Raw genomic sequence first — 115343 nt, 5'->3', positions numbered from 1 at the left:
GACAGCCCGAACAGGATGCGGCCGGCGCCGAAGATGTCGCTGTTTATGGCAGAGAGCGCGGCGGTGATCACCACGGCGTTGAGGATGTGCGGTGCGGCCGGGATGCCCAGGCCGCTGAATATCTGGACGAACGGGCTGCCGTTGCTGCCGATTTCGTTCCACGGGAAGAGGCTCATCAGCACGCCGAGGGTCAGGACGTAGAACAGCAGGACGCGGACCGGCACCGTGTTCACCGCCTTGGGGATAACCTTCTTGGGGTCCGCGGCCTCGCCGGCGGTGATGCCAAGCGTCTCGATCCCGCCGAACGCGAACATCACGACGGCGAACGAGGCCAGGAGCCCCTCGAAGCCGTTCGGGAACAGCCCGCCGTGCTCCACGAGGTTGCCGAGGCCCGGAGCCACGGTGGACCCGGCGGCCTGGAAACCGAACGCGATAATGGCGGCGCCGCCGACGATCATGGCGATGATGGCCACCACCTTGATCAGCGAGAACCAGAACTCCAGCTCGCCGAAGACCTTCACGCTGAGCAGGTTCAGTGCGGCCAGGAAGCAGATGATGGCCAGGATCCAGATCCAGCGGTCCACCTGCGGAAACCAGAAGCCCATATAAATGCTGAAAGCCGTCACGTCCGCGATGGCCACAATCGCCATCTCAAAGACATACGTCCAGCCGGTCACAAACCCGGCCAGCGGGCCGAGGTAGCGGCTGGCGTACTGGCCGAACGAGCCCGAGACAGGGTGGCGGACGGCCATCTCGCCGAGGGCCCGCATGACCATAAACACCGCCGCACCGCCGATGATATAGGCGAGCAGGACGGCCGGGCCCGCCTTCTGGATGGCGGAGGCTGAGCCGTAGAACAGGCCGGTTCCGATCGCCGAACCGAGGGCCATAAAGCGGATATGGCGGACGTTCAGTCCCCGGTTCAGGACATGCGCGACGCCGGATCCCGGCCTGAGCGTTTCGGCCGGACTTGCGTCTTGGGCGGCGCTTGGTGCTTGCTGCATACGAATACCTTCTCGTCATTGGGAGGGGGATCGCCAACCAGCAGATCACTTTGGCGCCTTACGTGATGAGACTCACTGGCGGTTCCTGTCTTACATCTCAGACTTGGGGCCGGCATTTGAACTTCGCGTGGCGTCTAGTCCAAAACTATTGACATCATGTCTGGTTTTCTTTACTTTTGAGATGTCAGCTTTGTTTTACATCCGGTGGGAACGGCGGGAGCGGAAATGTCCTTCGAAGAGAAGAGCGCCTGGATCATGGGGGTGGTGGCCACGGGCTCTTATGGCGTGTATCTGGCCATCGTCCTGGGCATGGCCGGCACAATGCCCGTTGCCGAGGTTCCGTACGTGGCTCCACTGCTGTGGACCATCGGGGCATCCATTGCCGCGTCCATCGCCCTGCACATACTCTTGGGCATCTTTTCGCCCAAGGAGGCCGGGAAGAAGGACCAGCGCGACAGGGAGATCTACCGTTTCGGCGAGTACATCGGGCAGTCGTTTGTGGTCATCGGCGGCGTCGCGGCTCTGCTCCTGGCGATGGCTGAGGTGGACCACTTCTGGATCGCAAACGTCATCTACCTGACGTTTGTGTTGTCCGCGATCCTGGGCTCCGTGGCCAAGATCGTCGCCTACCGCCGGGGGTTCCAGCCGTGGTGAAGCCAACGCGGGTGACCAATTCAATCCGCCGCCTGCGGTTCGAACGGGGCGAGATGACGCAGGCCGAACTCGCCGAACGTGTGGGCGTCACCCGCCAGACCGTCATCGCCATAGAGCAGGGCCGGTACTCGCCGTCCCTGGAGATGGCGTTCCAGATCGCCCATGTGCTCAGCGTGCCGCTCGAGGACGTGTTCCAGTACCCGAATCACCAAGGAGACGCATCATGAAAGCTATCGTGCAGGACGTTTACGGGAATGCCGACGTGCTCCAACTAAGGGATATCCCGCTGCCGGTGCCCGGCGATGGGGAAGTACTGATCAGGGTCCGCGCGGCCGGCGTCGACCAGGGTGTGTGGCACCTTATGACCGGGCGGCCGTACCTGCTCCGCCTCTTCGGCTTCGGGCTGAAGAAGCCCAAGTTTCCGGTCCGCGGCCGTGAGGTTGCCGGCGTCGTGGAGGCCGTGGGGGCTGGCGTCACGCGCTTCCAGCTGGGCGACGAAGTGTTCGGCACGTGTGAGGGGTCCTTCGCGGAATTTGTCTGCGCCAGGGAGGGCAGGGTGGCCACAAAGCCCGCGAACCTCACGTTCGAGGAAGCTGCGGTGGCACCCATTTCGGGTGTAACCGCGTTGCAGGCTGTCCGCGATGCCGGGCAGGTGACGACCGGCCAGAAGGTGCTGATCATCGGTGCTGGCGGGGGAGTCGGGTCCTTTGCGGTGCAGGTGGCGAAGGCATTCGGGGCGGCGGAGGTCACAGGCGTCTGCAGCACAGGAAAAATGGAGCTGGTCAGGTCGCTCGGCGCTGATCACGTCATCGACTACACCCGGGACGATTTTGCCCGCGCCGGCCAGCATTACGATGTCATCCTGGATACCGCCGGCAACCGGCCGCTCTCAGTCCTGCGGCGCGTGCTGACCCCGCGGGGCACACTGGTGATCGTCGGCGGCGAGGGCGGTGGGAACCTGACCGGCGGGTTTGAGCGTTCGATGGGTGCGCCGCTGGTGTCACTGTTCTCCGGGCAGAAATTCAAGGGGCTTGTTTCGACGGAAAACTATCGCGATCTCGAGGCGCTGACCATGCTCATTGAAGCCGGCAGTGTGAAGCCTGCCGTGGACAAGGTCTACGCGCTCGTTGAGGCGCCGGCCGCCGTCGAATACATGCACGAAGGGCGCGTCCGCGGCAAGGTTGTTGTCAGCATCTGACGCTCTTCACCGTCCCCCATTACAAGGCGCGAAGGGACACTTAAGCCCCCTGCGCGAGGGGACACTTGCGGCCCGCCCAGCTCCGCCGACACTTCAACAATGACGTGAGCAGGGTTATGCACATAGCCATTCAGCCTCGCCGTTATTGTCAGACCCTCGCCGGATGATTTGAGTATGGATAGCAGAGCAGCTGTGGCGACGGCGGAGGCACTTGCGGTGTCCTTCGCTGAGCTGGCGGTTGTGCTCCGGGACGGGACCGAGTCCTCGGGATCCGGTGGTGTTGATCCGTTGCACCGGGTGGCGGATGGGTTCCTCGACGGGCTGGCCGAGATCTCACGGCTGGACGCGAAAAGTGCCGCCCTGAAGGCCTGGCTGGCTGCCGGCTACAGCGCCGCTGCCGGGGCGCTGGCTGGCCCTGCAACGTCGCCCGAGGACCATACAGGGCAGGAGATGGCCATGGTCGCGGAGGTCGCGTGTGCCCTGACAGTCAGCGAACGCAGTGCCGGCGCCCTCCTTGCCGAGGCGCACTCCCTGACCACCGCCCTGCCGCTGACGTTCTCCGCGCTGCAGGCCGGCCAGATTTCCTGGCAGCACGCCCGGATCATGGTCGACGAAACCACCAACCTCGACAGGCCGGGCGCGGCGGCGTTGGAGGCACATTTTCTGGACCCTCACGTGGTGAATCCGGCACGTGGCCCGGCCGGTGAGCTCATCCCCGGAAGGTTCCGGCACAAGGCCCGCACCTGGCGGGAACGCCACCACCCGGTCAGCATCGAAAAACGCCACATCAAGAGCGCAGCCGACCGACGCCTGGAATATGCCCCGGACCGCGACGGCATGGCCTGGCTCTCCGCCTACCTCCCGGCGGACACCGCCGCGGGGATCTGGAACCGGGCCACCTCTGCGGCCAGGGCGTTGCAGGGGCCTCATGAAGACCGGAACTTCAGCCAGCTCCGAGCAGACATCGCCGCCACCTGGCTCCTGACCAACAACAGTGCAGGCAGCGGAACCGGTGATGAGGGTAGGGAAAAGAGCGGCGGCGCGACCGGCGAAACGAGCCACGAAGAGACCGGGGGCATCGCCGTGAGCGGCGGTGTTCCATCCCCGCGGGCGCAGGTGTTGATCACGGTCCCGGTCATGGCGATGCTGGGCCAGACCGACGAACCCGCCATGCTCGACGGATACGGGCCGATCCCGCCGTCCATGGCCCGCCACCTGATCGCCGACGGTGCCGAATCCTTCCACCGCGTCCTGATCGATCCCCGCGATGGCGCACCGCTCGAGATCGGGCGGACCAGCTACCGGCTCACCAAAGCCCAACGCCAATGGCTACGACTACGGGACGGGAAATGCCCGTTCCCCGGCTGCAGCAACCAGTCCCTCGACACCGAGGCGGATCACCTTCTCGCCTGGGCCAAGGGAGGATCCACAGGGATCTCAAATCTCGGCCAGCCATGCCGCAAGCACCACCGACTCAGACACATCACCGGTTGGAAACCCACAACCGCCACCAAGAATGAACCACCCGGCTGGATATCACCCACCGGACGGCACTACGCCAGCGAACACCCCGACTGGGAACCATCGATCTGGCCACACCAGATAGTGGACCAGCTACGACAAGACGATCCAAGCCCAGCCATGCCCGAAGAACTGCTCCCGGTATTTCCCTTGCCGGTTTGGGTCGGGCTGCAGTGGCCGATCGAAGAACCAGACCCTGACCACGATGAATGTCCGCCGGACGACCAGCCGCCCGAAGACCGGCTGCGAGACCATCCCCTGCCCGAGGACCCGTTCCCGGAGTGGGCGCTGTTTTTGACGTCCGAGCCCGCATACGTGTAGCAAATAGCTTTAGTAAAGACCGTCGCGGACTGCTTCTTCCTGGGACCTTTCAAAGGCTGCCAGCGCAGCGGCCTCACCTGTGGCGCGGTGCGCGGCCCATTCTTCCGGGTGGCGCGGAGTCAGGAGCGGCAGTCCTAAAACGCAGAATCCGAGGAGGACAGTCTGTCACGCAGCCAATGAATGACAGCCTCTCCCTGCTGCTGCTGGAAAGCCCTGACTGTGGGAAGGCCCGGGGGTGGCGGTTGCCGGGCAGAATCGATGATGTATGCGGCCAGGCCTGACAGGAATCCGTTGACTTTGGTCGCGTCGGAAGTCTTGAAGACGTCGTGGGAAGCCAGCATCGCATCCACATCGAAAGCGTGATCGAAGACGCGAACGTTCACGAGGACCGTGACGGCATCCACCCACGCTGCGCCGACGGCGGCCCACGGCCAATCCACCAGAACGGCCCCGTTCGTGGCTGTGATGATGTTGTCCGCGCGGACGTCCGTGTGAGCCAGCGATGCGCCCCCCACATCCCGTAGTCCCTGCTCCGCCAGGTGCTCGAGTCTGTCGAGGTTCTGGAGGATCCAGGGATCGCAGTCATCCGGCGGATTGCGCCGGACGCGGGTCCACCCTCGAAACGGATCCGCGAGCTCAGATTCAAGAGTGGGCAACCGGCTGAGTTCCGGCGGGAGCGGCTGCCGGGCAATCTGGAGCAGGGCATCGAGGACAAGGCGAACTTCGACGGCGCGCCACGGAATGTGGGGATGCCTGCCTTCCACGTCACTGAGCACCAGGGCGACCCATTCGCCGTCGTCGTAGGTTCCGATCAGTGACGGCGCCGGCATCCCGGCGGGCAGGGCGGCCGCAACGACTGCCTCCTTCCGGTGGATTCCGGGTGAATGCTCGTTTAGTTGCGGGCTGACGGCCTTGACGAAGGCGCGCTGGCCAGCAGCGGTGAGGACCCGGTCCGCGGTTCCAGGAGAGAATCCTCCCTGCTGGCCCGTCGCCTCAACCACCGGGGAGCCGAGAATCCGTTCGACGCTGGCCTGCACATGGTCTGGCATCTCAGCCCAGCCGATCCTGGGGCTCCACTCAGGTTGCATGGGGATTGCCCCTCGCAGGAGGAGTCCACACAAACGGAGTGGTGGTGGTGATTGCCCTGAATCCCAACCTTCGCAGGATCGGCTCACTGTCAGCGGACGCGTCCACCTGCAGGTACTTCACTCCACGGGCGGCCGCCACCTGAGCGCGTGCCGATACCAAGGCTTTGTAGATCCCGCGCCCTCGCCATGCAGGCAACGTTGAGCCGCCCCATAGGCCGGCGAAGTCCGTGCACGGATTGATCTCGAGCCAGGCCGCCGATACCACCACGCCTGAGGCCTCGGCCATGAAGACCACCAGGTTTTCCGGGTCCGAGGCCAGCCGGTGATGCAGGTCAGCAGCAACCCAGCTGTAGTCGGCGCCCCACACTTCGGACTTCATACGCGCAATCCGCTCCAGGTCGCCACGTTCTGAGGCCGGCCTCACGCTGATGCCTTCGGGGACCGCCGGGTCACCAGCCATCGCGGCCGTCTCACCCACCAGGACGGTCTCGCGATCTTCCGGTACGAAGCCTGCTGCGCGGAGGCGGGACTCAAGATCAGCTGGGAAGTCATGCGCCCGGGTCTTCCATTCGACGGCCTCCCCCGGCCGGCAAAGTACTCACGCTGTTCGACGATCATCCTGTCGAGCATCCCGCCCTCCACACCGAGGTCACGAGCCGATTCGATGAAGCCCCGCCGCTGTCCGGTCACGCGTAGCAGGGGTCCCAGCAGCTGATATTCGTGGCCTGGCGGAACAGCTGGGGGAACCAGCCGGCGGAGCTGGGAATCGTACGCGGCAAGGATATCGGTGGTTGAGGCCATACGCTTCAGCCTACGACCAGCGCCGCCGGACGCCGCCGGACGCCGCCGGACCCGATCGGACCCGAGCGGGGCCGGGAGGACAACCCAGGCCCAGTAGGCGGGAAGGGGCGCACGACTGGCTATGTCTGGCATCCCGGACACTGGCTGTGTTTTGATGGCCATGAGGGGACCGGTCGTGGGCGCAAGGTTAAGTACGGGATCCCGGACATGGCCGGGAGCCCCGCGAGAAATGACGGAGGGCACAGTGGAGTCGAGTGCAGTGGTGTCGAGCACGGAAGCCAGGCCTGAGGCGGGCAGTGAACCAAGGGCGACGTCCAAAGTCCCCGCCGCCGAGAACACCCTCCGTATCCTCAAGCTGCTGGCCTCGAAGCGGGGGCCGATGGCGGCGTCGAGCATTGCCACGTCCTTGGGATTGCCGCGCTCCAGCGTTTACCACCTGCTCGGGGTGATGGAGGCGAACGGTTTTGTCCTCCACCTGCACGAGGAGCAGCGCTACGGGCTGGGGATCAGTGCCTTCGAGCTGAGCTCGGCGTATTCGCGGCAGGAACCGCTGTCCCGCCTGGGCCGGCCGCTGCTGGCGTCGCTGGTGGACGTCATCGGTGAGAGCGCGCACCTGGCCGTACTTCATGGCCGCGACGTGCTGTACATCGTGGAGGAACGGGCCAAGAACCGCCCGTCCCTGGTGACCGACGTCGGCGTCCGGCTTCCCAGCCACCTCACCGCCAGCGGCCGCGCCATTCTCGCCGCACTGCCCAAGTCGCAGGTCCGGGCGCTTTACCCGAATGCCGAGGCCTTCACCGCCCGGCATGAGGTGGAGGGCGCCATCATGAAGTACTCCGCGCTGTCCTCGCACCTGGACCAAGTGAGGCAGCGCGGCTACGCCACCGAACATGGTGAGGTGACGCCCGGCTTCGGCTCGATCGCCGCCGCTGTCACGGACCACGTGGGATGGCCGACGGCGGCAGTTGCCGTCACGTTCCTCGAGGACAAATTGCCGGCGGACCAATGGCCGGCGCTCGCCGCGCGGGTCCAGAAAGTAGCGGACGAACTCTCCGTCCGCATCCACGGCCGCCCTGCCAAGTAGTGCTGCCCGCCACCAATTTGCCCTATCACTTGTCGTCCCCATTTCGCCTTTTTAGAGACCGTAAGTGACAGAGCAACGAGAGTGAGGGATGGTCTGGAATCCCGGACACCACCCCTCCGAAAGCCCTGTCCGGCCCGGCCCGGAACGGCTTTAGTTGATACAGAACCTCTTCCCAACACTGCGAACCTCGTACCCGCCCAGAACACAAAGGAGCCCCTCATGGCACCCGCCGATTTCACTACCGGTGCCCGCCCGGTCAAAGCTGCCCGCGGCACCGTGCTCACCGCCAAGAGCTGGCAGACCGAAGCCCCGCTGCGGATGCTGATGAACAACCTGGATCCCGAGGTCGCGGAGCGCCCGGATGATCTGGTGGTTTACGGCGGGACCGGCCGTGCCGTCCGCAGTTGGGCCGCGTTCGATGCGATCACCCGCACCCTGGAGACCATGGAGAAGGACGAGACCCTCCTGGTCCAGTCCGGCAAGCCGGTCGGTGTGTTCCGGACCAACGAATGGGCGCCGCGGGTGCTGCTGGCGAACTCCAACCTCGTGGGCGACTGGGCCAACTGGCCCGAGTTCCGCCGGCTCGAGGCCGAGGGCCTGATGATGTACGGCCAGATGACTGCCGGGTCCTGGATCTACATCGGCACCCAGGGCATCCTGCAGGGCACCTTCGAGACCTTCGCCGCGATCGCCCGCAAACTCACCGGGGACCAGGACGGCACCCTCGCAGGGACCCTGACCCTCACGGGCGGGTGCGGCGGCATGGGCGGTGCCCAGCCGCTCGCGGTCACCCTGAACGAGGGCGCCTGCCTGATCGTCGACGTCGACGAAAGCCACCTGCGCCGCCGCGCCGGCAAACGCTACCTCGACGAGGTCGAAACCGACCTCGACACGGCGATCGCGAAGGTCCTGGCGGCCAAGGAAGATCGCCGCGGCTGGTCCGTGGGCTACGTCGGGAACGCCGCCGAGGTTTTCCCCGAGATACTGCGCCGCCACCGTGCGGGCGAGCTCACGGTCGATATCGTCACGGACCAGACCTCCGCCCACGACCCGCTGTCCTACCTGCCCGAAGGCATCACGGTCCAGGAATGGCACACCGAGGCCGCCGCCGACCCCGAAGGCTTCACCAAGAAGGCCCAGGCCTCCATGGCGAAGCACGTCCAGGCCATGGTGGAGTTCCAGGACGCCGGCGCCGAGGTCTTCGACTACGGCAACTCCATCCGCGACGAGGCCCGCACGGGCGGCTACACCCGCGCCTTCGAATTCCCCGGCTTCGTCCCGGCCTACATCCGCCCACTCTTCTGCGAGGGTCTGGGCCCGTTCCGCTGGGTCGCGCTCTCCGGAGACCCGGAGGACATCGCGGTCACGGACAAGGCCATCAAGGAACTCTTCCCCGAGAACAAGCACCTGCACCGCTGGATCGACGCCGCCCAGGAACGCGTGGAGTTCGAAGGCCTGCCGGCCCGGATCTGCTGGCTCGGCTACGGCGACCGCGCCAAGGCCGGCCTGCTGTTCAACCAGCTCGTCAAGGACGGCAAGGTCAAAGCGCCCATCGTGATCGGCCGCGACCACCTCGACTCCGGCTCCGTCGCCTCCCCGTACCGGGAGACCGAGGCCATGGCCGACGGCTCCGACGCGATCGCGGACTGGCCGCTGCTCAACGCCCTGCTCAACACCGCCTCCGGCGCCACCTGGGTCTCGATCCACCACGGCGGCGGCGTCGGCATCGGCCGCTCCATCCACGCCGGCCAGGTCTCCGTCGCCGACGGCACCGACCTCGCCGCGCAGAAACTCGAACGCCTCCTCACCAACGACCCCGGCATGGGCGTCATCCGCCACGCCGACGCCGGCTACAACCGCGCCACCGACGTCGCCAAAGAACGCGGCGTCCGCATCCCCATGCAAGAAGGAATCACAAAGTGACGATCACAACCCACTCACCGCTCACCGTCACCCTCGGCTCCAGCGGCGTCACGCCCGAGGACGTTGTCGCCGTCGCCCGTCACAACGCCCAGGTGACCATCGCCCAGGAGGCGCTGGACACGGTGGCGAAGGTCCGCGCGCACATCGACGAACTCGCGCACAGCGAGACCCCCGCCTACGGCATTTCCACCGGCTTCGGCGCGCTGGCCAACCGGCACATCCCCGGCGAGCTGCGCACCCAGCTGCAGAAATCGCTGATCCGCAGCCACGCCGCCGGCATGGGCCCGGCCGTGGAACGCGAGGTGGTCCGCGGCATCATGTTCCTGCGCGCCAAGACCCTGGCCTCCGGCCGCACCGGCGTCCGCCCCGTCGTCCTGCAGACCATGGTGGACGTTCTCAACGCCGGCATCACACCGGTGGTCCGCGAATTCGGCTCGCTCGGCTGCTCCGGCGACCTCGCCCCGCTGTCCCACTGCGCCCTGGTGCTGATGGGCGAGGGCCAGGCGGAAGGGCCCGACGGCGTGACGTACGGCGGGCGGGATGAGGCACCTGTCGCCGAGCTCCTGGCCGGGCACGGCATCGAACCGGTCACCCTCGCAGAGAAGGAAGGCCTGGCGCTGGTCAACGGCACTGAGGGAATGCTCGGCATGCTCCTGATGGCCATCGCAGACCTTCGCCAGCTGCTCACGACGGCGGACATCACCGCCGCGCTCAGCGTCGAGGCCCTGCTCGGTACAGACCAGGTCTTCCTGCCCGAGCTGCACGCGGCGCTGCGTCCGCATCCCGGCCAGGCCGCCAGCGCAGACAACATGCTGCGCGTACTGTCGAACTCGCCGATCGTGGCCTCGCACCGCGTGGGGGATTCCAAAGTCCAAGACGCCTACTCGCTGCGCTGCGCACCCCAGGTGGCCGGCGCCGCGCGGGACACCGTTGACTACGCCGCCCTGGTGGCATCCCGTGAGCTCGCAGCGGCGATCGATAACCCTGTAGTCCTGCCGGACGGTCGGGTGAGCTCCAACGGCAACTTCCACGGCGCACCCGTGGCTTACGTGCTCGATTTCCTGGCCATTGCCGTTGCGGACCTCAGCTCCATCGCCGAGCGCCGCACGGACCGGATGCTGGACCCGGCGCGTTCGCATGGGCTGCCGGCGTTCCTGGCCGCGGATCCGGGTGTCGACTCGGGCCTGATGATCGCCCAGTACACGCAGGCCGGGCTGGTCTCGGAGAACAAGCGCCTGGCCGTCCCGGCGTCGGTGGATTCCATTCCCAGCTCCGCCATGCAGGAGGACCACGTGTCCATGGGCTGGCACGCGGCCCGAAAGCTCCGCAAGGCCGTGGAGAACCTTCGCCGCGTCCTGGCCATCGAACTGGTGACGAGCGCCCGTGCCATCGACATGCGGACGCAGCTGTCCGACGGACAGCTCACCCCCGGCCCGGCAGGCGCTGCCGTGATCGGGGTGCTGCGGTCCGTCGTCGAAGGCCCGGGAACCGACCGGTTCCTGTCGCCGGAGCTGGAGGCAGCTGACCGTCTGGTTGCCTCAGGAAGGGTCCGGGCAGCCGCCGAATCCGCCGTCGGAATTCTTGCCTGAGCGGGAATATCCTTCGGTCCTGCCGAGAAATTCGCCCAATGTCGAAATATGGTGCAACACGAACAATTCGACGCCGGGAAGTGTAGTAGAACTGAAGGTGTAGTAAAAGTCACATCAAAGAGGCTGTGGCGCAGGACGTATACAAAGGGGTAGTAGTTCAAATGAAAGCACGTGGGGCTGTCCTGTCGAGGCGCAATGTCCACTCGGCCACCATCTCGGAGTGGGGAACGCTCAAAGCCGGGGACCGGGTGGAAATCATCAAACACGCGCACGTCATTGCGGCGGGCGAAGTGGAAGAAGTATCGCAGAGCGGGAACGTGCTGTGGCTCGTGCCGGCCACTCCGTCAGAAAAGGAACTTTTCCTTAAATCCGACGGTGTAGAAGTCCGCAGGAGTTAGGAACACAAGACCAAATAGCAAAGAGTCCCCGCCTTCCGTTACCGGAAGGTGGGGACTCTTTGCGTGGATCGCGGGCTGGATCGAAGCATCGATCGAAGCCCGGATCCAGGGCCGAATCAGCTCAGGCCGCAATGCTTTCGTACGTTTCACCAAAGGGGACCGACTCGTCCAGGGCAACGGTGAAGCGTCCCGGGCGCAGGCGCGTAACAAGGATGCCGCAGGCGGCTTCTCTTGCCGGCTCGATCAGCGTGGCAACAGCGTTGTCCAGTCCTTCGTGCACGTCGTGCGCTGTGGAAAACTGCAGGTCGATGGACAGGGAAGCCGCGGCTTCGACGGCCGCCACGGCGGCCAGGGGGCGTTCCAAAAATGCTGTAGTCATGTGCCGAACTTTCTGTGTCTCGTGCCAAACGGCTCGATCCACTGTATCGGATACAGGACCTAGGATGTCAGATGACTGCTGTTTCGTGCGCCCAGACGCCAAAAATCCGAAGCTTGTTCGCCGGACCACACCGTCAGGGCGGGGTCCCGCGAACAAACTTCGGATAGAAGGTGGTGCCCGGATCAGCCCGCCATGCCCGCTTTGACGGCCAACACTGGACAATCAGCCTCGAGCAGGATCCGCTGCGACGTGCTGCCCATGATCAGTTTGCCCACCGGGCTGCGGCGGCGCAGCCCGATCACGATGAGCTCGGCGTTGTGCTCCTCCGCGGCATCAAGAACCTCCGCTGCGGCATCGTGGCCGCGGACCGGCTGCTTGATCACGTGGTCGATCCCGTGGGCGGCCAGGCGCGCCTCGATGCCCTGCATTTCGGACTCCTGGGCGTACCGGTTGTCCACCAGGGCATCACCCTTGGAGGAGTTGATGACCAGCAGGGTGGTGTTGCTCTTCCTGGCCTCGGCGATGGCCTGGGCCAGGGCTGCTTCGCCCTCCGGGGTAGGGACGTATCCCACCACAATCGTCATGGCTGTACCTCTTTTCTGTCAGTTGATCTTCTGCTGCGGCGCGGATGCGGGGACGGGGCGGGGCGGATGCCGGGCGGATGCCAGGACCGGGTAGCCGACTGGTTAGCCGTCGCCGTCCCCGTCGCCGCCAGTGGTGGCACGGTGGCTGCCATGGCTGGCGCTGCCACCCGAGGCATCCGTCGGTTCGGATGCGCCGGAGCGGGTGGCGGGCACCCCTGCCGGCACTGCTGCCGGCCGGTTCCGGCGGATCAGCTTGAACAGCAGCGGCCACAGGAGGATGAGGGCGATGATGATGTAGATGCCGACGGCGATCGGCTCACTCCAAAGGCCGGCGGGGTCGCCGGCGCTGAGCTGCAGCGTCTGGCGGAGCTGCTTTTCGATGCGCGGTCCGAGGATGACTCCGAGGATGAGCGGCAGGACGGGAAGTCCGAACCGCCGCATCATGAAGCCAAGCGCGCCGAGCGCCAGCAGGAGCACCAGATCGAACGCCTGCAGATTCACCGAGTAGGCGCCCAGCGTGGCGAAGAACAGGATGCCGGCATACAGGTAGGGCCGCGGGATCTGCAGGAGCTTGGCCCACAACGGTGCCAGGGGCAGGTTGATGATCAGGAGCAGGAAGTTGCCAATGAAGAGGCTCGCGATGAGGGCCCACACCAGCGGTCCCTGGCTCTCGAACAGCTGCGGTCCCGGCTGGATGCCGTATTGCGTGAAGGCTGCCAGCATTACCGCAGCCGTGGCGTTGGTGGGCAGGCCCAGGGCCAGCATGGGGGTCAGAGTGCCGGCCGCGGCAGCGTTGTTGGCTGCTTCCGGACCGGCCACGCCCTCGATGGCGCCCTTGCCGAACTCCTCTGGGTGCTTGCTGAGCTTCTTCTCGGTGACATAGGAGAGGAACGTGGGGATCTCGGCTCCGCCGGCAGGAAGTGCGCCGAACGGGAAGCCGAAAGCGGTGCCGCGGAGCCAGGGTTTCCAGGACCGTTTCCAGTCCTTTTTGCCCATCCACGGACGTCCCACGGGGATGACCTGCAGGGGTGTGCGGCGCAGGTGCGCGGCAACCCACAGCGCCTCGCCCACGGCGAAGATAGCCACCGCAACCACCACGATGTCCAGGCCATCAGCCAGGAGCGGTACGCCGAACGTGAGCCGGGCCTGGCCCGTGACCACGTCCAGGCCCACCAGACCGATGGCGAGGCCAAGGCCCAGGGACGCGAAGCCCCGAAGGCGCGAGGAACCGAGGACCGCGGTGACCGCCAGCAGGGCGAGCACCATGATCGCGAAGTAGCTGGGGGCGCCCAGGCTGATGGCGAACTCCACCACGATCGGAGCGCAGACTGCCAGGAGGGCGGTGCCGATGGTGCCGGCCACGAAGGAGCCGATGGCCGCCGTCGCCAGTGCCTGCGCGGCCCTGCCGGCTTTCGCCATCTTGTTGCCTTCGATGGCCGTGACCACCGACGACGATTCACCCGGCGTATTAAGCAGGATGGAGGTCGTGGAGCCGCCGTACATGCCGCCGTAGTAGATGCCGGCGAACATGATGAAGGCGCTGGTGGGTTCCAGGGCGTACGTGACCGGAAGCAGGAGCGCAACGGTCATGGCCGGGCCGAGGCCCGGGAGGACGCCGACGGCGGTACCCAGGACGACGCCGATCACGGCGTAGAGGAAATTCATGGGGGTGAGGGCGGTGGCAAAGCCGTCCATCAGTGAGGAGAAGACATCCATCAGAGAATCCCTTCCAGGAGGCCGGCGGGCAGGTTAATGCCAAGGCCAAGGTAGAAGCCGTAAAAGGTCAGGAGGGACATTGCCACCGAGATGAGTCCGTCGCGGATGTAGTTCCGGCCGCCCAGTGCCCAGACGCTGCCCCAGAACAGGATGGTGCCGGAGATGACCCAGCCGGCCCAGTCGATCAGCAGGATGTTCGCGATGAAGGCGCCTGCGAGCGGCAGGACCGTCTTCCAGTCGGCGGGGTGGGAAAGGTCCACGTCCTCGCCGCCTTCCGCCTCGCCTTTGCCGCCGCGGAGTACGTTGACGGCCAGCATGACGGCGCAGACCAGCAGCAGGCCGCCCACGATGAACGGCAAGGTCTTAGGTCCTACGGGATCAGACTGGGAGTAGGTGGTACCGATGCGGGTTGCATCCCAGATGACCAGGGCCCCGGCCGCCCCGAGCAGGAGGGCAACCCCCAGCTCGGAGCGGCCTTTGAGCCGTGAGGCCAGAGTTGGTGAGGAGCTCACGCCAGGCCAAGCTTCGTGAGGACGTCCGCCACCCGCTTGTCCTGCTCGGCCAGGAAGCTTTCGAACTCGGCGCCGGTGATGAAGGCGTCGCTCCAGCTGTTGGTCTTCAGGGCTTCCTTCCAGGCGGCCGTGCCGTGCATCTTTTCGAGTGCCGCGATCAGCTTGGCCTTGTCAGCGTCGGTGATGCCCGGAGGGGCTACGATGCCGCGCCAGTTGGTGAACACCAGGTCGATGTTGGATTCCTTGAGCGTGGGAGCGTCCACGCCGTCGAGCCGCTTCTCGCCGCTGGTCGCGAGGACGCGGACCGCACCGGATTCGATCTGCTTGAGGTATTCGCCTGCACCGGAGGCCGCGAAGCCCACCTTGTTGCCCAGGATGGCCGGGAGGAGGTCTCCACCGCCGTCGTAGGACACGAAGTTCACCTTGGTGGCGTCGATGCCCAGGGCTCCGGCCAACTGCATGGGCAGCAGGTGGTCAGGGCCGCCGGGGGAGGACCCGCCGCCAACGCTGATGGAACCCGGGTCAGCCTTCCAGGCGGTGACCAGGTCATCGATGGTTTTGTAGGGCGAATCCTTGTTGACCATGATGGCGCCGGGTTCTTCGATGAGCCGGGCCAGGGGGGTGGTGGCCGTCAGCTTGGACTCGGACTTGTTGGTGTAGCTCGCGCCCACCACGCCCAGGCCCATAAGCATGGTGAGGTCGCCGTTGCCCTTTTCGTTGACGATGCGGGCCAAGCCCACGGTTCCGCCGGCGCCGGCGAGATTGAAGACCTCGGGGTTCGTGGCGATTTTCTCGTCTTCGAGGACTTTGGCCGCCACGCGGGCGGTGGTGTCGTAGCCGCCGCCTGCAGTGTTGGGGACCATGATCTGGAGCCCGGTCAGCGGGCCGGCGGGGGCGCCGGAGCTGGCTCCGTCAGTAGAGCTCTTCCCGGTGGCACCGCAGCCGGTGGCCATCAGGGCGATGCCGGCGGCGACGGCGGCAATTCGCAATGCGCGGATCTGGCGCATGGTGTTCCTCTTCTCTAAATCTGATCAGCAAGAAACTGACTGGTGATCCGATGCTAGGCCCCGAAGTGACGGGCATCACTCTTGTGTACGCAGAGAAAGTTAAGTTCATTGCGTTCACGTTTCCGGTGGCCCACCGGCGCTATGCAGCGCCCATAGTTCAGGTAGCCTGACCACCAGGGACCCGACAATCAAAGACCACGCAACCAGAGGAAAGAACCACAGTGACTCGACGAAGAGGCATGTCCCTTGCGGGGCAGTACCTGGTTCTGCAGTTGCTCATCGTTTTCGCCGTCCTGGTGGCCGTCGTGGCGATCTCCCTCGCCCAGTCCGCTGCGGCGTTCGAACGGGTTGAGGGCCGCCGGGCGCTGTCCGCTGCCGAAGCCCTGGGTGCCAATCCCACCGTCCGGGCGCTGCTGCCCGCGGCCGAACCCCGCGGCGGCTCAGCCCTTCCCGCCGTGGCCGAGTCGGTGCGGACGGTGTCGGGGTCCTCGCACGTAGCGCTGGCGAAGCTCGACCGCACAGTGGTTGCCTCCTCCAATCCCAGCCTCTTGGGCCAGCCCTTGGAACTCGGCGCCAGCCGTGTGCTCGAAGGCCGCGCGTGGACCGGCGTGGTGGACGGATCCGGCACGGAGGAACTGTCCGCGCACGTTCCGGTCCTCGACGACGCCGGAAAAATGATCGGCATCGCGTCCATCAGCCGGAACTATCCCTCCGTCCTGGAGCGGCTGGGGGATGCCGTGCCCAACCTCCTCACCTATCTCGGTGTGGCCAGTGTGCTGGGTGTTGCCGGCTCGCTGCTGCTCTCCCGCCGGGTCAAGCGGCAGACCCTGGGCATGGAACCAAGCGAAATCACCGGCCTGGTGGAAAACCGCGAGGCCATGCTGCATGGCCTGAAGGAAGGTGTGGTGGCGCTGGACCCGCACGAGCGCATCACCGTGGCCAACGACAGTGCGCGCGCGCTGCTTGGCCTCCCCGCTGACTGTGTGGGCAAGCGCCTGGCTGGCCTGTCCGTTGAGCCAGCGCTCAAGGAAGTCCTCACCCGCGAGCAGCCGGAGCCGGACCAGCTGGTGCTCGTTGGTGACCGGCTGGTGGTGCTGAACCGGGTTCCCATCCGTTCGCGCGGCCGCGACATCGGCTCCGTCACCACGCTGCGCGACCGCACGGAACTGTCCGCACTCGAGCGGGAACTCGGAGCCACCCGGACGGCCACCGACACCCTCCGCGCCCAGGCCCACGAATTCGCCAACCAGCTGCACGTGATTTCCGGCCTCATCCAGATCGGGGAATACGATTCCGTGGTCCAGTTCGTCAACGGTGCCACGCTGGACAGGACCCGGCTCAACGACGAGGTCACCAGCCGCATCCAGGACCCGGCGCTCGCCGCGCTCCTGATCGCCAAGTCGAGCCTCGCCACCGAACGCGGGGTCACCTTGCAGCTAGACCCGGAATCCGGGCTGAAGCGCGTTGATGATGAGCTGTCCCGCGACCTGACCACGGTCGTCGGGAACCTGGTGGACAACGCGTTCGACGCCGTCACCGGGCTTCCGGAGGCAGTGGTCAGGGTGCTCGTGGAGGACACAGCCGACGGCGTGACGGTCACCGTCCGCGATTCCGGACCCGGCGTCGCCGGGGATCCGGGGGAGATCTTCCAGCAGGGTTTCACCACCAAGGACCCCGGCCCCGGCGGCAGCAGGGGCTTCGGCCTGGCGCTCTCCCGGGTGGTCTGCCGGCGCAGCGGCGGCGACCTCACGGTAACCAACAACAACGGGGCGGTCTTCACCGCCCGGCTGGAACGAACACGGAGAATGCAGCAATGATCAAAGTCCTGATCGTCGATGACGACTTTATGGTGGCCAAGGTCCACGCAGGGTTCATTCAGCGCACTCCCGGGTTCGCCGTCGTCGGGGTGGCCCATACCGGCGCCCAGGCGGTCATCGAAACGGGGCGTCTGCAACCGGACCTCGTGCTGCTCGATATCCACCTGCCGGACATCAACGGCCTGGACCTGATGCACAAACTGCGCGAGGTGGCCCCGGAACTGGATGTCCTGGTGATCAGCGCCGCCCGTGAGGTGGACACGGTGCGCAAGGCCCTCCGCGGCGGGATTGTGCATTACCTCATCAAGCCCTTCTCGCAGACTGACCTGCAGGAACGGCTGGAGCACTACCGCAGCGCTTACCAGGGCCTCGACTCGGCCAAGGATGTGGCGGAGCAGTCGGACGTGAACCGGGTGTTCGGGCTGGACCGGACCGATCGGCCGCTGCCGAAGGGCTGCAGCATCGAAACGCTGAAGCTCGTGGAAGCTGCGCTGAAGGAGGCCGACGGCGACCTGTCCGCCGCCGAAGTGGCCGTCCAGTTGGGCACGTCCCGGGTCAGTGCGCGCCGGTACCTGGAATACCTCCACGACGAAGGCGTGCTGGAGGTCCGGCTCAAGTACGGCGTGGGCCGGCCCGAGCGGCGGTATGTGCTGAAGGGCTAGGGCATGCCCAGTGCGGCCTCGATGGGACCGACGGCGAAGAACAGCAGGAACGCGCCGGCCACCGCCCACATCAGCGGGTGGACGTCCTTGATGCGGCCCTGGAAGGTCCGGATCAGGACATAGGCGATGAAGCCTGCGCCGAGACCGTTGGCGATGGAGTACGTGAACGGCATCAGGGTCATGGTCAGGAAAGCCGGGATGGCGATTCCCCAGTCCTGCCAGTCGATCTTGCCCACCTGGGAGACCATCATGAAGCCCACCACCACCAGGGCCGGGGCCACCGCCTCGAATGGAACGAGGTTGATCAGCGGGGTGAAGAACATGGCCACCAGGAACAGCAGGCCGGTGACGATGGACGCCACGCCCGTCCGAGCACCCTCGCCGATCCCGGCGCCGGCCTCAACATAGATCTGGTTCGAGGAGACGGAGGCGCCGCCACCCACGATCGCGCCGAGCGCGTCCACCTGGAGCACGCGGTCCACGTCCGGGATGTTGCCGTCCTTGTCCACCGTGCCGGCCTCGTTGGCCAGGCCCACCATGGTGCCCATGGCATCGAAGAAGATGCTGAGCAGGATCACGAATGCCAGCAGGGTGGCGGCTACGAAGCCCAGGTGTTCAAAAGCGCCGAACGGGTTGGCCTTGCCGATCAGCGACAGGTCCGGGGCGCTCCACCCCGTAAAGGACGGCGCCACGAGGGACCAGCCCTGCGGGTTGGCGGTAGTGCCGTCAAAGCTGGGACCGATGTGGAGGGTCATTTCCAGGATCACGGAAATGATGGTGGAGGCGATGATGCCGATCAGGATGGCGCCCTTGACCTTGCGGACCACCAGGGCGATGGTGAGGATCAGGCCGAACACAAAGACGGCCGTGGGCCAGCCCAGCAGCTTGCCGTCGAAGCCCAGGCCCACGGGAACGGTGGTACCGGCAGCGTCCGGGATCCGGCGCACAAAGCCGGCATTCACCAGCCCGATCAGGGCGATAAAAAGTCCGATGCCCACCACGATGGCCGTCTTGAGCCCGTCCGGGACGGCCTTGAAGACGGCAGTCCGGAAGCCGGTGAGGACCAGGATCATCATGGTCACGCCGGACAGGACCACCAGGCCCATCATGTCCGGCCACGTCAGGCCAGGGTTCGTGGCGACCGTGACGGCCACAAACGCGTTCACGCCCAGCCCCGCGGCCAGCGCGAAGGGGTGCCTGCCCCAGGCGCCCATCAGGATAGTGAGGATGCCTGCCACAAAAGCCGTCACAGCGGCCACTGCGGCAAAACCAAGTGTGGTGCCGCTGGAATCCGGGCCGGAGAGGATCAGGGGGTTAAGCACCACGATGTAGCTCATGGCGAAGAACGTGGCAAAGCCGCCGCGGATCTCGCGGGAGAGGTTGGACCCCCGCTCGGATATCTTGAAGTACCGGTCCAAGGCAGAGCCCTGCTTAAGCATTAGTCCTCCGGGATGTGTTGTTGGGGTTACTTGATCCTAGAGGGCAGGGACCGCGCCTAGTGTGCGCGCCTAGAATGTCTGTCAGGAACCTCACAATGCCGAGCAATGTTGGAGACACCATGACTACTGACACATCGACAGTCCAGCAGCTCCCCGCGACCCACGTTGCCGACAGCCACGATCTGATCAGTGTGCAGGGCGCCCGGGAGAACAATCTCAAGGACATCAGCATCGAGATCCCCAAGCGGCGCCTGACCGTGTTCACCGGGGTGTCCGGATCGGGCAAGAGCTCACTGGTGTTCGCGACGATCGCCGCGGAGTCCCAGCGCATGATCAACGAGACCTACAGCGCCTTTGTGCAGGGGTTCATGCCTAACCTGGCGCGGCCCGACGTGGACCACCTCGACGGGCTGACCACGGCGATCATCGTTGACCAGGAGCGGATGGGCGCGAACCCTCGCTCCACGGTGGGCACTGCCACGGACGCCAACGCCATGCTCCGGATCCTCTTCAGCCGGCTGGGCACGCCGTACGTCGGGCCGCCCACGGCATTCTCCTTCAACGTCCCGACGCGGAAGGCCAGCGGTGTGATGAGCACCGAGAAGGCCGGCGGCCGGGTGGAGAAGGCCGTGGTGCAGAACGTTGTCTACCTGGGCGGCATGTGTGCGCGCTGCGAGGGCATGGGCTCGGTCTCCGACTTCGACCTCACGGCCTTGTACGACGACAGCAAGTCGCTCGGCGACGGTGCACTGACCGTCCCCGGCTACAGCATGGACGGCTGGTACGGCCGGCTGTTCGAGGGCATGGGACTCCCGATGGACAAGCCGATTGCCACGTTCACGAAGAAGCAGCTTGAGACGATGCTGTACTCCGAGCCCACCAAGATCAAGGTTGAGGGCATCAACCTCACGTTCGAGGGCATCATCCCGAAGATCCAGAAGTCCATGCTGTCCAAGGACGTCGAGGCGATGCAGCCGCACGTGCGGCGATTCGTGGAGAGCGCCATCACTTTCCAGGCCTGCCCCGAGTGCGAGGGCACGCGGCTCAGCCCCGAGGCCAGGTCCTCGAGGATCCAGGGCAAAAACATCGCCGACCTCTGCGAGATGCAGATCAGCGACCTGGCCGAGTGGGTCCGCGAATTCGACGAGCCGTCGGTTGCTCCGCTCCTCAAAGGCTTGCGGCACCTCCTTGACTCGTTCGCCGAGATCGGGCTGGGTTACCTCTCCCTCGACCGCCCGGCCGGCACCCTCTCCGGAGGAGAGGCCCAGCGCACCAAGATGATCCGGCACCTGGGGTCGTCCCTCACGGACGTCACCTACGTCTTCGACGAACCCACCATCGGCCTGCACCCGCACGACATCGAGCGGATGAACCAGTTGCTGCTTCAGCTGCGGGACAAGGGCAACACCGTGCTCGTCGTCGAGCACAAGCCCGAGACCATCGCCATCGCCGACCACGTGGTCGATCTCGGTCCCGGCGCCGGCACCGCGGGTGGCAATGTTTGCTTCGAGGGCAGCGTGGAGGGGCTGCGGGGGAGCGACACCATCACCGGCCGCCACCTCGATGACCGGGCCAAGGTCGGGGAATCAGTCCGCAAACTGTCAGGCGTCCTTGAGGTGCGTGGCGCCTCCACGCACAACCTGCAGAATGTGGACGTCGATGTTCCGCTCGGGGTGCTCTGCGTGGTGACGGGTGTGGCCGGTTCCGGCAAAAGCTCGCTGATCCATGGTTCCGTGGCAGGAGGGGACGGCGTTGTGGTGATCGACCAGGGCGCCATCAAGGGCTCCCGCCGCAGCAACCCCGCCACGTACACGGGCCTGCTCGAGCCGATCCGCAAGGCGTTCGCGAAGGCCAACGGCGTGAAGCCGGCGCTGTTCAGCTCCAACTCCGAAGGTGCCTGCCCCACCTGCAACGGCGCGGGCGTCATCTTCACCGAGCTCGGCGTGATGGCCACCGTCGAGTCCACGTGCGAGGACTGCGAGGGCCGGCGGTTCCAGGCGTCAGTGCTGGAATACACGCTGGGCGGCCGCAACATCTCCGAAGTGCTGGCCATGTCCATGACAGAGGCTGAAGTGTTCTTCAGCGAAGGGGAGGCCCGCACGCCCGCCGCCCACAAGATCCTGGACCGGCTCGTCGACGTCGGGCTCGGTTACCTGACCCTCGGCCAGCCGCTCACCACCCTGTCCGGCGGCGAGCGGCAGCGCGTCAAGCTGGCCACGCAGATGGCAGAGAAGGGCGACATCTACGTCCTCGACGAACCGACCACCGGCCTCCACCTCGCCGACGTCGAGAACCTGCTGGGCCTCCTTGACCGGCTTGTCGAGTCCGGCAAATCGGTCATCGTCATCGAGCACCACCAGGCGGTCATGGCGCACGCCGACTGGATCATCGACCTCGGTCCCGGCGCAGGGCACGACGGCGGCAAGGTCGTTTTCGAGGGCACGCCCGCAGAGCTTGTGGCCGCCAAGTCCACGCTCACCGGCAAGCACCTCGCGGCCTACGTCGCCGGCTGAATGCCGGTGCCCGGGAAGCGTGCCCGGGAAGCGTGCGGGTGCAGCGCGCGCTGCCGCTGCGCGGGGAAGTTCGCCTAGGCTTGAAGGACGCCAACCCAAGGGAGCAGTACACCCATGCGATCCATCCGCCGCCAGTTGCTGAGCGTTGTGCTCGGGACCTTCGTTCTCGCCGCCGCGCTGCTGGGGTTTTCCGCCCCGGCGTCGGCACATGATGCCGCCGAGTCCAGCAGCCCCGCGCAGGGCGCCACGGTGGCCACAACGCCGGAACAGGTCTCCGTCACCTTCAACAAGAACCCGCTGGGCATCGGCGCACAGTTCTCCGTCAAGGATTCCGCCGGGGCTGAGTGGGCGGACGGCGCTGTTGAGATCGTGGACAGCATTGCCACCCAAAAGCTCAAGGCCGGCGCTCCGGCGGGGGCGTACACGGTGGCCTGGCGGGTGGTCAGCTCGGATTCCCACCCGATCGAGGGGACGTTCGGCTTCACGGCGACCGCCGCGGCGGCGGGAGCCGCGCCCTCGGGAACATCGTCGGCGGGAGCATCGCCGTCGGCCGCTGTTCCCACGATGGGAACCGCGCAGCCGGGAACCGTGGCAGCCCCGGACCCGGCCGAAGACGCGTCCGAACCGTTCCCCTGGAGCCTGGTGATCTTTGCCGCAGTGGCCGTCGGGCTGCTGGTGGCCATCGGTATCCTCGCGAAGCGCCGCCTCACCGCAGGCAGCGACGACGAAACCGAACAGGCCTAGACGGCGGCGGCGCTTTCCGGGTGGACCGTGGCCTGGACCGTTGCTGAAATGGCCTGGCCCACGGTCTTCGCCTGACGCAGGACTTCCTTGGGTGAGGGCGTGATGAGCTCGCCCACTCCCACGAGGTAGATGCCGATCTGCCGCATGGCTGCCACTAGGTTGCGGCCAACCGTGATGCCGAAGTCGCTGAGCATGCGCCGCAGCTGGCTGTGCGCGCACCGGGTCAGCACAATGTTGTCAGCCAGCAGGATTCCGTTGGGCGTATGGACTTCCCACTTGCCGGACGGGGAGCCCGCGGTTGTTCCCGCAGTATTTCCGCTTGGTGCGCCGCCCACCATGGTCAGCTGAACCGCCCGGGTGGTGTTGCGGACATCCATGTGGTGGCTGGCGGCGTAGTTGCGCAGGTGGCGGAGGATCTCGTTGCGCTCCCGGAGGGAGTCGGAGTCTGCTGCGTCGCAGCGCTGCAGTGAAGCAGTGTTGGCCGGTTGTCCGGCGCCGAGGATGTCGAGCCCGTCCACCACAATCGCGTCCACGCCGCGGCGGCGCAGTTCTGCGCCAACAGCCAGGCCTGAGAGCCCCGTGCCGATGATCACCGTGGTGGTCCGTTCGGTCCCGCCATTCACAGGCATGCTTGACACTACAGTTTTCCTCCTTCAAAGGCTTTCGGATGCAGGCAGCGTTGCCCCGCATGCGTTCCGTTACCCCCAAAGTCCGGCCGCAGCACCGGCCCGGGACGCACCTGAATTGGGCGTCGGCGGACCGCAGTGCCTCGAAGACTACAGAACATTCAGGGCCGTGGATAGCCCAAACACAAACATTCTTCTTATCGTTGAATACGGTTGCCACTCCGTTTGCCATGGGCTGTGGATAACCCGCCATCCAGCGGTCCGCAGCCGCTTGCTAAGTGTCTGCGGACCGAGAATAGTGAGAAGCGGAAGCAGGGTTCTCCAGCCCGTCGGGGCCTACATCGCGGCCGGTGCGGGCGGAGGGCGCCGCTTCTGGCAGAATAGCCGCAACATAAGGCAGTATCGCGAGGAGGCGGCCCGATGGGCGCACAAGAGATGCATCCGGATCCGGAACAGGACCGGGCCGGAAATTCGGCTGCTCCGGTGGGGATAGTTGTGGGGGTGGATGGTTCCGACCACGGCCAGTGCGCTTTGGTGTGGGCTGCCCGGGAAGCCGAACGCCGCCGTCGGCCTTTGCATATTGTCACCGCGTATTCAGTGCCGATCTTTGCGGCGTCCGGGCTGGACGGCGGGTACGCCACCGTGGATGATTCCGTGATCCGCGAGGGCGCTGAAGCGATCGTCAAGCAGGCGCTGGACAAGGTTTCCGGCTACAACATCGAAGTTGACGGCTCCGTGGAGAACGGAGACGCTTCCGGCGTCCTCCTGGAAATGTCCGAGACAGCCGATCTGCTGGTGTTCGGCACCCGCGGCCGCGGCGGATTTGTGGGACGCCTGCTGGGTTCGGTGAGCAGCGCCCTGCCGGCTCACGCCAAGTGCCCCACGGTCACGGTGCCGCTGGTGTGTTCGGACCGGCTGGGCGAAACCACCGAAGACAAGCGCATCAGGGCCGAGCAGGCCAAGCCAGGACACAAGCAGGTCGAGAATGTTGTAGTGGTGGGCGTGGACGGGTCCGAGCAGGCACGGATCGCCGTGCTGGAGGCTGCCGACCAGGCCGAACGGCTCGGGGCAACCCTGCGCGTGATCTGTGCGGTGCCGCAGTTCAGCGGCTCCCTGGCCTGGGTTCCGGCCCCCATGGACCGCAAAGCCCTCTTCGAGGACATCCGGATCCAACTGGACGCCGGGATGGCCTGGCTCAAGAGCCACTATCCCAACCTTGCCGTGGAGTCGGAACTGCTGGACGGCTCGGCAGTGGACGTCCTCGTGGAGGCCAGCCGGCACGTGGAGCTCGTGGTGGTGGGCACCCGGGGCCGTGGCGGGTTCACCGGCATGCTCCTGGGTTCCACGTCCGGCGGCGTGCTGCACCATGCCAAGAGTCCGGTCCTGGTGGTTCCGGACCGCGACGATCCGCGGCTGGCGGACCGGGCGCAGTTCGGACCGATCCCCGGCGCAGCCTGACCCAACACCTTCGGAGCAGGAGGCATGAGAATGCCTGACACCGGCAGCCCGCCTCCCATCCTCGGATTGGAGGCGGTCACCGCAGCAATGGTTCCCCTGGTGGGTGGCAAAGCGGCCAACCTGGGGGAGCTGTTCGCCGCTGGGCTCCCCGTGCCGGACGGTTTCTGCCTCACCACGGAGGCCTACCTCGAGGCGACCGCGGGCCACCCACATCGAACGGACGGCCTGCTCGCCGACGTCCACACTGCTCTTCAGGCAACGCCCGACGGCGACCTCCCCGCCCTGGCTGCGCTGGCGTCCCGGGCCCGGGGTGTTATCCAAAACGCCCCGGTCCCCACCGAGGTGGCCGCCGCCGTCGAACAGGCCTATGCAGCCCTGGGGGACAACGTTCCGGTCGCCGTCCGGTCCTCAGCCACTGCGGAGGACCTTCCGTCGGCGAGTTTCGCCGGCCAGCAGGACACTTATCTGAACGTGGTGGGCGCTGCCGCCGTCGTGGAAGCCGTGCGCAACTGCTGGGCCTCGCTCTGGACGGACCGGGCCGTCAGCTACAGGGCAAGCCGGGGGATCGACCCGGCCGCGGTGGCGCTGGCCGTGGTGGTTCAGCGGATGGTGGACGCCACCGCCGCCGGCGTGCTTTTCACCGCCAACCCGCTGACGGGCCGCCGGAAGCAGGCCGTGATCGATGCCAGCCCGGGCTTGGGGGAAGCGGTAGTGTCCGGGGCCGTGAACCCGGACCATTTCGTCGTTGACCCACTCACCGGGCGCGTGCTGGAACGCCGGCTTGGCGACAAACGGATCGCGGTCCGGCCCATCCCCGGTGGCGGCACACGGACTCTGGCCATCAGCAACGGCGAGGCCGCGGCGTGCCTGACGGACAAGCAGGCCGCCGAACTTGCAGCCTTAGGCCACCGCGTGGAGGGTCACTTTGGCTCGCCGCAGGACATTGAATGGGCCATTGCCGGCGATGGTCATTTCTGGCTGACCCAGTCGCGGCCCATCACCACACTGTTCCCCGTCCCGCAACGGGCGGCCGGGGTGGGCACTCCCGGCGGGGAGGGCACGCGCGTTTACCTTTGCTTCAGCCTGGCGCAGGGCCTGACCCGCCCCATCACACCCATGGGCCTGGCAGCCTTCCGCCTCATTGGGTCGTCGGTGGCCCGTGCGGCGCAGTTCGATGTGCCCGAGCCACATAAGGGTCCGTCGCCGTATGCGGTGGCGGGCCAGCGCATCTACTTCGATCTGACCGCTGTAGCCCGCAGCACCACCGGCCGGCTGATCGTTCCCCGGGTCTTTGACGTGATGGAAGCCCGCTCGGCGACGGTGCTGCGCCGGGTGTTCGAGGACCCGCGGTTTTCCGTGACGCGCAGGACGCCGCTGGGCTTGCTGCGGCACGTTGTGCCGGCGGCGGTGCATGCCAGGGTGCCGGAGACGCTGCTCCGGGCCGTCTTCCGGCCGGATGCCGCTCTGCGGCGGGCCAACCGGCGGGCGCGGGAGTTCGCCGATTCCCTCGAACCGCCCGCCGGCGTCACCCCGCTGCAGCGCCTGGACCACGCCGAAAACCTGCTCGGCACGCGCATTTTCTCGGTAGTGCCGTCCATCGTGCCGCTCCCTGCGCTGGGTTTCGCCGCCCTGGCGCTCGTCGGAAAACTGCTGGGTGGCGGCCGGTGGGATGATCTGCAGGTTGTGCTCCGCGGGCTGCCCAACAATGTCACCACCGAGATGGACCTGGACCTGTGGCGGCTCGCCCAGGTGATTAGGAACGACGGCGTATCCCGCGCCGCTGTGACGGAGCGGAAACCCGCCGAGCTGGCCGAAGAGTTCCACTCGGGTCAGCTGCCCGCGGTGCTGCAGGCCGGGCTGGCTCGGTTTATGGGCCAGTACGGGCACCGCGCCGTGGCCGAGATCGACGTTGGCATGCCGCGCTGGTCCGATGACGCCACCCACATCGTGGGTGTCCTGGCCAACTACCTCCGGCTTGAGGGTTCCGCGCTGCCGCCGGACGCCCAGTTCAGCAACGCGGCGGAAGAAGCCGAAGCCTGCGTTGACCGCCTCGTTGGGGAGGCACACATCCGTGGGCGGCTGCGCGGGACGGTGGTCCGGGCGGCGCTGCGGCGGGCCAGGCTTTTCGCCGGATTGCGCGAACTGCCCAAATACCAGCTGGTGGTGGGCCTCGCCGAAGTGCGCAAGCAACTGGCCCTGGCCGGCGCGGCGCTGGCCGATGCCGGGGTGGTGGCCGACGCGGATGACATCTTCTTCCTCGACCTGGACGAAGCCAGGGCCGGCCTCAGTTCCGGAAAAGCTGACCTGCGCGACCTGGTGGCGCAGCGGCGCGCGGACTACGCCTTGGAACTGGAGCGGCGCCACATACCCCGGGTGCTGCTGTCGGACGGCACGGAACCGGAAGCCATTCCCGTGGCCGGCGCTGCGGCGGCATCCACAGTGCCGGGGGCACTGACCGGCAGTCCGGCGTCGGCCGGTGTTGTCACGGCGACAGCCCGCGTGATCCTCGACCCGGTGGGCGCGCACCTGGAACCGGGTGAAATCCTGGTGGCGCCGTCCACGGACCCCGGCTGGACGCCGTTGTTCCTCACCGCGGGCGGACTGGTGATGGAGATGGGCGGACCCAATTCCCATGGGGCCGTGGTGGCGCGGGAGTACGGCATCCCGGCGGTGGTGGGCGTCCCGGACGCCACGCTCCGGATCTTCACCGGGCAGGAAATAACGGTCGACGGCGGCGCCGGAACCGTGGTGCCGTCGTAGCCTGAGTGCCCTCGGCACGACTTCCAGAAGGGACGTGTGCGGCGGCGGTCCCCAGGCGTAACCTGAAGTATGGGCTCCAAGGATGAAGCAGGGCTGGCATGAACCGCGCATGGCTGCGCTGGGTGCCTGCCGCAGCTGTACCTGCAGTGATCGCCGCCGGTGTGCTGGTGGGATCCATTCCGGCGCGGGCCGGCGATCCGCTGCCACAAAAGTCTCCGGCTGAGGTCCTGACCCTCCTGGGTCAGCACAACACCAAGTCATTCTCCGGAACAGTCCATCAGTCCGCCGAGTTGGGCCTGCCCGAACTGCCGGCCGCCGGTCCCAGCTCCGGACCGGTGTCGGCCGGCGGGGCCGCGTCGGTCCTGGAGTTCCTGACCGGCGAGCACACCGCCCGGATCTTTATGGACGGGCCAACCAAGATGCGGGTCCAAGTGATGGACCGGCTCGCTGAACGCGACGTCATCCGGCGCGACAACGACGTGTGGTTCTACAACTCCAAGGACAACAGCGCCTCCCACCTGGCCCTGCCGGCGTTCGCCAGCGACCTGCCGCTGCCTGTGCCCGGAGTTCCCGCCCTGCCTGAACCTCCCGCACTGCCCGGCGACCTGCCGAGCCGGGACCTGCCCGCGCCCGTTCTGCCTATGCCCATCCTGCCCGGCGAGATCCTGCCCGGCCCACCAGTACCGCCCACCCCCGAGGACCTGGCCCGGAAATTCCTCGCCGTCGTGGACAGTTCCACCGAGGTGACGGTGGGTCCGGATGCCGAAGTCGCCGGCCGGTCCGCTTACAGCCTGGCACTGGCGCCAAGGACGCAGGGAACACTGCTTGAGAAGGTGGTCATCGCCGTCGACGGCGAGACAGGAATGCCGCTGCGGGTAACTGTGATGGCACGCGGCCAGGCGGAACCGGCTTTTGAAGCCGGCTTCACCAGCCTGTCCCTGGCGGCTCCGGACGACTCCGTGTTTACGTTTGTTGCCCCGCCGGGCGCCACTGTCAAAGAGCTGCCAGTGCCGCCGGTCCCGTATATGCCCGGCATGCCAGCCCTCCCGCCCAGTCCCGGTGGGATTACGCCCGGCGTGGTTCCAGACAGCGGCCCGGACCAGCCCACTGCGCCGGATCAGCCCACTGCGCCGGATCAGCCCACTGCGCCGGACCAGCCCACCGCGCCGGACCAGCCCGCGCCGCCGAAGCAGCTCCCCGCCCCGGATAAGATTCCCGGCAGCGACGCCAGCCTGCGGCACCGCGACGCACCCCGGCCAACAGTGACCGGCAAGGGCTGGGAAACCGTGATCGGGTTCCCCGCGGCACCCGGCGGGCAAGGGGCTGCCTGGACTGAATCCTTGCTGAAGGATCCGCTCCTGTCCCAGGCCGCCGTCGTCGTTCCTGGCGGACGGCTCCTGTCCACGGCACTGGTCAACGTCCTGCTGACCGACGACGGCAGGATCTTTGTGGGGATGGTCCCGGCTGAGCGGCTGCAGGCCGCCGCCGGCGCGGCGTGACCGCGGACGGGGGGACGGCTGCCGCCGGGATAGCCGCCGCCCGGACCATTTCGACAGGCAATGGGACAGCCGGGCTGACTATCGAGACCCAAGGCCTGAGCAAGCGTTTCGGCCACCAACTGGCGGTCGACAACGTGGACCTCGCCGTTCCCCACGGCGCCGTGTTCGGGTTCCTGGGACCCAACGGTTCCGGCAAAACCACCACCATCAGGATGCTGCTGGGCCTTGCCGCGGCGTCGGCCGGAACCGTCAGCGTCCTGGGCCTGCCGATGCCGCAGCGCCTGCACGAGGTCCTGCCGCGCGTCGGTGCGCTGGTGGAGGGACCGGCGTTTTATCCGTTTCTTTCCGGCACCGCCAACCTGCACCGCCTGGACGCCGCCGGCCGGCATGCGGCGCCCGCTACCCGGACCGCCCGCGTTGCATCGGCGCTGGAGCGGGTGGGTCTCTCACACGCCGCCGGCAAACGGGTCCACGCCTACTCGCTCGGCATGAAGCAGCGGCTGGGGATAGCCAACGCGCTGCTGTCGCCGCGGGAACTGCTGGTGCTTGATGAGCCCACCAACGGATTGGACCCGCAGGGAACGCGGGAAGTGCGGAGCCTGGTCCGGTCGCTGGCCGCCGACGGCGCCACCGTCTTCGTCTCCAGCCACCTCCTGGCAGAAGTGGAACAGATCTGCACGCACGCGGCCATCATGAGCGCCGGCCGGCTGGTGGCCCAGGGGCCGCTGGCGGAGCTCCGCCAGGCCGGTGAGACGCGGATCCGCCTGTTAACGCCCGACGCCGGGACGGCCAGTGAGGTCCTGCTGCGGTTGGGCATGCCCCCGGAGAGAAGCCCTGAGGCCGGAACGCCAGAACCTGACGGGGACGTGCTGACCGCCGTCGCCGCTGCGTCGCGGCTGGCGGCCCCGGAGGACATTGTGGCGGAGCTCGTGGCGGCCGGGGTGCGCGTGCGGGGCTTTTCCGTTGAGCGGGAGAGCCTGGAGGAGCGCTTTGTGGCGCTGACGGGGGAGGGGTTCGACATTGCCCAATAGTGCTTCCGACGCCGGTAGTTTCCCTTCAGCCAGCAGCGTTCCTGATGCCCGTAGTGGTTCCGAAACCAGCAGTGGTTCCGATGCCAGTAGTGGTTCCGGGCTCAGGAGCGCTCCAGGTGCGCCGTCGAGCCTGTCCCTGCTGGCGTCTGAGCTGAAGACGCTGTTCCGGCGTCGCCGGACCGCGGCCATGCTGCTGGCGCTTGCCGCGATACCGGTGCTGATCGCAGTCGCCGTCCGGCTCTCGTCATCCGTTCCGCCCGGAAGGGGACCGGCGTTCTTGGACCGGATCAGCCAGAACGGGCTGTTTGTCGCGGTCACGGCGATGCTGGTCTCCGTGCCGCTGTTTCTTCCCCTGACCATTGGTGTGGTGGCGGGCGATACCATCGCCGGCGAGGCGAGCCTGGGCACGCTGCGCTACCTGTTGGTGGCGCCCGCCGGGCGGGTTCGCCTGCTGCTGGTGAAGTACGCCGGGGCGCTGGCGTTCTGCCTGGCCGCTCCCGTCACCGTTGCGCTGGCCGGGGCGGCGATCGGAGCGTCGCTGTTCCCCGTTGGGCCGGTGACGCTCCTGTCCGGCGACGTCGTCCAGCCCCCTGAGGCCGCGCTGCGGCTGGTCCTGATTGCTGCCTACCTTGCGGTGTCCCTGGCAGGGCTCTCGGCGATCGGCCTGTTCCTGTCCACCTTGACGGTGGTCCCGGTGGGCGCCATGGCCGCCACTGTGGTGCTGTCAGTGGTCTCGCAGGTCCTGGACCAGTTGCCGCAGTTGGAATGGCTGCACCCTTGGCTGTTTACGCATTACTGGTTCGGCTTCGCGGACGTCCTGCGCCAACCGGTGCTGTGGGACAGTTTTGCCAGCAACGCGCTGCTGCAGGCGGGCTACATCGCCGTCTTCGGGGCGCTCGCCTATGGCCGGTTCGTCACCAAGGACGTTTTGTCCTGAGGCTGGATGTCCTGCGCTGGCCCGGTCAGTAGCGGGCTGCGTAAGGGTGAAGCTGCATCCCGGCCATCCAGCTCAACTGGGTCACGCCGATGCCCTCGTCCGGGTTCAGCGCCTGCACTACCTGGCCATTCCCCAGGTAGATGGCCACGTGATAGAAGCCCGGCGCTGAGCCCCAGACGAGCAGGTCTCCACGCCGCGCCTGGGAGATCGGCACGTGAACGGGAGCTGCCGCGTACTGCTGCGCAGCGGTGCGCGGCAGGTACTTGCCGGCGGCGGCGAAGGCTGTTTGCACGAGGCCGGAGCAGTCAAAGCCGTTGGGGCCCGTGCCGCCGTACTGGTAGAAGTACGGCGCCCCCACCTTGGACATCGCCACGGAGATGGCAGTCTCATTGGAACCGCCCGGCGATGGGGCTGGGGCTGGTGCTGGCCCGGGAGCAGGGGCAGGGGCTGGCGCGGGTGCTGGAGCCGGGGCTGGTGCAGGTGCGGGAGTCGGTACTGGAACTGGAGCTGGCGCAGGCGCAGGCACTGGAGCGGGGGCCGTTGCGGCCGGCAGGTTCCCGCCAGCGGCCGGTCCGGCTGCGGGCCGGTCTGGCGCTGCTTGGGCCGCAGCCCGATCAGCAGCCGCAGTCAGTTCGGCGAGCCTCGCCTCCTCGCGCTGCCGGTCCAAGGCGTCAATGCGAGCCGATTCGAGGGCAACAGTGGTGTTCCGCAGCTGGGCGAGCTGATCCACGAGGATTGTCCGCTGCGCCGCGGCTTCGGCTACGGCCTTGGCCTGGGTGGCGTTGGCTTGTTCGGCCTCTTCCTTGCGGGCTTCGGCCTTCTGGGCGGCGTCATCGGCGGCCCGGTTGGCGTCGTCGGCGGCCGCCGTCAGGGACTGCGCCGCGGAGGCTGCCGAGGCGGCTGCTTCGAAGGCGCGGCTCCGGCTGGCCGAAATGGCTTCCAGCGTTGCGGCCTGGTGCAAAGCTTCGGCCTTGCCGCTGACGAAGGTGCCCAGCGTCGGGTTCAGCCCGCCGTTGCGGTAGAGGTCGCCGGCGAGCTGGCCTACCTGCTTCCGGGTCCTGTCCTGCTCGTTGGTCGCAGCGGTGGCCTTGGCCGTGGCCACTTCCGCAGCCGTCCTGCGGTCCTGCAGTTCCACCAGGGCTTCGCCGTAGGCGTTGTTGGCTTGCAGCGACAAGGCAAACGTGGCTTGCTGGGCGCTGGTGGCGTCGGCCAGGAGGCGTTCGATGATGGCGACCTGATCCGCCGTCGCGCGTTCACTCGCCTTAGCTGTGGCGATGTCCTCCGGGGTGGGAAGTTCCGGCGACGCCGGACGCTGGACTGTTGGAGCCTGCGGTAGCGGTGCTGCCTGGGCGGGGAGGGTCATGGTGCCGAAAAGTACGACGGCGGTGCACAGTACGGCGGCCTTCAGGCCGGATCCGGTCAAACCCATTCGCAGAACCTCGCACGCAGTAAGGCTGGGGGAGCGAGGTCTGGTGGCGGCACAAGGAGCCCCTCTGCTGATCTCCCAGCAGTCCGAGGCTACGTGAGCGTGTGCACTTTGGCAACACTGGTCACATCAATAACATAATCAACAAGAGCGCGATTCCGGCACATCTGTATCCGGCGTGTCGCGGAATCGGCTCCCGTTCCGCAGGGGTCCCCGCTGACTCCACTGCACCCAAGTCACTGAACGCCCTCCATCGAACGCACGCCGCCGTCAGCGTTCAGGTCAAAAGAGGGTTAGATCAAAAGGCTGCTCCCGTGAGTTGACGTCACGGGAGGCAGCCTCTTGCGTGCCCGGGCGTCTGCCGGCCGCGGATTTCCTGGGTGAGTGCCCTCGCCGGTGGCCAAAAGAGTGCTCGGGGTGACGCAAGTGGGGCCTGGCGGTGGGGCTGGGATCCGGCAGCGTGCGTCAAAGCGACGCAGGAGCAGCACGCAGAGGATGTCAGCCTCACTGCCCGGGGGGCTACGCGTGCTGGCGCGATTCGTGCTCCGAGTGGCTGGCGGGTTCCAGCTGGAATGTGCAGTGCTCGGTGTCAAAGTGGGAGCCCAGGCACGTGGTGAGCTTGTCCAGGAGCTGGTCGGCGCCCCGGGCATTCAGGACGCCGTCCTCCACCACCACGTGGGCCGAAAACACCGGCACGCCGGACGTGATGGTCCAGATGTGGATGTCATGGACGTCAACCACTCCGTCAACGCTGAGGATGTGTTCGCGGATCATCTGCACTTCCACGCCTTTGGGGGTTGCCTCCAGGAGGACGTCCACCACATCCCGCAGCAGGCTCCAGGCCCGCGGCAGGATCATGATGGCGATGAGCACGGAGGCGATCGTGTCGGCGGCCTGGTAGCCGGTGAACATGATGACCAGGGCAGCAACGATGACGGCGACTGAGCCCAGCAGGTCGCCCAGCACCTCAAGGTAGGCGCCCCGGACGTTCAGGCTGTCCTGGTGGGCGCCGCGCAGGATCAGCAACGAAACCAGGTTGGCCACCGCGCCCAGGATGGCGGCGAAGAGCATGATGCCGGTGTGGACCTCGGGCGCGGAGCCGATCCTGCGGATGGCCTCGGTGAAGATGACCACCGAGATGACAATCAGGATCAGCGCGTTGGCCAGGGCGGCCAGGACCTCGGCACGCTGGTAGCCGTAGGTCCGCTGATCGCTCGCCGGGCGTCCGGCGATCCAGGCAGCCAGGAGCGCGATGGTCACGCCTGCCGCGTCGGAGAGCATGTGGCCGGCATCAGCCAGCAGGGCCAATGATCCGGACAGTGCCGCGCCGATCACCTGGACCACCACCACCGCCAGGGTGATGGCCAGGACGGCGATGAGCCGTTTGCGGTGCCGGCCTGTTGCCGTGATCCCGTGTGTGTGGCTGTGGTCGTGTCCCATGCCTACAAGGCTAGTCCCAGCCGAGCTCGTGCAGCCGCCGGTCATCGATGCCGAAGTGGTGGGCGATCTCGTGGACCACCGTCACGGCCACTTCCTGGATCACCTCGTCGCGTGACCCGCAGATGTCCAGGATGGGTTGGCGGAAGATGGTGATCCGGTCCGGCAGTGAACCGGCGTCCCACCATGAATCCCGCTCCGTCAAGGGAACACCCTCATAGAGGCCCAGCAGAACGGTGTCCGGGTCCTCGCCCGGGCCGGGCACGTAGTCGTCCTCGACAAACACCGCTACATTGTCCATGGCGGCCGCAAGCTTGGCGGGAATCAGGCCCAGGGCATCCGTGACGGCGGCTTCGAAATCGTCAGCGGACATCTCAAACGGACCGGACTCTTGCGGGCCATCCGGGATGATGGGCAGGCCGGGCGGCAGGTTGACGGGCATATGCAGACTCTAGTCCGCAGCCGCGTTGGCGCGCATACTGAATCCCATCCCTGACCGCCTGTGAGGAGCCGGATGTCCGTCCGCCATCGCCTTTTTGCCGCCATGTACGACACGTTGTCGGCCTCTGTAGAGCGCAGGGAGCTGTCTCCGCGCCGGGCGCGGCTGCTCTCCCCGCTGGCGGGAACCGTGGTGGACGTCGGCGCAGGCACCGGGGCCAACCTGCGGCACTTCCGCCACGCTGACCGGGTAATCCTCGTGGAACCGGACCCCTACATGCGGGCCAGATTGCGGGCACGTCTGGGGGAGTCGCCCGTTCCGGTGGAGGTTTCCGACGCCGATGCGGAGCACCTGCCGCTGCCGGACGGCACAGCTGACGCCGTCGTATTCACCCTGGTGCTGTGCTCGGTGCCGGATCAGCGGCTTGCTCTGTTGGAGGCCCGCAGGGTGCTCAAACCCGGAGGTACCCTCGCGGTGCTGGAACATGTCCGGGGACAGGGCCGTGCGGCCCGCTGGCAGGACAGGCTGGACGGTCTGTGGGGCCGTTGTGTGGCGCCGGGTTGCCACCTCAACCGGAACACGGTGGCGTCCATCGGCGAGGGCGGGTTTGAATTCACAGAAGTCAGCAGGTTGGAGGCTCCGGCTGTTGCCCTAGCCACGCCGATCATCGCGGGCACGGCAGTGAAGCGATCGGAACCCTGAGAGCCCCTACCGGGACCTGCGGCGAGTCAGGCCCACACCCACCAGGCAGACCACCCCGCCCACCAGGCCCAGCACGGCGGGGACTTCGCTGAGGATCAGCCAGGAGATCAGGATGGTGGTGCCCGGCACCAGATAGGTGGTCGCCGCCAGTTTTCCGGCGTCAATCAGGGACAGTGCGTAGGCCCAGGTGGTGAACGCTATGGCGGTTGGGAAGACGCCCAGATACACCAGGCCCAGTGTTGCCGGCAGCGGGGCCGACTGCAGTTCGGACACCAGCTGGCCGCTGAAGGGCAGGCAGCAGACGGCCCCCACCATGATGCCGAACCAGGTGGCCTGGCCCGCCGGGAACTTCCGCAGCACCGGCTTCTGGATGATGACGCTGACGGCGGCGAGCACGGCGGCAAGGAGGCAGAGCAGCACGCCCGCCACATCCGCCGTCGAACGTTCCCCGGAACCTGAGCCGGATCCGAGCGCGATCAGCGCCACCCCGCCGAACGCCACCAGGCTGCCGATTATCAGCCAGCGCGGGAAGCCCTCCTTCAGGAAGAAACCGGCCATGATGGCAACGAGGATGGGGTTGACGTTGATCAAGAGCGCGGCGGTCCCGGCGTCCAGCAGGTGTTCCGCCGCGTTCAGGGCCACGTTGTAGCCGCCGAACCACATCACGCCGTACCCCAGGATGGGCCACCATTCGCGGCCTTGCGGCAGCACTCTGCTCTTGGCCAGCTGCGGCAGCACCAGTGCACCGAGCACGACGGCGGCAACCGCCAGCCTGCCCAGGGTCAGGGATCCCGGGGAGAAGGTGGGGCCGATGGCCCGGATCCCCACGAACGCCGAAGCCCAGAGCACCACGGTGACCACCACGGCGGCGACGCCGAGCGCTGGGAGGGGTGCTTGAAGCCATGCTGCCAATCTATCTCCGCGGCGACGCCGGCAGCTGGCGGGAATCGGTCACGTCTAGTCGAGTTTCTGCCAATCCCGGGCCGACCACTCCAGCAGCCGCTCCAGGGGCCAGGTGGTCACAATGCGCTCCGCGGGAATGTTGTTGTGCGCGGCGCGGGCAGCCCCGTACTGGAGGAAGTCGAGCTGGCCCGGAGCGTGGGCGTCGCTGTCGATCGAGAACAGGCAGCCGGCGTCGAGGGCCAGCTGGATCAGGTCATCCGGCGGGTCCTGCCGCTCGGGGCGGGAGTTGATTTCTACCGCTACGTTGGATTCCGCGCACGCGGCGAAGACCTCCCGGGCGTCGAAGTCCGATGGGGGCCGCGTGCCGCGGGAGCCTTCCACCAGGCGTCCAGTGCAGTGGCCCAGCACGTTGGTCCGGGGGTTCTGGATGCCCTGGAGCATCCGCCGGGTCATGGTGTTGCGGTCTGCCCGGAGCTTCGAATGGACACTGGCCACCACAATATCCAGCCGCTCCAGCATGTCCGGTGACTGGTCCAGTTCGCCGGATTCCAGGATGTCCACTTCGATGCCGGTCAGGAGCCGGAATCCGTCCTTTTTGCCGTCAACTGCGGCGGCGTTGATGGTAGCCACAACGTCGAGCTGTTCGGTCAGGCGCTCGGCGCTGAGCCCGTTGGCGATGGTCAGGTTGGGGGAGTGGTCCGTCAAGGCCAGGTACTCGCGGCCCAGCAGTCGCGCGGCGTCTGCCATGAGCTGGATGGGGGAGCCGCCGTCGGACCAGTCGCTGTGGCTGTGGAGGTCGCCGCGGAGTGCTGCGTGGAGTTCGGCCCCGCCGTCCGCCAGGGGCACCGCGCTGCGCTGGCGAAGGCCCTCAAGGTACTCGGGCACCTCGCCGTCCACTGCCTGCCGGACCACCTGGTAGGTCCTGTCGCCGATGCCCTTCATGCTCTTGAGCCTGCCGTCCCGGGCCCGGGACGCCACCTCGGAAGGGTCAAGCCCGGCGATGATCCCCGCCGCCTTCCGGAAGGCCTGGACCTTGAAGGTGGCAGCGCCTTCCCTTTCCAACCAGAAAGCAATTTCATTGAGTGCGGCGACGGCATCCATTTGTCCATCTTCGCCTGTTCCGGCCGCTTCAGTCAGGTGTCTGGGGGCCGATTTTGAGTTATTCCCGCCAAGGCCCTATAGTTTTAGAGTCCAGTTCGGAGCAACTGCAAAACGAAAGACTGAGAGCCTCGGCTCGAAGCCTTTTATTTTGTGCCGAACGGGTTCTGGCCCCCATCGTCTAGCGGCCTAGGACACCGCCCTTTCACGGCGGCGGCACGGGTTCGAATCCCGTTGGGGGTACGCAAGGAACTGGTCTGGCAGGCTGAAAACGTCTGGTAAGCTGGAAGCCTTGAAAAAAGCGGTAGCGATGCCGCGAAGCAAGAAAATCAAGGCCCTGTAGCGCAGTTGGTTAGCGCGCCGCCCTGTCACGGCGGAGGTCGCGGGTTCAAGTCCCGTCAGGGTCGCTCTGATTGCCAGAAGAAATTCCGGCGGTCAAGGTGACATGTCACCTAGGCTCTGTAGCTCAGTTGGTAGAGCGTTCGACTGAAAATCGAAAGGTCACCGGATCGACGCCGGTCGGAGCCACCACTGGGAAGCATCAGTTCTTCGGAACTGGTGCTTTTCTTCTTTAACCCCATCATCGATGACGAGGCTGCCTCCGGCCTGCGACGCGCACTCTCGCCTGCGAAGCGCAAGCGGTCCCGTGAAGCGCAGATGCTCCTGTGACGCGCAGATGCTCCTTCGACGCGCATATTCGAGTGTCGTCATGGTTCTTGCGAGTCCATGGCGAATTTGCGCGTCATAAAGGAAGCCCGCACGAGGCGCCTGACCATCGAGGCCGAGCACGGGGCGTTCTGAAAGTTTTTCAAGCAAGCCGTTGACAACGATCAACTAACGCGCGTAACCTAAATCACACGTCGCATGTAACGCGCGTTAGTTGTAAGCGATCCGGCCAGTCATCAGACGGGCCCCACATGGAACCCCGGAGCATTCAATGGCGAACAGCACCACACCCGCACCCGCTGCGGAGGCCGGCGCAGTCGCGGCAACGACGGCGGCGCCCCCCGCGCACCGGGGCGTCACCATGGCGGATGTGGCCAAGTACGCCGGAGTGTCCCGAACCGCTGTGTCCTTCGTCCTCAGCAACCGGGAGAACGCCAACGTCTCGCAGGAGACCAAGCACCGCATCCTTGAAGCCGTCCAAACACTCGGCTACCGTCCCAACGCCGGTGCCCGGGCGCTGGCCTCTAAGCGAAGCGACTGGTACGGAATCGTCACGGAGATCGTCACGGCACCGTTCGCCGTCGACATCATCAAGGGCGCGCAGGACCAAGCCTGGCTCTCCCGCCGGTTCCTGCTCATCGCCCCTTCAGACCAGGCCGATGCCGTAGGACCCAACCAGGGGATGGAGGATGCAGCATTTGAAAAGCTGCTGGAGCAGAGGGTGGAAGGACTTCTGTATGCGGCCACCTTCCACCGGGCCGTGCATGTTCCGAAAAGCGCCAATGAGGTGCCCACTGTCCTTATCAACTGCTTCGACGCGGACGGGAAGCTGCCCTCGATCGTCCCGGACGAGCGTGCCGGCGGGCGCGTCGCCGTCGAACGTTTGCTCCAGGCCGGCCACTCCAGGATCGGTGTCATCAACCTGGATCCGAACATCCCCGCCGCCATCGGGCGTTTGGAAGGGTGCCGCGAAGCGCTCGCCGGGGCAGGGCTGGAACTCGATCCTGATCTTGTAGTCCCGGGATACGCGACGGCGGACGGCGGCTACGAGGCCGCCTGCGAAATTCTGGATAAGTTTCCGGCTGGGGCAGGCAGGCCGACTGCTCTGTTCTGCCTCAACGACCGGATGGCTATGGGCGCCTATGACGCCATCAAGGAGCGCGGGCTCGCCATCCCCCAAGACATCGCCGTGATCGGCTTCGACAACCAGGAACTCATTGCGGCCTACCTCAGGCCCAAACTGACCACGGTTGCGTTGCCCTTCGAGGAGATGGGTGCGCTGGGTGTCCAGACACTCGCAAGCCTTACAGCAGGACAGCCGATCACTGCACATCAGCAAATGGTCGACTGTCCGCTGCTAGAACGCTATTCAGTCTGACGGCAAATCAACTACTGAACAGCAACCCCCAACCACCTTCACCTTCAGCGATGAAGAGAGGAAAGAGATAACCATCATGACACAACAGCGATTCCTCAGGTCTGCCCGAATCACGGCGGCCAGCCTGGCCGTGGGAGCCCTCCTGCTCACCGGCTGCGCAGCCAACCAGGGCACAACAGGCGCCACCGGCGGCTCGTCAGAGAGCGCACTTCTGACCATTCCCCGTGAGGACATGGGCACGTTTGTCCAGAACTTCAACCCCTTCGCGCCCACTGTGAACCCCATGGTGCAGCAGGCGATCTACGAGTCCCTCCTGATCTTCAACCCGGTCAAGGGGGACACGACGCCATGGCTCGCCACTGAGTGGCAAGCGGCTGACGACGGCAAGTCCATCACGTTTACCCTCCGCGACGGCGTGAAGTGGTCCGACGGAAAGCCGCTCGTGGCCGATGATGTCGCCTACACTTTCGACCTGCAGAAAAAGATCAAGGGCGGCTTTGAATACCTCGAAACGGTGACCGCCGACGGCGCCAACAAGGTCACCTTCAGCTTCAACAAGCCCTGGTCGCCGGCGCTTTACGACTTGGGCCAGCTCACTATCCTGCCCAAGCACATCTGGTCCGCGCTGGCTGACCCGGGCAAGGACGCCAACGCCAAGCCGGTAGGCACCGGCCCGTACACCGAGGTGGACAGCTTCCAGGCCCAGTCCTTCGTGCTGAAGAAGAACCCCAACTACTGGCAGCCGGAAAAGCAGAAGATCGCCGGCATTAAGATGCTTGCTTTCGCCGGGAACGACGGCGCCAACCTCGCCGCCGCGAACGGCGACGTCGACTGGGCGCCGCAGTACATGCCGAACATTGAAAAGACCTTCATCTCCAAGGACAAGGAACACCGCCAGTACTGGTTCCCGGCCACGGGCGCGACGATCAACTGGCAACTCAACACCACCAAGGCACCCTTCAACGATGTTGACGTCCGCAAGGCACTGAGCATGGCCGTGGACCGCGACCAGGTGACCAAGATCGGCATGAGCGGCTACGCGAAGCCGGCCGACTGCACGGGCCTTTCCGGCAACTATGAAACCTGGAAGAACAAGGAAGTCCAAGACAACTGCGACTGGACCAAACTGGACGTGGACGCCGCGGGCAAGTTGTTGGACAAGGCAGGCTACGCCATGGGTGCCGACGGCAAGCGCACGCTGAAGGACGGCAAGCCCTTCGAATTCAAGATTTCCGTGGGCGCGTCATCCTCCGACTGGCTGTCCGTGGCCAACGTGATCTCTCAGAACCTCGCGGAAATCGGGGTCACGGCCAAGGTTGATTCCCCGGACTGGGCCTCCGTCGTGGCGGGCTACGAGACCGGCGACTTCGATTCCGGCATCGTGTGGAGCGCTAACGACCCCAGCCCGTACAAGTACTTCAACAACGCAATGGGCACCGCATCGGTCAAGCCGGTGGGGACCAAGACGTTCGACAACTACCACCGCTTCGGGGACGCCAAGGCAGACGCGCTCCTCGCCGAGTTCGCGGTGGGGGCGGACGAGACCAAGCAGCGGGACATCGCCAACAAGCTTCAGGAAAGGTACAACGACGTCGCACCGCTGGTCCCGCTGTTCTCCGGCCCAGTATGGGGCGCCTTCAACGACACCCGTTTCACCGGCTGGCCCACGGAAGAGAACCCGTACGCCACGCTGTCCGACCGGGCACCCACCACTGTCTTGGTCCTGACCTCGCTGGAACCGCGCAAGTAGCGCAAATTCCCCACTAAAACACCCGGCGGGCCCGTGCCACTGCCATCGCAGCTACCGGGCCCGCCACCCAAACTTCCGCAATTCCCGAATGGAGGGAAACCGTGCGCTTTATCCTGCGCCGCCTGGGTTTCTACCTGATCGCCTTCTGGGTGTCCATCACCTTGAATTTCCTGCTCCCGCGCTTTATGCCCGGCGACCCCGTGTCCCGGATGTTCGCCCGGACACAGGACCGAATGCAGCCCGAACAGATCGAGCACCTTCGCAAACTGCTCGGCGTGGACGACCGGCCGCTCTGGGAGCAGTACGTCGGCTACCTCCACAACATGCTAACCGGCCAGATGGGTGTGTCCATCTCCCGCTTCCCCGCCCCCGTCACGGAGGTGATCGGCTCGCAGGTGGGCTGGACGCTCCTGCTGGGCGGGACCGCGCTGGTGATTGCCGCCGTCGTGGGTAACCTGCTGGGGATCCTGGCCGCATGGCGCCGCGGGGGAGCCGTTGACTCGGCGCTCCCGCCGCTGCTGATCTTCATCGGTTCCTTTCCCTACTTCTGGCTCGCCATGGGCGCCCTCTACCTGTTCGGCGTCACGCTGGGCTGGTTCCCCATCCGGCACGCTTTCAGCGACACTATCGAGCCGAGCTTCAGCTGGGCGTTTGTGTCCGACGTCGGCATGCACCTGGTGCTGCCGGCCCTCACCATCGTGCTGGTCTCGATCGGCGGCTGGATGCTGGGAATGCGCAACACGATGATCGCCACCAACGCCGAGGATTACATCACCATGGCCGAGGCGAAGGGCCTGCGCCCGGGCCGGATCATGTTCCGCTATGCCGCCCGCAACGCGATGCTGCCGTCCGTGACCGCCTTCGGCATGAGCCTGGGCTTCGTGGTAGGCGGCGCGATGCTGACCGAGGTGGTGTTCGCCTACCCGGGTGTCGGCTACCAGCTGCTGGCCGCCGTGCAAGGGCTCGACTACCCGCTCATGCAGGGCTTGTTCCTGACCATTACTGCCGCCGTGCTGCTGGCCAACTTCCTGGTAGATATCCTCTACGTCCGCCTCGACCCGCGCGTGCGCAGCAACTAGGACTGATCATGACCACTTCCATCGCAAACACCGCTTCCAGCCTGCCCGGCGAGACCCTCGCAGATCCGGTCACCGGCAAAACGCCCGACGGCGGTACCGGGCTTCCGCCCGCGGTTTCCGTCCGGCAATCCAACCGGAGCCTCCTCCACGGGCTGCTGACCAACAAGAAAGCCATGACCGGCGCGGCCATCCTTGTTGTCTTCATCGCGCTGGCGCTCCTGGCCCCGGTTCTCTATCCGGACAACCCGTCCAAGATCACCGGCATGGCGTCACAGGAGCCGGACGCCGAATACTGGCTGGGCACCACGGCCAAGGGCCAGGACGTCCTGGCCCTCACCATCCACGGTTCCCGCAGTTCCCTGTTTGTGGGCCTGACTGTGGGGTTCGCCTCGACCTTCATCGGCATCCTGGTGGGTCTCGCCTCCGCATACTTCGGCAAGTTCATCGACGAGGCCCTGTCCCTCACCACCAACGTCTTCCTGCTGCTGCCGGGCCTGCCGCTGCTGGTGATCCTGGCCGCGTTCCTGCCGCCCGGTCTTGGCACCGTAATCCTGGTCCTGGTGGTCACCGGCTGGGCTGGCTCCGCCCGGGTGCTGCGCTCGCAGGCGCTGTCCATCCGGTCCAAGGACTTTGTGGCCGCTGCCGTGGTCACCGGCGAACGGCCGCTCAGGATCATGTTCGGCGAAATCCTGCCCAACATGGCCTCCATTGTTATGGGCACGCTGCTGGCCTGCATCATCTACGGCATCGGCGCCCAGGCCGGCCTCGAGTTCCTGGGCCTGGGCGATGTCAGTACGGTCTCCTGGGGCAACAACCTCTACTGGGCCGGCAACGAAGGTGCGCTGCTGACCGGCAGCTGGTGGGTCTTTGTCCCGTCCGGCGTGTGCATCGCACTGGTGGCCTTCTCGCTGGCGCTGATCAACTACGCGGTGGACGAAGTCACCAACCCGCGGCTGCGGAAAATCCGCAAACCCAAGTCCGATAGGCCCAAGCCCACCCAGCCCGTCCCCACCGGAAAGCGAGTAGCGGCATGACCGTCTCCCAGACTTCCCTCGGCTCGCACCAGCCCGTCCTGGAGATCAAGGACCTCACCGTGAAGTACCGCGGCGATACCCGGTCCACCACCGCCGTCGACCGCGTCTCCTTCAGCATCGGCGCCGGCGAGATTTTCGGCCTGGCCGGCGAATCCGGCTGCGGCAAATCAACCATCGCGAACGCCATCATGCGGCTGCTGCGCGACCCCGCGGAGATCGCAGGCGGCAGCATCCGCTTCGGCGGCAGGGACGTCCTTTCGCTGAGCAAGGAAGAGCTCCGCCGGTTCCGCTGGCAGGACGTGGCCATGGTTTTCCAATCGGCCATGAACTCGCTCAACCCGGTGATGACCATCGGCGACCAGATTGTCGACATCTTCACCACGCACGCCGGCTACTCCCGCAAGGAGTCCCTGCGGAGGGCCGCCGAACTGCTGGAACTGGTCCGGATCGATCCCGCCCGGCTGAAGTCCTACCCGCACCAGCTGTCCGGCGGCATGCGCCAGCGCGCGGTCATCGCCATGGCCGTGGCACTGAAGCCTTCGCTCCTGATCCTCGACGAGCCCACCACCGCCCTGGACGTGGTGGTGCAGCAGGAAATCATGGCCCAGATCAAGGACCTGCAGCACCAGCTGGGCTTCTCAGTCCTCTTCATCACGCACGACATGTCCCTCATGGTGGAACTCTCGCACCGAATGGCGGTGATGTACGGCGGCAGGATCGTGGAAACGGCCAAGTCCAGGGACATCCATACCGCCCCACGCCACCCGTACACGCAGGCGCTGATGGGAGCGTTCCCACCCCTGACAGGGCCGCGCGTGCCGCTCACCGGCCTGGCCGACGGCGTGAAGTTCAGCAACATCGCCGACCTCCGGGAAGCGGCTCCCGGGCATTTCGTCGCCCCGGTTTCCCCGGACCAGATTCCTCAGGCTCAGACAGCCCAGAACCAGCCCGCCCTGGAAGGAGCACACTCATGAGCAAGCACAGTGAATCACCGGCCCTGGAAGCCCCGGCCCTTGAGGTACGGGGCCTGGTGAAGGATTTCCACAGCGGCGGGCTGTTCTCCCGTGCCACCGTGCGGGCCCTCGGCGGGGTGGACCTGAGCATCGGCAGGGGCGAAATCGTGGCCCTCGTGGGGGAGTCGGGCTCCGGGAAGAGCACCCTCGCCCGCTGCATTGCGCGGTTGGAAAAGCCAACCTCCGGCCAGATCCTGCTGGACGGCACGGACGTCCTGAAACGGGACCGGTTCCAGGCATCCAGGGAATACCGGGCACAGGTGCAAATGGTGTTCCAGGACCCGTTCGGCTCCCTGAATCCGGTCCACCGGATCGAACACTTCCTGACGCGTTCCCTCACGCTGCACGGAAATGCCGGGACCCCGGACCAGCTGCGGACCAGGCTGGACGGACTGATGACCACCGTGGGACTCACCCCGGACATGCTCAATTCCTACCCGCATGAGCTCTCCGGCGGCCAGCGCCAGCGCGTGGCCATCGCCCGGGCGCTGGCCGTGGAACCCGAGGTGATCCTCGCCGACGAGCCCACCTCCATGCTGGATGTCTCGGTCCGTATCGGCATCCTCAACCTGCTGCGCGGGCTCCGGGACGGGAAAGGCATCTCCATGCTCTACATCACCCACGACCTTGCCTCGGCGCGCTACCTCGCCGACCGCATCGCCGTGATGTTTGCCGGTGAACTCGTGGAGGAAGGCGAATCGCTGGACCTCCTGGCGAACCCGGCACACCCCTACACCCGGCTGCTGGTATCGGCCGTTCCGGACCCTGCCCGCACCGGATCCTACGATCCCTCCGAGCGCGCCGCGCTGCGGGCGGCGGTGATGGAACCGGCGTCGTGCGCTTACGACGGCGACCCGCAGCAGCGGTGCTCCTCCGCCGAACCCGTGCGGCACCAGGTGGGCGATCCAGCCAACCGTCACTGGGTCCGCTGCCACCTGTACCGGCCGCCCGCCGCCGCAGCCAGCCACGCGCTGGCGACCGACCCCCTGGAAGAAATGGTTTCCGCATGACCGGCCTGACCCATCCCCTGGCCACCGTGCCGCAGGACGAACTCGTGATCCGCGCCGAGGCGGACCCGCACCGGCCGCGCTTCCACTTCGTCTCGCCCGCGGGCTGGCTCAACGATCCCAACGGGGTCAGCCAGTGGAACAGCACCTACCACCTCTTCTACCAGTACAACCCGGAGGGCGCCTTCCACCACCGCATCCTCTGGGGCCACGCCACCAGCACGGACCTGGTCACCTGGACGGACCAGCCAATCGCGCTGGAACCCACGGACGCCCCGCACTCGGCGGACGCTGACGGCTGCTGGTCCGGGGTGCTGGTGAACGACGGCGGCACGCCCACCCTGGTGTATTCAGGCCGGCGCGGGGAACACGAACTGCCCTGTGTGGCGGTCGGCTCGCCGGACCTGCTCACCTGGACCAAAGCCCCGGAAAACCCTGTGATTGCGGCCCCGCCGGCCGGGGTGGACGTCACCGCCTACCGGGACCACTGTGTGTGGCGTGAGGGTTCCCGCTGGCGCCAGCTGGTGGGCTCGGGCATCCGGGGACGCGGCGGCACGGCGTTCCTCTACGAGTCAGCTGACCTCCGGACCTGGGACTACATCGGGCCGCTGTTCATCGGCGACGCGTCCGCCGGAGATCCCGCGGCGACGGACTGGGAAGGGACCATGTGGGAGTGCGTGGACCTGTTCCGCGCCGGCTCCGGGACGCTCGGTTCCGACGGCGGTGCGGCCGATGACGTGCTGGTCTTCTCCGCATGGGACGACGGCGACACCCGGCATCCGCTGTACTGGACCGGGCGGTACGAGGGCGACTCATACACCCCGCGGCAGCTGCGCCGGCTGGACTATGGCGGACGCTACTTCTACGCGCCCCAGTCGTTCGCCGACGACGCCGGCCGCCGCGTGATGTTCGGGTGGCTGCAGGAGGGCCGGACGGACGAGGCCATGGTGGAGGCAGGCTGGTCCGGCGTGATGAGCCTGCCGCGCGTGGCGACCCTCGACTCCGAAGGGGACCTGGCCTTTGCGCCGGTCCCGGAGGTCGAGTCGCTCCGCCGGGACCACGTCAGAATCGGGCCGCGCGAAGTGGCCGGCAGCGACGTTCTCACCGGGGTTTCCGGCAACCAGCTGGACGTGGAACTGGACCTTGAACTGGAGCCGGGGAGTGTCTTCCGGCTCGGGATCCTGGCTTCCGCCGTTTCTCCGGCCGGAACCCAGAGCTCCGCCGAGGAGACCGTCATCGAGGTGGGCCGCGCCGCCGGAAGCAGCGGGGAGTCATGGCTGCGGCTGGACCGCTCCGGCAGCAGCCTGGACCATTCTGTGGACGCGGAAGAGCGGTCAGGGCCAGTGAACCTGCCCGACGGAAAGCTTCACCTTCGAGTACTGGTGGACCGCTCCGCCGTCGAGATCTTCGCCAACGGCAAGCCCCTGACAGCCCGGGTCTATCCCACCCTTGGCGGGACTGCCGTGCGGCTGTCCGCTATCGGGAACGTGCGCCTGCGGCAGCTCGACGCCTGGCGGATGGACGACGTTTTTCGGGGGCCGCGCCCGCTGTTCCCCTAGCCACCCGCTGCCGCCCGGCACCCCATCGATTGTTCCGTAGAAGCCCTTTTGGGGCTTCAAAACGGCCGTTACCGAGCAACCGAAGAGGAAAAGCAGGCAAACGGCAGGTGAATCTTCTCACTAAAACAGATTCGACTTGAAACATTTGACGCTGCCACTCCGATATGGAACGCGCGCGCAATCAGAAATGTAAGCGCTTGCATCAAATGTCTGACATGTGGCATTTCGGTCGTGAAACACGGTTTGTAAGGCCCTCGCCGGCTGCCTAGCGTAGAGGCGGGCCAGGGAAGAGATATCGTTCCTGGCCCTGAAGCGGGGCCCTACCCAAGCCCCGTACCCCTCGACACAACGGCGTCCTCGATGACGCCTGTTGCGTCGTCGGGGCTGCCGGAGTTTCGAGGAACAGGGCACCTGCCCGTCTTCCACGAATAGTTTCAACTCCGCGAGAAGAGCAAAACATGCACAAGCACCCTCAACCTGTCCGGATGCTGCGGTGGCGCCCTGCCGCCGCGGCACTGGCTGCAGCTGTAGTGGCATCGGTCTTCCTGGCCGTTCCCTCAGCGCAGGCCAACGAGCCGGCGGATCCGCCGGCCGCGCAGCAGATGCCGGCCCCCACCCCGGGCTTCCCACTGCCCAGCACGCACAGCCAGCAAGCCTATGACCCGGCGTCGGACTTCACCTCGAAGTGGACCCGCGCGGACGCTAAGCAGATCATGGCCCAAAGCGACTCCACAGTGGCTCCCGGCGTGAACTCCATGAGCCCGGACGTCACCATGCCGGAGATCCCCGAAGACTTCCCCACCATGAATGACGACGTCTGGGTCTGGGACACCTGGTCCCTCACGGACGAAAACGCGAACCAGATCAGCTACAAGGGCTGGGACGTCATCTTCTCCCTCGTGGCCGACCGTGACGCTGGCTACGGCTTCGACCAGCGCCACTGGAACGCCCGGATCGGCTACTTCTTCCGCAAGACCAACGCTGACCCGGCCACGGACAAGTGGAACTACGGCGGACACGTCTTTGCTGACGGCGCCTCCATCGGCAACACGGAATGGTCCGGTTCTACCCGCCTGATGCAGGGCAACCACGTCAACGTCTTCTACACGGCCACCACGTTCTACGACGTGGCCGAGCGGAACGCCGGCGGCGGCGGCATCGCCCCTGACGCTGCCATCGCCAAGGCCCTCGGCAACATCCACGCCGACCAAAACGGCGTCACCTTCGACGGTTTCACGCACACCAAGCTCCTTGAGCCCGACGGCGAGATGTACCAGAACAAGGCCCAGAACCCCGGCTTCGCCTTCCGCGATCCGTACACGTTCGAGGACCCGGCACACCCCGGCAAGACCTACATGGTCTTCGAAGGCAACACCGGCGGCACCCGTGGAGAATACGAGTGCAAGGCCGAGGACCTCGGCTACCAGCCGGGAGACCCCAACGCCGAGAACCTCAATGAGGTCAACAGCTCCGGCGCCTACTACCAGACCGCCAACGTGGGCCTGGCAGTGGCGGACAACAAGGACCTGACCAAGTGGTCCTTCCTGCCGCCGATCCTGTCCGCGAACTGCGTCAACGACCAGACGGAACGCCCGCAGATCTTCATCCAGAACGAAGGCGGCAAGAACAAGTACTACCTGTTCACCATCAGCCACCAGTTCACCTACGCGGCGGGAATGCGCGGCCCTGACGGCGTCTACGGCTTCGCCGGTGACGGCATCCGGTCGGACTACCAGCCGATGAACAACAGCGGCCTGGCCCTGGCCTCGCCCACGGACCTGAACCTGCCGTCCGAATCCCCGGAAAGGCCAACCCCCAGCCAGAACGGCCGGCAGTTCCAGGCCTATTCGCACTACGTGCAGCCGGGCGGCCTGGTGCAGTCCTTCATCGACAACGTGAACGGTGTCCGCGGCGGATCCCTGTCACCCACCGTGAAGATCAACTTCCGCGACGGAATCTCACAGGTTGACCGCACATTCGGCCAGAACGGCCTTGGCCCGTTCGGCTACCTGCCCACCAACCTCAACGTCGGCGGTGCCGGCCACTACAAGTGACCGGCATTAACGGTGACCGGCACCAGCAGTAGCCGGCACCTCCCCTGACCGGGGCGAAATCAGTAAACGGGGACGTCCGTGACATTCACGGGCGTCCCCGCCTCAAATTTTAGGATCCCCATGCTTTTCTTCACCGCTTCCCGGCCGCACCTGAGCAGCCCGGACAGACGCAGGTCCAGCAGACCGGCCCTTTCCGCCGTCGTCGCCCTGCTCCTGGCGGTGACAGCCGCCGGCTGCACCCCTGATTCGCAGAACGTGAATCCCGACGCCGGGAGCCACCCTCCTGAGGGTTCCTCCCAAGGTGCCGCCACGCCGTCGGCCGGCGATCCCTGGCGTCCTGCGGCGCACCTGACGCCGTCAAAGAACTGGATGAATGATCCCAACGGCCTGGTGTACGAAGACGGCACCTACCACGCGTTCTACCAGTACAACCCGAAGGGCAACGACTGGGGCAACATGTCCTGGGGCCACTCCACCAGCACCGATCTTGTGCACTGGGCGGAAGAGCCGGTGGCCATGGAGGCCACGGAGACCGAGGAAATCTTCTCCGGCTCGATCGTGGTGGACACGGACAACACCTCGGGGCTGGGCAGCAAGGACCGGCCGGCCATGGTTGCCCTATATACGAGTGCCTACAAGGACAACGCCCCGCTGCCCAAAGGCTCCCAGGCCCAGTCCGCCGCGTACAGCCTCGACCACGGCCGCACCTGGAAGAAGTACCAGGACAATCCGGTGGTGGATCTGCAACCCTCTTCGCAGAACTTCCGCGATCCCAAAGTCACCTGGTACGAGCCGGGACAATACTGGGTCATGACCACCGTCGTGGCCGACGACCACGTGGTGAAGCTCTATAAATCCAAGGACCTGCTGCACTGGGACTTCCTCAGCGACTTCTCCGGTGTCGGCGCCCAGGGCGGACTGTGGGAGATGCCTGAACTCCTGGAGGTTCCCATGGAGGGGACCGACGAACGGCGTTGGGTCATGCTTCTCAGCATCAACCCGGGGGGCATAGCCGGCGGCTCAGGCATGCAGTACTTCACGGGAGAGTTCGACGGCGTGACGTTCCGCGCCCAGGGTGCCGCGGGTCCGGACGCTCCGCTGCAGGACCACCAGTGGGTGGATTACGGCGCGGACTTCTACGCGGCCACCACCATCTCCGGCGCCCCCGGCGGCAAGCCCGTCCTCTTCGGCTGGATGGGGAACTGGGACTACGCCCAGAAGATGCCCACCACCCCGTGGCGCGGCGCCATGGCAATTCCCCGCGAACTGACGCTCTCCGGCAGCGGCAGCAACGGTATCGACGACGGCGGCAGGCCCGTCTTGCGCTCGTCCATCGCCGCTGCCCCCGCTGGAGTTTTGTCCAGTGGAGCTGCCTCCGAGCGGCAACTCACCGTTGCCGATGAAAGCAAGCCGCTGGGGGAGGACTTCTCCTCCAGGTCCCAACTCCTGGATGTTGAACTGACGCCGGACGGTGCTGCGGAGGCCGGAATCGAACTGCGCGGGCTCCAGATCCGCTACCAGGCGCAGTCCGGCACGCTGACGGTTGACCGGTCCGCGGCAGGGACCTCAAACTTTTCGGACAAGTTCAGCCCCTACCACCAGGTGAGCGTCCCGCTCGTGGACGGAAAACTGAAGCTGCGGATCCTGCTCGATACCTCCTCGGTGGAAGTGTTCGCCCCCGGAAGCGGCACTGTTGTCACAGATCTCTTCCTGCCCGACTGGTCCAACACTGACACTTCGGTGTTCAGCGAAGGCGGAAAGACCGGATTTACGCTGACCGGCCGGAAGCTGGCCTGACTCGCCACGGATTCCCGTGCGTTCCCACACGCAGGGGATAGGGTTGGGAACAACAGAAGGGGAAGTGTCTGATGGAATACCAGAACCCACAACCCGATGCGGGCGTCGAGCGCCAGCATGCTACCAGCCAGCCTGCTACCAGCCAGCCTGCTACCAGCCAGCCGCCCGTGCCCGGTCATGGCCGCACCGTGATCGCTGAGACCGCCGTGGCAAAAGTTGCCGGCATCGCTGCCCGTGCCGTGCCCGGCGTCTATTCATTGGGCTCGGCTCCGTCGCGTGCGCTGGGGGCCATCCGGGACGCCGTCGGCAGTTCGGACCATGCTACTGGCGTCCGTGCCGAGGTCGGTGAGACGCAGGTGGCGGTGGACATCAGCCTGGTGGCCTCCTACGGGTCGCCCCTGCATTCGCTGGCCGATCAGGTCAGGGCAGCCGTTTACCGCGCGGTCGAGGAACTCGTCGGCCTGCAGGTCATTGAAGTGAACGTCGAAATAACCGATGTCTATGTGGCGCCGCCGGTGAAGGCCGGAGCCCCCGCCGTCGCCGTCGTCGAGAGGGAGGCACTGCTGTGAATCTGACCGTTGTGGGGATCGCCATGGGCGCCTTCGTAGCGTTTATGTCCTTCCAGTTCGGGCTGTGGGGCTTCCTGGTCTCGCTCCTCTTTATGGCCGTCGGCGCCCTCCTGGGCCGCGCAGCGGAAGGGAAACTGGACCTGCGCGGCGTCCTGGATGCCATCATCGGCCGGCGCTCCTCGTCATGACGTCAGCCGCACCATCCATCCAGGGGCGGGTCCTGGGCGGACACAACCGCATCAGCACGCAGGCCCTGACCAGCCTTGCCAGGACAGCGGCCGCGGAAGCCCTAGGTGTGGAGCCCCACGATGTCCGGGCGGACTGGACGGACGACGACGGCCTGCTGGCTCTGTCATTGGTGTCACCTATCAGGATCCCGCCGCTGGCCACTGTGCTCAGGGACCCCGGCCGGGTCGCCGCGTTCGGCGGATCCATTTGGGACCGGACGGTCGATGCCAAAACCAGGATCCTTTCGACGGTCACGGCCCTTAGCGGTGCGAGTCTGAGCAGGGTGGATATCCGCATCAGCGGCGTTAAGCCGATCGAGGGAGGCCGGGTCCAGTGAGCGGAGGATCAGTGGACGGGGACCTGGACTCGAGGCCAACAAGCCGCGCCCGGGCCCAGCCGCAACCTGATTTGCGCCGGGTCGTCTACCGGGAAACCCATTCCTCCCGGGCAGCGGTAGCAATAGTGGCGGCTGTCTTGGTGATGGGCCTGGCCGGCTACGGTCTTCTCGAATCGGCTGTGCACGCCATCGGGCAGCCGGCCTGGCTGATCGAACCACAGCTGGCGGCGGAGCGCATCGTTGCACTTCCGGCGGGTATCCCGCCGTTGCTGCTCGGTGCCAGCGGTGCCGTAGTAGCCATGGTGGGCATGTTTTTCCTGCTCAACGCCATCCTGCCGGGAAAACGGGCCCGGCACGTGCTGAACGGCATCGGAACTTCGTCCGCCGTGGTGGTCGATGACGAGGTCATCGCCTCCGCACTGGCACGCAGCGCACGGCTCGCTGCCAATGTCACCCCGGAGCAGGTCATGGTGGTGGTGTCCCGGCGGCAGGCTATCGTCAACGTGCGCCCCACCTCAGGGGTTCCAGTAGCGGAAGCGGCGGTGCTGGCCGCAGTCCAGGACGAACTCAGCGGGATGTCACTGGTCCCGGTACCTGACGTCCGCGTGAACATTTCCACCGTAGGAGTGATTGGAGCATGACGGCCACACCCTCGCTCCTCAACCGGATCCTGCTGGGCATCCTCGGCCTCAAGCTGCTCGCCGTGGGCATCCTGCTCGTTCTGCTGGCCACGGTTCCACCCGTAGGAACCTGGTGGCATGCCTGGTCCGGATCGGCCTGGCGCAGCGTTAACCAGGCCTTCGACAACACCCGTTTTCCAGGACGTCCGGAAAGCTGGCTCTGGATTGTGATGGCGCTTGCCCTTGTGGTTCTGATCGGGCTGATGGTTGCCTGGATCGCGCAGCAGGGCAAAGGCCGGAGCAACGTGTTGGTGGCTGAGTACGATCCCGGCACAGTGGCCGGGGACGTCCGGATCAGCGGGGGAGTAGCGGAGCAGGCGTTGAAGCACGCCTTGGCTGAACGGCCCGATCTGGCGGGTGCCACGGTGGCAACTTACGATGTCCAGGGCAGCCCTGCCTTGAAAATCCGGCTCCAGCCGCGCCAGGGCGTGGCGCCGCATCTCCTTGCGGCCGAGGTCTCTGCCCTGGTGGACGCCTTGGACCAAGTGGTGGGAAAACAGACACCCGTCCTGATTCACATTGGTGCCGGGGCCAGGACACGGTTCAGCCGCGCTGAGCGCGTCCGTTAGTGTGATCCGGGGGACATCGGTTCGTGCCGATGCCGGCGAACATCGCCAGGCAACGGGCCACCACCACTGTCCGGATGGAAATAACCGGGGAATCAAGGAGAACACTATGACCGAGCAAGTAACTGGCAGCGGAGCGGCAAGCGAAGGCGCGGCAGAAAAGGCCAAGGAATTCGCTGGCGAGGCTGCGGAGAACGTGAAGGAGTTCGCGGGCGAGGCCACGGAAAACGTGAAGGAGTTCGCGGGCGAAGCTGCAGAAAACGTCAAGGAGTTCTTCGCCGGTGACGTGGCTGAGAACGCCAAGGAGCTTGCTGGCGATGTTACTGAAAACGCCAAGGAGCTGGCCGGCAGCGTGACCGAGAACGTGAAGGGCTTTGGCGCGAAGATCGCCGGTCTGTTCAAGGGCGGCAAATAGGCCCAACCATGGGGTATACCCCACGATGCCTAAAGGGCGCCGCGTTCCCCGGGGAGCGCGGCGCCCTTCCTTATGCTGCCTGTGGCAGCATAGCCGCACGTCCAAGGCGTCTCGCCGTCTCGGACAACATCGCTGCTGCGCCCAAACTCCGGTGGGCTGGGGCCTAGATATCCTTTCGGACACAACCGCGTGTAAACGCTTGCATTCCTTGCCGGGGCCTGATTAGTGTGTGAGTCATACCACGTGAAGATGTCGGTCACCTTAGTCTCACCTGTTGAAGTTCTGTAACTCACCGAGGAGTCCTCAGTATGAAAAACCGCAAATACCTGCTTCCGGTTGCTGCCACCGGAATTCTGGCGCTCGCCCTGACGGCCTGTGGTCCCGGCGGGGGCGGTGGCGGCACCACCACCGGCAGCGACTGCTCTGCCTACGAGAGCTACGGCAAGCACGACGGCAAGACCGTCTCCGTCTACTCCACCATCGTGGACATCGAAGCTACTAACCTGGAAACCGCCTGGGCAACGTTTGAGGAATGCACCGGGGCAACCATCAAATACGAGGGCAGCAAGGAATTCGAGACCCAGATCGGTGTCCGGGCCAAGGCAGGAAACGCCCCGGACGTCGCCATCTTCCCGCAGCCAGGCCTCCTGGCCGATCAGGCCAAGGCAGGCGGCCTGAAGCCGGCTCCGAAGGCAGTCTCGGATCTTGTGGACAAGAACTGGTCCGCTGACTGGAAGAAGTACGGCACGGTGGACGGGACCTTCTACGCGGCACCGATGCTCGCGAACGTCAAGGGTTACGTCTGGTACGCCCCGAAGACGTTCAAGGACAAGGGCTGGGAAGTTCCCAAGACCTGGGACGAAATGATGACCCTGTCGTCGAAGATCGCCGATGACGGCACCATGAAGCCGTGGTGTGCCGGCTTCGAATCCGGCGAAGCGACCGGCTGGCCGGGCACTGACTGGGTGGAGGACGTAGTCCTCCGCGCCCAGGGCCCCGAGGTCTACGACCAGTGGGTCACGCACGGGATTCCGTTCAACGACCCCAAGATTGTGGATGCGCTGAACCAGACCGGCGAGATCCTCCTGAACTCCGACTATGTCAACGGCGGATTCGGCGACGTTCGTTCAATCCTGACCACCGGCTTCGCGCAGGCAGGCCAGCCCGTCCTCGATGGCCAGTGCGCCATGCACCACCAGGCCAACTTCCAGGCCGCCAACTGGCCGGAAGGGACAGCCGTGGCTCCCGATGGCGACGTCTGGGCTTTCATGACGCCTCCGATCGACCCCAGCAAGGGCCAGGCAATCACCGGCGGCGGCGAGATGGTGGGCGCTTACAAGGACACCCCGGAGGCGCAGGCCTTCCTGGCTTACTTGGCCAGCGCCGACTTCGCCAACAACCGTGTCAAGCTCGGTGGTGTCATCAGTGCCAACAAGGGACTGGACCCGGCGAGTGCCCAGACGGAACTCGACAAGCAGTCCATCGCACTGCTCCAGGATCCGGACACCGTCTTCCGCTTCGACGGCTCTGACCTGATGCCCGGCGCCGTGGGCTCCAACTCCTTCTGGAAGGGCATCGTTGCATGGATCAACGGCACTCCCGCCCAGCAGGTTGCCGACAGCATCGAAGGCAGCTGGCCTAAGAGCTAACCTCCTTCGCATCGCGCCCTTGGGACAACAGGTCCCAAGGGCGCGATGTCGATTCCGAACAAACTGATCCACGCACACCACGGAGGTTGGGCAATGGAGTTTCTTGGAGGAAAATTTCTTCAAGTTTTTATCGCCTTGGCGGTTTTTGCCGCGCTAATTGGGCTGATCATGCTGATTGTGGACAGGGCTCCCAAATCAGTCAAAGACAAACTGACGATCGTTGGCTTTTTGGCGCCGGCGGCAATCCTGATGCTGGTCGGCCTGGTTTATCCCGCCGTGCAGACATCGTTCCTCGCATTCACGAATGCCTCCGGCCAACCCAACGGAGTCGATAACTTCGTCTGGATGTTTACCCAGCCCGAGGCGCTGGCCACCCTCCGCAACACGGTGATCTGGACCGTTCTGGTGCCGTTGCTGTCCACGGTCTTCGGTCTCGCTTACGCGGTGTTCATTGACAAGGCGCGCGGCGAAAATGCCCTCAAAGCTTTGGTCTTTATGCCGGTGGGCATCTCGATGGTGGGCGCCGGCATCATCTGGAAACTTGTGTACGACTACCGCGGCCCCGGCATTGAACAGACTGGCGTCGTTAACGCTGTGCGGGTTGCCCTGGGCATGGACCCCAAGCAATTCCTTCTTGATGCCCCGGAAAACACCATCTTCCTCATCATCGTGATGGTTTGGATCCAAACAGGCTTTGCCATGGTGATCCTCTCTGCTGCCATCAAGGGCGTGCCGGTGGAACTGGTTGAGGCGTCGCGCCTGGACGGTGCCAACCCCTGGCAGCAGTTCCGCAATGTGACGGTTCCCGGCATTCGGGGCGCTTTGGTGGTGGTGCTGACAACCATCACCATCGCCACCCTGAAAGTCTTCGACATTGTCCGCACCATGACGGCGGGCAACTATGACACGTCCGTGATCGCCAACGAGATGTACACACAGGCATTCCGCGCCGGCGAACCGGGCAGGGGTGCGGCGCTGGCCCTCGTCCTGTTCCTTCTCGTACTGCCCATAGTGGTCTACAACGCCCGCGTACTTCGTCAGCAAAGGGAAATCCGATGACCGTCATGCCAGCGCCGGATGAGGCGGCCAACTCTTCCCGGACCCAGTCACGCAAAGACAAAGGCCGTCCCGCGACGCCGGAGGATTCCGCACCGATCATGCGGCGCGTCAAGACCAAGCTCACGTCACGGTGGGCCACTGCGGCCGCCGTGATCATTGCGACGATCTGGACCGTGCCCACCTTCGGTCTCCTGGTATCCTCCATCCGTCCCGCGGCCAAGCAGGTGGGCCCGCGCTCGGATGGTTGGTGGAACTTCTTTGCCGACTGGGATTTTACTTTCAAGCACTACGTCGACGTCACGGCAGCAGCCGGATCGCAGTCGGCGAACCTTTCGCAGTACTTCGTCAACTCCCTTGCGATTGTCATTCCGGTGACTGTCTTTGTCCTGGTGCTCGCCTCCATGGCGGCCTACATCTTCGCCTGGGGCAACTTCAGGGGCCGCGAGGCTACGTTCATCTTCGTGTTCGCGTTGCAGATCATTCCCCTGCAGATGGCACTCATCCCGCTGCTGTCATTGTTCACACAGGTCCTGAAGCTCCCGCCCGGGTCCTATGCCCAGCTGTGGATCGCCCACACCATGTTTGGTCTCCCGTTGGGCATCTTCCTGCTGCACAACTTCATCTCGGAGATCCCGGGCGAAGTTATCGAGGCCGCGAAGGTGGACGGGGCAGGACACACCACCATTTTCTGGCGGATCATCCTGCCGTTGTCCGTGCCGGCTCTGGCATCCCTGGCCATCTTCCAGTTCCTGTGGGTCTGGAATGACCTTCTGGTGGCATTGGTGTTCTCGGGTGGAACGGCGGACGTAGCGCCCATCACCCAACGGCTCGCTGAGATCTCCGGTACCCGCGGCAACAGGGACTTCCTGAACCCTGCCGCTGCGTTCGTCTCGATCATCGTCCCGCTGGCGGTGTTCCTTGGCCTGCAGCGCTTCTTTGTCCGTGGTCTCCTGGCCGGCGGCCTCAAGGGCTGACCGGGCTCAGGGCTGATCCGCATAAAGGCGGATCAGACGCAAGGGGAGGCAGGCAGGTAACACTGTGACGTCGGGCGGCCCGCAACCTAGCATGGCTTGGGGCAACTGCATAGCGGATATTTGGTTTGAACCCATGAGGGGAAACGGTGGCACGCATGGCTGAGAGGTCTCAACGGGGTGGCCACAGCGGCGTCAGCATTGAGGACGTGGCAGCAGCCGCAGGCGTCTCCACCGCCACCGTTTCCCGGGCCGTACGCGGGCTTCCCAGGGTTTCGCCCGCCACCAGGGAGAAGATCCTCGAGGTGGCGGGTGCTTTGGGTTATGTGGCGTCGTCGTCGGCGTCAGGTTTGGCCACCGGCCGCACCAAGACCATTGGCGTCCTGGCACCGTTCGTGAGCCGTTGGTTCTTCTCCAAGGCCATTGAGGGCGCGGACCGCGAACTTCACGCCCGCCACTACAATCTTTCCCTCTTCAACCTGGGCGGTCACGGCAGCAACCGGGAACGCCTATTCAGCAAGACCATGGTTTACAAACAGATTGACGCCCTGCTTGTCCTTTGTATGGCGCTCAGCCACGAGGAACTGGACCATCTCCAAAAGATTGATATCCCGCTGATCGTGGTGGGTGGCCATGTGGAAGAGTGCGCGTACATCGGCATCGACGACTACGCCGCAGCGTCCACCGCCGTACGGCACCTGATCGACCTCGGCCACCGGGACATTGCCCTCCTGCACGGCGACGACGAAACGGACCTTAACTTCGACGTTCCCCGCGTGCGGATCCTGGCTTTCAAGGACGTTATGGCAGGAGCGGGGCTGCCCACCCGCCACGAGTGGGACGAATGGGGCGATTTCACGGTCCGCAGCGGCCAAGAGGCGTTCCGGCGCCTCTGGGCCCAGCCCGGCCCGAAGCCGACCGCCATCTTTTGCGCCTCCGACGAAATGGCCATGGGCGTCATCTTCGAAGCAGCACGCGTAGGCGTGCGGGTCCCTGAGGACCTCTCGGTGGTGGGGATCGATGACCACGATTTCGCCGACGCGATGGGCCTGACCACCGTGGGACAACGGCCCGACGAACAGGCGGAGCTGGCTACCAAGATGCTCATCGACGAACTGGACGGCACGGTCGGGGCGGTCCGATCCGCCGTCGCGCCCCACCAGCTCATCGTCAGGCGTACGACGGCGCCGCCTCCTTCCTGAGGACGCGCGGCGTGGCATCCGGCCAGGAAACAGCGGTCAGGACGCGCGGGCGAGCTGCCGGATGGGAATCCAGCGGGAAGCCAGCCTGCGGTAGGCCGCCGCGGCGCCTGTCATGTCGCCCTCTGCCAGGCATTCGATGCCCAGCCGGATGTCCATGGGCGACTCGTCCGGGTACACCTTGTCCGCCACGGCGCCGTAGTCGAGTTCCACCATGGAATTGACGTGGAACAGCTCCAGCCATTCGGTCAGCTGCGCGAGGTCGTCCAGCATGTCCAGGTCCGGAGCCGCCAGCGCCAGGTGGGCCACGGCGTACCGTGCTCGCTCCATGGCTTCGGTGATGGGAGCCCACACCCTGACGGTGAGGATGCGCCCGCCTGATTCCACTACGTCCTTATGGTCGCCTTCCATAAACAGCGAGAACCAGCTGAAGGGGATGCCCCACGTCGAGGCGCGGGTATGCACGCGGATGGCGCCGTCACGGGCTTTGACCTGGTCAATGCGTTCCTGGTGCTTGTCCCGCTGCTCTTCCGGAATCAGCATTTCGGCCAGCGGGCCGTGGATGCCTTCCATAAGGGCATTGGCGGCGAGGCCGGCGCGCAGGACCAGCTGGCTGGGGCAGTACAGCAGGACGCGCCCGGACCCAGCGTCACGTCCACCGTCGCCCCCAGCGTCAGGCCCAAGGCCGGAACCGGCGCCCATCCCGGTACCCAACCCGGACTCGGCACCCAAGCCAGCCTCGGCATCCGGGCCGGAAGCGCCACCCGGGCCGGCGGCAGCACCGGCGTCGGACGTTCCTGGCTGCGGGGTCCGCCCGGGGGGTACACCGGGAATGCTGGTGACGCGGACCAGATCCGTCCGCCCGGTGGGGAAGGGGTCCCCGCCGGAGCGGGTGATCCGGCCCAGCGAGGCCAGCAGTTCGGCGTTTTCGACGGCGGCCCGGGAGGCTGTGCGGGCACCGGCGGACCGGATGGCCTCCCGCTGTCCTTCCGGGAAGGCTTCCAGCGGTTCGTAGACGCGCAGGGTGGAGGAGAACGGCAGCCCGGCCTGGCCCCGGTAGAGGTTTCCCGTCATTACAGTCTCCCTTCCTGGGCCCCGGGGGCAGCCATCAGTCCGCCAGTTCCACCAGAACGGGGGCGTGGTCCGAGGCGCCCTTGCCCTTGCGTTCCTCGCGGTCGATCGACGCGCCCGTGACGCGGGCCGCCAACGCGGGGGAGCCAAGGACAAAGTCAATGCGCATCCCCTCCTTTTTGGGGAAGCGCAGCTGGGTGTAATCCCAGTACGTGTAGACGCCGGGACCGGGCGTGTACTCGCGTGCCACGTCCTTGAATCCGGCCTCTTCGAAAGCGTGGAAGGCCGCGCGTTCCGGCGGGCTGACATGGGTGTACTTATTATTGACGAAAAGGTCGATGTCCCAGACGTCGTCGTCGAACGGCGCAATGTTCCAGTCACCCATGAGGGCTACCTGAGCTGTCGGGTCGGCGGTCACCAGGCCCTGGGCGTGGGTCTTCAGGGATTCAAGCCACTTGATCTTGTACGGCATGTGTTCGTCGTCCAGGGAGCGGCCGTTGGGCACGTAGAGGCTCCAGACCCGGACGCCGCCGCAGGTCGCGGCCATGGCGCGGGCCTCCTGCACCGGGTCCTTGCCTTCTTTCCCGAACGGAGGCTGGTCCAGGAAGGTGCGCTCAACATCTGCCAGGCCTACCCGGGACGCGATGGCCACGCCGTTCCACTGGTTCACACCGAAGTGGGCCACCTCGTAGCCCATGCGTTCGAACAGTTCCCAGGGGAAGTTTTCGTCCTTGCATTTGGTCTCCTGGATGGCCAGGACGTCGCAATCGCTGCGCTGCAGCCAGGCCTCCACGCGGTCGGCGCGGGCACGGAGGGAGTTCACATTCCAGGTAGCAATCTTCACAGTCCCTAACTTACCGAACTTGTTGCCCGGAGGCGTTGCCGTGGCCGGAAAGCCCGCGAAGGCCGTTGCCCACCGCGGCCGGGCAGTCTGGAATTTAGTAGGAAGTCCGAGTATATTCGCTTGCAGAGATGACCTGGATCACATGCGAAGGAGCATTGCATCATGGTGCGAGAACTATCCCATTACGTAGACGGCCAGCGGGTGAAGGGGACCTCCGGCCGCTTCAGTGACGTTTTTGACCCCTGCACGGGCCAAGTCCAGGCGCGCCTGCCCCTGGCCAGCGGGGAGGAGGTCCGGAACGTGGTGGCCGCCGCGGAGAAAGCGCAGGTCCAGTGGGGCGCCATGAACCCGCAGCGCCGCGGCCGGATCCTGCTTAAGTTCGTTGATCTCGTCAACGAGAACATGGACGAACTCGCCACGCTGCTGTCCTCCGAACACGGGAAGACGTTCGCCGATTCCAAGGGCGATATCCAGCGCGGGATTGAAGTGGTGGAGTTCGCAGCGGGCGCCCCCCACCTGCTCAAAGGCGAGTTCTCCGACGACGCCGGTGCGGGCATCGACGTCCACTCGCTGCGCCAGCCACTCGGCGTCGTCGCGGGCATCACCCCGTTCAACTTCCCGGCCATGATCCCCCTGTGGAAGTCCGGCCCGGCCCTCGCCGCCGGCAACGCCTTCATCCTCAAGCCCTCCGAGCGGGACCCCTCGGTTCCCCTGCGCCTGGCCGAACTGTTCACGGAGGCCGGACTGCCGGACGGGGTGTTCAACGTAGTCAACGGGGACAAGGAAGCCGTTGACGCGCTGCTGGAAGATCCCCGCGTGAAGGCCATCGGCTTTGTGGGTTCAACACCCATCGCCCAGTACATCTACGCCACCGCGGCCGCCCACGGGAAGCGCGCCCAGTGCTTCGGCGGGGCCAAAAACCACATGGTGATCATGCCGGACGCGGACCTGGACATGGCTGCCGACGCCCTGATCGGCGCCGGCTTCGGTTCCGCCGGCGAGCGGTGCATGGCCATTTCCGTGGCCGTCCCGGTGGGGGAGAAGACCGCGGACGCGCTGGTGTCCAAGCTGGCCGAGCGCGTCAAGCATCTGCGCGTGGGCCACAGCCTGGACAAGGACTCGGATTTCGGGCCCGTGGTGGCGGCGAGTGCCAAGGAACGGATCGAGGGCTACATCCAGTCCGGCGTGGACGAGGGTGCCACCCTGCTGGCCGACGGTCGCGGCCTCACGGTGGAAGGCTACGACGACGGCTTCTGGGTGGGACCTACGCTCTTCGACCACGTCACCAAGGACATGAAGATCTACCAGGAGGAAATCTTCGGCCCCGTCCTCAGCGTGCTCCGCGCCGCCGATTACGACGAAGCCCTCCGGCTGTGTTCCGAGCACGAATTCGGCAACGGCGTGGCCATCTTCACCCGCGACGGCGACGCCGCCCGGGACTTCGCCAGCCGGGTGGAGGTGGGCATGGTGGGCATCAACGTGCCCATTCCGGTTCCGATTGCGTACTACACGTTTGGCGGCTGGAAAGCGTCCGGTTTCGGCGACCTGAACCAGCACGGCGCCGATGCGTTCCGTTTCTACACCAAGACCAAAACGGTCACCACGCGCTGGCCGTCCGGGATCCGCCAGGGCGCCAGCTTCATCATGCCGGAAGGCAGCTGATGACGGAGGTTCTGTTCGAGAAGCGCGGCCACCTGGGCGTCATCACGCTCAACCGGCCCAAGGCCGTCAACGCCCTGAACGCCGGCATGGTGGACGCCATGCTGGCGCAGCTCACCGCCTGGGCGGACGACGACGGCGTGGCCACCGTCCTGGTGCACGGCGCCGGCGAGCGTGGCCTCTGCGCAGGGGGCGACATTGTGGCGATCTACCGGGACATCCTCGGCGGGGGTACGGAAACTGCTGACTTCTGGCGGAACGAATACCGGCTGAACTCCCTCATCGCCGCCTACCCCAAGCCCTATGTGGCCTTTATGGACGGCCTCGTGCTGGGCGGCGGCGTGGGAATCTCCGCGCACGGCTCGGTGCGGGTGGTCACCGAACGGACCCGGACGGGAATGCCGGAGACCACCATCGGGTTTGTGCCCGACGTCGGCGGGACCTGGCTGCTGGCGAAGTCACCCGGGGAGACCGGCACCCATGCCGCGCTGACCGGAGCCCACCTGACCGGGGCGGATGCGCTGTTCCTGGGCCTCGCGGACCACTTTGTCCCGTCGGGGAGCCTGCCGGAGCTGGCGGCCGCGCTCGAACACGAAAGTGCGGAAGCCGCCGTCGTCCGCTTTGCCCAGGACCCGCCGCCCTCCGGGCTGGAGGCGCAGCGCGACTGGATCGATGCCGCCTACGCGAGCGATGACGTGGAGGACATTGTCCGCCGGCTGCGGGCCGTGGGTGGGTCAACGGACGGCGCGCCGGGCGGGGAACCTGCGGCCGAAGCGGCCGAGGCCGCCGACACCATCGAAGCGAAGTCGCCTACGGCTGTGAAGGTGGCCCTGGAGTCCCTCCGCCGGGCCAAGGGACTGACGCTGGACGAGGCGCTGGCGCAGGAATACCGGGTAGGGCTTCGGTTCCTGGTTGCGCCGGATTTCCGCGAAGGGATCCGCGCGCAGGTGGTGGACAAGGACCGCATTCCGCAATGGAAGCCGGCCACGCTGCATGAGGTGCACGCGGCGGACATGGAACGGTTCTTCGCGCCGCTGGGGGACCGGGAGCTCAACCTGCACACAAAGGAGCCGGACAATGCCTGAACAAACCACCGTCGCTTTCCTGGGCCTGGGCCACATGGGCGGGCCCATGGCAGTGAACCTGGTCCGTGCCGGCTACACCGTGGCGGGCTTCGACGTGGTCCCCGCCGCGCTGGACGCCGCCCAAACACACGGCGTCCCCACGGTGGCCAGTCCGCTGGACGCCATCGCCGGTGCGGACGTTGTGCTGACCATGTTCCCCAGCGGCCAGCACGTGCTGGACGCCTACCGCGGCGCGGACGGACAGCCGGGCCTGCTGGCCGAGGCCAAGCCGGGGACCATGTTCCTGGACTGCTCCACTATCAACGTTGACGAGGCACGGGAAGCCTCCGCGCTCGCCATCGCGGCCGGCCACCGTGCCGTGGATGCCCCGGTCTCGGGCGGTGTGGTGGGTGCGGAAGCCGGCACGCTGACCTTTATGGTGGGCGGCGAAACGGAGGACTTCGAGGCGGTCCGGCCGCTGCTCGAGGTGATGGGAAAACGGGTGGTCCACTGCGGCGGGCACGGCGGCGGCCAGGCCGCCAAGATCTGCAACAACCTCATCCTGGGGGTCTCCATGATCGCGGTCAGCGAAGCCTTTGTGCTGGGCGAGAAGCTGGGCTTGACGCACCAGGCGCTGTTCGACGTCGCCTCCAATGCCTCCGGACAATGCTGGGCCTTGACCACCAACTGCCCTGTTCCCGGACCGGTCCCCACCAGCCCCGCCAACCGCGACTACCAGCCCGGCTTCGCGGGGGCGCTGATGGCCAAGGACCTGCGGCTCGCGCTGAATGCGCTGGAAAGTACCGGGGTGGCGGCCCGGCTGGGACCGCTCGCCTCGGAAATCTACGATACGTTTGCCGCTGAAGGCGGAGCCGGCCGGGACTTCTCCGGAATCATCACCGATATCCGCGACAAATCGCAGCACTAGCACCATCTGCAGCACTGGCAGCTCTGCAGCACCAGCAACACGCGAAAACAGCTGAAAGGTCGGGCATGACGGAGTACACGAACATCCTGGTGGAACAGCGCGGCCGGGTAGGGCTGGTCACGCTCAACCGGCCGGAGGCGCTCAACGCCCTGGACAAAGCCACCATGGACCAGCTCGTGGCAGCCGTCACCGCCATGGACGCCGACCCCGGCGTGGGCGCGGTGGTGATCACCGGCTCAAGCAAGGCGTTCGCCGCGGGTGCCGACATCAAGGAAATGGCCTCGCAGGGCTACATGGACATGTACGCCGCCGACTGGTTCCGGGGCTGGGAGGACTTCACCCGGCTGCGGATCCCTGTCATCGCGGCCGTGTCCGGCTTCGCGCTGGGCGGCGGCTGCGAGCTGGCCATGATGTGCGATTTCATCATCGCCGGGGACAACGCCAAGTTCGGCCAGCCGGAGATCAACCTCGGCGTGCTGCCGGGCATGGGCGGTTCGCAGCGGCTCACGCGCGCCGTGGGCAAGGCCAAGGCCATGGACATGATCCTCACCGGGCGCTTCATCGGCGCCGAGGAGGCTGAACGCTCCGGCCTCGTCTCCCGCGTGGTGCCCGCGGAGAATGTGGTGGAGGAGGCGCTCAAGGCCGCGGAGGTCATCGCGTCCAAGTCCAAGCCCGTGGCCATGCTCGCGAAGGAAGCCGTCAATGCGGCCTTTGAAACGGGACTCGCCCAGGGTGTCCTGTTCGAACGCCGAATCTTCCACTCGCTCTTCGCCAGCGAGGACCAGAAGGAAGGCATGGCCGCCTTTACCGAAAAACGGCAGCCCGAGTTCACCCACCGCTGACCGGTAATTACCGGGCAACCGACAGGGATTCCCGGTGGGCGGCAACGTCTGCGGCCAGTTCCTCGGCCATCAGATGGTTGTTGATGACGACGGCGGTCCACGCACCTGCCGCCGCCGAGGCCAGGACCTGCGCGCGCATGTCCGTCACGTTGCCCGCCGCCCACACCCCCGGGACCGCGGTGGCGCCGTCGGCATCAGTCTCCAGGAAGTCCCCGATCCCCATTGGATGCGGTGCCGGCTCGAGGCCAAGCCCGGCGAAGGCGTCCAGCCGTGCGCGCACCTGGGGTCCCACCACTACCGCGTCCACGGCGATCTCGGGTCCGCCGGCCAAGGCGACGCCGCGCAGGACGTCCTGCTCCACCCGCAATGATTCAACAACGCCCGCCACCACCCTGATGCCCCGGGCGGCCAGCTGCTCCAGCTCGTCGTCGGTGGGCAGTGTCAGGTCGTTCAGGAAGAGGGTGATGTTGCCGCTCCACTGGCGGAAGAGCAGGGCCTGGTGCACGGACCAAGGCCCGTTGCCCAGGATGCCGATGGCCTGATCCTGCACCTCCCAGCCGTGGCAGAACGGGCAGTGCAGCACATCCCTGCCCCAGCGCTCGCGGAGCCCTGCAATCCCCGGCAATTCGTCCACCAGCCCGGTGGTGATCAGCAGGCGGCGCCCGCGGATCACGCTGCCGTCCGCCAGGGTCACGGAAAAACCGTTGGCCGCATTGCCCGCAGCGGCAACGGCCTCGCCCTCCACTATCCGTGCGCCGTAGTGCTGGGCTTCGGCACGTCCGATCCTCAGGAGTTCGGCGGGGCTGACACCATCGCGGGACAGGAATCCGTGGACCCCCTGGGCGGGGGCGTTGCGGGGTTCGCCGCTATCAACCACCACCACGGAGCGGCGCGACCGGCCCAACATTTGTGCGGCGCTCAGGCCGGCGGCCCCTCCACCGATGATGAGGACGTCGTACGTGTTGTCATTGTCTGTTTTCATGCCTCCATGGTCCGCGGCACCTGCTTAGAGTGGCAAGGAAAGTTGCTGGAATGGCAAACTGGGCCAATGGATGAAGAATTCGACGACGTGCTGGCAGCGGTGGGGCCGCGGCTCAGGGCCCTCCGCCTCAACAGCAACACCACCCTGGCGGCCCTGGCCGAGGCCACCGGGATTTCGGTCAGCACACTTTCGCGGCTGGAGTCCGGTCAGCGCCGCCCCAACCTTGAGCTGTTGCTGCCGTTGGCCAAAGCTCACCGGGTCCCGCTGGACGAACTGGTGGGGGCTCCCGCCACGGGCGATCCGCGCCTGCACCTGCGCCCCATGGTCCGCCACGGCATGACCATCATCCCGCTGACGAGGCGGCCCGGCGGGATCCAGGCCTACAAGCACATCCTGCCGGCCGGCACGCCGGACCAGCCGGACCCCCAGGTCCACGAGGGGTACGAATGGCTGTATGTGCTCAACGGCAAACTCAGGATGGTCCTGGGCGGCCAGGACCTGGTGATGGGGCCCGGCGAAGCAGCCGAATTCGATACCCGGGTGCCCCACTGGTTCGGCCGCGCGGACACCAAAGCCGTGGAGTTCCTCAGCCTCTTTGGAACCCAGGGCGAACGCATGCACGTCAGAGCCAAACCGCGCTCCTCCTAGACCCGTAGGGCCGCCAAGCGCTAAGGGACGCCCCTAGTCCGCAAAGTCCCCGGCATTCCGGCGGAACGTGCCCAGGATGCGGATCAGCTGGTCCACATCGGCCGCGTCGAAACCTGACTGGCCAAAAACCTCGGTGTTGAGCACCGCCGTCGCCCGTTTGGCAACGATCCGCCCCTCCGCGGTGAGCTCGATCAGGGTGGTGCGGCCGTCCGTAGGGTGCGGCGAACGTGCCACCAGTCCCGAGCCTTCCAAGCGGTCGACGGCGTTCGTCACCGAGGTGGGATGGACCTGGAGCAGGGCGCTCGCCTTGTTCATGGGCAGCGCGCCGCTGCGGGCGAAGCTGAGGAGCGCGAGCAGTTCGTAGCGGGCGAAGGTCAGCCCGAACGGCTTCAGGGCGCCCTCGATCCGGGCCAGCAGGATCTGCTGGGTGCGCATGATCGCGGTGATCGCGGCCATGGGAGCGGCGACGTCGGCCCAGCCGTGCTCCTCCCAGTTCCGTTGGGCGTCCGCGATGGGGTCCCGGGGCAGTGGCACGGCCATCCTCAGCCCTTCAGCCCCGGGAAATCCGCCTCGGAGTACTCCACACCGAAGCCGTCGGGATGGGTGCCCCCGCCATGCCGGAGCTCCTCATTGTGCCGCAGCTCAACACGGCGGATTTTGCCCGAGATGGTCTTGGGCAGCGCAGCGAATTCCAGCCGCCGGATCCGTTTGAACGGCGCCAGGTGTTCGCGGCAGTACCGCAGGATGTCCTCGGCCAGCTCCGGCCCCGGCTCCAGTCCGGACACCAGCACAACATAGGCCTTGGGGACGGAAAGCTTGACCGCATCCGGCGACGGAACCACAGCCGCCTCGGCCACGGCGGGGTGTTCCAGCAGCACGCTCTCCAGTTCGAACGGCGAGAGCCGGTAGTCGGAGGATTTGAAGACGTCGTCGTCGCGGCCCACGTAGGTGATGACACCGTGTTTGTCCCGGCTGGCCATGTCGCCCGTGTGGTAATAGCCGCCGCGGAACGCCTCGGCGGTCCGTTCCGCGTCCCCGTAGTAGCCCTTCATCAGCCCCACCGGCCGGGGGTCCAGGCGGAGGCACAGCTCGCCGTCTTCGGCTTCTTCCCCCGTGTTCGGATCCACCAGCACAACGTCGTAGCCGGGAAGCGGCCGCCCCATGGCGCCGATGGTGACCGGCTGGCTGGGCGTGTTGGCCACCTGGACGGTGGTTTCGGTCTGGCCGAAGCCGTCCCTGATGGTCTGGCCCCAGACGCGCTGGACCTGCTCGATCACTTCGGCGTTCAGCGGTTCGCCCGCGGAGACCACCTTGGTGGGCGGGGTCTTCAGGACTTTCAGGTCCGCCTGGATCAGCATCCGCCAGACCGTGGGCGGGGCGCAGAAGCTGGTGACGTGCTCGCGGTCCATCTGCTCCATCAGGGCACGGGCGTCGAACCGTTCATAGTTGTAGACGAAAACGCACGCCTCCGCGATCCACGGGGCGAAGAAATTGGACCACGCGTGTTTGCCCCAGCCCGGTGAGGCCACGTTCAGGTGCACGTCGCCGGGTTCCAGGCCGATCCAGTACATCGTGGAGAGGTGCCCCACCGGGTACGACGTATGGGTGTGCTCCACCAGCTTGGCCTTCGACGTGGTTCCGGAGGTGAAATACAGCAGCAGCGTCTCGTCCGCGTGGGTGGGGGCGTCGGCTGTGAAGGTGACTGCCGCCGTCGTCGAATCCGTGTACTGGAGGGCACCGGGGGTGCCGGCTGAACCGCCGCCGGCACCGATTTCGATGAGGCGGTAATCGCCGGGGACGGCGGCAAACTTACCGATGTTGGAACGTCCGACGGCGGCCCAGCCCGCCTCGCCGCGCTCCACGCGTTCGGCCAGGTCCTCCGGACCCATCAGGGTGGTGGTGGGGATCAGGACAATGCCCAGCTTGATGCCGGCCAGCATCAGCTCCCAGAGCTCCACCTGGTTGCCCAGCATAACGATCATGCGGTCCCCGCGGCGCATGCCCTGGCTTCTCAGCCAGTTGGCCACCTGGTTGGAACGGGCGGCCAGGTCCGCGAAACTCCGGCGCGTGGCCGATCCGTCCTGCTCCACGATCACCAGGGCCGGATTGTAGGCCTTCTCAGGATCGGCGGCGATCTGATCGAACCAGTCGAGGGCAAAGTTGAATTCCGTGAAGCGCGGCCACACGAACTCGCGCCTGGCCTGGTGGTAGTCGGAATGCAGGGTCAGCAGGCGGTCGCGTGCCTCGCGGAAGTCATCGGTGACTGACATGGGGGACACCTTTCGTCCAGTGATGCGCATCACTAAGAATCCATCCCTGTGCAATATACTAGGACATCCAAGGGTTTGGAAGACCGAAGGGATATGAAGCGTGCAGCCACAAGGACGTGAGCGTGTTGTGACCGAAGCCCCGCCCTTTCCAGAGGCAGACCTGATGCACATCGTGGACCTCCTGCCCGCAGCGGAGCGCGAGCGCTACCTGGAGGTCCGGGCGTTCCTGCAGTCCACGGTGCGGCAGGCCTCCATTGACTACTGGAACCGCGAGGAATTCCCGTTCGGGCTGCTGGCGGAAATGGGCAAGCACGGGCTTGGCACCTTGCAGACGGACGGCACGTCCAAGCTCTTCAAGGGCCTGATGTACGTCGAAGTGGCCAGGGCGGACGTTTCGCTGTCGGCACTCGTGGGGATCCACAACGAACTGATCGTGGGGATGATCGACGCCCTCGGTTCCGAGGAACAGAAGCAGCGGTGGCTGCCTGGCCTGAAGAACTTTACCCAGCTGGGAGCCTTCGCCCTGACCGAACCGGAGCACGGCTCGGACATCGCCGGCGGGCTGGAAACATCCGCGCGGCTGGAGGGCGGTGAGTGGGTGATCAACGGCGCGAAGCGCTGGATCGGCTCCGGGACTATCGCGGACTTTGCCCTGGTGTGGGCGCGCGACGCTGCGGACGGGCACATCAAGGGCTTCATTGTGGAGACGGACCGCGCTGGCTACCGGGCAACCAAGATTGCCAACAAGATCGGCCTGCGGATCATGCAGAACGCGGACATCGTGCTGGACAACGTCAGGATTCCGGCGTCCAACATGCTGCCGGGCGCCACGGACTTCTCCAAAGCCAACGACCTCCTGCGGGATTCGCGCGCCTGGGTTGGCTGGCAAGGTGCCGGGATCCAGCTGGCCGCGTTCGACGTCGCCCGTTCCTACTCCCTGGAACGCAGGCAGTTCGGCAAGGAACTGGCATGCTTCCAGCTGGTCCAGCAGCAACTGGCGGAGATCCTGGGCAACGCCTCCGCGTCACTGGCGTTGATGGCCCAGCTCGCCCGGATCCAGACGGACGGCAAGCTGGAGATGGCGCAGGCGGCCATGGCAAAGTCCACGTGCACCCGGCTGGCCCGCGCGTCGGTGGCGATGGGACGGTCGCTGCTGGGCGGCAACGGGATCAGCTCGGACTTTGAAATGGGCAAGCTGTTTGGTGATGCCGAAATCCTCTATACCTATGAGGGCAGCTACGAAATCAATTCGCTCATTGTTGGCCGGGCCGTTACCGGAAAATCGGCCTTCGTCTAGCAATTCACAGGAAAAGAACTTAAGAAAAAACTGCCCTGGCCATGCTTTGCAGCACGGTCAGGGCAGTTGATCAGAACCTTAGAGCGGGCGAATATTCTCTGCCTGCGGGCCCTTGGGACCCTGGGTCACATCGAATTCGACTTTCTGGTTCTCATCCAGCGAGCGGTAGCCGCTGCTGGCGATTGCGGAATAGTGCGCGAAAACATCGGCGGATCCGTCGTCCGGAGCGATGAAACCAAAGCCCTTTTCAGCGTTGAACCATTTAACTGTGCCTGTTGCCATTGCTAACTTCCTTTGTAACCCTTTTCTGGTCCTGCTCGGACGGCAGGCAGACGCGGAGTCTGTAGTCCGCTGTCTCAAACCTAGGGGCTACGCGGTGGGCGTGCAATAGCTGCAGTCATCAAGTGTCACCGCTGTTACAGAAGTGGTACACGGGAATTGACCGCTGCGGGCTAGCGCATGCCCTCCCGGCGGATGGCCGTGGCGATCGCCGCGGCGCGGGTCTCCACCCCGAGCTTGGCGTAGATATGCGCCAGATGGGTCTTGACGGTGGCCTCGGAGATGAAGAGCCGCTGGCCCAGTTCCCGGTTGCTGAGCCCCTCGGTCAGGAGGCTCAGCAGCTCCGCCTCCCGGGGCGTCAGGACCTCGTCGGGATTGCGCAGCTGCTGGAAGAGCCGGGAGGCCACGGGGGCACTCATGACGCTCTTCCCTTGCACGGCACCGCGGATGGCGGCGAAGATTTCGTCCGGGGCGGCGTCCTTGAGGAGGTAGCCCATGGCGCCGGCGTCGACCGCCCGGACGATGTCCGCGTCGGAATCGTATGTGGTGAACACCAGGATGGCCTGCCGGCTGTTGCGCTGCCGCAGCTGCCTCATGGCCTCGATCCCGTCCATTCCGGCGCCCATGGCCAGGTCCATCACGACCACATCAGGGGAGTGGTGTTCCACCAGCCCCAGCGCTTCCTCGCCGGAGGCGGCCTCGGCCACCACGTCAAAGTCAGGCTGCGTAGCCAGCAGTGCCCTGAGCCCGCTCCGGACCACCAGGTGGTCGTCCACCAGGAGGACAGTGATGGTAGTCATGCGTCCTCCGGTGTCATCTGCTGGCCAGGTGGCGCTGACTGCACCCGGGCCGGCACTTGTGCGGCCACGATGGTCCCTTCGCCGGGGGAACTTTCCACCGAGAATACCCCGCCCAGCTGCTCAACCCGCTGGCGCATGGCCCGCAGCCCGTAGCCTCCGGCGTCCGACGGCGGTGCTGCCGCAGACGGGTCAAAGCCCGTCCCGTCGTCGTAGATGTCAAGGGTGACCGAGCCGGGAAGGAATCCCAGCGTCAAGGTTGTGGTGGCGGCGTTTGCGTGCTGCTGGATGTTCGCGGCCGCGCTCTGGACCACCCGCAGCAGGGTGTGCCGGACTTCCGCAGGGACGTCCCTCGGTTCGCCGGTGACCACGAGCCGGGCGTGCGGGACGTACTGGGCGGCCGCCTGGTGCAGGGCTTCGGGAAGCGGCGATGCGTCGAGGCCCGGGGAGGCGAGCTCGTGGACCAGATTGCGCGTCTCGGAGAGATTCCGGCGCAGCAGTTCCGTAGCCTGGTTGAGCTCCTGGCGCGATGCCTGGCCTGGCCACGAACGGTCAGCGGCCTCCAGGAGCAGCAGGCTGCTGGCCAGGCCCTGCGTCACGGTGTCGTGGATCTCCCGCGATACGCGCTCGCGTTCGGCGATGGTGCCGGCCAGGCGCTCGCTGGCCGCCAGCTGCCCGTGTGCCAGCGATACCTCCGCATGGAGACGGCGCTGCTCCGCGGCGTCGTGCTCGATCCGGTCATGGATCAGCGTAAGCATCACACCGACGGCGAGCGGCCCCAGCAGCATCGCGAGGTCTGTCCCGTCGCTGAGCCGGAACAGCCCGACGGCGGTGGCGGCCGCCGTCGCGCTTGCCGCCACGTAACCCACGGCGCCCGTAAAGGCCGTCCGGCACAGGAAGAGGATCGCAAAGGAACACCAGGCGAAGCTGGGTGCGGCGATGACCAGTGCTGCCCAGACGGCCACAAACACGAGCATCCAGACCGCCCATGGGCGTCTCTGCCGGGCCAGTACGGCGATGACGGCGTAGAGCGCGCACACCGTTCCAGCCAGGCCGAGGACCAGCAGGTTGTCCTGCAGGCTGTGCCGCATGGCATAGCGGACGGCCGAAGCGACGAGCAGGACCGCGAAGCCAAGGTGGACGGCGGTGTCGATCCGGCCGAACCGGCCAGGGGAGGCGGCCGGTCCACGAGGCCGGGCGCGTCCGGTGGTCAGCGAAGATCCGTCGGTCAGGGTTTTACGGGGAGTGGCTGGGGAGGGCATGGGGTCCGGTTCAGGTCAGGGGCGTTCCTATCCCATGCTATTGCCCGCGCCGTTGCTGGTCTCTCCGCCTTTTGGCTGATGCTGCTGGCCATCCGGGGGAGCGGGCCGCAACCAAAGGCCCGATGTTTGTTCCGGCGGGGCCGGACAGGATGGATGGAGCCGATGCCCGTTCCACTGGATTCCGCCAACGTGAGTCCAGCAACGGGCGTCCAGCAACGTGCGTCCATCAACCCAAGGAGAAACACCGTGAAGAAGTCCAACAAGATTGCCGCCGCCGCTGTTGCCGCCGGAGCCTTGCTGCTGACGGGAGGGCTGACCGCTGCAGCCAACGCCGGGACCAGCCAGGCGGCCGCTCCCGCCGCGGTACCCGCCGTCGATATCCCGCAGGCGCCGGAGACCGTGGTGGCGCAGAACCGCATCACCGCGGGTGCCTCGGCCGATGCGGTCCGGGCAGCCCTCGCCAAATGCCAGGCTGACAAGCTGCCGTTCGTCACGGTGGCACTCGTGGACAGGTTCGGCACCGTCCAGGCGCTCCTGCGCGGGGACAACGCCGCCGAGCACACGATCGAAGCAGCCCAGCAGAAGGCCTACACCGCGGCCGCCTTCGGCGCACCGACGAGCGAGCTGGCCAAGCGCGTCAACGGCAACGGGCCCAGCATCGCGGACCTCCCCGGCACCCTGTTCCTGCCCGGCGGCATCCCGCTCAAGGTCAATGGGGTGTCCGTGGCAGGCATCGGCGTGGGCGGTGCCCCAGACGGCAACCTGGACGAAGCCTGCGCCACCGCCGGCGCCGAGGCCATCGCCGCTGCAGCTGCCGGCTCAGGCAAGTAGGCTCGGCTCCATGAGGCGGTTCAGGACCTGGCGCCGGGCACGCAGGGCGGCGGCAATTCTCTTTCTGGCGGGCGGTGTATCAGCTTGCCTGGCCGCCTGCCAGACGGGTCCCGGCGAGCCGCAGCGGCTGGAGTCACCGCCGTCGTCCGGCCTGGTCAGCCCGGGCAGCCAGCCCCCGTCCGGACCGTCAGCTTCTCCGGGTACGTCCCCGCCTGCTTCCACCGCAACGGCCGCCACCACGCCACCAGTCCTATCGGCTGAGGCCCAGGTCCGGCTCGACCAGGAACTGATCGCCGCCGCGAAGGCCAACAACGTGGCGCTGGTGAGTGAACTCATCGGCCGCGGCGGCAACGTCAACGCCAAGGACGCCATCCAGGACTCCGCATTCCTCTATGCCGGGGCCGAGGGATTCAACGAGGTTCTCCGGCTGACGCTGGCGGCCGGCGCGGACGTTGCCAGCACCAACAGGTACGGCGGGACGGCGCTGATTCCGGCCAGCGAACACGGCCACGTGGAGACGGTCCGCATCCTCCTGGCCGCCGGCGTGCCCGTGGACCATGTGAACAACCTGGGCTGGACCGCCGTGCAGGAGGCCATCCTGCTCAACAACGGCGGGCCCAGGCAGCAGGACGTGGTGCGCCAGCTGCTCGACGCCGGTGGGGACCCGAACATCCGCGATCCCCAAGGACGGACGGCCCTGGAGAATGCGGAGCGGCTGGGCTTCGGCGAGATCGCTGCCCTGATCCGTGCCCGCTGACCCAGGGCTAAAGCACGTCCTCGAACAACTCCACGTATTTCCGCGACATCGCCTCCGCGCTGAATCGGGTTTCGACGGCGGACCGGCAGCCATGCCTGTCCAGGCCGGACGCACGCTGCAGGCAGCTGGCCAGTGCATCGGTACCCGCGGCCAGGAAACCGGTGACTCCGTGCTCGATGATTTCCGGTGCGGAGCCCCGCGGAGTGGCCACAACGGGGGTGCCGGCGGCCAGCGCCTCGATCATGACCATTCCAAAGGGTTCGTCCCACTGCACGGGGTTGAGCAGCGCGACCGCATTGCCCAGCAGGGCGAACTTTCCGTCGGCGTCCAGTTCTCCGAGGAACTCTTCATCAGGCCCGAGCAAGGGTGCGATCACGGAGCGGAAATAATCCACTTCAGCCGGGTCGCTCATTTTTGCGGCGATCTTGAGCTGCATGCCCGCTCTTCGGGCCACCGCTATCGCCTCAGCGATGCCTTTGCACGGCGCCATTCGGCCCAGAAAACACGCGTAGCCGCCGGCTCCGGCACCGGGTGGAACAGTGGCGGGATCGATGCCGTGGTGGATGACCCGTCGTATTTTGAGGTCGGGTGCGCTGTTGGCCTGGTGCTGCGAGATGGCCACCAGTGACACGTCCCGGCTGAAGGCTTCATATACCCGGCACAGCGCCGGCGTCATGTCCGAATGAATGGTGCTGACCACTGGAATCCCGGGTGGGCGGTGCCGGTACAACGGTCCCGCCAGGGTGTGGTCATGGATGATATCGACGTCGTCCAGTCCGGCGTAGGCCCTGATCACGTGCGGCAACTCTGAGCTTGTGCTGCCCATGGCGGCACGCTCCGCCGGGGCGAAGCCGTCCAGCAGTTCGACCGGGCAGGTGCTGTCCGCCGCGGCCGCCAGCACCACGCTGTGCCCGGCCGCCGCCAGCGTGGTGGCCAGCGCGTGGATGACCGCCTCCGTTCCGCCGTAGCCTAGGGGCGGGACGGGGAGCCATGGTGGAGCTATCAGTCCTATCCGCATGATGCGCGCTCCTGCTCGGGGTTTTAGCCTGTCTTGTCCAGCTTCTCGGCGAGCTCAACCAGATCGGCAAGGGGGGGACGTGTCCCGCGGTGGAACGTCATGCCCGGCGGGAGCCCATCGATCGTGGCCTGGCTGCCGGTCACGTCGATGGTGATCCGGCCGTCGCCTATGGGGCAGTTGGTGATGTGGACCCGGCCCCAGGACTCCGGCAGCACAGGGTCCATCCACATACCATTCATGGAGACGTGGGGGTCGTACCGCAGCAGTGTGCGCAGCAGATGCACCGGGGTGGTGGCAGCCCAGGCCTGGGGCGAGCAAGCCGTCGGGTAAGGCACCGGTTCCGGGAAATCAGCGCGGTCGAATCCGCAGAACAACTCAGGCAAGCGGTGGTCGGTGAAATCCGCCGCCTCAATAAGCCCGAGGGCAACCCGCCGGGCCTCGTCCACAAATCCGTACCTCATCAGGCCCGTAGCAATCATCGCGTTGTCATGCGGCCACACGGATCCGTTGTGGTAGCTCGCAGGGTTGTAGGCGCCCATATCCGTGGCCAGGGTGCGGATCCCCCAGCCGCTGAACATTTCAGGCGACATCAGCCGGGCCGCCACCAGGGGCGCCTTGTCGGCGTCGATTATCCCGTTCCACAGGCAGTGCCCCATGTTGGAGGCGCAGGCATCCACAGGTCTCTTGTCCCGGTCCAGTGCGATGGCGTAGTAGCCTTTGGCCGGCAGCCAGAACTGTTCGTTGAACTGCTTCTTAAGCCGCGCCGCGCGTTCCCGCAACTCCCGCGCCAAGGCCAGGTCCCCGGCGTCGTACGCCATCCACGCTCGGGCGATGTAGGCGCCGTAAACGTAACCCTGCACTTCGCAGAGGGCAATCGGCGGTTCTGCCATGCGGCCGTCCGCGAAATTTACGCCGTCCCAGGAATCCTTCCATCCCTGGTTGATCAGCCCCTGGTCGTTAAGCCGCTGATACTCCACAAAGCCGTCGCCGTCGCGGTCGCCGTAATCCCTGATCCAGTCCAGCGCCCTGTCCGCGTTGGGCAGCAGCCCGGCCACCTGGTCCGCGGCGAGGCCCCAGCGGCTGACTTCGCCGAGCAGTGTGACGAACAACGGCGTGGCATCGGCGGTGCCGTAGTAGGTGGATTTGCCGCCAAGTGCCAGGCCCGTGCTGACGCCCAGCCGGACCTCATGGAGGATCCGGCCGGGCTGCTCTTCGGTCAGCGCGTCCACCGCGTTGCCCTGCCTTTCGGCCAGCGTATGCAGGGTGTCCAGGGCCAGCGATGGGTCCACCGGCAGCGCCATGTAGGACGAGAGAAGCGAATCGCGGCCGAACAGGGCCATGAACCATGGGGCACCCGCCGCAATGACGGTCCGGTCGGGATGCAGCGGGTCCTCGATCTGGAGGGCGCCGATGTCATCATGGCTGCGCTGCATGGTGCGGGCAAACGACACGTTGCTGATGTGCGGCGCGGGGATCTTCCGGATCCAGTCCTGGCGCCGTATTTCCGCAGGCGACGTGCCGGTTTCCTGGCGCTGGAAGGGTGCAGGCGTTTCGGCTGCATCCAGTAGAGGCGACACGGTGACCTTCGTGCGCCACTGGCCGTGGGGCGGCACCACGGTGCGGTAGCCCAGGCCTTCGTGACTGAAAGTCGCGTCGGGAGCCTGCAGGACAACCCCCTTATGCATTCCCCGCCAGACGCCCTTGATGGTGAGGGAGTCGTCTTCCGGGTGCCGGGACTGGTCCCAGTGCCGGATGATCCGGGCGTCCTTCACCTCAAAGAGGTCCGCGAAGTCCGCGTCCATCGCCAGTTCCACCACGCACACGGCAGGCTCGCGGGAATGGTTCCGGACGGTGATCTCCTCCTGGATGCCCGAGCCCACCTCGCGGTTTCGTTCCACGATCAAAGGGCTGTCCGCATGACCGGCTGCCCGGGCCGGACGGCCGATGAATACGGCCCGGTAGGGTTCGAGGGCACGTGCGGCCAGCGGCTCCAAAGTCACATCATTGACCGTCAGTCTCCAGCGGGAGACGATGCGGGTGTCCTCATTGAACACGCCGTGGGGGCGGTCGGAGTACATGTCGCCGGCAAGACCGGAAATGCAGAAGTTCGAGCCATCCACAAGTGTCACCGTGGCCCCCAGGGGGCCAGCCGCGGTGTCAGCATTCCATCCAGCCATTCCTGGCTCCTTTGATGCTCATCCAGTAGGCAACGCTGCGGGGCCCGTTCCTGTGGACCCCGCGGGTGGACCAAAAGGGCTGCCGCCGCGGATCGTTCAGTTGTGGGATCTTCGTCCCCATCGGCCTCCAGCGGAGCCCGGTGGGCAACGAATCCATCATGGCGGACCTCCACCCGGAGCACGATGCTTCTATGACCCTACGCTTGTGGTTCTGTGGACGCTAGATGCGGACCCACCACGCATCCCTAGACCGCTTCGAGGACGCTGACGTAGTTGGCGATGCCCACGCCGCCCATGTTCTGGACGGCGGCGCGGCGAGGGTTGGCGAGCTGCATGTCGCCAGCCGTCCCAGTGAGCTGCATGGCGGCGATGACGTGCTGGGATACGCCGGTTGCACCCACGGGGTGGCCTTTGGCCTTGAGCCCGCCGGAGACGTTGATGGGCAGCTTCCCGTCCTTGAAGACCCAGCCTTCCTGCACAGCGCGGGCGCCCTGGCCCGGTTCGGTCAGACCCATGGCCTCGTACATCAGCAGCTCGGCGATGGTGAAGCAGTCGTGGACCTCAGCGAAGTCCAGGTCTTCAAGCCCGACGCCGGCCATCCCCAGCGCACGCTGCCAGGACATGCGCGTGGCGGCGAAAGCCGTTGGATCCCGGCGTTCGGCCGGGAAGAAGTCGTTCGCCTGGCCGAAGCCGGCGAGCCGCACCGGCGCGGTGGCCCCGCCGGTTGGCGACGTGCTGAGCACGACGGCAGCGGCGCCGTCGGACACGGGGGAGCAGTCGGTGCGGCGCAGCGGATCGGCCACCATGGGGTTCTTGTCCGAGACGGTGCGGCAGAACTCCTCGCCGAGGTCCTTGCGGAGCTGGGCATAGGGGTTGTCGACGCCGTTGCGGTGGTTCTTGGCCGCGATGGAGCCCAGCACGTCGCCCAGTTGTCCGTCGCCGCGACCGTAGCGCTTTTCGTAGTGCTTGGCGACGTCCGCGAACAGGCCCGTAAAGCCGGTGGTGGACGTCTGGCCGGCCATGTCGTAGTCGGCGCCCAGCAGGGCAGCCCCGACGACGTCGGCGCCTGCGTGTGTCATCTTCTCGGCGCCGATCACCAGCACGGTCTTCGCCGTCCCGGCCAGCAGCGACTTGGTTCCCTGCTGGAACGCGGCCGACCCGGAGGCGCAGGCGTTCTCCACACGAGTGGCGGCGACGTTGGCCAGCTGGTCCGAGACCTGCAATGCCAGCGAGGACGGGAACGCCAGCGGCATCATGCCGGAGTTGAACTGGCCCAGATAGATCTCATCGATCTGGCCGGGCTCGATCCCGGCGTTGCTGATTGCCTCGGTGGCCACCTGGATGATCAGGGACTCGAGGGTCTCGTCCGTGAGCTTGCCGAACCGGCTGTGGCCCCAGCCGGTGAGCAGGACATCGTTGCCGAACTGTTCCTTGAGGCTCATGCTGCCACTCCCGCGGTTTCAAGCTGGACGTCGAATGCGGCTTCGGTCTTTTCGCGAATTTCCTCCACTGTGACCCCCGGCGCAAGGCGGGTCAGCGTGAGCTGCCGCCCGCCGTCGTCGTCCGCTTTTTTGAGGTCGAAAACCGCGAGATCGCTGATGATCCGGTCCACGCAACGCAGGCCGGTGAGCGGCAGGGTGCACTCGGTGACGATCTTGGCTGTGCCGTCCTTGGCGTTGTGCTCGGTCAGGACCACCACGCGCGGCGTGCCGGCGACGAGGTCCATGGCGCCGCCCATTCCCTTGACCATTTTGCCGGGGATGGTCCAGTTGGCGAGGTCGCCGTTGCCGGAGACCTGCATGGCGCCCAGGATGGCCACCTTGACGTGGCCGCCGCGGATCATGCCGAACGATGTGGCGGAGTCGAAGATGCTGCCGCCGGGCAGGAACGTGACGGTCTGCTTGCCGGCGTTGATGAGGTCGGCGTCTTCGTCGCCCTCATACGGGAACGGGCCCATGCCCAGCAGGCCGTTTTCGCTCTGCAGGACCACGCGGACGCCGTCGGGCAGGTTGTTGGCCACCAGCGTGGGGATGCCGATGCCCAGGTTCACGTAGTCGCCGTCGTTCAGTTCCTCGGCCGCGATGGCAGCCATTTCATCCCTGGTCCAGGCCATGGGGGTCTCCTTGGGGTTCAAAGTTTGTGGGGGCTTAAGTGTTCGTTCGCGCTGTGGGAAGCGCGCGGTGGGGTCAGGCCGGGGTTGCCGTTCAGGCGGGGACTGGTGCCGCTTCTCGTGGGCGGACGGTGCGCTGTTCGATGTCCTTCACCCGGCCGCTCGCCTGGACCAGGTGCTGGACGTACACTCCCGGGGTGATGACGTGGTTCGGATCCAGTGCGCCCGGCTCCACGATGACTTCGGCTTCGGCGATGGTCACCAGGCCGGCGGTGGCCACTACGGGGTTGAAGTTCCGGGCCGTGTAGCGGTAGATCAGGTTCCCGTCCGTGTCTGCGGTGTGCGCGTGGACCAGCGCGACGTCGGCGCGGATGGCGCGCTCCTGGACGTACGTTTCGCCGTCGAACTCTGCGAGCGGTTTGCCTTCGGCCACCAGCGTTCCCACGCCGGTCTTGGTGTAGAAGGCGGGAATGCCTGCGCCGCCGGCGCGGAGGCGCTCGGCCAGGGTGCCCTGCGGAGTGAACTCCACCTCAAGCAGGCCCGCGAGGTACTGCTCGGCGAAGAGTTTGTTCTCGCCCACATACGATGCGATCACCTTGCGGACCTGGCCGGCTTCGATCAGCACGCCCAGGCCTTTCCCGTCCACGCCCATGTTGTTCGACACCACGGTCAGGCCGCGCACACCGGAGTCCCGCACGGCCTCGATGAGGTCCGCCGGGATGCCGCTCAGGCCAAATCCGCCGACGGCGAGCGTCATGCCGTCCTGGAGCACTTCCGCCAGGGCCGCGGCGGCGTTGGATTTCAGTTTGGACATTCCGTCTCCTCATCATCGAGCGTGCACAGCCATTCGGGTTATCCACTTTGTGGACATAGGGCCTGAAGAAGGAGCCTAGGGTGCTCAAGGAAGTAGGTCAACGGCGTAATCCTGCCCGCAAGGCAGATATTTCACAGCGTGGACGCTAGGCTTTGAGGTGTCCACATTGTGGAGAATTTCTTGAGAGTTGGTGATCCGAATGAAGAATCCAGTCCAAGGGGCGCAGGTGGTGGGCCGCGTCGCATCACTGCTCCGGCTTGTCGGCCGGAAGCCGGAGGGCAGCTCGATTGCCGGGCTGGTCCGGGAGTCCGGGCTGACCCGCCCCACCGTCCACCGGCTCCTGGCCTCCCTTGCTGCGGAGGGCCTACTGGACCACGATGCCCGCAGCGGAAACTGGATCCTGGGCCCTGAGATTTTCCTGCTGGGATCAGTGGCGGCGGCCCGCTTCCCGTTTGAGGATCTGGCGCGGCCAAGCCTGCGCCGGCTGGCGGAGGAGACCGGCGAGAGCGCGTTCTATTCCATCCGCAGGGGCCAGGAGACGGTCTGCGTGCTGCGGGAGGAGGGCAGCTTCCCGGTGCGCTCCTTCGTGCTGCATGAGGGAGTCCGCTTTCCACTGGGTGTGGCTTCGGCCGGGACCGCCATCATGGCGTTCCTCCCGGACGAGGAACAGGAAACCATCCTGTCCGGCTGGGACCAGCACGCCGGCAGCTTCGCGGCAGGCCACCGCATGGACGTGGTGCGCAGGAATCTGGAACGGACCCGGCTGCATGGCTTTGCGGTGAACCCCGGCCTGGTGCTGGAGGGCAGCTGGGGAATGGGGGCGGCCGTGTTCGACCAGCTCGGCAGGCCGGTGGGTGCGCTTTCACTCACCGGCATCGAACCCCGGTTCCGGCCTGAACGGCAGGAGTTCCTGGGCAAACTGCTGATGGAGGAAGCCCACCGGATCAGCTCCACACTGAGTTCAACACTGACCGGCCGCTGAATCACGGCCGTCGCCGCTGAGTTTCCCCGATGCCTCGACTGGGCGCGCGCCCTCGCGGGGCAGTTTGACACGGACACGCCGGCAAATAGAGGCCGATACGCGCCAACCGCGGCTCAAAGTGCCCCGGTTCGGCCCGGACTACCTCTGACAAGTTCACCTAACTGCAGGCGCTTGCGAACACATCCGATGTGCAAGATGCTGGCAGCATAGGCCGCAATCGCGTCGAGCCTAAGGAGCGCAGCCTCATGAAAAGCATCAGAATGACTTTCGACCATTTTGGTAGCCCGGACGTCGTCACCGCGGGCGAAGAAGAGCAGTCATCCCCGGGTCTTGGCGAGGTGCAGGTTGGCGTCCGTGCCATCGCCGTCAACCCGATGGACTGGAATGTCGTGGCGGGCTACCTGGAACCCTACTTCCCGTTGCAGCTCCCCGCCGTTCCCGGCTGTGAGGCTGCGGGGACAGTGACCGCCGTCGGCCCCGACGTGACCGGGTTCGATGTGGGCGACGAGGTCATCTGGAACGGCATCGCCGGAGGCTACCGCGCCGTGGCCAACCTTCCGGCCGCCCAGCTGACACGGAAGCCGGCCGGCATCGATTTTGAGCAGGCGGCCTGCATGGCGATAGCGGGCGGTGCGGCGTATTCGGCCCTGGTCCAGCTGGGCATCGAAGTGGGGGACACCGTCCTCATCCACGGCGCGGCGGGCGGTGTGGGCTCGGCATCCGTCCAGATCGCCCGGGACCTCGGCGCCCGCGTCATTGGTACCGCCTCGGAGCAGAATCATGACTACCTGCGCGGGCTCGGAGCCGAACCTGTGGCCTACGGCGAAGGCCTCGTGGAGCGCGTCCGCTCCCTGGGCAGCATCACCGCTGTCGTGGACACCTTTGGCGGGGAAGAGACGACGGCGGCCACGGTCGAGCTTCTGGGTGGTCACGGCAACGCGGTAACCACCGTGCCCGGCAAAGAGTCCAACGCTGCAGGAATTGCCCCCGTCCGGTTGCTTGACGGACGGGCGACGGAAGCGGCCCGTCTTGCTGCCAACGGGAAACTTCGTTTCGACATCCAGGAGCGGATCCCCCTCACCGAGGCGGCCCGGGCGCTGGGCCTCAGCCGGGCGGGACACGTCCGGGGCAAGCTCGTGCTCATCCCGTAACTCGAGGCGCCGCGAGGGCCGTTGTGGGGCACTTTGACACGGGCACGCCGGCATTTCGGGCGGGATCGGTCCAGACAGGGTTCAAAGGGCCCCGGTTCGGCTGACAGTCCGACCGGGCGTGCGTCGGCTCAGTCTATTTCCACCACGTATCGAAGATGGTGACCGGCACGGTGCGCTTGTGGCGCGTGCGGAGGTACTTCTGCTCGATCAGATCGGCTGCCGCTTCGGGGATCTCCCGGCCTTCGAGGTAATCATCGATCTGGTCGTACGTGATTCCCAGTTCGTCCTCGTCGGTGCGTCCGGGCCTGCCGTCCAGGAGGTCGGCGGTGGGTACTTTTTCCCAGACACGGGCAGGGGCGCCCAGTTCGGCCAGCAGTTCGCGGTTCTGGCGTTTGTTGAGGCCGAACAGGGGCAGGATGTCCGCGCCGCCGTCGCCGAATTTCGTGAAGAACCCGGTGACGGACTCTGCGCCGTGGTCGGTGCCGATCACCAGGTAGTTGTGCTCGCCGGCCAGGGCGTACTGCGCGATCATCCGCGTGCGTGCCTTGGTGTTTCCCTTGTGGAAATCGGAGATGCCGTTCCCCACCGTCTTCTCGAATTCGTCCTCGAAGCCATCCACGGCGGCCGAGATGTTGAAGGTCCATTCCGTCTTGGCCTGGATGAAGTCCAGGGCGGCCTGGGCGTCGTCCTCGTCGTGCTGGACGCCGTACGGAAGGCGGACCGCCACGAAGTTGGCCTCCACGCCTTCGGCCTCAAGCTCCTCCACGGCCAGCTGGGCCAGTCTGCCGGCGAGGGAGGAGTCCAGCCCGCCCGAGATCCCTAGGACAAAGCCCTTGGTATGGGTTGCCCGGAGGTAATCCTTCAGGAAATCCACCCGCTTGCGCACCTCCCCAAGGGGGTCGATCCGGGGCTGCACGCCCATTTCTTCGATGATGGTGGCCTGGAGTTCGCGCATGTGATCCAGCCTAGTCAGCGCTGTCAACAACGCTCAACTGTGTCCACCCGAAACACGCACGTGTCTACCCGAGCCACTCACAGCCCAGCGCGAACGGACACTTGGGGACCCCAGCGCGAAAGGACACTTAGGGCCCCGGGCTACAGCGTTGCCGGTGCCGCCCCCGTAGATCCGCGCACGGTGAGATGTGTAGGCATCAGCGAACGGCTGCGGCTGCCACCGCCCGCCAGGGGGTTGAGCTGGGCCAGGAGCATGGACACGGCCACGCGGCCGGCCTGTTCGATCGGGGAAGCCATGGTGGTCAGCGGGGGATTGCAGAAGTCCGCGCCGAAGATGTCGTCGCAGCCCACGACGCTCATGTCCTCCGGGACCCGGATGCCGCGTTCGCGCAGCCGCTGGAGCATGCCGATCGCGATGAGGTCGTTGAAGGCAATGCAGGCGGTGACACCGGAATGCACGGCCGCGTCTGCTGCTGCGGCACCTGATTGTGTCTTGGGGGCGAACGGGCCCAGCCTGCGCACATCCACGCCGCGGTCCTCGGCGGCGGCCGCCAAGGCATTCCATCGAAGTGTGCTGGATTGGGACGTGAGTGGACCGGCCATGTAGGCGATGCGGGTGTGGCCGAGGGAAATCAGGTGGTCCAATGCCTGGCTGGTGGCGGACGGCGTGTCAATCACGACGGCGGGAACGCCGGGTACGTCGCGGTTGATGGTCACCATGGGAATCTTGGCGGCTGCGGCCAGCAGCGCCTCATCGCTGAGCCTGGACGCAGCGACGATGATTCCGTCAGCGCTCTTGCGCAGCTGCTCCACGGTGGAGGCCTCTACCTCGTCGGACTCTTCCGTGTCCACGAGCAGCTGGGTGTAACCAGCCGCCTTGAGCTGCAGCTGGGTGCCACGGATGAGGTCAAAATAGAAAGGGTTAGTGATGTCAGGCACCAGGACGCCGACGGCACCGGTGCGGCCGGAGCTCAGGGCCTTCGCCTGGCTGTTCGGCGTGTAGTTCAGCTCGGCGGCCGCCGCTTCGATGCGGGCACGGGTCCGGATGTTGACCCGGTCCGGAGTGGAAAGTGCACGGGACACGGTGGATGCGGCCACCCCGCAGATCACGGCGATGTCGTGGATGGTGGCAGGGCGGTCTGTTCCGGCTGCTTGCATCGCCATGGCGCGCTCCTCACTGAACGGGATGACAGGGGGCTTGTGACGGTTGCCACAGCCCTGTAGCTCCTAGATTGCCACAGCCTGCAATCATTTGGCAATCGGTTGTCATTGACAGTTGACGCGTCTAGACTTAGGGCAGCACTTTTTTGTGAACTGAGTCACCCGCGCGCCGGAGCGGCACTAGGCTGTCCCGTCGCGGGCGTACCTAAGGAGATTCCCGTGACCGAAACATCAACCCAAGCAGCAAGCACCGTCTGGACGCTCTCAGGATTCGGCGACGAGGTGGATACGGACCCTGCCATCCAGGCTGCTGTCCTGCTGGCGCTCGGCGCAAACTACATCGAAGTACGCAGCGCCTGGGGCGTCAACGTCTCAGAAATGACGCCTGAGCAGGTTGCCGATCTCAAGGAACTCCTGGACGCCAAGGGCCTGAAGGTCTCAGCCGTGGCCAGCCCCATCGGCAAGGTGGACATCAGTCTGCCCGTGGAGCACGAGGTGGAGCGCCTTCGCCAGATCATCTCCGTGGCCAAGGGCTTGGACACCAAATACATCCGGATCTTCTCCTTCTTCCGGAGCGAAGCCCAGACGCCGGAGGAAATCCGCGACGACGTCCTGACGCGCATGCGGGCACTGGCCGCTGAAGCCGAAACCGCCGGCGTCGTACTCCTGCACGAGAACGAAAAGGACATCTACGGCGATACGCCGCAGCGCGTCCTGGACATCATGCAGTCCGTGGACTCTCCCGCACTGCGGATTGCCTGGGACAACGCCAACTTCGTCCAGGTTGGCGTCCGCCCCTACACCGATGGCTACGCCTTGCTCCGCCCCTACCTCGAATACCTCCAGGTCAAGGACGCCATCATGGCCACGGGTGAGGTTGTGCCTTCCGGCCACGGCGACGGCGAACTGGACGCCACCATTGCTGCCCTGAAGGCGGACGGTTACGCAGGCTTTGCCTCACTCGAACCCCACCTCGCCAGCCACCACAAACTGGGCGGCTTCTCCGGTCCGGTTGCCTTCGGCATGGCCGCGCGCGCCTTCGCGGTCCTTGCTGCCAAGAACGGAATCGAACTTTCGTGACCGGCCTCAAGGCCGCAGTTATTGGTTGCGGTGATGTGTCGGCAGTCCACTTTGAGGCAATCGCAAAGCTCGACGGCGCGCGGCTGGCTGGGGTCTGTGACTCAGATCCCGGCCGCCTCGCGGCAGCCGTGGCCGCCTATGGCGTCCCGGGATTCCCCGATCACCTCAGCATGATTGAGGCCATCGGACCGGATGTTGTGCACATTACGACGCCGCACAACATGCATGCCTCGATCGCGGCGGACTGCCTTGAGCGTGGCGTGAATGTGATTGTGGAAAAGCCGCTCGCGCACACGCTCGAGGAGGGCCACCGGCTGGTGGAGACCGCGAAAGCGTCCACCGCCAAGATCGCGGTCTGCTTTCAGAACCGCTACAACGCCACCTCCCAGGCCATGCATGCCCTGCTTTCCTCCGGTGAGCTGGGTGCTGTAACGGGGGCTTCAGCCACGGTGCTGTGGCACCGTGACGCCGACTACTACCGCAGCCGGCCGTGGCGGGGTACCTGGGACGGTGGCGGCGGCGGGCTCATGATGAACCAGGCCATCCACACCGTTGACCTGCTGCAGTGGCTGGTGGGCGACGTCGTTTCGTTGTCCGGCAACGCGGCCACCCGGTTCCTGGGCGAAACCATCGAGGTGGAGGACACTGCGGAGTTCGTTGCCGGGCACGCCAACGGTGCGCGCAGCGCCTTTTATGCCACGCTCGCCAACGCCGTCAACGCGCCGGTTACGTTGGACATCGTCACGGAAAAAGCGACGCTCAGTCTTCGCGGGGACCTGACGGTCACCTATGCGGACGGCCGCGTTGAAGTGGTTCCCGAGCGTGTGGTGGAGTCCGGTGGGCGCGGCTATTGGGGGGTCTCGCATGAGTTGCTCATCAGCGACTTCTATGCCCGGCTCGGTGACGAGGGTCCGTTCTGGATCGACCCTGAGGAAGCGGAAAAATCGCTGAGGATCGTCAAGGAAATTTACCGGCAGAGCTACCCGGACGCGGCGGCAAAAGTTTCCTGACCGCCTTATGGCAACCGGTTGAAGCCCTTAGAACGTTTCATTCGCGGCCATTTTCGCCAAGATTGCAACAATATTGACAATCGGTTGCCAAAGTTGGCAATTATGCGTACTCTGAATCTCGAAGGCCGGTGTGGCCCACGCCACACCGGCCGACTTTGCAACTCTCACGTTCCACAGATTCAGGAGCCAACAATGAAGTTAGGTCCCAAGGCGGCAGCTGCCGCCATTCTCGTCAGCGCAGCACTGACGCTGACCGCGTGCGGCGGCGGTGCCGCGGGTGGCACCGGTACGGCCAAAACAGCCTCGCTGACACTGGGTGCCGTTCAGGAACTCCGCTCCTGGGACCCGGCGCAGGCCCACGTCGGTCACTATCTCCAGCCTTACCAGGCAGCGTACGACTCCCTGATCCTGCGGGAACCGGACGGCAAGCTCAGCGCCATGCTGGCTACAGAGTGGAAGTACAACGACACCAACACGAAGCTCACCGTGGACCTTCGCACGGACGTGACCTTCAGCGATGGCGCCAAGTTCGATGCCGAGGCAGCCAAGGCAAACCTGGACCACTTCAAGACGGCCAACGGCCCGCAGATGGCACAGCTGACCGCCGTCTCCGACGTCACTGTTGTGGATGCCGACACGATCGAACTGAACCTTAAGAGCCCGGATCCCTCGCTGGAGTTCTACCTCAGCCAGGCCGCAGGCCTGATGGGGAGCCCGAAGGCGCTGGGCACTGAGGGTATCAAGACCGAGCCCGTGGGCAGTGGTCCGTACGTGATGGACAAGGCCGCCACGGTCAAGGACTCACAGTCCGTGTTCACGGTCCGCAAGGATTACTGGAACAAGGACCTCCAGAAGTTCGAGAAAATCACCTTCAAGATCCTGATTGACGGCACCGCCAGGACCAACGCCCTGGTTTCGGGACAGGTTGACGCCACGCTGCTGGACCCCAAGACCGGCAAGCAGGCCGAAGGCGCCAAGATGAAGCTGGTCTCCACCGAGGTGGACTGGCAGGGTCTCCTGCTGATGGACCGCGACGGTACAAAGAACCCCGCACTGGGGAACGTCAAGGTCCGCCAGGCCATCAACTACGCCTTTGACCGCAAGACGATTGTGGACCAGGTCCTGATGGGCCAGGGCGCCCCGACCTCGCAGCCGTTCGGCAAGGCCAGCGGAGCCTGGACTGAGGAGCTGGAGAACTACTACAGCTACGATCCGGCCAAGGGTAAGGCGCTCCTGAAGGAAGCCGGCTACGAAACCGGCGTCGTCCTCGACGTCCCGGCTGTCCCGGGCTTCGAAACCCAGCTCGCGGTGGTCAAACAGCAGTTGTCCGATATCGGGATCACCCTGAACGTCGGCGCCGCGATCACCAACACCTATACCACGGACATTTCAGCGCAGAAGTTCACCGCCATCTTCTTCTCGCTGTTCCAAGGTGAGCCGTGGGTTGCCACCAACCAGATCGTCTCCACGAAGGCCCTCTACAACCCGTTCAAGAACACCACTCCCGAGCTGCAGGCAAAGATCGATGCAGTCGAGAAGGGCGGCAAGGACGCTGGCAAGCTGGCCCAGGAAGTCAACAAGTACGTGGTGGAGCAGGCGTGGTTCGCCCCGCTGTACCGGGTCAACCAGATGTACTACCACAACTCCAAGATCACCGTGGAACCGCAGGTCCAGCAGGCCGTTCCATCGATCTACAACTACTCGCCCGCCAAGTAATACCGGGTACGTAGCCACACAATAACCTGCGCAGGTCCGGCAGCCCATCACCAACGGTGGGCTGCCGGATCGGGCCAACCAATCCATGCCAGTTCAATGGAGCCAGCAATGATCACTTTCATCCTTAAACGCCTCGGCAGCGGACTCGTAGTCCTGTTCGCCGTCTCGATCCTCGTTTTTTCCCTGCTATATGTATCGAGCGGCAGCATTGCACGGAACATCCTGGGCGACCAGGCAACGCCGGATCAGCTGGCCGTGAAAGAAGCGGAGTTGGGGCTCGACCAGCCCATCCTCACGCGCTACTTCAGCTGGCTCACGGGCGCCCTGCAGGGGGATCTGGGCACGTCCTGGTTCACCTCTGAACCCGTCTCCAACGCCCTTGCCACGCGCATTCCGGTGACCATGACCATGGTGATTGCAGCCATGCTCCTGATCTCCATCATCGCCACCCTCATCGGCGTCGCCGCAGCAGTAAAGCGCGGCTGGGTGGACCGCGTGGTCCAGATCGGTGCCATCATCGGCGATTCTGTCCCCGGCTTTGTCATCGGCATCATCCTGGTGACCATCCTTGCTATCCAGATGGGCCTGTTTCCCGCCACCAGCACCATTTCGCCCGGTGTGAGCGCGGATGCCTGGGTGCTTTCCTTGACCCTTCCGGTGATCGCCCTGCTGATCAACGGCGTCACCAGCGGTGCCCAGCAGATCCGCAGCGCCGTCATCAAGCAGCTCGAACGCGATTACGTCCGCACCCTGCGCAGCCGCGGCATCGGTGAGCGCGAGGTCCTGTTCAAGCACGTCCTGCGCAGCGCAGCTCCGGCTGGACTGACCGTGCTCAGCCTCCAGTTGATCGGCATGCTGGGCGGCGTGGTCATCATCGAGCAGATCTTTGCCCTTCCCGGCATGGGGCCGCTGGCCGTAGCCGCCACCAGCCAGAGTGACCAGCCGGTGGTCATGGGCGTTGTTATGTACACCGTCGCCGTCGTCATTGTGGTCAACCTCATCGTTGACCTGCTCAACGGCTGGCTTAACCCGAAGGTGCGTGCCTCGTGACCGAGTCCGTCGAAACCTCAGCACTGACACCCGCACCTGGGACGTCAGGCCAGACCGGGACTGTCGTCCGGTCAACAGTCCTCAAGCGCCTGTTCAAGAATCCCATGGGCGTCGTCGCCATTGTCATCCTGCTGGCCATGGCCGTCATGGCTGTCTTCGCCGATGTCCTGGCCCCGTTCGACGAGAACTTCGCCAACATCTCCAAGACCCTCGCCGCCCCGGACGCAGTCAACATCCTGGGCACTGACAGCTCCGGCCGTGACGTCTGGAGCCGGCTGCTCTTCGGGGCGCAGCTGACCCTCAGCTCCGCGCTCCTTTGCGCCGCAGTTGCCATCGCGATCGGCCTGCCCGCCGGCCTCGTGGCCGGCTACTACGCCGGCAAGTTTGAATCTGTCTCCAACTGGATTGTCAGTATCCTGATGAGCCTCCCGGGCCTGATCGTCCTCCTCACCATCCGGGCTGCGTTCGGTCCGTCGGTATGGATTGCCATGATCGCGTTCGGCGTCCTGATCAGCCCTTCCTACTTCCGCCTGACACGGTCAGCGGTGCAGTCGGTCCGCAACGAGCTCTACGTTGATGCCGCCCGCGTCTCCGGCCTGTCAGACCTCAGCATCATCACCCGCCACATCTTTTCCGTGGTTCGCGCGCCCATCATCATCCAGACGGCAGCGATCGCCGGCGTGGCCATCGCCATCCAGTCCGGACTCGAGTTCCTGGGCCTGGGCGATCCGGCCAAGGCCACCTGGGGTGTGATGCTCAGCGAAGGCTTCAAGAACGTCTATCTCACCCCGACTCTGCTCTTCTGGCCCGCGCTTGCCATGGCGCTGACCATCGGCGCCCTGGTCCTCTTGGGCAACGCTATCCGCGACGCCCTGGAAGACGGCGAAAAGATCAAGCACCGCAGGAAGGTCCAGGCGAATAGCACGACGGCGGCACCCGCCGCTGGTGCCGCGGTCACGCGGGCAGCACGAAAGACTGCCGCCGCCGTCGAGGCCGGGACCGAACACCACCTCGTCAAGGTGACCAACCTCGGCGTCGGCTACCCCCAGGCCAACGGATCGATCAAGAAAGTGGTGGACGACGTCTCCTTCCACGTGGACCGCGGCGAAATCCTCGGCATCGTGGGCGAATCCGGTTCGGGCAAGTCCCAGACCGCCTTCTCCATCCTGGGCCTGCTGCCGGACACCGCGCGCATCGTGGGCGGCTCCATCCAGTTCGATGGCAACTACACCGTTGCACCCGGCGAGGAAAAGGTCAGCCAGGATCGTCTCTCCAAGCTGCGTGGCAAGCGGATTTCCTACATCCCGCAGGAACCCATGAGCAACCTGGACCCGGCATTCACCATCGGCTACCAGCTGGTCACGCCCATGGTGCGGGTCCTGGGAATCTCCAAGGCAGAAGCCACCACTCGGGCCATGAAGCTGCTCTCCGACGTCGGAATCGTCAACCCGGACCGGACCTTCAGGGCCTACCCCCACGAGGTCTCCGGCGGCATGGCCCAGCGCGTACTCATCGCCGGTGCCATCAGCTGCGAACCGGACCTCATCATTGCCGATGAGCCCACTACGGCACTGGACGTCACGGTCCAGGCCGATGTCCTTGACCTCATCCGCGACCTCCAGCGGCGCCTCGGCGTCGGCGTCATTCTGGTGACCCACAACTTCGGCGTTGTGGCTGACCTCTGTGACCGCGTTGTGGTCATGCAGAACGGCCGGCTGGTGGAGGAAGGCCCCGTACGGGAGATCCTGCGCGAACCGAAAGAACGCTACACCCAGACCCTGCTGGCTTCCATGCTGGAAGGCAAGGAACCCATGACCATGCTGGTGTCAGCTGCTTCGTCTGCAACTGCGTCATCAACTGCCAAGGAGAACGTACTGTGACCGAAACTGCAGCCTTGCGCGCCGCGGAATCAGCGCCGGCACGCCAAGAACTTCTTCGGGTGGACAACCTGGTGGTGGAGTACGCCGGCAAAGGGTTCCGGGCACGGAAATTCCGCGCCCTGACGGATATAAACATCAGCATCGGCCAGGGCGAGACCCTGGGCCTGGTGGGGGAGTCGGGCTCCGGCAAGACCACCCTGGGCCGGGCGGTGCTGGGGCTCGCGCCCGTAAGCGGTGGCAAGATCACCTTCGAAGGCCAGGACATCAGCCACGCCGGCCGGAAGCAGCGCCGCGTCCTGAGCCGAGACATGCAGGTGGTTTTCCAGGATCCGTACACGTCGCTGAACCCTGCCCTGGAGATCGGCGACATCCTTGCGGAACCGCTGGGCGTGCAAGGCATGGAGCAGGCAGCAGCCAAGAAGCGCGTCAAAGAGCTCCTGGACCAGGTAGGCCTGCCCTCGGATGCCATCCACCGTCTCCCGCGGGAGTTCAGCGGCGGCCAGCGCCAGCGCGTGGCCATCGCCCGTGCACTGGCACTGTCGCCGAAACTCATCGTCTGTGATGAGCCGGTCAGTGCCCTGGACCTCTCCACGCAGGCCCGTGTTCTGGATCTGTTCCTGCAGATCCAGAAGGACACCGGCGTGTCCTACTTGTTTGTCTCCCACGACCTTGACGTGGTCCGCCACATCAGCCACCGTGTAGCCGTGATGTACCGTGGAGAAATAGTGGAGCAGGGCCCGGCAGACGTTGTCACGCGCGACCCCGAACACCCCTACACGCAGCGGCTGCTGCTCGCTTCTCCGGTGCCGGACCCGGACCGCCAGGAGAAGCGCCGCGCCGACCGTCACCGGCTGCTTGAAGAGCAGCGCATACAGGCCGAACAGGCTGGCGTCCCCGCCTAAGGCCGGACCAGATTTATATAACAGCGAAAACCATGGAGGAAAAAGTGGCCAAAATTGGCGTACAGGCAATGATGCTGAAGGACAGTTTCACCGAAATCGGGGCGTTCGAAACGCTCCGTAAGGTCAGCGCAATCGGCTACAACGCCGTCGAAATCTCCCAGATTCCGATGACACCGGAAAACGTCGCCGAACTGGACCGCTCTCGCAGCGAGCTGGGCATGGACATCGCGGCCCTGTCCGTGGCCATGGAGGCCCCCAAAGGCCGGCCGGGCGATTCCCTGGCGGAGCACTTTGACAAGATTGTCGATGACGCCAAGAGCCTGGACTCGAAGCTGCTGCGGATCGGTATGCTGCCGTTCGAGGCAATGACGTCCATCGGCGCGGTGATTGACTTCGCGAAGAAGGCCAACGAGTACGCCGAGCGTCTGCACGAGCAGGGCTTGGGCCTGTACTACCACAACCACCACATCGAGTTCGCGAAGTTCGACGGTAAGTACATGCTGGACATCATCGCCGAGAACTCCCCGGCCATGGGCATGGAAATCGACGTGCACTGGGTCCAGCGCGGCGGCCTGGACCCGGTTCGAACGCTGGAAAAGTACGCGGGCCGCACTGCCATGGTGCACCTCAAGGACTACCGGATCGGCCAAATGCCGGAGTCGGCCATGGGGCTGCTGGATTCGGGGGATTTCGTTGGATTCATGACGGAGTTCAAGAACGTTGTCCAGTTCGCCGAAGTGGGCGAAGGCAACCTGGACTTCGCCTCCATCATCCCGGCCGCGCAGGCCGCCGGCGCCCAGTACCTGCTGGTGGAGCAGGACGAACTCTACGGCCGCACGGTTTGGGAAGCGCTGCAGACCTCCTACGACAACCTGGTTGCCCTGGGGCAGTCCGAGCTTTTCTAACCGGATCGCTTCTGGTTTCGACAAGCTCAACCAACGAAACACAAGCTCAACCAACAAAGAAGGACAAATAACAGTGAGCAAGAAAGTACGCCTCGGCATCATCGGCCTGGGCCAGCAGGGCGGCGCTTACGCCAAGTTCATCACGGACGGCATGGTCCCCAACATGGTGATCGGCGCCATCTGCGACACCGATCCGGCCAAGAAGGAATTGGCCTCGGCCACATACCCTGACGCGCCGTTCTATGACGACTACATCGCCATGCTCGAAAGTGGCGACGTTGACGCTGTCGTGACCTGTGTTCCGCACTTCCTGCACCCGGAAATGGGCATCGAGACGCTCAAACGCAACATCCACGCCCTCGTGGAGAAGCCCGCCGGCGTCTACACCAAGCAGGTCAAGGAACTGAACGAATTCGCGGCCTCCAAGCCGGAACTCTCCTTCGGCATCATGTTCAACCAGCGCAACAACCCGCTGTACAAGAAGCTCAAAGAGATTGTGGAAAACGGCGAGATCGGCAAGATCCGCCGCAGCAACTGGATCATCACCAACTGGTGGCGTCCGCAGGGCTACTACAACTCCAGCGAATGGCGCGCGACGTGGGGCGGCGAAGGTGGCGGCGTCCTGGTCAACCAGGCACCGCACCAGCTGGACCTCTGGCAGTGGATCTGCGGCGTGCCGAAGTCCGTCTACTCCAAGGTTTCCTTCGGCTTCCGCCGAGACATCGCCGTCGAAGATGAAGTGACTGCGATAGTTGACTACGGAGACGGCGTTACCGGCGTTTTTGTCACCGCCACCCATGACCTGACCGGCACCGACCGCTTCGAGATCCTGGGCGACCAGGGCAAGATCGTCGTCGAGGGTAGCAAGACCGCTACCGTGACCCGCCTGAAGAAGCCCGAGCGCGAGCTCAGCGACGGCATGGGCATGGACGATGTCCGCAAGCTCTTTATGGGCGAACTGAATCCGGAGGAGTACTACACCACTGAGGTTATCGAGTTCGAGTCCGCTTGGGGTGCTCAGCACTCCGGCGTCCTGGAGAACTTCGCCGCCAACATCCTGGACGGCACACCGCTGCTGGCTCCGGGCTCGGACGGCATCAACGGGGTCCGCCTGGCCAACGCCATCCACCTCTCCGCCTGGACCGGCAAGGAAGTCGGACTGGACTTCGACGAGAACGAGTTCCTCGCCGAGCTCAACAAGCGCATCGCCGAAGAGGGCAAGTTCGCCCAGCGCACGTAACCTCCCGGGCGAGCAGCGAAGCTGAGTAGCAGCTGTGGCCGTTTTGGACCATCAAAACGGCCACAGCTGCGACCTGCTTGAGTGGTTTCATCGTTAGGATGGGGCGGTGACTGAACCCCAAACGCCGGAAACCGCCCCATCAACGGGGTCGGTCAAAAAACACGGCCGCGACGGCAAATCCAACGCCACCATCTACGACATCGCCAAGATGGCCGGCGTCAACGCGTCCACGGTTTCCCGGGCACTCAGCAAGCCGGGCAGGGTCAGCTCCAAAACACAGAAGCTCATCGAGGACGCGGCTGCCGAGCTGAACTACCAGGTCAATCCGTTCGCGCGCGCCCTTCCCACGGGCAAGACCAATACGTTCGGCCTCATCGTCGCGGACATTACCAACCCCACCTTCTTTGACATCATCCGCGGCGCCGAGACCACGGCAACCAGCCGGGACTACACCCTGGTGCTCGCCGAATCGGCGGAGTCCTCGGCAACTGAACTGACTGCCGCCCGGCGCCTCATGGCCACCGTGGACGGCCTTATTCTGGCGAGCCCGCGCATGAACGATGACAACATCCGCGCCCTGGCCCAAGACAAACCCGTGGTGGTCATCAACCGCGAAGTGGAGGGCGTGCCGTGCGTGGTGCCGGACGTCAACAAGGGGATCAGCGAGGCGGTCCGCAGCCTGGCCGCCAACGGCCACACGAAGGTTGCCTATGTGGCGGGGCCACCGGAATCCTGGATGTCCGAACGCCGGTGGGAGGGTGTACAGGCAGCCTGCGACTGGTCCCGCCTCGAGGCAGTGCGGCTCGAATCCACCAAACCAACGGTCGACGGCGGCCGGAAGACTGCGCGTGATGTCCGCGCCAGCGGCGCCACCGCGGTCCTGACGTACAACGACCTGCTGGCCATCGGGCTCATGCAGGAGCTCCAGGCTGCCGGCGTGGTGGTGCCCGACCACATCAGCATCATCGGCTTTGACGACATTTTCGGCGCGGATTTCACGACGCCACCGCTCACCACCGTGCGTTCGCCGCTGGGGGAGTGCGGCGAGGCAGCCGCCAAGCGCCTGCTGGACGTTCTTCACGGAAGCGGGGAACAGGCAGGCACCTTGAGCGTCGAGACTGAGCTGGTGCTGCGCGGGTCCAGCGGTAGGATCCTGCCCGCGAAGTGAGTCCTGGCAGGGCCGATTCCACCGTTTGGCAAATTATGGCAACCGGTTGACAAAACCCGACGCCGGGCAGATCATGGATCTATGTCACAGTCGATTGCTGCCAACCCAGACAGGCTCCTGCCCGCCGACCCAGGAACGCGCAGCATTGCGCGGGACCTCCTTGCGCGCGTACAGGACCTCCCCATCATCTCCCCGCATGGCCACGTTGACGCCGCCGTCATCGAACAGAACACGCCGTTCCCGGACCCGGCAGCGCTGCTCGTCAGCCCGGACCACTACGTCACCCGCCTGATCCACGCCAACGGCGCCCCCCTGGACAAGCTGCGCGGCGGCGGTCCCACCGCGCCCGGGTCACGCGAAATCTGGCGCACGTTCGTCGATGCCTGGCCCCTCTTCGAGGGCACGGCCTCCGGCTACTGGCTGCGCAATCAGTTCGACAGCGTCTTCAACCTGGGCGCAGACCTGGGCGAGATGTCCGCCGACGCCAGCTATGACGCCATCGCCGCGAAGCTCGTGGAGCCCGGCTTCCGTCCCCGCCAGCTGTTCAAGGACTTCAACATCGAGGTCCTGGCCACCACGGACGATCCCCTGGACAACCTCGCCAGCCACAAGGCCATCGCCGAGGACCCCACCTTCAACGGCCGCGTCCTGCCCACGTTCCGCCCGGATGCCTACCTCAACATTGCGCACCCCACCTGGAGCGCCAACGTTGACCGCCTGATTGAAACCGCCGGTGACGGCGCCAACGGCTACGCGGGCTACATCACGGCCCTGGAAAACCGCCGCCGCTACTTCGTAGAGCACGGCGCAGTCTCGGCAGACCACGGTGTGGCCACCCCGGCGACGCTCAAGCTGGACCGCGCCGAAGCCGAGCGCATCTTCGAGCTCGCCCGCGCCGGCAAGGCCACGGCCGAGGACCGCAACACCTTCGAAGCCCACATGATGTACCAGATGGGTCGTATGTCTGTCGAAGACGGGCTGGTCATGACCATCCACCCCGGTTCGTTCCGCAACCACCACACCCCCACGTTCGATGCCTTCGGTGCCGATACCGGCCACGACATCCCGTTCGCCACCAACTACACCGAGGCCATCCGGCCACTGCTGCAGGACTTTGGCACGGCCAAGGACTTCCACCTGGTGCTGTTCACCCTGGACGAGACCGTGTTCTCCCGCGAACTCGCACCGCTCGCCGGCTTCTACCCCTCCGTCTACCTGGGCGCACCCTGGTGGTTCCTGGACGCCCCGGATGCCATGCTCCGCTTCCGCTCCGCCGTGACCGAAACGGCAGGCTTCTCGCGTTCCTCCGGGTTCATCGATGACACCAGGGCCTTCTGCTCCATCCCCGCCCGCCACGATGCGTCCCGCCGGATCGAAGCCTCCTTCCTGGCCCGCCTCGTGGCCGAGCACCGAGTCAGTGAAGACCGTGCCCACGAAATCATCGTGGACACCGTCGATTCCTCCCCGCGAAGGGTTTTCAAACTGTGAGCATCGAACAGACCGACGTAACAGGCAAGACTGCCGAATCCCTGCCGCAGCTGGACCGGACCCTGCACGCTGCCGCCAAGCCGCCGGTGCGGATCGTCCACCTCGGACTCGGTGCCTTCCACCGCTCGCACCAGGCCTGGTACACCAGCCAGGCCAGCGATGCCGCTGACTGGGGCATCGCGTCTTTCACCGGCCGCCGCCCGGACGCTGCCCTGGCTCTTGCCGAGCAGGACGGCCTCTTCACGCTCGTGGAGCGCGCTGACGGCGGCGACTCGTTCGCCGTCGTCGGCAGCATCGTTGAAGCGGTGGACGGCGCGGACGTGCAGCGGCTCGCAGAGCTCGTTTCGGCGCCTGCCACCTCCATCGTCACCCTGACGGTCACCGAAGCGGCGTACCGGATCGGCGCCGACGGACAGCTGGATACTACGGCGTCCGACGTCGCCGGCGACCTTGCGCTGCTGGCTTCCGGCAGTGGAAACCCGTCGACGCCGCTGGGCCGCCTTGTCTTCGCCCTCGCCGCGCGCCGGGCTGCCGGAGCCGGGCCGCTCGCCGTTGTCTGCTGCGACAACCTCGCGGACAACGGCACGGTAGCGCGCAACGCCGTGGCGGGCCTGGCACAGGCCTGGGACGCGGAGCTCGCAGCCTGGGTCGAAGCAAACGTCAGCTTTGTCAGCACGTCCGTGGACCGTATCACCCCGCGCACCACGGAAGCGGACATCGCCGCCGTCGAGGCCGCCTGCGGCTACCGCGACAACTCGCCCGTCGTGGCTGAGCCCTTCACCAACTGGGTGCTCAGCGGCGACTTCCCCGCCGGCCGTCCACGCTGGGAGGATGCCGGCGCGGTCTTCGTTGACCACATCGAGCCCTACGAGAACCGCAAGCTGTGGCTCCTGAACGGCGCTCATTCCCTGCTTGCCTACGCTGGCCAGCTCCGCGGACACACCACCGTGGCGCAGGCCCTCGCGGACCCGCAGTGCCTGATCGCCGTCGAAAGCTTCTGGGACGAGGCCGAGGCGAACCTGTCCGGCGCCGCGGCCGGTGGCGCGGACCTGCAGATCCCGGCGTACCGCGCTGCCCTCCTGGCCCGCTTCAGCAATGCGCGCATTGCCCACCATCTTGCCCAGATTGCCATGGACGGGAGCACCAAGCTGCGCATGCGGGCCATGCCCGTCCTCCTGGCCGAACGGGCCCAAGGCAGGTCCGGTGCCGCCGCGGCACTGATGATCGCGGCCTGGATTGACTTCAGCGCAGCGGCCGAGACGTTCCACGATCCGCTGGCAACTGAAGTGGCCGCGGCCAACCAACTGGAAGGCGCAGAGCGCGTGCGGGCGGTCCTGGCGCTGGTAGATCCTGCCGTCGCAGCGGACGACGCCGTCGTGGAACTCGTTTCCGGCCTGCTCGGCACATTCCCGGCGGACGCCTAAGAATCACGCTCCAGCAGCCCTTCTGCTTCATAAAGAACAGCACTGCCCGGTCCAGGCGCCTGGACCGGGCAGTGCTGTTTCGATGACCTGCAGTTTCATGAAGTTTCAACAGAAATTTATGGCAACCGCTTGCCATTATATTGCCAAGTGACTAGGATTACAGACAACGAGAAACACGCGGCGATACGCCCGCCGGATGCAGATTCTGACGACTCCAGCATCGCGAAAGATTCACCGCTTCATAGCATTTCAATAATTTTCGCTGGCCAACACGGCGGCAAGGGTAAAGGAGCCCAATTCATGAAAAAGCTAAACAAGCTCAGCATCATCGGCTATGGCGCCGGCGATGCAGCTAACAACCTCGCATTCACCACCGCCACCATGTTCCTGCTGGTGTACTACACGGACGTCGCCGGCATCTCCGCAGCGGCTGCCGGAACCCTGCTGCTCGTGGTCAGGCTCTTTGACGCTTTCGCCGACGTCTTCGCCGGCCGGCTCGTTGACCGGACCTACAGCAAGCGCTTCGGCAAGTTCCGGCCCTTCATCATGTTCGGCTCCATCCCGCTGCTCCTGCTGAGCGTGGCAACGTTCTCCGTCCCGCAGCTGGGTGAATCCGGCACACTGCTGTATGCCTATGTCACCTACGCAGCCCTTGGCCTTGCCTACAGCCTCGTGAACATTCCGTACGGCTCGCTGGCCGGCGCCATGACGCAGGACCCGGGGGAGCGCGCCAAGCTGGGCTCGGCCCGCATGGTCGGCGCCCTGCTGGTGGGCTCTTCGCTGGGCATCTTCGTTGCACCGCTGATCAAGCCAGGCGCCGACCTCCAGTCGACGTTCACCACCATCACCCTGATCTTCGTGGTCATCGGGGCGGCGCTGTACTTCTTCACGGCCTTGACCGCCAAAGAGCGCGTGCACCGCGCCGTCCCCAAGGTGACGTTCAAGCAGAGCGTGGACACACTCAAAGGCAACAAGCCCCTCCTGATGCTGTGCCTGAGCTCCTTCTTCTTCCTCTCCGGCTACCTCGCCCTGACCTCCGTGCAGCTGTACTACCTGCGCGACGTCCTGGGCCGCCTGGACCTGTACCCCGTACTGTCCATCATCCAGCTGGCGCTCACCTTCTTCCTGGCCGCCTTTATGCCCAAACTTGTCCGTAACGTCGGCAAGAAGAGCGTCTACATCTACTCTTCGCTGGTCACTGTCCTCGGCGGTGCGATCATCTTCTTCGCCCCGGCCGGCCAGGTCTGGATGGGCTTTACCGGCCTCGTGGTCAGCCTCGTGGGTGTCCTGGCCGTCAACATCGTGGTGTGGGCCCTGGAAGCCGACACGGTGGAGTACGGCGAATGGCGGACCGGTGTCCGCACCGAGGGCATCACGTACGCGCTGTTCTCCTTCACCCGCAAGTCCGGCCAGGCTGTGGGCGGTGCCCTGGCGGCATACGCCCTGGCACTGGGCGGCTACAAGTCCGGAGCGGCGCAGACCGCGGACGCCCTGTTCGGCATTCAGATTGCGGCGGGCGCGATCCCTGCCGTGCTGACTATCCTTGCCGTATTAGTAATGTCCAAGTACACGCTGACCGACGCCAAGCACGCGGAGATCCTCAAGGAGATCCAGGAACGCCGGACCAAAACTGTGGGCGCCGGCGAAGCCGCTGACGCCAGCACCACCGCTGATGCTGGCATCCCGGTTGGCGCCGGCAAAACTGCCGGCCACTAACTCCCAGCACCACAAACTGACCAGAAGTCCCCGAAAGGATCTGCCGTGAAAATCATTGCCGCTGAAGTCTTCGTGACAAGCCCGTCACGTAACTTCGTGACCCTGCGCATCACTACGGACGACGGGGTCACCGGCATCGGTGACGCCACGCTGAACGGCCGCGAACTGGCTGTTGCCGCCTACCTCAAAGAGCACGTGGCCCAGCTGCTGATCGGCAAGGATCCGCACAAGATCGAGGACACCTGGCAGTTCCTGTACCGCAGCTCGTACTGGCGCCGCGGGCCGGTCACCATGGCAGCCATCGCCGCCGTCGACATGGCCCTGTGGGACATCAAGGGCAAGATGGCGAACATGCCGGTCTACCAGCTCCTGGGCGGCGCTTCACGCAACGGCCTGCGCGCCTACGGCCACGCGTCCGGCGCTGACCTCGACTCGCTGTTCGACTCGGTCCGTGAGCACCTGGAACTGGGCTACAAGTCCATCCGCATCCAGACCGCTGTCCCCGGCATCAAGGCCGTCTACGGTGTGGCCGCGCAGGCCCAGGCCTCGGGCGAACGCTACGACTACGAACCCGCCGGCCGCGGCGCGTTCCCGCAGGAAGAGGACTGGGACACCCGCGCCTACCTGCGCCACCTGCCCACCGTCTTCGAAGCCGTGCGCAACGAGTTCGGCCCAGAAATTCCGCTGCTGCACGACGGCCACCACCGCATGACGCCCATCCAGGCCGCCAAGCTGGGCAAGGCCCTGGAACCGTACGATCTCTTCTGGCTCGAGGACTGCACGCCGGCGGAAAACCAGGAGGGCCTGCGCCTGGTCCGACAGCACACCACCACCCCGCTGGCCATCGGTGAAATCTTCAACACTGTGTGGGACTACCAGACCCTCATCAAGGAACAGCTGATCGACTACGTGCGCGCAGCCTCCACCCACTTCGGCGGCATCTCCCCGCTGAAGAAGGTCATGGACTTCGCCGCCCAGTACCAGATCAAGTCCGGCTTCCACGGCCCCACGGATATTTCCCCTGTGGGCTTCGCGGCGCAGTTGCACGTTGGCCTGGCCATCCACAACTACGGCATCCAGGAATACATGCAGCACTCGGACAAGACCAACGAGGTCTTCGAGCAGTCCATGACCTTCAAGGACGGCTACCTGCACCCGGGTGACAAGCCCGGCATCGGCGTCGAATTCAACGAGGAAGCCGCGGCAGCGTACCCGTACCAGCAGGCCTACCTGCCGTACAACCGCCTGGTAGACGGAACGGTGCACGACTGGTGACCGCCACGCCATCTCCCTCCCCAGCAGCAGGAGCCACCGGTCCCCGCGTCATCGTGATGGGTGTCTCCGGCTGCGGCAAGACCACCATCGGTGACCTGGTGGCCCGTGAGCTCGGCGTCCAGTTCCTCGACGGCGATTCCCTCCACCCGGTGGAGAACGTCGCCAAGATGGCAGCGGGCACTCCGCTGACCGACGAGGACCGCTGGCCGTGGCTTGCCACGGTGGGCTCTGAACTCGCAGCTGCCAAGGGTGGCCTGGTTCTGGCCTGCTCGGCTCTTCGCCGCAGTTACCGCGACGCCATCCGCGCCCAGGCGCCGGATACGGTGTTCCTTCACCTGCACGGCAGCAAGGAGGTTCTTCGGGCGCGTACTGAGGGCCGCTCCGGGCACTTTATGCCGCCCGCGCTGCTGGAATCCCAGCTGGCAACCCTCGAAGCGCTCGAAGCCGATGAGGCAGGCATCGTGGTGGACATCGCCGGTCCGGTGGACCAGGTGGTGGCCGACGCGCTGGCGGGTATCGCAGCTGCGGTGACTGCCGCCGTCGGCAGCTCCGCACCTGCGGACGGAACTGCCGCCGTCGGTGCCGCTGGCACCCCAGGGCGCCAGTTCGACGTCGACCTCCAGGCCTCGCCGTTCAACCTCGACGACGCAGCGATCATCTGGGTGAACACCACCCTGGAATCGATGACGCTTGAGGAAAAGATCGGGCAGCTGTTCATCAACCACAACAACGACTACTCCCCGGAGTACCTCGACGGTGTGCTGGAGAACTTCCATGTGGGCGGCATGCGGTACCGCCCGGGCCCGTCCGCTGCCGTTCAGGAACACATCCGGCATGCGCAGTCGAAGTCCAAGGTGCCGCTGCTGGTGGCGTCCAACCCGGAAATGGGTGGCGCCGGAAGCTGCGACGACGGCACGTTTGTGTCCACGCACCTGCAGGCAGGTTCGCACCCGGACAAGTCCATCGCACGCCGGATGGGGCGGGTTGCCGGCGTTGAAACCGCAGCTCTGGGCTGCAACTGGGCGTTCGCGCCGATTGTGGACATCCACTACAACTGGCGGAACACGGTCATTTCCACCCGGGCCTTCGGCAACACGCCGGAGATCGTGGTGGAGCGGGCCAAGGAGTACTTCGACGGCATCAGTGAATCTCCCACTGCCTGCGCCATGAAGCACTTCCCGGGCGACGGCATGGACGAGCGCGACCAGCACGTGGTCACGTCCTACAACACTCTCGGCTACGACGAGTGGAACAAGACGTATGGCCACGTGTACCGCGAAATGATCGGGCACGGCGTGCAGTCCATCATGGTCGGGCACATCGGTGCGCCGGAGCTTTCCCGGCACTTCCGCCCGGGCATGGCGGACAAGGACATCCTGCCCGCCACCCTGGCCCCGGAGCTGCTCCAGGACCTGCTGCGCGGCGAGCTCGGGTTCAACGGGCTCATCCTCACGGACGCCTCGCAGATGATCGGGCTCACCCAGGCCATGAAGCGCAAGGACCTGGTTCCTGCGACCATTGCCGCCGGGTGCGACATGTTTCTGTTCTTCCGCAACGCCGACGAAGACTTCCAGTACATGCTGGATGGCTACAAGTCCGGCGTCATCACAGAGCAGCGCCTGCATGACGCCCTGCGCCGCATCCTGGCCCTCAAGGCCTCGCTGGGGCTGCACCTGAAGGCGCGCAACGAACTGGTTCCGCCCGTGGAAGCACTCGCTGTGATCGGCAGCGAGGCGCACCGGGCCATCGCGGCGGAGATCGCGGACAAGACCGTCACCCTGGTCAAGGACACCGCGCACAACCTGCCCATCCGGCCGGAAACGCACAAGCGGATCCGCCTGTACGGCATCTCCGGCGGCTCGGACTTCACCCGGGCGGACCCGCTGGCGTACCTGGACACGGTCAAGGACGAACTGGAAAAAGCCGGCTTCGAGGTGCACCTGTTCAAAACCGCCGCTCAGCGCGAAGCTGCCGGGGAGAAGGGCATCAACTTCATGTCCATCATCTCCGAGGAAGCCACCGGCGACTACGCGGACAAGTACGACGCCGCGTTTGTCTTCGCGAACGTCAAGGGCTTTGCCCAGGAGGCGGCCATCCGGATCAAGTGGTCCACCCCGATGGCCGCGGAAATCCCGTGGTATGTCACCGAGGTGCCCACCGTGTTTGTGTCGCTGAACCAGCCCAACCACCTCATCGACGTGCCGATGGTCAAGACCGCCATCCACGCCCATGCGGGAACTGTGGAGGCCATCCGGGCCACGATCGAGAAGATCATGGGCAAGTCTGAGTTCCAGGGGACGTTCAACGAGAATGTCTTCTGCGATTCTTTCGACACGCGGCTCTAGGGTTATCGCTGCGGTTTTAGGCTGACGACTCGCAGCTGGAATGGCGCTACGCGGATATGCGTAGCGCCATTCCATTTCTGCGTCACAGGGCCATTTCCGCGTCCCAAACCAGGCGAGTGCGGCCACTTCACGTGCGGCGTACCGTTAGTGCATGGAGCGAACGGTGTGCGCCGTTGTTGGCGGCGGGCCGGCGGGCATGATGCTGGGGCTGCTGCTGGCCCGGGCAGGCGTGAAGGTCACGGTCCTTGAAAAGCATGGCGACTTCCTGCGGGATTTCCGCGGCGACACCGTGCATGCCTCCACCATCAGGCTGATCGATGAACTGGGACTGGGCGACAGCTTCCACCAGCTTCCGCAGAGCAGGCTGAACAACGTTGCCATCCCCATCCCGGGCGCCGGTTTGGTCACTTTCGGGGATTTCGCGTCCCTGAAGCCCCCGTACAACTACATTGCCATGATGCCGCAGTGGGACTTCCTGAACTTCCTGGCCACTGAGGCCGCGCGCGAACCCACCTTCACGCTCTTGATGCAACACGAAGCAACGTCGTTAATGTTCGACGGCGGACGCGTCGCCGGCGTCCGCTACCGCACGCTCGACGGCCGCGAAGGTGCACTCCGTGCGGACCTCGTGGTGGCCACTGATGGGCGCCATTCAGTGCTGCGGCGGGCCGCCGGGCTGAAGCCAAGGAACTACCCCGTCCCCTTCGACACATGGTGGTTCAGGCTTCCGCGCCATGCGTCGGAGAAGGGCGCCGTGGCGGGCATCGTCCCGGCATTCCGAGACCGGGAAGCCATGATCGCCCTGTTCCGTGACGACTATTACCAGATGGGGTATCTCGGCCCGAAGGGTGAAGACGCGCGGATCCGGGCCGAGGGCGTCGAACGCTTCAGGGAGCGCGTTTCCGGACTGCGTCCTGACCTGGCTGACCGAGTGGATTCGATCCGGTCCATGGAGGACCTGCACTGGCTGGATGTGCGGCTGGACCGGCTGCGGCGCTGGTACGTGGACGGGCTTTTGTGTATTGGAGACGCTGCCCATGCCATGTCCCCGGTGGGTGGCGTGGGCATCAACCTGGCTATCCAGGATGCCGTGGCGGCAGCGGGCCGGTTGGCGCCAGCACTGCTCCGGGGGGACGTATCGGTGCAGGATCTCGCTGGAGTGGAACGGAGGCGCAGGATGCCCACCGTTGTTGTCCAGACGGTGCAGCGCATGCTGCACCGCGCAGTGTTCGTCCCATTGTTCGCCGGAAGGAGAACGGAGCCCCCGCGGGCCCTGCTTTTTGTGGTCCGGCACGCCCCCATGGTCCGGCGGCTGATGCCGCGGCTCATTTCGTTCGGACCCCGGCCGGAACATGCGCCTTCCTTCGCCCGCCGCGTTCAGCCGCAGCCGGCAGCAAAGCCACCCGGCTGGGCGCGCCGTCACAAATCGGGGAACCACTAAACTGGACACCATGACTTCCCCTCTTGACGCTGCCGCCGCACGTGCCCGCCTGCTGGAACTGATCAAGGAACTTGCCGTGGTCCGCGGCAAGGTGATCCTCTCCAGCGGCGCCGAGGCCGACTACTACATCGACCTTCGCCGCATCACGCTGCACCACGAGGCCTCCAAGCTGGTGGGCCAGGTCATGCTGGCACTGACGGACGACGCCGGGATCGACTTTGAGTGCGCCGGTGGCCTGACCATGGGTGCTGACCCCGTGGGCACCGCTGTGATGCACTCCGCCGTGGACGCCGGCCGCACCGTGGACGCCTTTGTGGTCCGCAAAGCCCAGAAGTCCTACGGCATGGGCCGCCAGGTTGAAGGTCCGTCGGTTGAGGGCCGCAAGGTCCTGGTCCTGGAGGATACGTCCACCACCGGCGGCTCGGCGCTCACCGCTGTGGAGGGTGTCAAAAAGGCCGGCGGAAACGTGGTGGCCGTGGCCGTCATCGTGGACCGGGACACCGGTGCCAAGGAAAAGATCGAAGCCGAGACCGGTGTGCCCTACCTGTTCGCCTTCGGCAAGGACGAGCTGGGCCTCTCCTAGCGGGTTCACGCCAGGGGTTACCCGAGGCCGGGGTTGCAGCGGCGGCTTCAGCTGTGGCTACGGTAGAGGTGTGCCGTACAGGGGGGAAGCAGATCCGCAGGAACAGCCAGGAGCTCATCAAGCCCGGCTGCTGGCCAATGCCGCCGCACTCAAGCGGTTTTCGCGCCGCGGGTTCCTGGCCGGCACGGGCGCCTCGGCCCTGCTGGCAGCGGACATGCTGGTCACCCGCCGGGTCCAGGCGGAGCGGCAGGTCAACCGCATACTGCAGGTCGCGGACGACTTCGCCGACGCCTACTACCCGAACGCCAGCTGGTTCCTCTTCCCCGGCTACAAGACCAGCTGGGAAGAGGCGCTCTGGATCCTGAACGCGATGCGTGGTGCGCTGAACAAGCGCGGCCAGCTGGCCGCCGTCGGCTATTCCAACCTAGGGCTGGACATCGACGAGGTGGTAATCGCCGTCATCGAACATGTCCGGGCGAAAAAGCTGACCAAGCTTTTCTTCTACGGCCACAGTTTCGGCGGCATGGTGGCCACCCAGGTGGCCGCGCGGCTCAGGGAATTCCACGGCGTGGAGGTTGACTTTATCCTGCTGGACTCCAGCCCCTACAGCCGGAGCGACGTGCTGGACGAGAGCTGGTTCGACGGCGTGGTGTTCCTGTATGAGAGCGGCTTCCGGGTCCCGTCCGTGGTCCGTGGCAGCTACGAACTGGGGGAGCGCGTCATCCACAAGGACGAGCGGACCTGGCGGCAGATCCTGGACCAGACCATGGAGCAGCTGTCCCCGATCGCCCCGTCCAGTGTGCTCATCCAGTCCGAGTCGGCCTACATCTACCACTTCGACGGAAACCGGTTTGTGGACAAGCTCGGCGCCACGCGGATGGCGTACATCGGCAACCCGAAAGACCGCACGGTCCGGTACCAGACGGCCAAGGACGCGTGGTCGGCGGCGTTCCAACCCCACATGGTCTCCATGGACCTGCAAACGGACGGGGCCCTGCCGGCGCACGCGAGCCCTGGCTGGAATCCGCTCATCTACCGGCCCATCGTGGAGCGGCTCATGGACGACTTTTTTCCGCTGCCCCGCGGCGGCTCGAAGGTGACGGTCTTCTAGATCTGGTTCTTCAGGTCGGCCACGGAGTTCAGCACCTGGTTGGGCCGGAACGGATAGGCGGCAATGTCTTCGCGCTGCGTAATGCCGCTGAGGACCAGGACCGTGTGCAGGCCTGCCTCCATGCCGGCGATGATGTCGGTGTCCATCCGGTCCCCGATCATTGCCGTGGTCTCCGAGTGCGCATCGATCTGGTTCATGGCGGACCGGAACATCATGGGATTCGGCTTGCCCACAATGTACGGTTCCCGGCCTGTGGCCTTCGTGATGAGCGCGGCGATCGCGCCCGTCGCGGGCATCGGGCCGTCCTTGGACGGGCCGGTGGCGTCGGGGTTGGTGGCAATGAAGCGGGCCCCGGCCAGGATCAGGCGGATGGCCATGGTGATGGCCTCAAAGGAGTACGTACGGGTTTCGCCGAGCACTACATAGTCCGGGTCCTGGTCGGTGAGGATGAAGCCTGCCTCGTGCAGCGCCGTCGTCAGCCCTGCCTCGCCGATGGTGTAGGCGCGGTTCCCGGAGCCGGAACCCCGCACCTGGTCCTTCAGGAAGGTGGCGGTGGCCAGCGCGGACGTCCAGATGTTCTCCTCGGGGATCTCCAGCCCGGAGGCCCGGAGCCTGGCGGCCAGGTCGCGGGGCGTGAAGATCGAGTTGTTCGTCAGCACCAGGAACCGCTTGGACGTGTCCACCCAGCGCTGGATCAGTTCGGCGGCCCCTGGGACAGCATGGTTTTCGTGGACGAGTACGCCGTCCATGTCTGTCAGCCAGCATTCGATCTCCTGGCCGCTGCGGTAAACCGCCGGTGAACCCTGTACCTGGTCTGCTTCTGCCACGTTTACCTCCGCCGGTGATGAATGCTCCAGTGGTCCAGTCTAGTGTTGAGGGGTGAAACAAATGCCCGGAAACCCAGTCGAACCTCTTCCGATTCCAGCGGAGGAGCCAGCGCCCGAGGAGGCGCCGGAGCCAAAGGCGGAGGTCGGCGTCGGGCCCTGGGAGGGTTCGTGGCCGGAAGGTGACCACTGGGATCCGGAATTGCTCGCCGACGGCGACCGCCGCAACGTGGTGGACCAGTACCGCTACTGGAAGCATGACGCGATCGTGGCGGACCTCGATTCCAAGCGGCACAACTTCCACATCGCCATCGAAAACTGGCAGCACGACCTCAACATCGGCACCGTGGTGCGCACCGCCAACGCGTTCCTCGCCAAGGAAGTCCACATCATCGGACGACGCCGGTGGAACAGGCGCGGGGCGATGGTCACCGACCGTTACCAGCACGTCCGCCACCACTCCACCGTGGAGGACTTCGTGGTGTGGGCGCAGGGGGAGGGGCTCGCGATCATCGGGATCGACATCTTCCCCGACTCCGTGCCCCTGGAGACGTATGAGCTGCCCAAGGACTGCGTCCTGGTGTTCGGCCAGGAAGGGCCCGGGCTGACGCCGGAGGTCCACGAGGCGGCCCTGGCCACCCTGTCCATCGAGCAGTTCGGCTCCACGCGCTCCATCAACGCCGCCTCCGCCGCCGCGATCGCCATGCATGCCTGGATCCGCCGGCACGTTTTCAGCCAGCCCGTCTGACCCGCGCCGAGTTGTACTCCGGCTGAATCTGAGACGAAACTATCGGTAATCTTCGCGAATCCCTAGGCCCACAAGTTACCCGCCAGTAGCATGTGGCTGGATCACACTCACTGGCGAGCGTGGCACTGACTGGAGGTTCAATGAAGCATCCTTCTGTACGCGGCTGTTCGGCCATTGTGTTGGCCGCGGTTCTCACCTTCGGTAGTGGCGCGGTAGCCCAAGCCGCTTCTGCCCCAGCCACAACACCGGCTACGACGGCCAACCCGCTCGACTTCTACATCACCCCCGCCTCACTTCCGGCCAACAACGGCGACCTGGTCCGGACGGAGCCGTCTGTCTTCTATGTCGATCCCCTCAAGACCATCCGGGCCCAGGCCTCCGTGCAGCGCATCATGTACCGCTCCGTGAACAGTTCCGGAGTGCCTGTCGCCGTGACCGGCACAGTGATGGTGCCGTACGCGGCCTGGACCGGGTCCGGCCCGCGTCCGCTGGTCAGCTACGCCCCCGGAACCCAGGGGCAGGGGGACCAATGCGCACCGTCCCGGGCCATGGCTACCGGCGAGGAATACGAGGGGATCTTCATCGCCGGGCTGCTGGCGCGGGGCTACTCCGTAGCAGTGACCGACTATGAGGGTCTCGGCACGGCCGGCAGCCACACCTACATGGCGCGCGAATCGCAGGCGCACGCCGTCCTGGACGCCACCCGTGCCGCCCAGCGGTTGGGGAACCCGCAGATCGTCCCCGGCGGCCCGGTGGCGCTGGCCGGCTACTCGCAGGGCGGCGGCGCCTCGGCAGCCGCCGTCGAGCTTGCACCCCAATACGCTCCGGAGCTGAACCTCAAGGGCGCGTACGCGGGGGCGGTCCCCGCCGACCTTCCCGCCGTCGGACGAAACCTCGACGGCGGCCTGTACACCGGGTTCCTGCTCTACGCGGTAACGGGCATGGGCGCCGCCGGCGGACTGGACCTGAGCCCCCACCTCAACGCCGCAGGGCGGGCGAAGCTGGCGGCGACAGACAACGAATGCACGTTGCAGTCGATCGCCTCAAGCGGCTTCCTGAACACTGCGCAGCTCACGGTTTCGGGGCAGAAGCTGAGCTCGCTGCTGGAGCTCCCCGAGCTAAAAACCGTCATTGCCGCACAGAAGATCGGCAACGGCCGGGCGCCGCAGGTCCCCGTACTGCTCTCGCACAGCGTCCTCGATGACGTCATCCCCTACGACCAAGGCAGGCAGCTGGCCAAGCGCTGGTGCGGCGCCGGATCGTCGGTGTATTTCGATGTCACGGCCGGGGCCACCCACATTGGCGGCTACGCGGCCGCCATCCCGCAGGCGTTCATCTTCCTGGAGCGCCGCTTCTCAAACCGGTCCGCAGTGAGCAACTGCTGGTTGTACGGCTAAACCCCTGCACGAGATGGCACTTCGCGGCTGTCCCGGGCTCCGGTACTGCTGCGAAGTGCCATCTCGGTGCGGCATGTGAGCGTAAGTGTTACCGGCCTGCGTGACCCGAAACACTGCCCCTGCACAGAAATGGCTAGGATGGTGGCTAGCCGTAAGAGGTCTACTCTCCAGGGTCACAACCCACAGACGAAAACTCAGCATAGGAGTCACCATGCCCATTGCAACCCCAGAGATCTACTCCGAGATGATCGACCGTGCCAAGGCCGGAGGCTTTGCGTTCCCGGCGGTCAACGTGACGTCGTCGCAGACCCTGAACGCAGCCATCCGCGGTTTCGCTGAGGCTGAGTCCGATGGCATCATCCAGGTTTCCACCGGTGGCGCAGCGTACTGGTCCGGCGCATCGGTGAAGGACATGGTGGCCGGTTCGCTCGGCTTCGCCGCCTTCGCCCGTGAAGTGGCCAAGAACTACAACGTCAACATCGCCCTCCACACGGACCACTGCCCCAAGGACAAGCTGGACGGCTTTGTCCTGCCGCTGCTGGCAGCGTCCGAGGCCGAGGTCAAGGCCGGCCGCAACCCGATCTTCAACTCGCACATGTGGGACGGCTCGCACGAGGCCCTTGAAGACAACTTGCGCATCGCCCGCGAACTGCTGGAGCGTGCCGCCGCCGCCAAGATCATCCTCGAGGTCGAAATCGGCACTGTTGGTGGCGAGGAAGACGGCGTTGAGAACGAAATCAACGAGAAGCTCTACACCACCACCGAAGACGCCCTGGCCACCATTGAAGCCTTGGGTGCCGGCGAGAACGGCCGCTACCTGACCGCGCTGACGTTCGGCAACGTCCACGGTGTGTACAAGCCCGGCGGCGTGAAGCTGCGCCCGGAGCTGCTCAAGCAGATCCAGGCCGAGGTGGGCGCCAAGATCGGCAAGGAGAACCCGTTCGACCTCGTGTTCCACGGCGGTTCGGGCTCCAGTGACCAGGAAATCGCTGATGCCGTTTCCTACGGTGTGATCAAGATGAACGTCGACACCGACACCCAGTACGCCTTCACCCGCCCGGTGGCCGGCCACATGCTCGCCAACTACGACGGCGTCCTGAAGATCGACGGCGAAATGGGCAACAAGAAGACCTACGATCCCCGCGTCTGGGGCGCTTCAGCCGAGGCCGGCATGGCTGCCCGCATCGTCGAGGCCGCCCGCCAGCTCGGCTCCGTCGGCAAGACGTTCTAGCCATGTCGGACGAGTTCCGCAAGAACCTCATGGGCCCGGAGCCAACGCTCCTGCCTGCCGAGACGGACGTCTACGCGCAGCTGGACGCCGGCGCCGAAGCCCTGGACCTGGTGGAAAAGCACCCCACGTCGTCGCTGTTGTGGGCTGTCCTGGCGGAGGAGGCGTGGGCCGAGGGCCGCACCATCGATTCCTACGCCTACTCGCGCGTTGGGTACCACCGCGGGCTGGACTCGCTGCGCCGCAACGGCTGGCGTGGCGTGGGCCCCATCCCGTGGGAGCACGAACCCAACCGCGGCTTCCTGCGGGCGCTCTACTCGCTGGGCCGCGCGTCCACGGCCATCGGCGAAGCCGAGGAGCCGGAACGCATCGAGAAGTTCCTCAACGACTCGGACCCGGCAGCCAAGGCAGCCATCGAGGGTAAGTAGTTTTAAATGCAACGCGGGGTCACTTCCCGCCCAATAAACCATCGTTTTTGGGCAGGAAGTGACCCCGCGTTGGGGTTTAAGGAGCGAACGACGGCGGGCGTGGGCCCAGCCGGTGGTGTCGAAACCTACCCGGCCATTTCGGCATGCGCCGGCCGGCCCAGCGGGATGACCAGCGGGGTGAGCGAGACGGGGTCTTCGATGACGCGGCAGGGCAGCCCGAAGACTTCTTCCACCAGTTCCTCGGTAATGACGTCGGCCGGAGCGCCCTCGGCCACCACCCGCCCGTCCTTCATGGCCACGATATTGTCCGCGTAACGGCTGGCGTGGTTGAGGTCGTGGAGTACCGCCACCAAGGTATAGCCACGGGTGCGGTTCAGCTCGCGGAAGAGTTCCAGGAGTTCGATCTGGTGGGCGATGTCCAAGAACGTTGTGGGTTCATCCAGCAGGAGCAGCGGGGTTTCCTGGGCCAGCACCATGGCAACCCAGACGCGCTGCCGCTGCCCGCCGGACAACTCGTCCACCAGCGTGGCGGACAGTGCGGTCACGCCGGTCATGGCCATGGCTTCCGTTACGGCCGCCTCATCCTCCTTGCTCCACTGGCGCAGCAGCTTCTGGTGCGGAAAGCGGCCGCGGGCCACCAGTTCGGCTACGGTGATGCCGTCGGGGGAAATGGACGACTGCGGCAGCAGGCCCAACGTGCGGGCCAGTTCCTTGGCGGGGATGGCGGAGATGGAGCGGCCGTCGAGGACCACCTCGCCGGCGTGCGGCTTGATCAGGCGGGCCAGGGTTTTCAGCAGCGTCGACTTGCCGCATGCATTCGGTCCCACGATGACGGTGAAGCGGCCGTCGGGGATGGTGAGGGAAAGTTCCTGGCTGACGATTTTCCGGTCATACCCTGCACTGAGCCCGCGGGCCTGCAGTTGCGCGGGAGCCTTGGTGGAGATGCTCACGACTTCCTCGCTTCCCTGGCCAGCAGCCAGATGAGATAAATGCCACCGATGGAGACGGTGACGACGCCCACGGGCAGTTGAATGGGCGAAAACAGGCGTTGTGCCGCGAAGTCGCTGGCTGCCAGGAGCAGCGCCCCGACAAGGGCCGACGGCAGCAGGGCGATGCCGGCGCTGCCGGTCATCCGGCGGGCCAGCTGCGGGGCGGCCAGCGAAACGAAGGCAATGGGACCCGCGGCTGCGGTCACGGCGGCGGTAAGTCCGACGCCGAGCACCACCAAGGCGATCCGCACCGGTTCGGCGCGTACTCCCAGTGCCTTGGCAGCGTCGTCACCCAGTTCCAGTGTGCGCATGGAGGGCACCACGAAGACCGAGGCGAGGAGTGCGACGGCGATGACGGCTGCCGCGGGCCAGGCCTGCTCCCAGCTGATGCCGTTGAGGGAACCCGCGCCCCAGACGGCGGCACTCATGGCCACCTCAAGCTCAGCCTGCAGCACGATCCAGTGATTGACCGAGGCCAGCACGGCGCTGACACCGATGCCCACAATGATCAGCCGGAAACCCTGGATGCCTCGGCGGTAAGCAAGAAGGTAGACCGCCAGGGCAGTCAACAGCCCGCCGATCAGTGCGCCGCCGGCAATCTGAAGGGCACTGCCGCCCATGGTCAGGATCACGAGCAGCGCGCCTGTGTAGGCTCCGGTGTTGAATCCGATGATGTCCGGGCTGCCCAGTGGGTTGCGGGTCAGCGACTGGAAAATTCCGCCGCTCACGCCCAGGGCTGCGCCGAACAGCACCGCCATCAGGACACGCGGCAGCCGCCATTCCATAACGACGGTCTGGGCCATGCTTTCCGCTGTCCCGGTGAAGGCGCGCAGGACCTGCTCAACGCTGATCTCCAGTGCGCCGCTGGCGAGGGCCATGACAGATACCGCGATGGTGAGGAGCACGACCGGAATGCCCACGGCAACTGTCCTGCGGCTGACGCGGAGGCTGATTCCGCCGCCGGGGGTGCGGATCTGCCAGGCGGCTTTGCCGAAATCGACGCTCACAGTGCACTGGCCTTCCGGCGCCGGGCGAGGGCCACCAGCACCGGTGCGCCGATGAAGGATGTCACGATGCCCACCTGGAGCTCGCCGGGTACCACTACCCGGCCCAGGACATCAGAAACCAGCAGCAGCAGTGGTGAAAGGACCAGGGTGTACGCCATGATCCAGCGCTGGTCCGGCCCGATCAGCCAGCGGGCCACATGCGGAATCATCAGGCCGATGAAGCCGATGGGGCCGGCCGCGGCGGTGGCTGCGCCGCTGAGCAAGGTGATGGCGACGAGCCCCAGGATGCGGGTCCGGTTCGAGTTGGCACCCAGCGCGGTGGCCAGTTCGTCGCCCAGCGACACCGCGTTCAGGCCACGGGTGGTGATCACGGCTATCAGCAGGCCCGCCCCGATGAACGGCGCCGCCACCAGGACACTGTCCATGGACCGGCTGTCCAGCGAGCCGATGCTCCAGGACCGCAGCTGGTCGAAGGACCGTGGGTTAATGAGCGTCAGCCCGGAGGAAATACCTGTCAGCACCGCCCCCAGTGCCACGCCCGCGAGGGTGATCCGCACAGGGTTCACGATGTTCCGGCCGGCGCTGCCTATGAAGTACACAACCGCGGCTGCCAGCACGGCGCCCCCCAGCGCGAACCACATGTATCCGCTCATTGTAGAGACGCCAAAGACGCCTACGGCTATCACAATGGCAAAGGTCGCCCCGGCGTTAACGCCCAGCACGCCAGGGTCCGCGAGCGGGTTGCGTGTGATGGCCTGGATCAGTGCGCCGGCCGCTCCCAGGGCCATCCCGGCAATGATGCCCAGCAACGTCCGCGGCAGGCGGTTCTCCAGGATGATGGCGTGGTCCGCGGTATCTGCATAGGCAAAGAAGGCCTGCAGCACCGACTCCAGCGGAATGGACTTGGCGCCGATGGCGAGGCTGAGCAGCGCGGCGCCGGTGAGGGCACCAACTGCGGCCAGCAGCAGGACCAGCCGCCAGCTGCCCCGCCGGACCGCGCCCGGGCTGGGCGGCATCTCTGCCGGGACGCCCGCCGCGGTGACAGTGAAGTGAGTGCCGGCGTTCGGCCGAGATTCCCCGGGGATGGTGTCTTGTTGCATGGGTATAGGGCGCTCCGGCACGGGTTGGGGACCTTCCGGGCAACGCCCGGATCAAGGATCACATTCTAATTAGGTTATCCTTACTTCGTGAAAATTGACGATTCAGTGACGGAGCACGACTCCGCACGTACCCCAACCCGCGGACGAAGCACCGGCCTCAAAGTCGCCGGTGCCCTGCTAGTTCTTGGCATGCTGGCCGGCTGTGGCAGTGCCACCACCGCTTCCGGCACCGCCGGCAACGCAGAAGTTGCCACCGGCGGCTCCAAGTTCACTACCGCCGACGCCGAGACTGCCAAGCTGGGCAGCGACGCGGAGGCCGGAGAATTCCCCCGCGTCATCAAGCACGCCAACGGCGAGACCACTCTCGACAAAAAGCCGGAGCGCATCGTAGTCCTGGACACCGGTGAGCTCGACGCCCTGGTCTCCCTGGGCCTCACTCCGGTGGGCATGCCCACCACGGAAGGTGCCAACGCGGTCCCCGGCTACCTGGCTGACAAGGTGGCCGGCGTGGAAACTGTGGGCACTATCCAGGACCTGAACCTCGAGGCGATCGCTGCCCTGAAGCCGGACCTCATCATCGGCAGCAAGCTGCGTGCGGACAAGCTCTACCCGCAGCTTTCCCAGATTGCTCCCACCGTCTTCAGCATCCGACCGGGGTTTCCGTGGAAGGAAAACTTCCTGTTGGCTGGCGAGGCACTGGGCGAAGAGACCAAGGCGGTCGCCGCGCTCAACGCCTACCAGGCCAAGGCCGACGAACTGAAGGCTGCAGTCCCGGACGACCAGAAGGTATCCCTGGTCCGCTTCTTGCCGGGCAAGATCCGCCTCTACGCCAACAAATCGCTCATCGGCGTGATCCTGAAGGACGCCGGCATCGCCCGGCCGGAGAACCAGGACATAGACGAGCTGGCTGCGGAGATCTCCGCCGAGAACATCGGCGACGCCGATGCCGACTGGATCTTCTACAGCAGCTACGGCGAGCCCTCCGCCACCGGGGAAACCTCTGTTGTTGAAGGCGCCGTCTGGCCCCGCCTCGAGGCCGTCAAGTCCGGCCACGCCAAGGCCGTCAGCGATGACACCTGGTTCCTGGGCCTTGGTCCCACCGGCGCTTCG

105 protein-coding genes and 3 tRNA genes (2 of these 108 running past the window's edge) are annotated in these 115343 nt (G+C 65.8%); 72 read left to right on the top strand and 36 right to left on the bottom strand.

All coding sequences use genetic code 11. From position 1 onward, the window contains the following. Positions 1 to 1004 carry the 5' portion of an amino acid permease gene (locus AU252_RS08100; RefSeq protein ID WP_058930272.1) on the bottom strand. 484 nt of this gene lie to the left of the window's left edge, so the window shows 1004 of its 1488 coding nt (coding positions 1-1004); the start codon lies at positions 1002 to 1004; the stop codon falls past the left edge of the window. A gap of 225 nt (positions 1005 to 1229) precedes the next feature. Between AU252_RS08100 and AU252_RS08095 the strand changes: the two genes are divergently transcribed. From AU252_RS08095 to AU252_RS08080, 4 genes are all read left to right on the top strand, one after another. Continuing rightward, positions 1230 to 1658, top strand: coding sequence for a hypothetical protein (locus AU252_RS08095; RefSeq protein WP_058930271.1), 429 nt, complete (start codon positions 1230 to 1232; stop codon positions 1656 to 1658). Then, complete coding sequence (locus AU252_RS08090) at positions 1652 to 1885, top strand: helix-turn-helix transcriptional regulator (protein WP_058930270.1); 234 nt, start codon at positions 1652 to 1654, stop codon at positions 1883 to 1885. The genes AU252_RS08095 and AU252_RS08090 overlap by 7 nt, the downstream gene beginning before the upstream one ends. Then, positions 1882 to 2856, top strand: coding sequence for an NAD(P)-dependent alcohol dehydrogenase (locus tag AU252_RS08085; protein WP_058930269.1), 975 nt, complete (start codon positions 1882 to 1884; stop codon positions 2854 to 2856). Before AU252_RS08090 ends, AU252_RS08085 begins: the two co-directional genes overlap by 4 nt. Before the next feature lie 174 nt (positions 2857 to 3030). Then, positions 3031 to 4698, top strand: coding sequence for an HNH endonuclease signature motif containing protein (locus tag AU252_RS08080; protein WP_058930268.1), 1668 nt, complete (start codon positions 3031 to 3033; stop codon positions 4696 to 4698). Positions 4699 to 4832: 134 nt separating this feature from the next. Here AU252_RS08080 and AU252_RS08075 read toward each other — a convergent pair whose 3' ends face one another. From AU252_RS08075 to AU252_RS24280, 3 genes are read right to left on the bottom strand one after another with little or no spacing between them, the layout of a single operon-like run. Next, a complete protein-coding gene (locus AU252_RS08075) occupies positions 4833 to 5786 on the bottom strand; it encodes a phosphotransferase (RefSeq protein WP_058930267.1) in 954 nt (317 codons plus the stop codon). Further along, complete coding sequence (locus tag AU252_RS24285) at positions 5776 to 6246, bottom strand: GNAT family N-acetyltransferase (RefSeq protein ID WP_205630657.1); 471 nt, start codon at positions 6244 to 6246, stop codon at positions 5776 to 5778. The genes AU252_RS08075 and AU252_RS24285 overlap by 11 nt, the downstream gene beginning before the upstream one ends. Beyond that, positions 6207 to 6587 carry a hypothetical protein gene (locus tag AU252_RS24280; protein WP_205630656.1) on the bottom strand — a complete coding sequence of 127 codons (381 nt, stop codon included), beginning with the start codon at positions 6585 to 6587 and terminating at the stop codon, positions 6207 to 6209. Before AU252_RS24280 ends, AU252_RS24285 begins: the two co-directional genes overlap by 40 nt. Before the next feature lie 229 nt (positions 6588 to 6816). Here AU252_RS24280 and AU252_RS08065 point away from each other — a divergent pair, with 229 nt between their 5' ends. The 4 genes from AU252_RS08065 to AU252_RS08050 all read left to right on the top strand — a co-directional run bounded on the left by AU252_RS08065 (position 6817) and on the right by AU252_RS08050 (position 11581). Then, positions 6817 to 7671: an IclR family transcriptional regulator gene (locus tag AU252_RS08065; RefSeq protein WP_240484349.1), complete on the top strand. Its 855-nt coding sequence runs from the start codon at positions 6817 to 6819 to the stop codon at positions 7669 to 7671. 219 nt (positions 7672 to 7890) lie between these two features. Beyond that, positions 7891 to 9594 (top strand): urocanate hydratase, encoded by a 1704-nt coding sequence (locus tag AU252_RS08060; protein ID WP_058930266.1) that lies wholly within the window; start codon positions 7891 to 7893, stop codon positions 9592 to 9594. Beyond that, positions 9591 to 11183 carry a histidine ammonia-lyase gene (gene hutH / locus AU252_RS08055; RefSeq protein ID WP_058930265.1) on the top strand — a complete coding sequence of 531 codons (1593 nt, stop codon included), beginning with the start codon at positions 9591 to 9593 and terminating at the stop codon, positions 11181 to 11183. Before AU252_RS08060 ends, hutH begins: the two co-directional genes overlap by 4 nt. A 161-nt stretch (positions 11184 to 11344) precedes the next feature. After that, a complete protein-coding gene (locus AU252_RS08050) occupies positions 11345 to 11581 on the top strand; it encodes a hypothetical protein (protein ID WP_056348863.1) in 237 nt (78 codons plus the stop codon). 121 nt (positions 11582 to 11702) lie between these two features. Here the strand turns inward: AU252_RS08050 and AU252_RS08045 are convergent, their stop codons facing one another. From AU252_RS08045 to AU252_RS08025, 5 genes are all read right to left on the bottom strand, one after another. Continuing rightward, positions 11703 to 11960, bottom strand: coding sequence for a hypothetical protein (locus AU252_RS08045; RefSeq protein ID WP_205630655.1), 258 nt, complete (start codon positions 11958 to 11960; stop codon positions 11703 to 11705). 182 nt (positions 11961 to 12142) lie between these two features. After that, a complete protein-coding gene (locus AU252_RS08040) occupies positions 12143 to 12544 on the bottom strand; it encodes a universal stress protein (protein WP_058930264.1) in 402 nt (133 codons plus the stop codon). 102 nt (positions 12545 to 12646) lie between these two features. Further along, positions 12647 to 14260, bottom strand: a complete 1614-nt coding sequence (locus tag AU252_RS08035; protein ID WP_058930263.1) for a tripartite tricarboxylate transporter permease — start codon at positions 14258 to 14260, stop codon at positions 12647 to 12649. Beyond that, complete coding sequence (locus tag AU252_RS08030) at positions 14260 to 14772, bottom strand: tripartite tricarboxylate transporter TctB family protein (RefSeq protein ID WP_058930262.1); 513 nt, start codon at positions 14770 to 14772, stop codon at positions 14260 to 14262. The genes AU252_RS08035 and AU252_RS08030 overlap by 1 nt, the downstream gene beginning before the upstream one ends. After that, positions 14769 to 15779, bottom strand: coding sequence for a Bug family tripartite tricarboxylate transporter substrate binding protein (locus tag AU252_RS08025; protein ID WP_058930261.1), 1011 nt, complete (start codon positions 15777 to 15779; stop codon positions 14769 to 14771). The genes AU252_RS08030 and AU252_RS08025 overlap by 4 nt, the downstream gene beginning before the upstream one ends. Positions 15780 to 16018: 239 nt before the next feature. On the opposite strand from AU252_RS08025, the gene AU252_RS08020 reads away from it, so the two are divergent. Then, on the top strand, positions 16019 to 17596 hold the full coding sequence (locus tag AU252_RS08020) for a sensor histidine kinase (RefSeq protein ID WP_058930260.1): 1578 nt from the start codon (positions 16019 to 16021) through the stop codon (positions 17594 to 17596). After that, positions 17593 to 18258 (top strand): response regulator, encoded by a 666-nt coding sequence (locus AU252_RS08015; RefSeq protein ID WP_058930259.1) that lies wholly within the window; start codon positions 17593 to 17595, stop codon positions 18256 to 18258. The genes AU252_RS08020 and AU252_RS08015 overlap by 4 nt, the downstream gene beginning before the upstream one ends. Here AU252_RS08015 and AU252_RS08010 read toward each other — a convergent pair. Continuing rightward, a complete protein-coding gene (locus AU252_RS08010) occupies positions 18255 to 19697 on the bottom strand; it encodes an NCS2 family permease (RefSeq protein WP_058930258.1) in 1443 nt (480 codons plus the stop codon). The two genes, AU252_RS08015 and AU252_RS08010, sit on opposite strands and share 4 nt — an antisense overlap. Positions 19698 to 19816: 119 nt before the next feature. Here AU252_RS08010 and AU252_RS08005 point away from each other — a divergent pair, with 119 nt between their 5' ends. Together AU252_RS08005 and AU252_RS08000 are read left to right on the top strand one after the other, a co-directional pair. After that, entirely contained in the window at positions 19817 to 22210 is a 2394-nt protein-coding gene (locus AU252_RS08005; RefSeq protein ID WP_058930257.1) for an ATP-binding cassette domain-containing protein, read from the top strand. 114 nt (positions 22211 to 22324) lie between these two features. Continuing rightward, the gene (locus AU252_RS08000) at positions 22325 to 22954 is read left to right on the top strand and encodes a copper resistance CopC family protein (RefSeq protein ID WP_058930256.1); all 630 of its coding nucleotides are present in this window, start codon (positions 22325 to 22327) and stop codon (positions 22952 to 22954) included. Here the strand turns inward: AU252_RS08000 and AU252_RS07995 are convergent. After that, positions 22951 to 23583, bottom strand: a complete 633-nt coding sequence (locus AU252_RS07995) for an FAD-dependent oxidoreductase (RefSeq protein WP_058930255.1) — start codon at positions 23581 to 23583, stop codon at positions 22951 to 22953. The two genes, AU252_RS08000 and AU252_RS07995, sit on opposite strands and share 4 nt — an antisense overlap. 417 nt (positions 23584 to 24000) lie before the next feature. Here AU252_RS07995 and AU252_RS07990 point away from each other — a divergent pair, with 417 nt between their 5' ends. The 5 genes from AU252_RS07990 to AU252_RS07970 all read left to right on the top strand — a co-directional run bounded on the left by AU252_RS07990 (position 24001) and on the right by AU252_RS07970 (position 31265). After that, positions 24001 to 25038 carry a universal stress protein gene (locus AU252_RS07990; protein WP_058930254.1) on the top strand — a complete coding sequence of 346 codons (1038 nt, stop codon included), beginning with the start codon at positions 24001 to 24003 and terminating at the stop codon, positions 25036 to 25038. A 30-nt stretch (positions 25039 to 25068) separates the two neighbouring features. Continuing rightward, positions 25069 to 27798, top strand: a complete 2730-nt coding sequence (locus AU252_RS07985) for a PEP/pyruvate-binding domain-containing protein (RefSeq protein ID WP_240484348.1) — start codon at positions 25069 to 25071, stop codon at positions 27796 to 27798. Positions 27799 to 27896: 98 nt separating this feature from the next. Then, positions 27897 to 29297 (top strand): hypothetical protein, encoded by a 1401-nt coding sequence (locus AU252_RS24490; protein ID WP_058930252.1) that lies wholly within the window; start codon positions 27897 to 27899, stop codon positions 29295 to 29297. A gap of 47 nt (positions 29298 to 29344) precedes the next feature. Then, on the top strand, positions 29345 to 30328 hold the full coding sequence (locus AU252_RS07975; RefSeq protein ID WP_430929483.1) for an ABC transporter ATP-binding protein: 984 nt from the start codon (positions 29345 to 29347) through the stop codon (positions 30326 to 30328). 139 nt (positions 30329 to 30467) lie between these two features. Further along, complete coding sequence (locus AU252_RS07970) at positions 30468 to 31265, top strand: ABC transporter permease (RefSeq protein ID WP_058932826.1); 798 nt, start codon at positions 30468 to 30470, stop codon at positions 31263 to 31265. A gap of 25 nt (positions 31266 to 31290) precedes the next feature. Here AU252_RS07970 and AU252_RS07965 read toward each other — a convergent pair whose 3' ends face one another. The 3 genes from AU252_RS07965 to AU252_RS07955 all read right to left on the bottom strand — a co-directional run bounded on the left by AU252_RS07965 (position 31291) and on the right by AU252_RS07955 (position 34570). Next, positions 31291 to 32694, bottom strand: coding sequence for a C40 family peptidase (locus tag AU252_RS07965; RefSeq protein WP_058930251.1), 1404 nt, complete (start codon positions 32692 to 32694; stop codon positions 31291 to 31293). A gap of 516 nt (positions 32695 to 33210) precedes the next feature. Further along, positions 33211 to 34131 (bottom strand): cation diffusion facilitator family transporter, encoded by a 921-nt coding sequence (locus AU252_RS07960; RefSeq protein WP_058930250.1) that lies wholly within the window; start codon positions 34129 to 34131, stop codon positions 33211 to 33213. A 10-nt stretch (positions 34132 to 34141) separates the two neighbouring features. Beyond that, the gene (locus tag AU252_RS07955) at positions 34142 to 34570 is read right to left on the bottom strand and encodes a metallopeptidase family protein (protein WP_056348808.1); all 429 of its coding nucleotides are present in this window, start codon (positions 34568 to 34570) and stop codon (positions 34142 to 34144) included. Positions 34571 to 34642: 72 nt separating this feature from the next. Between AU252_RS07955 and AU252_RS07950 the strand changes: the two genes are divergently transcribed. Further along, complete coding sequence (locus AU252_RS07950) at positions 34643 to 35269, top strand: class I SAM-dependent methyltransferase (RefSeq protein ID WP_058930249.1); 627 nt, start codon at positions 34643 to 34645, stop codon at positions 35267 to 35269. 6 nt (positions 35270 to 35275) lie between these two features. Here AU252_RS07950 and AU252_RS07945 read toward each other — a convergent pair whose 3' ends face one another. Both AU252_RS07945 and AU252_RS07940 read right to left on the bottom strand, forming a co-directional pair. Next, on the bottom strand, positions 35276 to 36181 hold the full coding sequence (locus AU252_RS07945) for a DMT family transporter (protein ID WP_058930248.1): 906 nt from the start codon (positions 36179 to 36181) through the stop codon (positions 35276 to 35278). Positions 36182 to 36226: 45 nt separating this feature from the next. Further along, positions 36227 to 37273 (bottom strand): PHP domain-containing protein, encoded by a 1047-nt coding sequence (locus AU252_RS07940; RefSeq protein WP_058930247.1) that lies wholly within the window; start codon positions 37271 to 37273, stop codon positions 36227 to 36229. 167 nt (positions 37274 to 37440) lie between these two features. On the opposite strand from AU252_RS07940, the gene AU252_RS07935 reads away from it, so the two are divergent. From AU252_RS07935 to AU252_RS07925, 3 genes are all read left to right on the top strand, one after another. Then, positions 37441 to 37513 (top strand) — tRNA-Glu (locus AU252_RS07935). Between the two features lie 90 nt (positions 37514 to 37603). After that, a tRNA-Asp gene (locus tag AU252_RS07930) sits at positions 37604 to 37677 on the top strand. A gap of 48 nt (positions 37678 to 37725) precedes the next feature. Then, positions 37726 to 37801 (top strand) — tRNA-Phe (locus tag AU252_RS07925). On the opposite strand, the gene AU252_RS23820 is transcribed toward AU252_RS07925, so the two are convergent. Continuing rightward, positions 37772 to 38104 carry a hypothetical protein gene (locus AU252_RS23820; RefSeq protein ID WP_157768953.1) on the bottom strand — a complete coding sequence of 111 codons (333 nt, stop codon included), beginning with the start codon at positions 38102 to 38104 and terminating at the stop codon, positions 37772 to 37774. The genes AU252_RS07925 and AU252_RS23820 overlap by 30 nt on opposite strands. Positions 38105 to 38207: 103 nt before the next feature. Here AU252_RS23820 and AU252_RS07920 point away from each other — a divergent pair, with 103 nt between their 5' ends. The 19 genes from AU252_RS07920 to AU252_RS07830 all read left to right on the top strand — a co-directional run bounded on the left by AU252_RS07920 (position 38208) and on the right by AU252_RS07830 (position 58283). Then, positions 38208 to 39314 carry a LacI family DNA-binding transcriptional regulator gene (locus AU252_RS07920; protein WP_083510313.1) on the top strand — a complete coding sequence of 369 codons (1107 nt, stop codon included), beginning with the start codon at positions 38208 to 38210 and terminating at the stop codon, positions 39312 to 39314. A 76-nt stretch (positions 39315 to 39390) separates the two neighbouring features. Next, entirely contained in the window at positions 39391 to 41064 is a 1674-nt protein-coding gene (locus tag AU252_RS07915) for an ABC transporter substrate-binding protein (RefSeq protein ID WP_058930246.1), read from the top strand. Between the two features lie 101 nt (positions 41065 to 41165). Further along, complete coding sequence (locus tag AU252_RS07910; RefSeq protein WP_058930245.1) at positions 41166 to 42143, top strand: ABC transporter permease; 978 nt, start codon at positions 41166 to 41168, stop codon at positions 42141 to 42143. 8 nt (positions 42144 to 42151) lie between these two features. Next, positions 42152 to 43177 carry an ABC transporter permease gene (locus tag AU252_RS07905; protein WP_058930244.1) on the top strand — a complete coding sequence of 342 codons (1026 nt, stop codon included), beginning with the start codon at positions 42152 to 42154 and terminating at the stop codon, positions 43175 to 43177. Beyond that, complete coding sequence (locus tag AU252_RS07900; RefSeq protein ID WP_058930243.1) at positions 43174 to 44151, top strand: ABC transporter ATP-binding protein; 978 nt, start codon at positions 43174 to 43176, stop codon at positions 44149 to 44151. The genes AU252_RS07905 and AU252_RS07900 overlap by 4 nt, the downstream gene beginning before the upstream one ends. Further along, on the top strand, positions 44148 to 45200 hold the full coding sequence (locus AU252_RS07895) for an ATP-binding cassette domain-containing protein (protein ID WP_058930242.1): 1053 nt from the start codon (positions 44148 to 44150) through the stop codon (positions 45198 to 45200). Before AU252_RS07900 ends, AU252_RS07895 begins: the two co-directional genes overlap by 4 nt. Continuing rightward, positions 45197 to 46756: a glycoside hydrolase family 32 protein gene (locus AU252_RS07890; RefSeq protein ID WP_058930241.1), complete on the top strand. Its 1560-nt coding sequence runs from the start codon at positions 45197 to 45199 to the stop codon at positions 46754 to 46756. The genes AU252_RS07895 and AU252_RS07890 overlap by 4 nt, the downstream gene beginning before the upstream one ends. A 458-nt stretch (positions 46757 to 47214) precedes the next feature. Beyond that, positions 47215 to 48810, top strand: coding sequence for a glycoside hydrolase family 68 protein (locus tag AU252_RS07885; RefSeq protein WP_058930240.1), 1596 nt, complete (start codon positions 47215 to 47217; stop codon positions 48808 to 48810). A 120-nt stretch (positions 48811 to 48930) separates the two neighbouring features. After that, entirely contained in the window at positions 48931 to 50607 is a 1677-nt protein-coding gene (locus tag AU252_RS07880) for a glycoside hydrolase family 32 protein (protein WP_058930239.1), read from the top strand. A gap of 71 nt (positions 50608 to 50678) precedes the next feature. Continuing rightward, positions 50679 to 51176: an Asp23/Gls24 family envelope stress response protein gene (locus AU252_RS07875; RefSeq protein ID WP_058930238.1), complete on the top strand. Its 498-nt coding sequence runs from the start codon at positions 50679 to 50681 to the stop codon at positions 51174 to 51176. Further along, positions 51173 to 51364 (top strand): hypothetical protein, encoded by a 192-nt coding sequence (locus AU252_RS07870; RefSeq protein WP_056348767.1) that lies wholly within the window; start codon positions 51173 to 51175, stop codon positions 51362 to 51364. The genes AU252_RS07875 and AU252_RS07870 overlap by 4 nt, the downstream gene beginning before the upstream one ends. Next, on the top strand, positions 51361 to 51741 hold the full coding sequence (locus AU252_RS07865; protein ID WP_058930237.1) for a hypothetical protein: 381 nt from the start codon (positions 51361 to 51363) through the stop codon (positions 51739 to 51741). The genes AU252_RS07870 and AU252_RS07865 overlap by 4 nt, the downstream gene beginning before the upstream one ends. Positions 51742 to 51764: 23 nt before the next feature. After that, positions 51765 to 52382, top strand: coding sequence for a DUF6286 domain-containing protein (locus AU252_RS07860; protein ID WP_099093435.1), 618 nt, complete (start codon positions 51765 to 51767; stop codon positions 52380 to 52382). Next, positions 52379 to 52990: a hypothetical protein gene (locus AU252_RS07855; protein ID WP_058930235.1), complete on the top strand. Its 612-nt coding sequence runs from the start codon at positions 52379 to 52381 to the stop codon at positions 52988 to 52990. The genes AU252_RS07860 and AU252_RS07855 overlap by 4 nt, the downstream gene beginning before the upstream one ends. A 106-nt stretch (positions 52991 to 53096) precedes the next feature. Continuing rightward, positions 53097 to 53402 carry a hypothetical protein gene (locus tag AU252_RS07850; RefSeq protein WP_058930234.1) on the top strand — a complete coding sequence of 102 codons (306 nt, stop codon included), beginning with the start codon at positions 53097 to 53099 and terminating at the stop codon, positions 53400 to 53402. Positions 53403 to 53710: 308 nt separating this feature from the next. After that, on the top strand, positions 53711 to 55051 hold the full coding sequence (locus tag AU252_RS07845; RefSeq protein ID WP_058930233.1) for an ABC transporter substrate-binding protein: 1341 nt from the start codon (positions 53711 to 53713) through the stop codon (positions 55049 to 55051). Between the two features lie 93 nt (positions 55052 to 55144). Further along, entirely contained in the window at positions 55145 to 56110 is a 966-nt protein-coding gene (locus tag AU252_RS07840; RefSeq protein WP_058930232.1) for a carbohydrate ABC transporter permease, read from the top strand. Next, positions 56107 to 57084: a carbohydrate ABC transporter permease gene (locus tag AU252_RS07835; RefSeq protein WP_058930231.1), complete on the top strand. Its 978-nt coding sequence runs from the start codon at positions 56107 to 56109 to the stop codon at positions 57082 to 57084. Before AU252_RS07840 ends, AU252_RS07835 begins: the two co-directional genes overlap by 4 nt. Before the next feature lie 146 nt (positions 57085 to 57230). Then, entirely contained in the window at positions 57231 to 58283 is a 1053-nt protein-coding gene (locus AU252_RS07830; protein ID WP_058930230.1) for a LacI family DNA-binding transcriptional regulator, read from the top strand. 36 nt (positions 58284 to 58319) lie between these two features. On the opposite strand, the gene AU252_RS07825 is transcribed toward AU252_RS07830, so the two are convergent. Beyond that, entirely contained in the window at positions 58320 to 59354 is a 1035-nt protein-coding gene (locus tag AU252_RS07825) for a hypothetical protein (RefSeq protein WP_058930229.1), read from the bottom strand. Between the two features lie 34 nt (positions 59355 to 59388). After that, entirely contained in the window at positions 59389 to 60195 is an 807-nt protein-coding gene (locus tag AU252_RS07820) for an exodeoxyribonuclease III (protein ID WP_058930228.1), read from the bottom strand. Positions 60196 to 60357: 162 nt separating this feature from the next. Between AU252_RS07820 and AU252_RS07815 the strand changes: the two genes are divergently transcribed. The 4 genes from AU252_RS07815 (at position 60358) to AU252_RS07800 (ending at position 64688) form a co-directional block, all read left to right on the top strand. Further along, complete coding sequence (locus AU252_RS07815; RefSeq protein ID WP_058930227.1) at positions 60358 to 61857, top strand: CoA-acylating methylmalonate-semialdehyde dehydrogenase; 1500 nt, start codon at positions 60358 to 60360, stop codon at positions 61855 to 61857. Further along, entirely contained in the window at positions 61857 to 62939 is a 1083-nt protein-coding gene (locus tag AU252_RS07810; RefSeq protein WP_058930226.1) for an enoyl-CoA hydratase/isomerase family protein, read from the top strand. The genes AU252_RS07815 and AU252_RS07810 overlap by 1 nt, the downstream gene beginning before the upstream one ends. Further along, on the top strand, positions 62932 to 63846 hold the full coding sequence (gene mmsB, locus AU252_RS07805) for a 3-hydroxyisobutyrate dehydrogenase (protein WP_058930225.1): 915 nt from the start codon (positions 62932 to 62934) through the stop codon (positions 63844 to 63846). Before AU252_RS07810 ends, mmsB begins: the two co-directional genes overlap by 8 nt. 65 nt (positions 63847 to 63911) lie before the next feature. Continuing rightward, positions 63912 to 64688: an enoyl-CoA hydratase gene (locus AU252_RS07800; RefSeq protein WP_058930224.1), complete on the top strand. Its 777-nt coding sequence runs from the start codon at positions 63912 to 63914 to the stop codon at positions 64686 to 64688. 7 nt (positions 64689 to 64695) lie between these two features. Here the strand turns inward: AU252_RS07800 and AU252_RS07795 are convergent, their stop codons facing one another. Next, entirely contained in the window at positions 64696 to 65670 is a 975-nt protein-coding gene (locus AU252_RS07795) for an NAD(P)/FAD-dependent oxidoreductase (RefSeq protein WP_058930223.1), read from the bottom strand. Between the two features lie 66 nt (positions 65671 to 65736). Here AU252_RS07795 and AU252_RS07790 point away from each other — a divergent pair, with 66 nt between their 5' ends. After that, entirely contained in the window at positions 65737 to 66318 is a 582-nt protein-coding gene (locus AU252_RS07790; RefSeq protein WP_058930222.1) for a helix-turn-helix domain-containing protein, read from the top strand. A gap of 33 nt (positions 66319 to 66351) precedes the next feature. Here the strand turns inward: AU252_RS07790 and AU252_RS07785 are convergent, their stop codons facing one another. Together AU252_RS07785 and AU252_RS07780 are read right to left on the bottom strand one after the other, a co-directional pair. Beyond that, positions 66352 to 66858, bottom strand: a complete 507-nt coding sequence (locus tag AU252_RS07785; protein ID WP_058930221.1) for a MarR family winged helix-turn-helix transcriptional regulator — start codon at positions 66856 to 66858, stop codon at positions 66352 to 66354. A gap of 2 nt (positions 66859 to 66860) precedes the next feature. Further along, positions 66861 to 68588, bottom strand: a complete 1728-nt coding sequence (locus tag AU252_RS07780) for an AMP-binding protein (RefSeq protein ID WP_058932824.1) — start codon at positions 68586 to 68588, stop codon at positions 66861 to 66863. Between the two features lie 163 nt (positions 68589 to 68751). On the opposite strand from AU252_RS07780, the gene AU252_RS07775 reads away from it, so the two are divergent. Then, positions 68752 to 69885: an acyl-CoA dehydrogenase family protein gene (locus AU252_RS07775; RefSeq protein WP_083510566.1), complete on the top strand. Its 1134-nt coding sequence runs from the start codon at positions 68752 to 68754 to the stop codon at positions 69883 to 69885. 78 nt (positions 69886 to 69963) lie between these two features. Here the strand turns inward: AU252_RS07775 and AU252_RS07770 are convergent, their stop codons facing one another. The 3 genes from AU252_RS07770 to AU252_RS07760 all read right to left on the bottom strand — a co-directional run bounded on the left by AU252_RS07770 (position 69964) and on the right by AU252_RS07760 (position 72223). Continuing rightward, positions 69964 to 70167: a cold-shock protein gene (locus AU252_RS07770; protein WP_013599688.1), complete on the bottom strand. Its 204-nt coding sequence runs from the start codon at positions 70165 to 70167 to the stop codon at positions 69964 to 69966. 170 nt (positions 70168 to 70337) lie between these two features. Then, on the bottom strand, positions 70338 to 70964 hold the full coding sequence (locus AU252_RS07765; RefSeq protein ID WP_058930219.1) for a response regulator: 627 nt from the start codon (positions 70962 to 70964) through the stop codon (positions 70338 to 70340). After that, positions 70961 to 72223, bottom strand: a complete 1263-nt coding sequence (locus tag AU252_RS07760) for a sensor histidine kinase (RefSeq protein ID WP_083510312.1) — start codon at positions 72221 to 72223, stop codon at positions 70961 to 70963. Before AU252_RS07760 ends, AU252_RS07765 begins: the two co-directional genes overlap by 4 nt. Positions 72224 to 72469: 246 nt before the next feature. Here AU252_RS07760 and AU252_RS07755 point away from each other — a divergent pair, with 246 nt between their 5' ends. Then, on the top strand, positions 72470 to 73054 hold the full coding sequence (locus AU252_RS07755) for a GlcG/HbpS family heme-binding protein (RefSeq protein WP_058930218.1): 585 nt from the start codon (positions 72470 to 72472) through the stop codon (positions 73052 to 73054). A gap of 10 nt (positions 73055 to 73064) precedes the next feature. Continuing rightward, the gene (locus AU252_RS24485) at positions 73065 to 73811 is read left to right on the top strand and encodes an ankyrin repeat domain-containing protein (RefSeq protein ID WP_240484347.1); all 747 of its coding nucleotides are present in this window, start codon (positions 73065 to 73067) and stop codon (positions 73809 to 73811) included. 7 nt (positions 73812 to 73818) lie between these two features. On the opposite strand, the gene AU252_RS07745 is transcribed toward AU252_RS24485, so the two are convergent. The 5 genes from AU252_RS07745 to AU252_RS07725 form a co-directional block, all read right to left on the bottom strand. Further along, positions 73819 to 74829: a glycosyltransferase family 4 protein gene (locus AU252_RS07745; protein WP_058930217.1), complete on the bottom strand. Its 1011-nt coding sequence runs from the start codon at positions 74827 to 74829 to the stop codon at positions 73819 to 73821. A gap of 23 nt (positions 74830 to 74852) precedes the next feature. Then, positions 74853 to 77006, bottom strand: coding sequence for an amylo-alpha-1,6-glucosidase (locus AU252_RS07740; protein ID WP_058930216.1), 2154 nt, complete (start codon positions 77004 to 77006; stop codon positions 74853 to 74855). A gap of 245 nt (positions 77007 to 77251) precedes the next feature. Further along, positions 77252 to 78448 carry an acetyl-CoA acetyltransferase gene (locus AU252_RS07735; protein ID WP_058930215.1) on the bottom strand — a complete coding sequence of 399 codons (1197 nt, stop codon included), beginning with the start codon at positions 78446 to 78448 and terminating at the stop codon, positions 77252 to 77254. Further along, a complete protein-coding gene (locus AU252_RS07730) occupies positions 78445 to 79119 on the bottom strand; it encodes a CoA transferase subunit B (protein WP_058930214.1) in 675 nt (224 codons plus the stop codon). The genes AU252_RS07735 and AU252_RS07730 overlap by 4 nt, the downstream gene beginning before the upstream one ends. Before the next feature lie 91 nt (positions 79120 to 79210). Beyond that, on the bottom strand, positions 79211 to 79930 hold the full coding sequence (locus tag AU252_RS07725; protein WP_058930213.1) for a CoA transferase subunit A: 720 nt from the start codon (positions 79928 to 79930) through the stop codon (positions 79211 to 79213). 199 nt (positions 79931 to 80129) lie between these two features. Between AU252_RS07725 and AU252_RS07720 the strand changes: the two genes are divergently transcribed. Together AU252_RS07720 and AU252_RS07715 are read left to right on the top strand one after the other, a co-directional pair. Then, entirely contained in the window at positions 80130 to 80912 is a 783-nt protein-coding gene (locus AU252_RS07720) for an IclR family transcriptional regulator (protein ID WP_058930212.1), read from the top strand. 245 nt (positions 80913 to 81157) lie between these two features. Continuing rightward, a complete protein-coding gene (locus tag AU252_RS07715) occupies positions 81158 to 82063 on the top strand; it encodes an NADP-dependent oxidoreductase (protein WP_058930211.1) in 906 nt (301 codons plus the stop codon). A gap of 133 nt (positions 82064 to 82196) precedes the next feature. Here the strand turns inward: AU252_RS07715 and nadE are convergent, their stop codons facing one another. Continuing rightward, positions 82197 to 83018, bottom strand: a complete 822-nt coding sequence (gene nadE / locus AU252_RS07710; RefSeq protein WP_058930210.1) for an ammonia-dependent NAD(+) synthetase — start codon at positions 83016 to 83018, stop codon at positions 82197 to 82199. A gap of 140 nt (positions 83019 to 83158) precedes the next feature. After that, a complete protein-coding gene (locus AU252_RS07705; RefSeq protein ID WP_099093434.1) occupies positions 83159 to 84175 on the bottom strand; it encodes a LacI family DNA-binding transcriptional regulator in 1017 nt (338 codons plus the stop codon). A gap of 222 nt (positions 84176 to 84397) precedes the next feature. On the opposite strand from AU252_RS07705, the gene AU252_RS07700 reads away from it, so the two are divergent. From AU252_RS07700 to AU252_RS07620, 17 genes are all read left to right on the top strand, one after another. Continuing rightward, positions 84398 to 85258, top strand: coding sequence for a sugar phosphate isomerase/epimerase family protein (locus AU252_RS07700; RefSeq protein ID WP_058930208.1), 861 nt, complete (start codon positions 84398 to 84400; stop codon positions 85256 to 85258). Then, positions 85255 to 86268 carry a Gfo/Idh/MocA family protein gene (locus AU252_RS07695; protein WP_058930207.1) on the top strand — a complete coding sequence of 338 codons (1014 nt, stop codon included), beginning with the start codon at positions 85255 to 85257 and terminating at the stop codon, positions 86266 to 86268. Before AU252_RS07700 ends, AU252_RS07695 begins: the two co-directional genes overlap by 4 nt. Positions 86269 to 86460: 192 nt before the next feature. Then, a complete protein-coding gene (locus tag AU252_RS07690) occupies positions 86461 to 87984 on the top strand; it encodes an ABC transporter substrate-binding protein (RefSeq protein ID WP_058930206.1) in 1524 nt (507 codons plus the stop codon). 108 nt (positions 87985 to 88092) lie between these two features. After that, the gene (locus AU252_RS07685) at positions 88093 to 89034 is read left to right on the top strand and encodes an ABC transporter permease (RefSeq protein WP_058930205.1); all 942 of its coding nucleotides are present in this window, start codon (positions 88093 to 88095) and stop codon (positions 89032 to 89034) included. After that, positions 89031 to 90914, top strand: coding sequence for a dipeptide/oligopeptide/nickel ABC transporter permease/ATP-binding protein (locus AU252_RS07680; RefSeq protein WP_083510311.1), 1884 nt, complete (start codon positions 89031 to 89033; stop codon positions 90912 to 90914). Before AU252_RS07685 ends, AU252_RS07680 begins: the two co-directional genes overlap by 4 nt. Then, entirely contained in the window at positions 90911 to 91816 is a 906-nt protein-coding gene (locus tag AU252_RS07675; protein ID WP_240484346.1) for an ATP-binding cassette domain-containing protein, read from the top strand. Before AU252_RS07680 ends, AU252_RS07675 begins: the two co-directional genes overlap by 4 nt. Before the next feature lie 44 nt (positions 91817 to 91860). Next, positions 91861 to 92721, top strand: coding sequence for a sugar phosphate isomerase/epimerase family protein (locus tag AU252_RS07670; protein ID WP_240484345.1), 861 nt, complete (start codon positions 91861 to 91863; stop codon positions 92719 to 92721). Between the two features lie 73 nt (positions 92722 to 92794). Beyond that, positions 92795 to 93961 (top strand): Gfo/Idh/MocA family protein, encoded by a 1167-nt coding sequence (locus AU252_RS07665; protein ID WP_058930204.1) that lies wholly within the window; start codon positions 92795 to 92797, stop codon positions 93959 to 93961. Between the two features lie 106 nt (positions 93962 to 94067). Then, a complete protein-coding gene (locus AU252_RS07660) occupies positions 94068 to 95129 on the top strand; it encodes a LacI family DNA-binding transcriptional regulator (RefSeq protein WP_058930203.1) in 1062 nt (353 codons plus the stop codon). Between the two features lie 81 nt (positions 95130 to 95210). Then, the gene (uxaC, locus tag AU252_RS07655; protein ID WP_058930202.1) at positions 95211 to 96617 is read left to right on the top strand and encodes a glucuronate isomerase; all 1407 of its coding nucleotides are present in this window, start codon (positions 95211 to 95213) and stop codon (positions 96615 to 96617) included. Beyond that, complete coding sequence (locus AU252_RS07650; protein WP_058930201.1) at positions 96614 to 98041, top strand: mannitol dehydrogenase family protein; 1428 nt, start codon at positions 96614 to 96616, stop codon at positions 98039 to 98041. Before uxaC ends, AU252_RS07650 begins: the two co-directional genes overlap by 4 nt. A gap of 300 nt (positions 98042 to 98341) precedes the next feature. After that, positions 98342 to 99757, top strand: coding sequence for a glucuronide transporter (gene uidB, locus AU252_RS07645; protein ID WP_058930200.1), 1416 nt, complete (start codon positions 98342 to 98344; stop codon positions 99755 to 99757). A 45-nt stretch (positions 99758 to 99802) separates the two neighbouring features. After that, complete coding sequence (gene manD / locus AU252_RS07640) at positions 99803 to 101032, top strand: D-mannonate dehydratase ManD (protein ID WP_058930199.1); 1230 nt, start codon at positions 99803 to 99805, stop codon at positions 101030 to 101032. A 56-nt stretch (positions 101033 to 101088) separates the two neighbouring features. Next, positions 101089 to 103377 carry a gluconokinase, GntK/IdnK-type gene (locus AU252_RS07635; RefSeq protein ID WP_058930198.1) on the top strand — a complete coding sequence of 763 codons (2289 nt, stop codon included), beginning with the start codon at positions 101089 to 101091 and terminating at the stop codon, positions 103375 to 103377. Between the two features lie 151 nt (positions 103378 to 103528). Then, positions 103529 to 104818: an FAD-dependent oxidoreductase gene (locus AU252_RS07630; protein WP_058930197.1), complete on the top strand. Its 1290-nt coding sequence runs from the start codon at positions 103529 to 103531 to the stop codon at positions 104816 to 104818. Positions 104819 to 104828: 10 nt separating this feature from the next. Further along, entirely contained in the window at positions 104829 to 105401 is a 573-nt protein-coding gene (gene pyrE / locus AU252_RS07625) for an orotate phosphoribosyltransferase (RefSeq protein ID WP_058930196.1), read from the top strand. A gap of 70 nt (positions 105402 to 105471) precedes the next feature. Beyond that, positions 105472 to 106512 carry an alpha/beta fold hydrolase gene (locus AU252_RS07620; protein WP_058930195.1) on the top strand — a complete coding sequence of 347 codons (1041 nt, stop codon included), beginning with the start codon at positions 105472 to 105474 and terminating at the stop codon, positions 106510 to 106512. Here AU252_RS07620 and AU252_RS07615 read toward each other — a convergent pair. Beyond that, positions 106509 to 107339, bottom strand: a complete 831-nt coding sequence (locus tag AU252_RS07615; RefSeq protein ID WP_181037246.1) for an HAD-IIA family hydrolase — start codon at positions 107337 to 107339, stop codon at positions 106509 to 106511. The genes AU252_RS07620 and AU252_RS07615 overlap by 4 nt on opposite strands. Before the next feature lie 61 nt (positions 107340 to 107400). Between AU252_RS07615 and AU252_RS07610 the strand changes: the two genes are divergently transcribed. The 4 genes from AU252_RS07610 (at position 107401) to AU252_RS07595 (ending at position 111137) form a co-directional block, all read left to right on the top strand. Further along, complete coding sequence (locus AU252_RS07610; RefSeq protein ID WP_430929471.1) at positions 107401 to 108084, top strand: TrmH family RNA methyltransferase; 684 nt, start codon at positions 107401 to 107403, stop codon at positions 108082 to 108084. Between the two features lie 140 nt (positions 108085 to 108224). Beyond that, a complete protein-coding gene (locus AU252_RS07605) occupies positions 108225 to 109481 on the top strand; it encodes a lipase family protein (protein WP_058930192.1) in 1257 nt (418 codons plus the stop codon). Between the two features lie 211 nt (positions 109482 to 109692). Beyond that, the gene (gene fbaA, locus AU252_RS07600; RefSeq protein WP_058930191.1) at positions 109693 to 110712 is read left to right on the top strand and encodes a class II fructose-bisphosphate aldolase; all 1020 of its coding nucleotides are present in this window, start codon (positions 109693 to 109695) and stop codon (positions 110710 to 110712) included. A gap of 2 nt (positions 110713 to 110714) precedes the next feature. Then, on the top strand, positions 110715 to 111137 hold the full coding sequence (locus tag AU252_RS07595) for a DUF3151 domain-containing protein (RefSeq protein WP_058930190.1): 423 nt from the start codon (positions 110715 to 110717) through the stop codon (positions 111135 to 111137). A gap of 125 nt (positions 111138 to 111262) precedes the next feature. On the opposite strand, the gene AU252_RS07590 is transcribed toward AU252_RS07595, so the two are convergent. Genes AU252_RS07590 through AU252_RS07580 form a run of 3 tightly spaced genes read right to left on the bottom strand, consistent with a single transcriptional unit; the run spans position 111263 to position 114233 of the window. Next, positions 111263 to 112087, bottom strand: coding sequence for an ABC transporter ATP-binding protein (locus tag AU252_RS07590; protein ID WP_058930189.1), 825 nt, complete (start codon positions 112085 to 112087; stop codon positions 111263 to 111265). Further along, entirely contained in the window at positions 112084 to 113133 is a 1050-nt protein-coding gene (gene fepG / locus AU252_RS07585) for an iron-enterobactin ABC transporter permease (protein WP_058930188.1), read from the bottom strand. Before fepG ends, AU252_RS07590 begins: the two co-directional genes overlap by 4 nt. Then, positions 113130 to 114233: an iron chelate uptake ABC transporter family permease subunit gene (locus tag AU252_RS07580; protein ID WP_083510310.1), complete on the bottom strand. Its 1104-nt coding sequence runs from the start codon at positions 114231 to 114233 to the stop codon at positions 113130 to 113132. Before AU252_RS07580 ends, fepG begins: the two co-directional genes overlap by 4 nt. Positions 114234 to 114422: 189 nt before the next feature. Between AU252_RS07580 and AU252_RS07575 the strand changes: the two genes are divergently transcribed. Then, positions 114423 to 115343, top strand: the 5' portion of a protein-coding gene (locus AU252_RS07575) for an ABC transporter substrate-binding protein (protein WP_083510564.1). 42 nt of this gene lie beyond the right edge of the window; the window shows 921 of its 963 coding nt (coding positions 1-921); it begins with the start codon at positions 114423 to 114425; the stop codon falls past the right edge of the window.

The organism is Pseudarthrobacter sulfonivorans (assembly GCF_001484605.1).
GTDB lineage: Bacteria > Actinomycetota > Actinomycetes > Actinomycetales > Micrococcaceae > Arthrobacter > Arthrobacter sulfonivorans_A.
The sequence above is the reverse complement of the archived record's forward strand: the minus strand, read 5'-3'. Positions and strand labels throughout refer to the sequence as shown.

Bases quoted from the DNA above. Each gene is read 5' to 3' on its own strand.
- AU252_RS08095 (WP_058930271.1), top strand. From the start codon at position 1,230: ATGTCCTTCGAAGAGAAGAGCGCCTGGATCATGGGGGTGGTGGCCACG.
- AU252_RS08085 (WP_058930269.1), top strand. From the start codon at position 1,882: ATGAAAGCTATCGTGCAGGACGTTTACGGGAATGCCGACGTGCTCCAA.
- AU252_RS08080 (WP_058930268.1), top strand. From the start codon at position 3,031: ATGGATAGCAGAGCAGCTGTGGCGACGGCGGAGGCACTTGCGGTGTCC.
- AU252_RS08075 (WP_058930267.1), bottom strand. From the start codon at position 5,786: ATGCAACCTGAGTGGAGCCCCAGGATCGGCTGGGCTGAGATGCCAGAC.
- AU252_RS24285 (WP_205630657.1), bottom strand. From the start codon at position 6,246: ATGGCTGGTGACCCGGCGGTCCCCGAAGGCATCAGCGTGAGGCCGGCC.
- AU252_RS24280 (WP_205630656.1), bottom strand. From the start codon at position 6,587: ATGGCCTCAACCACCGATATCCTTGCCGCGTACGATTCCCAGCTCCGC.
- AU252_RS08065 (WP_240484349.1), top strand. From the start codon at position 6,817: ATGACGGAGGGCACAGTGGAGTCGAGTGCAGTGGTGTCGAGCACGGAA.
- AU252_RS08060 (WP_058930266.1), top strand. From the start codon at position 7,891: ATGGCACCCGCCGATTTCACTACCGGTGCCCGCCCGGTCAAAGCTGCC.
- AU252_RS08050 (WP_056348863.1), top strand. From the start codon at position 11,345: ATGAAAGCACGTGGGGCTGTCCTGTCGAGGCGCAATGTCCACTCGGCC.
- AU252_RS08045 (WP_205630655.1), bottom strand. From the start codon at position 11,960: ATGACTACAGCATTTTTGGAACGCCCCCTGGCCGCCGTGGCGGCCGTC.
- AU252_RS08040 (WP_058930264.1), bottom strand. From the start codon at position 12,544: ATGACGATTGTGGTGGGATACGTCCCTACCCCGGAGGGCGAAGCAGCC.
- AU252_RS08035 (WP_058930263.1), bottom strand. From the start codon at position 14,260: ATGGATGTCTTCTCCTCACTGATGGACGGCTTTGCCACCGCCCTCACC.
- AU252_RS08025 (WP_058930261.1), bottom strand. From the start codon at position 15,779: ATGCGCCAGATCCGCGCATTGCGAATTGCCGCCGTCGCCGCCGGCATC.
- AU252_RS08020 (WP_058930260.1), top strand. From the start codon at position 16,019: ATGTCCCTTGCGGGGCAGTACCTGGTTCTGCAGTTGCTCATCGTTTTC.
- AU252_RS08015 (WP_058930259.1), top strand. From the start codon at position 17,593: ATGATCAAAGTCCTGATCGTCGATGACGACTTTATGGTGGCCAAGGTC.
- AU252_RS08010 (WP_058930258.1), bottom strand. From the start codon at position 19,697: ATGCTTAAGCAGGGCTCTGCCTTGGACCGGTACTTCAAGATATCCGAG.
- AU252_RS08005 (WP_058930257.1), top strand. From the start codon at position 19,817: ATGACTACTGACACATCGACAGTCCAGCAGCTCCCCGCGACCCACGTT.
- AU252_RS08000 (WP_058930256.1), top strand. From the start codon at position 22,325: ATGCGATCCATCCGCCGCCAGTTGCTGAGCGTTGTGCTCGGGACCTTC.
- AU252_RS07995 (WP_058930255.1), bottom strand. From the start codon at position 23,583: ATGCCTGTGAATGGCGGGACCGAACGGACCACCACGGTGATCATCGGC.
- AU252_RS07990 (WP_058930254.1), top strand. From the start codon at position 24,001: ATGGGCGCACAAGAGATGCATCCGGATCCGGAACAGGACCGGGCCGGA.
- AU252_RS07985 (WP_240484348.1), top strand. From the start codon at position 25,069: ATGCCTGACACCGGCAGCCCGCCTCCCATCCTCGGATTGGAGGCGGTC.
- AU252_RS24490 (WP_058930252.1), top strand. From the start codon at position 27,897: ATGAACCGCGCATGGCTGCGCTGGGTGCCTGCCGCAGCTGTACCTGCA.
- AU252_RS07965 (WP_058930251.1), bottom strand. From the start codon at position 32,694: ATGGGTTTGACCGGATCCGGCCTGAAGGCCGCCGTACTGTGCACCGCC.
- AU252_RS07960 (WP_058930250.1), bottom strand. From the start codon at position 34,131: ATGGGACACGACCACAGCCACACACACGGGATCACGGCAACAGGCCGG.
- AU252_RS07955 (WP_056348808.1), bottom strand. From the start codon at position 34,570: ATGCCCGTCAACCTGCCGCCCGGCCTGCCCATCATCCCGGATGGCCCG.
- AU252_RS07950 (WP_058930249.1), top strand. From the start codon at position 34,643: ATGTCCGTCCGCCATCGCCTTTTTGCCGCCATGTACGACACGTTGTCG.
- AU252_RS07940 (WP_058930247.1), bottom strand. From the start codon at position 37,273: ATGGATGCCGTCGCCGCACTCAATGAAATTGCTTTCTGGTTGGAAAGG.
- AU252_RS07920 (WP_083510313.1), top strand. From the start codon at position 38,208: ATGGCGAACAGCACCACACCCGCACCCGCTGCGGAGGCCGGCGCAGTC.
- AU252_RS07915 (WP_058930246.1), top strand. From the start codon at position 39,391: ATGACACAACAGCGATTCCTCAGGTCTGCCCGAATCACGGCGGCCAGC.
- AU252_RS07905 (WP_058930244.1), top strand. From the start codon at position 42,152: ATGACCACTTCCATCGCAAACACCGCTTCCAGCCTGCCCGGCGAGACC.
- AU252_RS07900 (WP_058930243.1), top strand. From the start codon at position 43,174: ATGACCGTCTCCCAGACTTCCCTCGGCTCGCACCAGCCCGTCCTGGAG.
- AU252_RS07895 (WP_058930242.1), top strand. From the start codon at position 44,148: ATGAGCAAGCACAGTGAATCACCGGCCCTGGAAGCCCCGGCCCTTGAG.
- AU252_RS07890 (WP_058930241.1), top strand. From the start codon at position 45,197: ATGACCGGCCTGACCCATCCCCTGGCCACCGTGCCGCAGGACGAACTC.
- AU252_RS07885 (WP_058930240.1), top strand. From the start codon at position 47,215: ATGCACAAGCACCCTCAACCTGTCCGGATGCTGCGGTGGCGCCCTGCC.
- AU252_RS07880 (WP_058930239.1), top strand. From the start codon at position 48,931: ATGCTTTTCTTCACCGCTTCCCGGCCGCACCTGAGCAGCCCGGACAGA.
- AU252_RS07875 (WP_058930238.1), top strand. From the start codon at position 50,679: ATGGAATACCAGAACCCACAACCCGATGCGGGCGTCGAGCGCCAGCAT.
- AU252_RS07865 (WP_058930237.1), top strand. From the start codon at position 51,361: ATGACGTCAGCCGCACCATCCATCCAGGGGCGGGTCCTGGGCGGACAC.
- AU252_RS07855 (WP_058930235.1), top strand. From the start codon at position 52,379: ATGACGGCCACACCCTCGCTCCTCAACCGGATCCTGCTGGGCATCCTC.
- AU252_RS07850 (WP_058930234.1), top strand. From the start codon at position 53,097: ATGACCGAGCAAGTAACTGGCAGCGGAGCGGCAAGCGAAGGCGCGGCA.
- AU252_RS07845 (WP_058930233.1), top strand. From the start codon at position 53,711: ATGAAAAACCGCAAATACCTGCTTCCGGTTGCTGCCACCGGAATTCTG.
- AU252_RS07840 (WP_058930232.1), top strand. From the start codon at position 55,145: ATGGAGTTTCTTGGAGGAAAATTTCTTCAAGTTTTTATCGCCTTGGCG.
- AU252_RS07835 (WP_058930231.1), top strand. From the start codon at position 56,107: ATGACCGTCATGCCAGCGCCGGATGAGGCGGCCAACTCTTCCCGGACC.
- AU252_RS07825 (WP_058930229.1), bottom strand. From the start codon at position 59,354: ATGACGGGAAACCTCTACCGGGGCCAGGCCGGGCTGCCGTTCTCCTCC.
- AU252_RS07815 (WP_058930227.1), top strand. From the start codon at position 60,358: ATGGTGCGAGAACTATCCCATTACGTAGACGGCCAGCGGGTGAAGGGG.
- AU252_RS07810 (WP_058930226.1), top strand. From the start codon at position 61,857: ATGACGGAGGTTCTGTTCGAGAAGCGCGGCCACCTGGGCGTCATCACG.
- mmsB (WP_058930225.1), top strand. From the start codon at position 62,932: ATGCCTGAACAAACCACCGTCGCTTTCCTGGGCCTGGGCCACATGGGC.
- AU252_RS07800 (WP_058930224.1), top strand. From the start codon at position 63,912: ATGACGGAGTACACGAACATCCTGGTGGAACAGCGCGGCCGGGTAGGG.
- AU252_RS07795 (WP_058930223.1), bottom strand. From the start codon at position 65,670: ATGAAAACAGACAATGACAACACGTACGACGTCCTCATCATCGGTGGA.
- AU252_RS07790 (WP_058930222.1), top strand. From the start codon at position 65,737: ATGGATGAAGAATTCGACGACGTGCTGGCAGCGGTGGGGCCGCGGCTC.
- AU252_RS07785 (WP_058930221.1), bottom strand. From the start codon at position 66,858: ATGGCCGTGCCACTGCCCCGGGACCCCATCGCGGACGCCCAACGGAAC.
- AU252_RS07780 (WP_058932824.1), bottom strand. From the start codon at position 68,588: ATGTCAGTCACCGATGACTTCCGCGAGGCACGCGACCGCCTGCTGACC.
- AU252_RS07775 (WP_083510566.1), top strand. From the start codon at position 68,752: ATGCACATCGTGGACCTCCTGCCCGCAGCGGAGCGCGAGCGCTACCTG.
- AU252_RS07770 (WP_013599688.1), bottom strand. From the start codon at position 70,167: ATGGCAACAGGCACAGTTAAATGGTTCAACGCTGAAAAGGGCTTTGGT.
- AU252_RS07765 (WP_058930219.1), bottom strand. From the start codon at position 70,964: ATGACTACCATCACTGTCCTCCTGGTGGACGACCACCTGGTGGTCCGG.
- AU252_RS07760 (WP_083510312.1), bottom strand. From the start codon at position 72,223: ATGCCCTCCCCAGCCACTCCCCGTAAAACCCTGACCGACGGATCTTCG.
- AU252_RS24485 (WP_240484347.1), top strand. From the start codon at position 73,065: ATGAGGCGGTTCAGGACCTGGCGCCGGGCACGCAGGGCGGCGGCAATT.
- AU252_RS07745 (WP_058930217.1), bottom strand. From the start codon at position 74,829: ATGCGGATAGGACTGATAGCTCCACCATGGCTCCCCGTCCCGCCCCTA.
- AU252_RS07740 (WP_058930216.1), bottom strand. From the start codon at position 77,006: ATGGCTGGATGGAATGCTGACACCGCGGCTGGCCCCCTGGGGGCCACG.
- AU252_RS07735 (WP_058930215.1), bottom strand. From the start codon at position 78,448: ATGAGCCTCAAGGAACAGTTCGGCAACGATGTCCTGCTCACCGGCTGG.
- AU252_RS07730 (WP_058930214.1), bottom strand. From the start codon at position 79,119: ATGGCCTGGACCAGGGATGAAATGGCTGCCATCGCGGCCGAGGAACTG.
- AU252_RS07725 (WP_058930213.1), bottom strand. From the start codon at position 79,930: ATGTCCAAACTGAAATCCAACGCCGCCGCGGCCCTGGCGGAAGTGCTC.
- AU252_RS07720 (WP_058930212.1), top strand. From the start codon at position 80,130: ATGAAGAATCCAGTCCAAGGGGCGCAGGTGGTGGGCCGCGTCGCATCA.
- AU252_RS07715 (WP_058930211.1), top strand. From the start codon at position 81,158: ATGAAAAGCATCAGAATGACTTTCGACCATTTTGGTAGCCCGGACGTC.
- nadE (WP_058930210.1), bottom strand. From the start codon at position 83,018: ATGCGCGAACTCCAGGCCACCATCATCGAAGAAATGGGCGTGCAGCCC.
- AU252_RS07705 (WP_099093434.1), bottom strand. From the start codon at position 84,175: ATGCAAGCAGCCGGAACAGACCGCCCTGCCACCATCCACGACATCGCC.
- AU252_RS07690 (WP_058930206.1), top strand. From the start codon at position 86,461: ATGAAGTTAGGTCCCAAGGCGGCAGCTGCCGCCATTCTCGTCAGCGCA.
- AU252_RS07685 (WP_058930205.1), top strand. From the start codon at position 88,093: ATGATCACTTTCATCCTTAAACGCCTCGGCAGCGGACTCGTAGTCCTG.
- uxaC (WP_058930202.1), top strand. From the start codon at position 95,211: ATGTCACAGTCGATTGCTGCCAACCCAGACAGGCTCCTGCCCGCCGAC.
- uidB (WP_058930200.1), top strand. From the start codon at position 98,342: ATGAAAAAGCTAAACAAGCTCAGCATCATCGGCTATGGCGCCGGCGAT.
- AU252_RS07635 (WP_058930198.1), top strand. From the start codon at position 101,089: ATGGGTGTCTCCGGCTGCGGCAAGACCACCATCGGTGACCTGGTGGCC.
- AU252_RS07630 (WP_058930197.1), top strand. From the start codon at position 103,529: ATGGAGCGAACGGTGTGCGCCGTTGTTGGCGGCGGGCCGGCGGGCATG.
- pyrE (WP_058930196.1), top strand. From the start codon at position 104,829: ATGACTTCCCCTCTTGACGCTGCCGCCGCACGTGCCCGCCTGCTGGAA.
- AU252_RS07610 (WP_430929471.1), top strand. From the start codon at position 107,401: ATGCCCGGAAACCCAGTCGAACCTCTTCCGATTCCAGCGGAGGAGCCA.
- AU252_RS07605 (WP_058930192.1), top strand. From the start codon at position 108,225: ATGAAGCATCCTTCTGTACGCGGCTGTTCGGCCATTGTGTTGGCCGCG.
- fbaA (WP_058930191.1), top strand. From the start codon at position 109,693: ATGCCCATTGCAACCCCAGAGATCTACTCCGAGATGATCGACCGTGCC.
- AU252_RS07595 (WP_058930190.1), top strand. From the start codon at position 110,715: ATGTCGGACGAGTTCCGCAAGAACCTCATGGGCCCGGAGCCAACGCTC.
- AU252_RS07580 (WP_083510310.1), bottom strand. From the start codon at position 114,233: ATGCAACAAGACACCATCCCCGGGGAATCTCGGCCGAACGCCGGCACT.